Below are 104,737 nucleotides of genomic sequence, written 5' to 3' on the forward strand. Positions count from 1 at the left end.
GCGCCACCACCCGGCCGGGTGGGCCGTCACGTTGAGATGTCCCTCAGTTGATACCCGCGGGCTTCCCCGTGGTGGCCGCGGTGGGGCGGTCGGCTGCCGGGCCGCAGAACTCGGCCTCCATGGCCTCGCCCATGCCCGCGGAGCTCCAGTCCCCGTTGAGGTTGAAGGCGAACGAGTGACTGCCGTCCTCGGTCGTCATCGCATAGGAGAGCGAGCCGATCCACCCTCCGCCATGACCCCAGACCCTGGTGCCGCAACTCGCGGTCAGCCGCTCGATGCCAAGGCCGTAGTCAGAGTTGGGAGGCGTGGTCTTCATGGCCTTGAGTTGGGTCGCCGACAGGAGCTTTCCGCGCATCAGAGCGCCGAAGAAGCGGTTGAGATCACCCGCGCTGGAGATCATGTCCCCCTCGGCCCAGGTCTGGGAGGCGTTCTGGAGGGTGACATCGTAGATCCGCGTGGCGGCGGGATCACGGGTCACCTTGGAGTACGCCCTGCTGCTCGGCTTCGGCATGAGTGAGCTGTTGCCGGGCATGACCGTGGCCCGCAGTTTGAGGGGCTTGATGATGCGTTCACGGACCTCGTGCTCATAGGTGCTCCCGGTGGCCTCCTCCATGATCAGCGCGGCCAGGACGTAGTTGGTGTTGGAGTACGCGTACTCCGTCCCGGGCGCCGACGTCGGGGGATTGGCCATGGCGGCGGCGACCGCCACCTGCGGTGTCCTGGTGTCGAAACGGTGCTTGAGGAAGCCGGGTTCAAGGTACTTGCGCCCGTAGGCCGGGTCGTTGATGAAGTCGAAGACCCCACTGGTGTGGTTGAGCAACTGCCGTACGGTGATCTTCCGGCCGTCATGACCATGGCCCCGCACCACTCCGGGGAGCCATTTCTCCACCCTGTCATCGAGATCAAGCCGTCCCTCGGACTCCAGTTGGAGCATGACGGTCGCCACGAAGGTCTTGGTGATGCTGGCGATGCGGAAGCGGTCCTCGGCTCCGCGGGGTGCGCCGGTCTTGAGATTGCCCACCCCCGCCGTTCCCTTCCAGACCCCGTCCCTGGTCACTGCCTGACCGGTGACGCCGGGTATGCCACCGCGCACGATGGCCTCCAGCGCCTGCTGGGTCGCGGTGTGTCCCGAAGGCGCCGGGGCGTCGCCGGTTCCACCGGAAGACGCCTGCGCCGGCGCGGTGAACGCGGTCGCGGCCAGTGCCACCGACGCGAGCCCCACCACACCCGTATATGCCCTGCCTCGTCGTGCTCCCATGTGCGGCTCCCTGCCGTTCCCTGCGCCGCGGGCCGTCCGGACCACGCGGTCGCAGTGCGCGGGCGGTCCTGCGTATGCGAACCGCCTTCACGACAGATGACCTCATAGCGGGAGGAAAGGTTGATTTCCCAATGCGGAGTGGCCGAAAGCCGATTGCCTGGGCCGGGAGAGGGGCAAGAGGGCCCGATCAGGGGCAGGACGCCGTACCGGGCATGGGGGTTGCCACCCCGGCCCCGTCGCCATGGGCCAGGTGCCCGGCCCTGGGTGGGCGAGGCGGCGGGCGACGGTGGGGCAGCCGCCGCCCATCGCGACCTCGGACGGGATGGACCTACGCGCCGAGCTCCGCGCCCTTCAACTCCCAGGCGACGAGCGAGGACCGGAACCAGGCCCAACCCCGTCGGTCCCAGGCCGTGGAGTGTGGCGCGAGGCGATCCGCGTAGTCGTCCCAGCTGGTGGCGCCGATGGCCGCCCACGCCTTCTCACCGACACCGGCGAGGCGGGGCAGCAGCAGAAACTCCAGATCGTCCCGGCCGCTCACGGTCTCGCACCACACCGCGGCCTCGACGCCCGCGAGTTGTGCGTCGCTGTCGACCATGGGGGTCTCATCGAGCGGGTCCCACTCCACGAACTCCCGCAGGGTCGCCGCCGGATAGACCTGGAGCCCGATCCGGGCACGCGACTCGTCCTGCTCGATGTCCGTGGACGACTCGGCGTGGGGGCGGTCGAGGTAGAGCCGGGTGGTGGGAGAGACCAGGATCGTGGCGCCCTTGGCCAGGGCGGTCGGGATGTCGTCGATGGACTTGCCCAGTGCCTCGGCGAGAAGGGGCAGCATCTCAGGCGGCACCATCGACGCCAGGACGTCGGAGTCGACCATCGAGCCGAGGGAACCCGCGTCCAGGGTGGACTGGATGGAGGTGGGCTCCATCCAGTACTGGACCAGATCGCCGGGGCCCACTCCCGCACGGGCGATCTCCTGCCACCCGACGACTCGCCGGCCATGCCGCTTGACGGTGTCCATCGCCCGGTCCACGAACCGGGCGTGCGCCTCATCCGGCATACCGAACGCCTCATCGCCGCCGATGTGGACATACGCACTCGTGGTGAACTGCGCCGCGACCGCCCCGACGACATCATCGACGAAGCGCAGCGTGGTGGCGTCGTCGGGGTTGAGATTGCCGACCGTGCCGGCACTGCCCTCAGCGGTAGCGGGAGCCAGTCGCGGGTACGAGCGGAACACCGCCGAGGTGTGTCCGGGCATATCGACCTCGGGTACGAGGGTCACAAAGCGCTCACTGGCGTACCGAACCAGCGACACCACATCCGCCGTGCTGTAGAAGCCGCCGGGCCGGTCACCGATTGCCCCGGCGGCGCCGACCTCGGTGAGGAGCGGCCAGTCGGGGATCTCGACTCGCCAGCCCTGGTCATCGGTGAGGTGGAGATGCAGCACGTTCAGCTTGTAGAGGGAGAGCATGTCGATGACACGGCGGACCGTCTCCACATCGTGGAAGGTGCGGGCGACATCGAGGGAGAGTCCGCGCCAGGAGAAGCGCGGTGCGTCGAGGATGCGCAGCTGGTCCAGTACGGCAGCACCATCGACCGCCCGTTCCGTGATCAGCTGTCGCAGGGTGGTCAGCCCTCGGTGCACGGCCTCGGGGGTGGGTCCCCATACCCGGATGCCGTCCGAGGTGATCTCGATGCCATGGCGCTCATCGACCTCGACGCCATCGGCGCGCACACCGGAGGCAGGAGGAAGCTCGGCCAGTTGCCCATCGCTGAGGTCAAGGGTGATCGAGGCATCGGCGGGTTGGTCGGTCACACCGGCGAGGGTGACACCGGCATCAAGCGCGATATCGACGGAGAAACGTTTCGCCAGATCGGCTAGCTCGGGCGCGAGAACGACCACCGCGGTGGTGGCGTCGACGGTCCGGGTAGCGCCGTGGGTGACTGCGCGATGGACGGCGGGAACGACGGGGATCGTCATGGCGGGGCTCCTTATCGAACGGACTTGATGGGAACGATGGCGAGGGCGCCGATCAGGGCGAAGACAAGGCCGACGGGGAAGAGCGCGGAGTATCCGAACCCGACGACGATGGCACCGCCGAGGAACGGGCCGATGGTCTGCGGGAGGGTGGCCGCGATGTTCAGTACGCCGAGGTCCTTGGCGAAGGTGTCGGCGGAGGGCAGCACCTCGGACATCAGGGCCGAGTCGACGGCCTGGTAGACACCGAAACCAAGACCGCAGACCACGGTGAAGATGATCATTCCCGTGAGGGTGGGCATGAGGAGCGGCGCCAGCATCGCCACCCCCATCACCGCGGCGGCGGCGATGACGAAGACCTTGCGGCGACCGAGACGGTCCGACAGCGGGCCCGAGACACTCGTCGAGACGATGATGGCGGCCAGGCTGATGCCACCGAGCAACGCGACCTTGCCCACGGCGTCGTCGCCGAGGCCTATGTGGTCCTGAAGGATGTAGAGCTGATAGCCGGTGATCAGGAAGTAGCCGGTGAAGAGGGTGAGACGGCTGAGGAAGCCCCAGAAGAAGTCGGGGTGCTGGCGCGGGCTCACCCAGAAGGTCTTGAGGAAGAGCGTCAGGGAGAAGGGGTCGTTCCGCTGGTCGCGGGAGCTGGGGTCGGGGCAGAACACCAGGAAGAGCGCGATCGCCACCAGCATGCCGCCGGGCAGCAGCAGATATCCCAGGCGGATGTTGTCGGCGAAGGTGGCTCCGAGAACCTGGCCGCCGAGTGCGCCGAACATCAGGCCGATGCCGGAGAGCGTGGCGAAGGATCCCCGTACCGCGGGCGGCACACGGTCCGGCAGCAGAGCGGTCAGGGGGCTGATGACCAGGTTGAGTGCGATCTGCACGATGGTCCAGGCCACCACGAGTTGGGCCACGCCATGGGCGAACCCCATTCCGATGAGGGAGAGGCCGGTGGCGAGTGTGCCACCGAGCAGCCAGGGCGCCCGGCGACCGAATCGGCTTCGGGTGCGGTCCGAGAGGAGCCCGGCGACCGGGCTCGCGATCATCGCCGCGACCGCGCCGACACCCGCGATGATCGCCAGATTCGATGCCTTGTTGGACTCGTCGATCCCCTGGACCTGAAGCGGGAGAAGCACACCGGGCACGGCGCCCACGACCAGATAGATCGAGAAGTTGACGGGTGCGATGAAGCCGAAGACACGTCTCACCTGGGGTGAGAGCCGCTGGCGCGGCGTCGCCGGGCCGGACTCGGGTGCCGCCGTATCGGCGGCAGGCTGGATAGCCATAAAGGCCTCGCTTATCTAACAGCCGTAAGATAAGCGAGGACGGTACAGGTACGGTTACGTCCGGGCAATCCCCTACGTCGAAGGAGGAAGCGAGCATGGTGGCCAGGCGGATGACACCGGAAGCACGCCGTGCGGAGATCCTCGGCATCGCGCAGGCAGTCATCGCCGAGGAGGGCTATCGCGGGCTCACCCTGCGGGAACTCGCCCGCCGCTGCGGAATGTCCGCCCCCGGCCTGATGCACTACTTCCCCGATATGCCGACCCTGCTGACCGCGGTCCTCGCACGCCGCGACGAGACCGATATGGCGGAGTTCTGGGCGCGTGGTCAGACCTACGAGAACGTGCTGGAAGTCATCGACGCCATGATCGTGTACTACGCGGAACGACCCGCGGAGCTCTCCAACTTCATCCGGCTGGAGGCCGAGGCGCTCGATCCCCGCCACCCAGCCCATGACTACTTCCTCAGCCGCAACAACCAGTCCTTCGACGAGCTACGGCCCTATGTGGAAAGGGACTACGACGATCCCGATGCCGTGCTCGTCGTTCTGCGGCTGATTGTCGACGGTCTTCGCATGCGGCTGCTTCGCGACCCGGACCGGGTCGATCTGGGGGCGGACTGGCGTGCCGTACGCGACACACTGCCCGTCTTCCTCGCGCGCCAGCCACCGGCGGCGGACCGTGTCACGAGCGAAGGGCGGCCGTAGGACAGGGTGATCCACCGCCGTGCCGAGCCGGTCGCGACGGTGGGAGGGCCACGGGATGCGCGCGTAGGACAAGCGGCGGCGGGAAGCGGTCCCGTCAGTCGGCCACGGCCACGATGAGGGAGAACGGTGCGGCATCCTTGAGCGGGGTGACCGATGTGAGGGACAGCCCCGCACGGTGGCACACATCCTCGAAGTCCTTGCGGGTGCGCTCTCTACCCCCCACGTTCACCAGCATATTGAGGTCGCTCAGATAGGTGATGACAGCCTCGGTGACACCGGCATCGGTGTCGACCACCTCTGGGAGCACGGGCTCCACGATCAGGACCGAGCCACCCGGCGGCAGCACCTCGCGGCAGTGGCTCAGAATCGTGACCACCTGGTCATCCGCCCAGTCGTGCAGAATGCTCTTCATCAGATAGAGGTCCGAGCCCTTGGGGACCGATCGGAAGAAGTCCCCGACGCTCAGCGCACAACGCTCCTCCAGCCCGTGCCGCTCCAGTGTCTTCTGTGCCTCGGCCAGACCCTCCGCGGTGTCGAAGACCACACCGGTGAGGCCCGGATACGCGTTGAGCACACCGGCGAGCAGGGTTCCGTTGCCTCCGCCGACATCCGTGACCGAGGTGAACCGGTCGAAGTCGAAGGCGCCCGGCAGCGCGGCGGCACTCTCCCTGACGGCCTGGCTCATCGCCGCGTTGAATTCCACCGACAGTTGCGGGTGTTGGGCGACATGGCTGAAGAAGTCGGTACCGAAAACGGTGTCAAACGCGACCTCGCCGGTGCGCACACTGCCGTCCAGATGTTCCCAGGCACGTGTCATCACCGGCTCGGTGAACATTCGCGCAAACGATGTGAGGGAGTTGGGATGGCCGGGGTGGAGGAGTGCGCCCGCGGGGGTGACCGAGAAGGAGTCGGGGGCGTGTTCCGTCAGTAGCCCCAGGCCGGTCAGGGCGCGCAGCAGCCGGGTCATGGGCTGGGGCCCGGCTCCGGCTTCGGCCGCCACTTCGGTGGCCGCGCGTCGGGTGTCCCCGATCAGCTCCACCACCCTCAACCGAACGGCCGCGCGCAGGGTTTGCGCGGCCATGCTCCCGAACGCCAGCCGGACGATCAGATCTCCGTCGGCCGGGTCTGCTGCTCGGACACCGGTGTCTGCCACAGGTGCGTTCCTTCCTCTGCGGGGTGGTTGGGTGCCTCAACTGGTCCGGGCACACATGCGGGTGGTCGATGTGGATGGCCGGTCTCCTGCGGGCGGTCGCACCAGGTGGTCGTTCGCTGGGGGGCGGGCGTGGTCAACCCGCGGACGTATCCCTGCCGGCCAGGACACCCGGTGTGCACCCGGCGAAGGCCAGTACATCGCGATGGAGATGGGGTTGGTCGACGTATCCGCAGGTCAGGGCGGTCTCGGCGGCGTTCACGCCCGCGTGGAGCGCCTGGGCGGCACGGTCGAAACGGACCAGCATGGCCGCGCGTTTGGGGGTGAGCCCGATCTGGGCGGTGAACCTGGACCACAGCTTCTTGCGGCTCCATCCGCAGGACGCGGCGAGCTCACCCACCCGTATCCGGCCTCGACGGGCCACGATGGTGTTCCAAGCGCCGTCGACCTCAGGTGCCATCGACGGTGCTCGGGTAGCCCGCCCGGCGAGGAACCCTTCCGTCAGTGTGAGCCGTTCCTGCCATGTCGCCGCATCGGCCAACCGCTCGGGGAGGATGCGCCCGTGCCGCCCCCACAGGTCCTCAAGCCCGACGACGGACCCGTCCAGTTCACGCGGGGAGATGCCCAGCACGGCGTGGGCGGCCCGGGGTGGCAGGCGCACCTCGATGCACTCGACACGCTCGCCCCGGACACGGACCGGCCCGGGAGACAACGCGGCAACGAGGCTCCGCATGGGCCGGCGCCCAGTGGCGCTCTCCACCGTGACCGGGTCGTCTCCCAGCCCGATGACAACGATCACAGCGGGTTGAGGGAGTACCTGCATGTCCAGCCCGGAAGCGGTACGGTCGCGGAATCCGGCAATCCGGACGCCGTCGAGGAAGGTGCCGTCGAGAGACGTGCCGCCGAGGGGGCGGACGACCTCCCAGCCGTTCCCGGCATCGCGGTCCATGGGGGCGGACCCCGTTTCGTGGCTGCGCATGGCACTACCGTGGCCGACTTCGTCGCCCCTGTCTTGGACGAATGTTCCGTGGCCTGTCCAGCGGATCAGGCCCGCTCGGTGGGGCGGCGCCTTCCGGTGTGTCCGCGTACGTACCGCACACCGCACACCGCACACCGCACACCGGCATGATCCGCGGCGCTCCGCTGCGTACCGGCGCCGCGAGCGCGGGCATGATCCGTCGGGGATGACCTGAGGCCCTCTCGTCATCCCTGACGGGTGCGCGATGTCAGATCGCGGGGAGGGACCTCAGCCGAGGATGTCGTAGATGCCGCACTGCGCGGACGCCGAGTCCACCACAGAACCGGGGCTGCATCCCACCACGATCCGAGGGTCCGCTTCCGTGGTGATGATGATGTCGCCGAAGTCATGGGCGGCGGCGGTCGAGGCGCCGGCGATCCCCGCAGCGGTCAGAGCGAGGGCGGCCAGAAGGGTGCGAATGCGCATGGATCGGTCCCTTGATCGTGGATGGGCCATCGAGTGTGGACTTCGACCGGACCCTATCGACGGCCAGGCCGTGCGCGGCTCACGCTGCGCCGGGACGGCACCCGAACGGACCATCACGGCTCCATCCCCGCTGGGACCAGCTGCCGTCACCCGACCCGACGGCGGACAGCGGTATCCATCGCCGGTACGTCATGGAGGTGGGTCACGGCGGTCTGTCGGGTGTCGTCGTGTTGGACCTGTGGCCCGTCACCGACCGCGTTCACCGCATGTTGTTGGTTCTGCCGCTCGGGCAGGACGACCCAGCGCGACCGACGGAACCCCAGCCCGATCCCAGCGGGCCACGCGCCCTTGAGCCCCCGCCGGACGCATCCGCGCGCATGATCGCTCATCGGACGCCCGGCGATACCGGCCCGGCGCGGTCACCCTTCCAGCACAGGCGGGAGAACGGCACGCAGATGCGCTCGGAGTGTGGCGCGTAGGCGGTCGACCCCGAGTGAACCGTGCGGAGTGACGGTGTCGATGGTCAATCCGCCGATGAGCGCGGTGAGGCGGTCGGCCTCACCATGGACATCGGCGACTCCCAAGGCGTCGAGCGCGTCGGCGACCAACTGGTGCAGGTCCGCCGCCATCTGCTCGGTCACCGGCCGAAACACCGGCTTGGTGCGGGCGGCGACCATGAACTCCAGCAGCACGGTTGTCTCGGCGCATCGTGCGTCGTCAACCGGGAGCACCTCCTCCACCAGAGCCTGCAGGGCGTCGACGGCCGCCTCGCCCTGGAGTCCCACCAGCGTCTCGGGAGTGTGTCTGGCCAGACGACGTCCCATGCGGTCGCCGGTCTCCCGGACGGCGGCGGCGACGAGATCGTGGTGGTCGTCGAAGTAGTGCCGCACCGAACCGATGTTCAGCCCCGCCTCGGCGGCGACCTTGCGCAGGGACATCCCTTCGAGCCCCTGGGCGACGACGAGTCGGAAAGCCGCCTCCACCACATGCTGTCGCCGCTGCTGCGCATCGATACGAGCAGGCACGATCCCTACCTCCGCTCCCGGCTGACCCGGCTCTCGTCCCACACCGGGGCCGCGGACTCATACACACCAGCGTCCGACCCGAAGACCAGGAAACGGCCGAAGTCACGAGCGAACCACCGATCGTGGGTCACCGCGATGACAGTACCTTCGAATCCCTCCAGTGCGTGTTGCAGTGCCTCGGCGGAGACCAGGTCAAGGTTGTCGGTGGGCTCGTCGAGCAGGAGCAGGGTGGCGCCGCTCAGTTCGAGCAGCAGGATCAGGAAACGAGCCTGCTGCCCACCGGAGAGCGAATCGAAGACCTGCTCGGCGGCTGATGCCAGCTCGTAGCGGGCCAGAGCACGGGAAGCGTCCTCACGGGCCATCCCCGCGCGTCCCTCCTCACCGCGGTGCAGGATCGACAGCAGGGTCCGGTGGGCCAGGTCGGGACGACCGTGTGTCTGCGCGAACCATCCGGGACGCACCCGTGCCCCCAACCGCGCCCGGCCCGTGTGCGCCACGGTCTCGATGACCAGGTCGCCCACCGGGGCCTGTGCTGGTTCCGGGTCGGTGCCGCCCGCGGCGAGCAGGCGCAGGAAGTGGGACTTGCCCGAGCCGTTGGAGCCCAGCACCGCCACTCGGTCGCCGTACCAGACCTCAAGATCAAAGGGTCTCATCAGCCCGGTCAGCCCGACCTCCTCGCACATCACCGCCTGCTTACCGGTACGTCCTCCACGGAGCCGCATGCCCAACTGCTGCTCGCGCGGCTGTGCCTGCGGCGGTCCGGCCTGCTCGAACCGGGCGAGCCGGGACTGGGCCGCCCGATAGCGCGAGGTCATATCGGAGTTGTAGGCGGCCTTCTGCTGGTACATCTGGACCAGGGCCTTGAGTTTGCCGCGCTCTTCGTCCCACCGTCTGCGCAGCTCATCGAGCCGCTCGAACCGGGCGGCGCGCGCGTCCTGGTAGGTGGCGAAGCCCTCGGGATGGACCCAGGCGGTGTTGCCGGCCGCGCCGAGCTCAACGGTCACGATGCTCTGTGCGGTACGCGCCAGCAGCTCCCGATCATGGCTGACGTACAGCACGCTCTTGTCGGTCTCCCGCAGGCGCTCCTCCAGCCAGCGTTTGCCCGGGACATCCAGGAAGTTGTCCGGCTCGTCCAGCAGCAGCACCTCGTCGGGGCCGCGCAGTAGCGCTTCCAGTACGAGGCGTTTCTGCTCGCCTCCGGACAGGGTGGCGATCTCCCGTGCTCGGCACCGGTCGAACGGCACCCCCAACGCGGCGGTGGTGCAGACGTCCCACAGCACTTCGGCCTCGTATCCACCAGCGTCACCCCACTCGGCCAGTGTCGAGGCATAGGCCATCTGCGCGGCGGGAGTGCCGCGTTCGGACATCGTCGTCTCGGCGTCCGCCACCCGTGCGGCCGCCCGTCTCAGGCGCTCCGGCGCCACGGACAGCAACACCGAACCCACGGTGCCTCCGCCGATGAACTGGGGCATGACGCCGAGGCTTCCGCTCCGGCTGACCGTTCCGCTGTCCGGAGTCAGCGCTCCGGTGATGACCCGCAACAGGGTGCTCTTGCCCGACCCGTTGGCACCGACCATCGCCACCCTCTCGCCGGCCCCCACCCGAAACGAGATGTCGTCGAGCAAGGGGCGGCCGTCGGGCAGTGTGCACGAGACTCCACTTACCTCGGTATGACCCATGGACCATATTTATCACACCCGTGATAAACATGGCTCGCCCCGGCCCACCGGCACCGGCCGCACAACGGCGTGGACGTCCCGGGCGGCGGAGCGGGCGCCGTCGAACTGTGTACAACGCTCGGTGGGTCGTGGGTCGGTCGGCCCATCGACCACATGGCTCGTTCCCATCGTGTGGCGGTTCGAGTTGCCGGTTCCCGCGCGGGGCACCGGTTCCGACTTGCGGTTTCCGCCGCGTCAACTCCTACGGTTGTCCAGGTGGCCGGAGAGACCGGCCGGCGATGGGAGGGCCCGGCGATGGCTTGGTCGATCGCGGATGTGGCCCGGATGTCCGGGGTGACGTCCCGGACGCTGCGGCACTACGACGAGATCGGTCTGCTGCCGCCCGCGTGGATCGGAGGCAATGGGCACCGCTACTACGAGGAGGCGGATCTGCTGCGGTTGCAGCAGATCCTGCTGATGCGGGAGCTGGACCTCGGGCTGCGCGAGATCCAGGCGGTGCTGGACAGCCAGGTCGACCGCGTGACCGTGCTCCGCGAGCACCAGCGGCGGTTGCTGAGGGAGCGGGATCGACTGGAGACACTGTCCCGCACGGTCGGGCGGACCATCGCCGAACTGGAGGAAGGCAAGGACTACGACATGGCACAGATCAACAGGCCGGAGAACCTGTTCGAAGGCTTCGAGCCCGCCGCGGCCGACGCGGAGGTGCGCGAGCGATGGCCGCAGGCGTGGGAGCAGTCCCGGCAGGCCATCGCGACGATGACCGCCGAGGACCAGGAGGAGTGGCAGCGAGAGGTAACGGCACAGATGATCCGTATCGCGGAGTTCATGGTGGCCGGCACACCGGTGGCCGATCCCGCGGTGCAGGCCGAGATGGACACCCACTACCAGGGTGTCTGCCGGTTCTGGACCCCCGACGCGGCGGGGTACCAGGGGCTGGGCCAGACCTATGTCGACGACCCGCAGTTCCGTGCCAACTACGACAAGATCGCCACTGGTCTGGCCGTCTACCAGCGCGACGCGATGGCCGTCTACGCCCGATCTCGGCTGAGCTGACCGACGGGATGCCCTGCCGGGGAGCCGGGGGACCTCCGGCAGGGGCCCGCTCGATCCAGCCCAGGTCCTTCACTTCACCGGTGGGGCCCTCAGGGAGTCCCCCTGGCAGCCGCGCACCCAGTCGATGAGCTCCCCCGTCCCCCATCGACAGAGCCGCCCGCACGGCGGGTGGCCACCGTGAACGGCCGGACCAAGGGTCGTGACCAAGCATCAGCGGATCACTCTCGGTGAGCCCTCTCCCCTTGTGACCGTGGGTCGCTGACCCGTAGGTTCGTATCCACGCCATGGATCGATCCAACGTTCACACCAGGCAAGGGTGCCCCTATGAACGGTCCTGACACCGGCTTCCACGACTCCCCCGCAGCGGGCCCGGAGCGGGTGCCAGGCGGACTGATCATCTTCCTGAACGGCACTTCGAGCTCCGGCAAGTCCAGCATCGCCAGGGAGCTCGCCGTCCTTCTCGATGAGCCGTGCTTCCATCTGCCGGTGGATACGTTCCATGCCATGCGATCAAGCCCTGAGCTCTCCGCCGAGCAGTTCCCGCTCATGCTGAAACGCACCTGGATGGGGTTCCATCGCGCGGTCGCGGGGATGGCCGCGGCACACAACACCGTCATCGTCGATCACGTTCTGAGTGAGCCATGGCGCTTGCGGGACTGTCTGTCGCTGTTTCCCCCGCAGGACGTGGTCCTGGTCGGGGTGCGCTGTTCGTTGCCGGAGCTTGAGCGCCGGGAGCAGGCCCGCGGTGACCGCCTCTCAGGGCTGGCCGCCCGCCAGTTCCCTCATGTCCATGCCCATGGCGTCTATGACCTGGAGGTCCACACCGACAGTGCGCGTCCAGGGGAGTGTGCTCAACAGATCAAGGACTTCCTGGCCCGCCGACCGGCGCCCACCGCCTTCGAACGGTTGCAGCCCCCGCTCGGCGCACCTGTCGTGCCACCGGCGCTCGGGTGACCGCACACCTGCCCCGAGCCAGTCGGCACACCGCGCGGTAGCGCGGTGTGCCGGCGTCTAATCGATCACCTCACCAACGGGGTCGGGGCCGCGGCGGCGGACCAGCGGCCCAAGGGCCTGGGGACTTCGTCCTGCGGGCGCCGACTACTCGACCGCGATACCGCGGGCGGCCAGAACGCTGAGCTTGTCCGGGACCGCGAGGAGGCCTTCCTCAGCGCCCACCACGCGTTTGAGGTTGGGCAGAAGCCCGAGGTCGTCGAGCGAGCGCACATCGAACAGATCGTCTTCGCCGTCCCACACCGGAGCGCATTCGTGGTAGATGTCGTTCCCGCCGTCCACCATCAACTCATCGACGGTGGCGAGCAGTTCCTCACTGATCTCCAGTGCCTCGAAGTAGGTACGGGCTTCGTCGAGCACGGTGTACTCCAGGTTGCGCTCCACGGCGTAGCCGAACAGATCGCCGACGCCCAGGCGCTCCGCGAGGTCGAACCGCGGGGTCAGCGTCTTGTCCGAGTACATCAGCTTGTCGATGACGAGCAGTTTGAAGTTGAAGTCGGTGAACTGAGCCATGCGGTCAACCTAGAGCACGCCAGTGACATCCGGCCATGTCCCCTTTCACGCGAGGACACCCCGTCCGGGCAGACGGCCCGCTCCCCTACCCGGGGAGCCCGAAGAGCCCGAAGAGCCCGAAGAGCACCGGCCATGCCCCTACCGAAACGCCGGGAACGCGAAACGCATCCCCACGGCCAGCCCCTGAGCATGTGCGTCGGTCCCGGTCACCGAGTACACGACGGTACGGGAGAGATCGCGGGTGGCGACGACTGCCGTGTTGTAACCGGGGCGGGCACCGGTCTTGCCCCAGGCTTCGGTGCCGTGGATCTCAAACCGATCAAGCCCGGCGCTCTTGGAGGCGCCCGCGATGCCCTTGGGCACGGTGAACATCTCCTTGAGCTGCGGCTGCGGCACGATTCTGCCGCGGAACAGCGAGGTCAGCAGCCGCTCCAGATCGTCCAGGGTCGAGATCATGTCCCCGGCCGCCAGGCGGTCCGACACACTCCAGTCGGTGACATCCACCCGCTCTCCGTCCACCAGTTGGTAGCCCCGGTTGTGCGGCCCGCGGATATAGGGGTCGGTACCGGGAAACGAGGTGTTCCGCATGCCCGCCGGTCGCAGAACATAACGCGCGGCGCCCTCCGCGTAGGACCGTCCGGTCACCTTCTCCACCAGCATGGCGAGAATGGTGTAGTTGATGTTCAGATAGTGCTGCTGTGTACCGGGAGCGAACTCCGGCCCCCTGGCTATCCCCGCGGCGACCACCGCCTTGGGGTCGATCGTGTCGAACCGTTGCGCGTACCGCTCCGCCCAGGGAATCTCGGCGCCCACCGCGGGCTGGATACCGCTGGTGTGATTGAGCAGTTGGCGTACGGTGATCGGCTTGAACTCCGACGTCAACAGCCCTGGTAGATAGCGTTGTATCGGCCGGTCGAGGTCCACCTTGCGGTCGGCGGCGAGCCGTAGCACCAGTGCGGCGGTCACCACCTTGGTCACCGATCCGGCCCGGAACCGGCCCTGGGTGAGGGCCGGGCCGCTGCGGCCCACTTCCCGTACCCCCGCGCTGCCGGCCCACTGCCCGTCCCGCCCACCGGCGCGTACCACCGCGCTGGTCGCCTCCCCGTCCGGCAGTCCCAGCAGTGCCGCTTGCAGGGCCTGTGCCTGCGGGTGTTCGGCGGCGCGCGTTGCCGAACTGATGGGTAAGTGGGGCTCGGCTGGACCGGCGAGGGCAGGACCGGTGGTCACCCCCAGCGCGACAAAGGCCGAGACGGCGGCCAGCAGGACACGGCGTTTCCTTGGACTGACAGTCACAGAGGGCTCTCCATCGGCTGGGAGGCGGGCTTGAACGGCTCTCATCCTGGCAACCGCTTCGGGACATCCGAATCCTCATCACGGACGACCCCGCCCCCTCAGTACCGTCCGGGTCAACCCCCAGGCTTCCGCGCCAAACGAGCCCCGGTTCCCAGGGGTTGGCCCGGCTGGAACGCCGCTGGACCACCCGCTCGGCGGTGCTTCGACCCCTCCCGATCCCAGCCATCGAACGCCGGTTGGGTATCACTGGGACACCCCACGAACGGGCGGTGTCGGCCCGGCCCCCCTGGGCAGGAAGCCCTCATGGAAACCGCACTGCCGGACGGCCGTCCCATCCCACCTCCAGGAGCCGATGAGCGCGACATGCTGGAGGCCTGGTTGGCGTTCCATCGCGCCACCCTCGCCCTGAAATGCGCCGGCCTCGATGACCACCAGGTCCGCACCCCTTCGGTCAAACCCTCGGGGATGACCTTGCTCGGCCTGGTTCAGCACATGGCGGAGGTCGAACGCAACTGGCTCCAACGAGTGCTACCCGGCAGCGATATCCCACCGGTGTACGGGACATGGGAAGGCGATGGATTCACCCTGGTCCCGGAGCGGGGCATGGAGCAGGTCCTCGCCGACTGGCGGGCCGAGATCGCCCGCGGGCAGGAAGCGATCAAGGGCGTCTCCCTTGACACCTGTGCCCGGACCGCGGGCCAGGAGTTCTCGTTGCGCTGGATTCTCATCCATCTCATCGAGGAGTACGCACGCCACAACGGCCACGCCGATCTCCTGCGGGAGTGCATCGACGGCACCACCGGCGCATAAGCAACCGCACCAACTGTCCGGTTGAGGAGGTTCCACCACACTCCCCCCAACTGTTCCCCTACCCTCCCCCAGGGGAGGGAGCCGGGACATGGGACGTCGAGAGAAACCGTTGGAGCCGGACGCCGGGCCGGTGCAGCGTTTCGCCGCTGACCTGCGGGAGTTACGCCGGGCCGCTGGCGGTCCGACCTACCGGGCGATGGCCCGCGACTGCGCCTACTCCGCGCCCACCCTCTCCATCGCGGCAGCCGGCGACCGGCTGCCCTCGCTCCCCGTGGCCCTCGCCTATGTCGCCGCCTGCGGCGGGGACGCGGAGGTGTGGGAGAAGCGTTGGCACGCGGCGGCGGCCGATGAACCCGTCATCGCACACGACGACGGCACCCAGGCCCCGTACCCGGGTCTCGCCCGCTACGGCACCGAGGACAGTGATCACTTCTTCGGCCGGGACCAACTCATCGCCGACCTGCTGGACATCATGCGCCGACGGCCGGTCACGGCACTGGTCGGGGCATCGGGCAGCGGAAAGTCCTCTCTGCTGCGGGCCGGGCTGGTCCCGGCCGTCCGAGCGCAGGACGATGCCCCCACAGTGATCCGGATCATCACACCCTGCCCGGCGCGCATCCGGCCCGAACTGCTCACCGAAGGCGCGCTGGTGCTGGTCGACCAGTTCGAGGAGCTCTTCACCGTCTGCCGCGACCGGGCCCAGCGTGATGCCTACATCGGTGCGCTGCTGAACTCCCCCGCCCGGATCGTGATCGCCATCAGGGCCGACTTCTACGGCCGTTGCGCCGAGAACCCCGCCCTCGCAGCCGCGCTGACGGACTCCGTCCTGCTGGTCGGTCCCATGACCTCGGAGCAGTTGCGGGAGGCGGTCACCGGACCCGCCACCGCGGAGCGGCTCCAGGTGGAACGCGCGCTGACCACCCGGATCGTCGCTGATGTCGGAGCTGAGCCCGGCGGGCTGCCGTTGATGTCCCACGCCCTGCTGGAAACCTGGCGGCGCCGTCGCGGCCGGGTCCTCACCACGGCGGCGTACGAGTCGATCGGCGGTATCCAGGGAGCCATCGCGCACACGGCGGAAGGGCTCTTCAGCACATTCACCAAGGCCGAGGCAGGGGCCGCTCGGGCGCTGCTGCTACGGCTGATATCACCGGGTGAAGCCACCGAGGACACCCGCCGCCCCGCCGAACGGCTGGAGTTGCTGCGGTTCCCCGAGTCCGCCGAGGTCCTGGAGCGACTGGTGCACGCACGGTTGCTCACCGTCGACGACAACGCGGTGAATCTCGCCCATGAGGCCCTCATCACCGGCTGGCCCCGGTTGCGCGGCTGGGTCGAGACCGACCGTGAGGTGTTGCGACTGCACCAGCGGCTGACCGCGTCGGCCCGGGTCTGGGAGGAGTTGCACCGCGATCAGGGCGCGCTCTACCGGGGCGCTCAACTGGAGGCGGCGAGGGAGGCGTTCCCCGTCCTGGACGTGCTCACCGCACAGGAGCGGACCTTCCTTCTGGCTTCCCTGCGCGCTCATGACGACGCCCTGCGCGCAGCGGCCCGCACCACCCGCCGGCTGCGCTTCTCCACCGTCTGCCTCTCGATCCTGCTCTGTCTCGCCGCCCTGGCGGGGGCGTTCGCCTGGGGGGAGAGCGAAGAGAGCGATCGTCGGGCCATCGAGGCGGAGGCACGACGGGTGGCCCAGATCGCGGACACCATGCGCGTCACCGATCCCACCACCGCACTTCAGTTGAGTCTCGCGGCCTGGCGGTTGGCGGATCTCCCGGAGACCAGGGAGGCGCTCTTCGCTGCCGGGGCACAGCCCGAAGTGGCCGCCTTCACTCCCCCACCGGACTTCTCACCGGGCCATGGCCGAGGGTGGCGCGCCTTGAGCGCGGACGGTCGAACGGTGATCAGTCTCGGCCAGGACCGCACCGAGAGCTGGGATGTGGCGGGCGAGCACCGGCTGCCCGAACTGAAGGGCCTGGATCAGCACAGATCGCTGGGCCTCGCTCCGGATCTGCGCAGGGCGGCCGTGGTGAGCGGCGAACGCATTCGGCTCTGGGACCTGGCGGCGGGACGGTTGGTGGGACCCGCGTTGGGGACGGCCAACAATGGAAGGCCAGCAGGATGGTTCAGCCCAGGTGGAGATCTGTTAGCCAGCTGGGCTTGGCTCCGAGGGGTCGAGTTGCGGGATATCCGTACCGGTCGCCTTCTGCTGCACATCGACCACCAGAGGGACTTCGTTCTCACGCTCAAGATCTCTTCGGACAACCGGCTCATGGCGTACTGCACCATGAGGGGCACGCCTCAGGTGTGGGACATCCGACAGCGCCGCAAGCTGCCGACCCCCTGGCTGAATTCGATCGATGCCTGCCGAGACGACGCCTTTCACTTCACCCCCGACGGGCAGGCCATCGCGGTCAGCACTGCCAGAGGCGTCTCCACCTGGGAAGTACGTTCGGGCAAGCAACGTCCCAGAATCGAACTGTCGGGGCGGTCCCATCATCTGGCGTTCAGCGCGGACGGGGCCCATCTCGCCATGGTCGCGGACAACGAGATCCTGCTGTGGCGGACCGCTCATCCCTCGTTTCCCGTACTGCGGCTTCCGGTCCAGGGCGCGAGTCTCTTCGCCCTGCGACTGGACATGGCGCGGGGAGTCATCCGCTATGCGGCGGGTGCGGCGGGCGAGGAGCACGCCTTCACCGTGCGGACCATCCACTTCGGAGCCACCAAGCCCGATGACTGGGAGCGGGCCCCACTCATGAGCGCCGCGTACAGCCCGGACGGTGCGAGCCTCGGCACCGTACGCGCGGGAAGTTTTGAGCTCAGGGGCAGTGACGGGGCCTTGCGGGGCCGCGCGCTCGGGGCGGTCCCCCCCTGCGTTTCCTGTCGCCGGTGGATGGCGTTCGACCGGCACAGTGAGAAGTTCGCGTTTCTGGATGCCTCGGGCCGGGTGAAGGTGCGCGACCTCAGCAGCGGTACGACCGAGGCCACGCCGCCCGCACCGCCCGGCGTCACCGGGCTCACCCTCACCGACTCAGGGGGAAAGGTCGTCATCTCCCATGGTGAGCCCGCAGACCAGCAGATCGACGCACTCACCGCGCCCCCCGGCGAGAAGGGTGCGCAGTGGGCCATGCTGCGCGAGGGAAACGTGGGTGCCGTGCTCACCACCGGAACGTCTGACTCCCTCATCACCACCGATCGCCAGCGCATCACTCAGGACATCGCCGGGGAGGACCAGTTCATCGCCCAGGGAGAGGGCCAGATCCTTTCGATAGCGGTCAGCGATGACCGTCGTCTGACGGCGATGAGCGATGGCAACGGCCGGACCACCCTCTGGGAGTCCGAGGGCCTGCGCCGCATCGCGGTACTCAGCCCCGGGGAGCCGCCCGACGACCCCGGCCCTGGAAGCATCACACATGCGCTCGCCTTCTCCCGTGATGGCGGCAAGCTCGCGGCGGGCGACGCCAGCGGGGCGATACGGGTGTGGGACACCTCGGCACCTCGTTCCAAGGGAGTGGCGCTACCGCCCGCCCATGGACCGGTGCTGGCGCTGGCCTTCACCTCGGATGCTCGCGGGCTGCGGGTGACCACCCCGCACACCGCCTCCCGGCTCTACTCCCTGCGCGCCGCTGAAATGGCCGACACGGTGTGCAAGCGGTCAGAGCTGACCTTCCCGGCCCATGAATGGGCGGTCTACCTCCCGAGCGTTCCCCACCGCGATATCTGTCCCTGACGAGCGGGCGGGCGGCCCTGGGGACCAGGCAGCGGCCACCACGGCTACGGGTACCCGATCCGGGTGTGACCTGAAGGGGCTTCCCTCGTTCAATAAATCATGATCGAAAAGACTGCGCGGCCGATCGGCGACGACTTACCCACCGCCGTCGCCGATTCGCGGCCCATCAGCCCGGGTTGCCGGGGGGCGACATCCGCCCCAGGTGCCGGGGGCGCCTTCGCCCTCCTGCGCACTTCCGCCGTCGCCGACCTCCTGGGCTGACCGGTTCGCCATGCCGTCCTTCTTATGCGTCAGCGCCGTGCCGTCCCTTGCGCACACCCTCAACCGCGGACCGGGCCCGATGCGCGGCGGTGGGGCGGCTGCGGGCGTGCCGGGGATGGGTGAGGGTGACCTGGCGGATGAACTGATGGAAGCAGGCCAGTGCCGCGACCGGCGGAATAGCCGCCACCGCGACGCCGGGCACGGTCTTCGCCGCGTGCGCGATGCAGAGAATCATGGCAACGCCGGTGAACGACACCACGATCAACCAGGCGTGCAGGGCCTGCCGGCGATGCATCGCCGCACGGATGATGGAGAGACAGGCCGCCAACCACGGCCCGAAGACCAGGAACGGCCAACCGCGGGCCAGCCCGTCCGGCACCCCGACCAGCGCGAGATAGCGCAGGGGATCATAGGAGACCAGGGCGCTCAGCATGCCGACCGCGGTCATCAGAAAAGCGGTCATCATCGCGAGGACGGCGCTCAGCAGCCTGGTCCCACTCGGCCAGACGATCGGCTTACGGGTCTTACGGACTCTGCGCCGGCTGTGCGAGCGCGGACGGGGAAAGGGATGGGCGGCCGAGGACTGCGCCGCCGGAGTGGTGCGAAGGAGCTCACTCAGCTCCTCGTCCCAATCCATCGACGGCTGGCCGAGGTCATGGTCCAGCGAGTGCGGCTGATAGATCTCCTGGGTCTGTGTCAGTTCGTCCTCGATCGGTCGCGAATTCTCCCGGTACCAGTCGTCGGGCCCTACGTAGGGGTAGTGATCGCCGTCAAAGGTCTCCGGTGGGTCATACATGCCGCACCGATTCCCGTTTGCCTTCTTCATCGACGGAACGACATACAGGGCGGGGCCCTTGCGGGCATCCGTCCAAGCGGGCTCGGAAGTCTTCCTTGATGTGCTCCAGCCGCATCAGGAACTCATCCAGAATGTCCGCGCTAACAGCGGGAGCCTGGGGTCTCACAACCCTGCGGTCATGGGCGCCCTGGGGCGGGTGCCTCCGTACTGGTGCTGTTGAGCCCGCGGGCTGAGCGAAAATCGAGAGATCGACTACGGCTGGAACGTCGTATTTCAATGGGGTCACCCCCGGCAAACGATCCCGATGTCCGCGCCGAAATGGGTCGATTGGGTGACCCGAGCATGAAATGGGGATGATCTCTTCACCACTTGCTTGACCTGTATCTCTACATACAGCCGTTTATTCTTCTCCGTTCTCGGTGGCGATATAGGACGACAAGAAGGCCGATCTGACAGGGTCTTCACTCGGTCGCTCGGCGCGTCCCACACACCGGATTCGCCGGCATTCCGCTACGGAGTGGCCCAACGGCCCGATTCCGCGTCGGCGAAGACAGCGTCGACCACCACCGCACGCCCCGAACCATCGCTCAGAGCGGTACGGATGTTCGATGTCGCCGAGGGGCACCGGAGAGTGCCTGGTGCTCCCGCGGGAATCGGCCGTGCCCCGCTGGAGCGTCCCGGTTCAACCAGGCCTCCGATCCAACGGGTGACAGGGCTCTGTACGTACCCGGAGTGCGAAGAGCCGTCGGACTCCTCGCACCCGCGGTGGAACGCGGCGGGTAGGGCCCTCGAACCGCGGCCTGAACCAACGCCGGTACATCGCCGTGGGGCGCCGACGCCGGGTTCTCCCACGCGTTGCGCGCAGGCTGGATCAACGGCCCTGACCTGCTGGTGAGTGTCGGTCAGCTGTCGCCGACCGGAGGCCTCGGCGACAGTTGGACACCCGAGTTCGGCGATGCCGACCCCTTTACCGACCCGTCCTTACCGGACCCGCTGTTCAACGGAGCGGACGGTGCCAGGGCCGCGGTCCGGCGCATGGTGCGCGCAGGGGCCGACTGGATCAAGATCGGCGCCAACAGCCCGCTGCGGTCGATGCGCATGGGGCGGGACATCACCCCGACCGACGACGAGATGCGCGCGCTGGTCGACGAGGCGCGCCGCTGCGGTCGCGATGTGTTCGCCCATGCGCACACGGCCGACTCGGCGTCCGCGGCGGCCCAGGCCGGCGTCCGCAGCATCGAACACGGTGTCTTCCTGGACGAGTACGCCCTCGACGTGATGCGGCAGCACCGCTGCTGGTACGTGCCCACGCTCGCCGGGATACGCGGCGAGGGTGACGACACCTATGACGCGGCGCACCTGCGCTCCGTGGAGCTGGCGCTCGCGGCGCGCGTACCCATAGCGGCCGGTTCGGATATGGCGACTCGTCCGCACGTCGATCTGCTGACCGAACTGCGGCTGCTGTCCGAAGCCGGCCTCGGCGACACCGGAGCTCTGCGGGCGGCCACCAGCGAGGCCGCCCGACTGCTCCGGCTCGACCACGACCGGGGACGCGTGGCCCAGGGGCTGCGCGCTGACTTGGTCCTACTCGACGGACCCGAAGTCGGCCTGGAAGACCTGCCTCAGCGGATCCGGGCGGTTTGGCGCAACGGCCGCCTGGTATCGCCGCCTGATGGCGATGCGCTGGCCAACGCATAGGTCAGGGACGGGATAGGCGGGCCGAGGACTTCCCCGCCCTCATCGGTCCAGCGGTATGCGGCAACTCCGCGACGGTCCGCACTGGATGCACCGGATGCACCGGATGCACCGGACAGTGCCTGTCAGCCCGAGCCATCCGCAACAGCGACCTGGCGGCCTGGCCACCAGGGCAGCACAGCGCCGCCAGAAGCCGCCCATCGGCGGTCAGGATCTGCGGAGTCCGCGGTCGAACCGTCCGGCCCAAGGGCGGACGATCCACCAAGGGCCTGGTGGGTGTCGAGATCACAGGACGTTCGCCGCATTCGCCGGAACGACCTTTCGCGCCACCGTGACGTGCTCTCGCCACCAGGTGAGAGCGAATATCACCAGTCCGGCAACACCGAGGATGACCAGCAGTACCGCCGCACTGCCCGTCGCGAGGAACAGAGCGCTCACCGCGCTCGCCACGGTGAAGCCGACCGCTCCGAAGGAGTAGAGCAACGAGAATCCGACCGACCAGGCATGGGCGGGGAGTACGTCGGTGACTGTCAGGCTCCGTGCCGTGCTCGCGGCGGCCTGAAAGAAGCCGCACGCGGCGACGAGCACCACGGTCATGACCGGAGACCGGACCACTCCCACCGCGGCGACCATCAGGGCGAAAACGCCGGCCAGGAGCAGGGTGTGCGTATGGGGTCGACCGAACCAACGTCGAAGACCGTAGAGAAAACTACCGACGATGCTGGTGACGGCCAGTCCTGACAGCGCGATCCCGGCCCACGCGGGCGGCCCGTGGCGTTCGCCCAGAACACTCGGGAGAGATACCTCCAGCACCGCTTGGAGCATCAGCACCACCGTGGAGACCACGAGAGACGGCCAGATCGCCCGGATGACGGTCAGCGTCGAGTCGGGCCGCGCGGCCGACCGGGCATCGTGCTCCGTCTTCGCCACGCCAGTGATGGATGGCGGGAGCTTGACCGAGACAGCCGCGGCGACAAGCAGGCCACCGCTGACGATCAGCAGGGGCACATCGGAGTTCCAAGCCACCGCGGCCGAGGCCGCCAGCGCGGGACCGGCGACCTGGCAGACCTGGTTCACCATCACATCCAGTGCCAGAGCGTTCTCCCGTGACTCGGGAGCCAGGTTGACCACCAGCGTGCGCAGCCCGCCGAACGTCCCGCTGGCAGCGCCACCGCCCACCGCCGCGAGGACGGCGGCGGCAAGGGGGACACCGAACGACAAGGAGACGACGACTCCGATCAAGGCGATCGCCTCGATGACTGAGACGCAGGCGAGTTCCCTTCTGAGCGGACGGCTCTGGAACCTTGCGCCCATTTTCGGGGCGGCGATGGCCTCACCCCCGGCATAGGCCCCGGCGATGACCGCGCCCCAGGCATAGGAACCGGTGTCGGACTTGGCGGCTAGGACGACGCCGAGCGGAATCGTGCACACCGCGAGCCGTGTACCGACTGTCGCGACCAGCCACCACCACACGTGGTGATTCTTCAGCAATGATTGATAGGCAACCAATAGCGCCTCCGTACAAGTGTCCCGCCGTCAGGCCCATATCTTTCACCAGCACCGCGAAACCCGGCGCTCTAGTGCTTGCCGATACTGCCTCCCGGTAGGGTTCGAACCGGGCCGGGGAACTCAGTGACGCGCTGCGGAGTGAGCGGTTAAGAACGATCTTCTGGTGGCCGAACAGGCCGGACCTTGTCTTAATCCGATCGATCCGCAATCCGAAGTGAAGACAATGCATTTATCTGTGATCCCGCTACCAGGCAAGACCGTCCCAGGGCACCGAGACCGGCTGGGGCACCAGGCTTTCGGCCCTGTGCGGGTGCTCAGCCCACACCCGCACCGAAGGTCTCCACCGACGCGATGACGGTGCCGGTCGATGGCGCCGAAGGGGACCAACCCGATACGCCTGGGGCCCCTGCGAACTGCTGGGCGCGGGGGCGGGTCCACCGGGGCGAATGCGGGCGCTCCCTCCGTCTGACTCCAGGTAGGAGAGCTCTCCCTCGGGCGCGATCCGGATCGACGGCGCTGAAGCGCCGGGGCGGTTCGAGAAAGGGGTCGCCCCGGCGCGTTCGGCGACTCAGTTCCGCTGCTGCACGGCGCAGACCGTGTCCCCGCCGTTGAAGACCGGCCAGGAGAACGTCCGCCGGTCGCTTCGCTGGGGGCAGTTGCCGCTGTCCAGCACCGCCGTGATCACCATGATCGCGTTCTGCCCGCTCGGTACCTGCGTTCGGTCACAGCCCCAGACGCTGAACAGCCGCCCCTCACTGCGGAAGGACCCGTCGGCCTGTCTGGTCAGTGTCGCGGGGAAGCACTGCCCCACGGCGAACACCCGGTCCAGGCAGAGCGCGATGGTGGACCCATCGGCGTTGACATGGCCCCAGCCCCGCTGTCCCGCGCCCTGGGGGCAGTTCGAGGCGACCGTCGTCACCATGGAGACCTTCGAGTAGGCGTAGTTCGCACCGCAGTCGACCGGGAGCGGTCGGTGGTGGCTGAGCTTGCCCCAGCCGTCGTCATACACATTGAGGCAGGTACCGAGGACCGCGGAGGCGAACGCCCCATCGATCGCGTTCGGCGGGCTGGGAGTCGGCGAGGCGCTGGTGGGGGTGGGTTCCGGCGCCGGCGGCTGGGTGTCCTCCTCGCTGGGGGTCGGTGGCTCCGGGTACGGCACGGGCTTCGTCGGAGTCCCACCGGGGGCATCCGAACCGATCGCGGCGCCCACGCGGTCGCGTTCACCGCCCGCCGCGGCCTCCTCCTGCCAGGGCTGCCACATGCCGAGCAGGATCACCAGGCCGACGAGGGCGACGAGAGCCGCGGACGAGGCGCTGACGAAGTAGCTGGTGTTCATGTCACGGCCGGCCACCCTGATGCGGGAATGACCGTCACCTCGTACATGGATTCGGGTTCCGCTGGTGAGGTCGTCGCCGTCATCGTCGGAATCGCCCGAAGCCCCTGGGTAGAAGCTCAAGCGATCACCCCTTGGTGATGTTGATGTCCCGCCCGGACATGGTGACGCGGGAGTTTCCCGACGCGTTCGCGGTCAGTGTGACGCTGGGTGCGCGGGACCCGAACTCGGCTGCTGGGGGCCGCAACTCATCGACCAACCGCTGGATTTCGGGCACCATCTCCGGATGGGCGACCAGCAGCCGACGCAACCGCGCCTGCCATTCGCCGACGAGTTGCTGTTCGGCGGTTTCCGCCGCTTCGCCGCCGTGTTCCCGGGCCGCGAGCACCTCGGCGCGTGCCTCGCCCAACTCGGCCACCACCGTGTCCGCCCGCTCGGGGTGCACCCTGCGCCAGAGCTCGCCCATCGCCCGCTGCACCGACTCCCACCCGGCCGTCGCCATTCCGCCGACCACCGTCGACGCGGCCACACCAGCCAGGGCCGCCAGTTCTAATTCCATTGCCGTACCCCTGCATTCCTCGGGTTCCTGGGTCAATGTGTATATCCCCCGAAGAGGCATGGCGTCCCACGTTTTGAGGAGTATCAGAGCAAGAAGAGAGCGCGGCGCTGATCCCGGGACCCACCGGAACTGACCCATGGGTGAGAAGGACGAGCGGCGTTCGCCCTGTCCACACAAAGGGTGTGTGTACGATGTCAACGGGTCGTGACTATTACCCGTGCGCATTCACGTTATACGCTGGCCCCATGGCAGACACAGACGCGGCATCCTCGGGACCGCTGGTCTCCGGAGCTGAGATCGCGCGCCTCACCGGCGTCACGCGCGCGGCCGTCTCCAATTGGCGGCGGCGGTACGAGGACTTTCCGCAGCCGCAGGGTGGCGGGGCTGGAAGTCCGCTGTTCGCGCTGGCCGAGGTGCAGGCCTGGCTGGAGAGACAGCACAAGGGGCAGGAGATCTCCAGCGAGGTCAAGCTCTGGCAGGCGTTGCGAGCGGCGTACGGCGAGGAGATGGTCGGGGCGCTGACCGATGTGGCCCGGCAGTTGGCCGGATCGGAGCCGACCCCCACGTTCCCCGCGGACGCCCGCCGGCTGGTCGATGAGTTGACCGCGGTCGACTCCCCAGCCGTGGTGATCACCAGTCTGGTGCAGCGGCTCGCCGATTCCGCTCGTCGATCGGGCTCGGACCAGCTCACCTCAGAACGCATTGTGCAGGCCGTGCGGCACTTCGCGGGAACGGTCCCGGCGGATGCCACGGTCTTCGACCCGGCCTGCGGCATCGGCTCGCTACTGCTCGGCGTCGGTCCCGTGGACGGCCCCCACCGGATCGGGCAGGACCTCGACCCCCGCAGTGCCTCCCTGGCGCAGCTCCGCGCCGAGTTGACCGACCGCACCGACGTCTCCGCGGTCCCCGGGGACTCCCTGCTCGCCGATCGCTGGCCGGGGCTCCAGGCCGAGGTCGTGGTCTGCGATCCGCCGGTGGGGGTGACCGAGTGGGGTCGGGACTCGACTCTGCTGGACTCCCGCTGGGAGCTGGGTACACCGCCCCGGGCCGAAGGTGAGTTGGCCTGGCTGCAACACGCCTACGCGCACACCGCTCCCGGTGGTCAGGTGCTGATGGTGATGCCGGCGTCGGTGGCCTACCGCAAGGGCGGTCGCCGTATCCGCGCCGAGTTGGTGCGACGCGGACTGCTGGTCCAACTGGTCGCGCTGCCCGCCGGTGTCGCCTCGTCGCACGCCCTGCCGGTCCACCTCTGGCAGCTGCGCCGACCGCTCACCCCTCAGGACGCCGTTTCCACCGTGCGACTGGTCGATCTCTCCGCGAACGCCCCCGATGGGCCGCTGGACCCCGCTCCCGGGCAGGTAGCCGAGGTGCCGCTGATCGATCTGCTCGATGACACGGTCGATCTCACCCCCGGACGCCACACACCGGCCCTCTACCGCGACTACTCCACCGAGTACGCCGTACTGCGGGAGCGGTTGGAGGAGCAGCTCGGCCAGCTCTCCGCGCTCCTGCCCGAGCTTCCGGCCGGGCCCGGAACGGGTTCCCTGGAGGGACCGACGGTGAGTGTCGCCGAGTTGGCCAGGGCGGGTCTGGTGGAGTACGGCGAGTCGGAGCCGGTGTCGGTGAGCGATCAGCTCGACACCGACTATCTGCGGGGCTTTCTGCGCAGTACGGCGAACACCCGGCGCTCCACCAGCGCCAGTGGGACCTATCGCGCCGATGGGCGGGGAGCCAGGATTCCGCAGCTGGACATCGAGGAGCAGCGCCGGTACGGGCAGGCTTTCCGGGCGTTGCAGGAGTTCGACGAGCGGGTGACCGCGGTGGTGCGGTTGAGTCGGGAGGCGGCGGAGTTGGCCCGCGACGGCCTGGGGAACGGCGCCCTCTCACCGCGTACTCCCCCGCCGAACACCGCCCAGCCGCCGTGTACTCCCCCGTCGTCCTGAGTGTTCGCCCTCGCCGGCCGCGTGGTGTCGGCGAGGGCGGTGCGGAAGCCGGGAGCCGTTAGTGGTGGGCGGGCTCGGGGACGAAGGTGCTGGGTCGGCCGCTCCAGGAGACCTGGAGGACTTCCCGGGCCCGGGTGCAGGCGACGAACAGCAGGCAGCGTTCCCGTAGCAGGTCGGAGTCGTGCTGGAGGGTGTCGACTTCCCGTGGGGTGACCTCGCGGGCGAAGGGCAGCGCGCTGAGCGTCACCCCGATGACGGCGACGCAGCGGAACTCCAGGCCCTTCATCGCGTGCATGGTCGCAAGGCGCACCCCGTCCACCTCGGGCCCCGGGTTGTCCCGGACGCGGACCACCGGGATACCGGCCGCCGAGAGCTTCTCGTACGCCTTGTCGAGGAGGATGTTGAACCGGGTGCAGATCCCGATCTCGGATGGCCGCACCCCCTGAGCGATCCACTCCTGTACGCGTTCGACCAGGGCGGATACCTCGACCTGCTCACTGCCGTGCCCCTGGACACCGGGCCTGCGGCCACGGAGCAGGGAGCGGTAGCCGGCCAGGCTGTCGGTGCCCTCACCGCCGAGGTCGGTGATCGACACGGGCGCGAGGATGCCGGTCGACCAGGTCAGGATCTCCTCGGTGCTGCGGTAGTTGATGCGCAGCCGGTTGGTGCGACCGGCCACCGAGATGCCCAGCGAGCCAAGCGAGACCCTGGAGTCATAGATCCGCTGATGGGGATCGCCGGTGATGAAGAGGTCGTCCCCGCCGGAGGGGACCGCTCCGCGCAGTACGCGCCACTGGGCGGGGTGGAGGTCCTGTGCTTCGTCGACGATGAGGTGGTCATAGCCGGGTCCGACCGCCGCCAGCAGTCTGGCCGCTCGGGCACAGGCCCGTAGATGGGTGGAGATGGAACGGGTGCGCAGGCTGGTTTCGAATTGCTCCACGGCGGGCCAGAGAAGTTCGCGTTGGGCCGCGGAGAGAGCGGTGCCCCTGCCCCGGCGGGAGGCGGCGCGATAGGCGTCGAGGGTGCGGATGTCCTGGGCGAGGACGACGTGTCGATATTCCTGGGCCAGGAACTGCTCGGTCCAGCGCAGACCGAGTTTCCTACCGATCTGCTGCCAGAGCCGTAGCTCTTCCCGGTCGCCGATGAGGGTGGGGGCGGCTCCGCCGTGTTCGGTGATGATCCGGTGGGCGTAGGCGTTGACCGTGGTCACATCGACGCGGGAGAGCAGGGACTCATCACCGTCGAGGAGGAGGGAGAGGCTCTCCCTCAGGGTGGCGGCCAGGGCGTTGGTGTAGGTGGTGAGCAGGATCCTGGTGTCGGGCGCGCGGGAGAGCAGGTGTTTGACCCGGTGCAGCGCCACCACCGTCTTACCGGTGCCGGGGCCGCCGGTGACCTGTACGGGACCGTTGTACGAGGTGCGGTAGGCGATGCGGCGCTGGGAGGGGTGGAGGAAGACCCGCCAGGCCGCGAACGGCTTCTCCAGGATGTCGGTGAGCTCTTCGGGTCCGGTGACCAGGGTGATCCGGCTGGTGGTGTTGGCGATGACCGCGGCGAGGGTCTCGTCCGGGTCGGGGCTCGCGTCGGTGGGTCGGCGTACGGCGACCACATCCCGGTAGACCTCGTCCGGGGTGAATCCCTCGGCGAGGTATTGCAACGCCTCGAACTGGTCCTCGGGCAGCAGGGTGCCAAAGGCCTCCAGTTGGGGTTTGTCGACGATGGTGCGTACGGCCCGCAGGACCTGCTGGTCAATGCCCAGATCGCGGAGCACGGTGTCCGAGTACTGCGTGAACAGCAGGGACTGGGCCTGGGACGCGGCCTTCTCCAGGACCGGGGTGAGCTGCTCGATCGCGACGACGTTACGCACTTCCAGCCCGCGGGTCGCCGAGTTGGTGGTGTAGAGCCGCTTGGCCGCCCAGGTGTAGGCGTCATCGTGGGGGACCACATTGACCAGCAGGAACACGTCGCTGCCGTCATCGGGCGCGAGGACCACTCCGCGCCAGAAGTCATTGATCCGGATGGTTCGCATCCGGGGGTCCCTGGCCTGCTGGACGGATTCCAGATGGAGTCCCTTGTCCGCGTGCAACTCCGGCACGGTCAGTTGCTGGAACTTGGCCATGGCCTTGCGCACACCCGCTCTCACGGGTTTCTCCAGGGCCTCATAGCTTTCCCAGAAACTGTTGGCGAACGCTAGTTGCGGCACGATGTGAACTCCCCACCCTGGACGTACACTCCGCAATCGATCATAGGCGCAGGTGGGCGCACATCTGCCGGGATACGGCCCCGATGTCGGCCAGCAGCCCGGCGGGCTGCTGGTCCAGGTCGAGGGCGTGCTGGTGGATGACGATCCCGGCGTGCCGCACCCGGTGGGTGGCGTGCGGGGAAGCGCCCTTGGCATAGATGAGATGGCCATCGGGGAGGCCGAGGGCGGTGCAGTAGGCGAGCATCTGGTAGAGGTCCGCGTCCGGATACCCGGCGTGCTTCTCCGCCTTGTACTTGGCGTCGGCCACGGCGACGGGGATGCCTTCGGGGCCGTAGAGGACGAAGTCGGGTCGCATCCGGATCGCCGCCCCCTCATCGAGGTGGTGGGGGTCCTGGAGCCGTCCGGTGAGGCCGCTGGTGCGGAGCGCCTCCCGCAGGGCGACGGTGACGAAGTCCTCGAAAAGCCGGTTCATATCGAAGAGGAAGCCATCGATGTGCAGAGCTCCGGCGGTGTGTTCCGCCGATGAGCCGTCGAGAACGACCTTGGCGAGATGGAGAGCCTGGTGGTAGCGGGCGTTGAGTCGGGTGGGGTGCCAGGCCGGGAGCAGTTGGCCGCGTATGAGTGGGGTGATGTCGGCGAGCCGCGCACGCTGATGCCGTAGTCGTCGGCGCACGGCCCCCGGTACTTCGGGGAGTCGAAGGAGCCGGTCCACGGCGGCCCGGAGGATGCGGTTCTCGGCGATGTCGGTGGTGAATTCGTCGTACGCGACTTCCACCGGGATGGCGGCCCCGAAACGTCGCCGGATCTGCTCGGCCTCGCGGATACGTCCTCGGACGACGAGCGCGCTCTCCTCGGTGGCGCGGTATCCCTGGAGCAGTCCTTGGCGTAGCGCGCGGTCTATCTGGCGTTCCACGGCATGGGCGAGGGCTGGCAGGAGATCGCGGTGTTCGGCGACCTCCACCGGGTCGTCACGCCAGGCCTTCTGGGGTTGGAGGCTGTGGCCGAGGAGGAAGAACAGCCGGGCGATGGGCACCTTGGGGGTGATCCGCACGGTGATCCGCTCCCCGATCCCCGGTATCTCCACGGCGACGGCGCCCACCTTGCTGGTCGCCCGCAGCAGCCAACGCCCTGGGGTGTAGGGGTCAGGGGCCGCGTCGACGATCCCGGATGCGGCGAGCGCCCGCCCCACGGCGTCGGGCAGCACATGCCCGGTGGCCTGGGCGTGTTCCACCAGCTCCACGGCCGGGATCACTCGGGCGGCTCCGGCGCCGAGTGCGCGAGGGAGGCCCGGAGTGCGGCCAGCCCATAGCGCTTCTCGATCTCGACTCCCTCGCCGTAGTGGTGCTCCTCAAGCAACGGAAGGATCTTGGTCCGCCAGGTGCGCTCCAGGCCGCCTTCGCGGTAGACGCCCTTCTTCATCAGATAGGAGGGGCCGATGCGGAAGTCGGGCTCATCGATGCGGGAGTTCAGGGCGTCCAGCAGATCGGCGGGCTCGGAGTCCTTGCCCTGGGTTGCGAGCCAGCGCCGCAGAAGCCCACGGGTGGGTTCGGTCCGTGGTGAGAGTTCGACAAAGGCGAACCGGCGCCGCATGGCCGCATCGACCAGGGCGATGGATCGATCGGCGGTGTTCATGGTGCCAACGACAAACAGGTTGGGCGGGAGGGCGAAATCGTCGCCGGAGTAGGTCAGCCGTACGGACTTGTTCCGGTACTCCAGGAGGAAGTACAGCTCACCGAAGACCTTCGCCAGATTGGCCCGGTTGATCTCATCGATGATCAGGAAGTGCGGGATATGGCGGTTGCCTTCGCGCGACGCCAGATCGGCCAGCTCCCGCAGCGGCCCTGCGGTCAGCCGAAACGCCACCTCACGGGTCTCGGGGTGCTCCTGGGGCCTGAACCCCTCGAAGAAGTCCTCATAGGCGTAGGAGGGATGGAACTGGACCAACTTGACCTGCTCGGGGCCGCCGCCGAGGAACTCGGCCAGCTGGAGGGCGAGATAGGTCTTTCCGGTGCCGGGCGGCCCGTAGAGCACCAGCTGCCGTTCGTCCCAGAGCAGATCGCGGACTTCCCGCAGCCACTCCACGTCATGCACCAGGAGCTCATCGGCGAGCGCCTGCTCCGGCACGGGCAACTCCAGCTCCCGCCGTGCGGTGATCGCGGGGATCTCCGCACTGGGGTCCCGCTCTGTCGCCTCGGCTTCTTCGGCTAGCTCTTCGTCGGTGAGCCCCAGGCCGTCGATGACGGCCTGGACGGAGGTGAGATCGACGATGTCCTGCTGGATCGAGAGCCGCTGCTGAAGCTCCTCGGGCAGTTCCTCATAGGGATGGGCCATGTCCTGCCAGGTCACCGGGCGCCGGAAGTTGGAGCGCCGGTCCTCGGACTCCAGCTGCTCCACCTCGCCGGTGATCTCCCCGACATACAACCTCCCCTGGGAGAGGGTGCACACGGTGTCCCCCGGCTTCATCCGGGAGAGAAAGAAGTGCAGCTCCTCCACCAGTTGCAGCTTCTGGTTGTAGGTGGCGGAGGATTCATAGTCCGCTTCTACGAGGGTCCGCAGCTCCTCCTTACTGGCGCCCTGTCCCGCTCCTTGGCGCAGGCGGGAGGCGGCGAAGGTGACACGGCCTTCGGGGAGCCAGAGGCGTTGTACGAGGTCGAGCCCGGCGACATTGGAGCCACGGACGAGCCAGGGGCGGTTGGGGCCCGGCCAGACGCCCTGCATATAGTCCGCCAGGGCGCGGCCGTCCTCGGTCTTCCAGTCGGTCCAGCCGTTGGAGCTACGGCCCTTCAGGACAGCGGCGGCCTCGGACGAGGAGTTGAAGACGATCTCGCCGGTGGTCTCCAGCCACCCGGGCCATCTCGCCGAGGAACGAATGCGCCCCTCGCTCAGCAGCTTCTCTCGAACCCGCTGAGCGGAGGGAACCCGGAGAGCGAAGGACGGCACCACATCAGGACGCACCGGCTGACCCAGACCGACGATGAACCTGAGGCTGCCGTTCGTCCCGTGCTCACCGGTCTGTCGGCCCCGGACAACCGGACCGCCGTTGGGCAGGCGCAGATAGAAGTCCGGGTAGTCGTCGGCCATGGGTCTCCTTGCACAGCTCCGGTACACAACGCTCCACAGCACATTACTGGGGCCCGCTGACACCCGACCCAGCGGTGATCAGAAGCGGTCGGAATCGATCTCCGCCCATACGGTCTTCCCACTCGGCGGATACGGTTCGCTCCCCCATCGATCCGCCAGGGCCCCGACCAACAGCAGCCCCCGACCCGATTCACTGTCCGCCGAGGCCGTACCCGGGGGTACGAGGGCCCGATCGCCTCGGGCATCGGTGAGTTCCAGCCGCAGTGTGCCGGTCGTTGTATCCAGTCGGAGCCCCAGCCGAAAGCCGCGCCCCCTGACGAGGGCGTGAACGGCCGCGTTGGCGGCCAGCTCGGCGACGATGTGCTCCGCACGGTCGGTGACGCTGGACGAGACATCCCATCCGCGCAGGGTGGTGACCGTGAGCTGTCGGGCGTCATGTGCGCCCCGCCGGGTGGCGGACAGCCGCCTAGTGAACATACGTACGGTCACCGGAAGTTGGGGTGTGGAGAAGTGCATGAATGCCACGATGGAGCCGGTTCGGGGGCGCTCACCAGCGGCGCACCCCGTACGCAGAGTCCGCGTACGGACACTTTCGGTAGACGGTACGCAGATCTTCCCGTCACGCTGGGTGAGTTGAGCGCGGGGGCGCGCCATGTTCACACCCGGAGGTTGCGGCTATGACCAACGACGATGTCGAGACGACGACAGGCGACTGGGAACGGGAACCTGACCCGTCCGACAGTCTGCGGACCTTCGGGGCCGTCGTCCAGGCTTTACGTGAACACGCGGGCCTCAGCCGGGCTGATTTCGGCCTCCGGGTCAGGTTCTCCAAACACACCGTGGAGTCGGTGGAACTGGGCCGCCGGATGCCGGACGAGTCCTTTGTGGAGCTCGCGGAGGAGGCGCTGGGGAACACGGGGGCGCTACGGAAGGCGGCGCAGTATCTGACCCGCGGGGAGCCTGGGTTGGCCGCATGGTTTCGGCGGTGGGCTCGGCTGGAGCGGATCGCGGTGAGCCTGTGTACGTACGAGTGCAGGCTGGTGCCGGGGTTGTTGCAGTCGGAGGGGTACGTCCGGGCCCTGTGCGACAACGACATCCCACCGCTGACAGACGATGAGCTTGAAGCCACGGTCCAAGCGCGCAAAGAACGACAGAAGTTGCTACGGGAGAGGCCGAACAGCACCTTCGACTTCATTATTGAAGAGGCAGTCTTCATGCGCCGCCTCGGTGGCGACGCTGTGACGCGGGAACAACTGGATCACGTTCTCGATCTCAGCGCCTTCCGCAACACCACCCTTCAAATCATGCCAGCGGCTAGTCAGCACCACGCCTGTCTTGCCGGTCCCGTGAGGCTGGTGGAGACTTCGGATGGACGCAGGCTCGCGTACTCGGAAGGCCAGGAGAACGGCCGCCTGATCGCTGACTTGAAAGAGGTCAGCAGGATTCAGATGCGCTATGCAAGACTGCGCTCGCAGGCCCTTTCCCCTAAGGAATCGGCAGAACTGCTGGAGCGGATGCGAGGAGCGCTATGAGTGAGTCTGAACCCTGCTGGTTTAAGTCCAGCTACAGCAGCGCCCAAGGGGACGACTGCGTGGAGGTCGCTGTCATGGAACGAGTCGTGCGGGTACGCGACTCCAAGGACGTGACCTGCCCACATATTGCGGTGGATCACAAAGGATGGGCGCAGTTTATCGAGTACGCCGCACGCAGCTGAGCCCGCAGGTGGACTCAGTCGCGTGACGCTGCGTGGTCAGCACAACTCGGGCCTGACGAACCGTTCGGGCTCGAGGTTCCGGCAGCGAGGGAGTGCTATGAGCAACCTGGCCAGCCTCAACTGGCAGAAGTCCAGCTACAGCGGGACCGCTGGTGACAACTGCATCGAAGTCGCCTTCACTGAGCGAACCATTCAGGTCCGGGATTCGAAAGACATGTCCCGTCCAAACTTCACCGTCAGCAGGAGCGGCTGGGCTGTGTTCGTGCAGCACGCCGCACGTATCTGAGCCGCCCAGAAGGTCCGATATGTAGCCTCGCGATGTAGGCCGTCTTGGCCCCGAGCACGGGACGGCCATCAGCAAGGAGGGCCATGAGCGGCACGACTGACCTCGGCTGGTTCAAGTCCAGCTACAGCGGCAGCCAGGGCGACGACTGCATCGAGGTCACCCTGATCGAAGATGCCGTGTGTGAGGGACTCCAAGCATGCGGATGGCCCACGCTTCGCCGTGGGCCACGAGGGATGGGCGCAGTTCATCAGGCACACCGCACAAGGCTGAGCCCAGGGTGTGAGCCCAGCCGTACAACTGCCTGCCAGTCGCCCTCGGGCCGGGCCGGGCCGCATGGCGCGGGCCCTCGCCCGGGGGCGGTGTGAGAGTGGACGTGTAGTTCTCGCCGTCCACCAGCGGAGTCTCCAGGCTGACACCGCCCGCAAAACGCCAACTACGACACCGAGCGGCAGAACGCGGTCGGGTCGCACCGGCAGCCCGGGGCAGGCAAGCTCTCGCCCAGCACGACAGTTCAGGCTGGCCGACTTCACACTCTTGATCCTGCACTGCGTCGAGATAGACCGCCAAGCGATCTACCCACGCCGATTTGTGGCTACTGCGGCAACCACTCTCACTTCTCGGGGTTTCCGGCTCCGATGGCTCCCATCACCCGGACCCGGCCCCCGATCAGCCGTTCGCTCACTGCCGCTCCCTGCTTCCGCACGTCTTGTGTGGGTCCGCCCAGGCCCGACGGGCCCACCCCAAGCGGTAACACCCACCTCACCCATGGGTGGCAGAGCGTGCCCTCGCTAGGGACAGCCCGGCGCCGCTACGGCAGCCAGTGTACACAGAGAGCCAATCCACCGAACGTGAGAGTATGTTGACAATGTCAACGCACTTCTTTAGCGTTTAGCCATGCGCTGGGGGTTCCGCTCCGGGGAGCCGGGCGCGGGTCGGGTGGACGATGGGGCGGATCGTGCGACACGGGGGTGGGGGTCATGACTGAGGCCACAGCTGAAGGGCGGGGCGCTCCGGAACTCCGGAAGGCGCTGGGCGAGCTCTACGCGCAACTGGTGCGCGAGGCGGTGGAGGGCGTGGTCCCCGAAGACACCTTCACCACCGCGACCGAGGCCATCGGACTGGGGAAGGCCGAACAGATCCGGCTGCGGGCCGAACTGGCGCGGATGGGACTGACGGTCCGACAGATCGGGGCGCATACCCAAGGGGACACGCAACCATCACGAATGGTTGTACAAGACGAGGGATCGGAACGGATCGCCGCGGCCCGTGCGCTGCTCGGACGATATGTCGACGAACAGGGCCGCGTCAGCGTGCGGACGATCGAAGGGGTGGCACGGCTGGCGGGGCTGGACAGTCGGGAGTTTCGGCTGCTCCAGGAATCCACGAAGACGGATCTTCCTGACGCAGGGGACCTGGGCGCGGTGGAGGAGGGCGGAGCGGGGGCGGATGAGAGCACCGCTGCGGGTACGGGGTCGGGCCAAGGTACGGCCCCTGGGCAGGGCTCCGAAGCTCACTCGGACGCCGACACGGGCACTGGCTTTCCTTCCGGCTTTGATCCTGCCTCTGGCTCTGCTTCCGAGTCTGCTTCCGGGTCTGCTTCCAGCGCTGATTCTGACGCTGTGTCCGGCGCTGTGTCCGGCGCTGTGTCCGGCGCTGTGTCCGGCGCTGATTCTGACGCTGATTCTGACGCTGCCGGGAAGGCAGGGAAGGCAGGGCAGGCCAGTGACCTGGGCCGAGCGGTTGCCGCCGCACTCGCCGTCATGGAGAGGGACCGCTTCACCACCCGGCCGGGCAAGCGCCTACTGACCGCACTGGAAGAGGTCGGGCTTGCGGTGCTGATACGCGGTGGCGAGGCGGCGGTCTCCAGCCAGCCCACCGAGAGCGAAATCGCCGCCCTTCCCCCCACGGACATCCGGCTCGCCGCCCGTAACTGTCTGGTGGTTCACAACACCGGTCTGGTGCACAAGATCGCTTCTCGCCAACTGGAACAGGGCCTCGAATTCGATGACCTGGCCCAGCACGGGATGTTCGGCCTGATACGGGCGGCGGTCAAGTTCAATCCCACCATGGGCTACAAGTTCTCCACCTATGCGACCTGGTGGGTCCGGCAGTCCATCAACCGGGCCATCGCGGACGAGGGAACCGTCATCCGGATCCCGGTCCACCTCCATGAGGTCATGCGCAGGGTGGCGGTGGCGGAGCGGGATCTCTACTCGCAGGGCCGTTCCGCGAGCGCCGCCGCGGTGGCGGTGGCCTGTGATCTGACCGTACCCAAGGTGGAGGAGATACGACGGCTCAGCCAGCGTACGGACTCGCTGGACCGAGTGATCGGCGACGGTACGCATCTGGGCGAGCTGGTGGCCCTGGCCCGTCCGCTGCCCTCGGTGGAGTCGCTGGTCATCCAGGACACGCAACACGAGTTCCTCCAGACCGTGCTGAGGTCCCTCGGGCATCGAGCCGAGCGCATCCTGGTGCGCCGCACCGGGTTCGACGGCGATGACAAGGCCACGCTGGAGGAGTTGGGCCAGGAGTTCGGTGTCACCAGGGAGCGCATCCGACAGTTGGAGAGAAAGGCCGTCGACCTACTGCGTGAGCTGCTGCCCCCCATGGGGATCGGACCAGGACATCACGAGCCTCCCGAGCCGCGGAGACGCCCATGGCGCCCGCGTACCCAGGCCCGCCACCCCTCGGTGCTGCGCCGACCGGTTACCCGGCCGCCGGTACCCCGCGGCCCCGTCGAAGACCTCGTCGTACCCCCAGAGCAAGCCACGGACCAGGCCACGGACCAGGTCCTGACCCACGGCACGGCCCATGTCCCGGCCGGGGACTTCGTCGGCGCCGGCTCCCCCGTCGAGGTTCCCCCGGCGCCGGAGTACGCGCACACGGCTGCCGTGGCCACGTCGCCGGAGCCCGCGCCCCTCGCGGTGGTGGGGACTCCCCCACCCACCGGCGAGAACCACGCTCGCCCCGCACCGGCCGAGGGCGCCGTCGACGACTCCGTACCGGACGGGGCTGCGCCGGGTGACGCTGCGGCCGTCGCGGATACGCCGGACGGAACCGTGCGGGAGACGCAGGGTGCCGTACAGGATGGTGCGGTGCCAGTCGCGGTGCCGGTGCCGAACAGGAGTACCGCCGTGCCGGACAGGAGCAGCGCCATGCCGGACAGCGATGACCATGACGACCGTGGTGCTCGTGACGAGCGTGTTGATGGCGATGACCGTCCTGGTCACGATGGCCGTGTTGACTCAGCGCCGGAGCCGGTTGACGCCGGGCCGGCCGAACGGGAGGGAGTGCTCCGAGTGGAAGGGGAGGCAGGCAAGGACGTGCCCCAGTACACCGCGAACTGGGAGCAGGCCATTCGACTGGAGGCCCGGTCCAACAACGGGGTGGTCTGGCTCGCCAAGTACTCCTTGTTGGCCCTCGGTCATCTCCAGCTGGCCGTCGTCCTCGGTCAGCAGGCCTCGGACGATGTCGTCGCAGCCGTCTGGGGTGGGCGGTTGGCGGATCGTCCGGTGATCGCGGCACTCGAAGTGTTGCGCAGGGTCCTGGACACCCTCAAGGACGCCGGGCTCCGCCCCGAAGAGTTCTTCGAACGCCCCAGCCAGGTGCTGAACGGGGCCACCCCTCGGCAGTACCTCGCCGAGCGTCCGCTGATCGCAGGAGAGTCCCGCATCGCGGTGCGAGACGCACTGCGCGAGTTCTCCGCCACACTGGTCCCGGGTTACGACGAGCCGGAGACCGGGGCCGGTTCGGCGACCGGTCTGAGGGCCGGAAATGGCTCGGCGACCGGTTCCACGGCCACCGGTTCGGCAGCGGGCGCGGACACCCACCCGGAGACGAGTACGGAGAGCGGCTTGGAAACAGGCCCGGAGCCGGGCCCGCTGGCCGTGCCCGCGCCGCCCCGGCTCGAAGAACCGGCACAAGCCACACTCCGGGCCACCCCTGCGGCAGCCGAACCACCCCCCGTACACCCCGTACCCCACGCCCACCCCGTACAGCCCGCGCCAGCGCAGACGCCAGCGGTGCGGGGAAACAGCGAGATGGTGGACGAACCCGTGGACGAAGCCGGGACCGAGGCCGCTGGGGAGGAAACGGCGGTGGACGCGGGGGCGGGGCCCGAGCTGGAGCAGTTGGCCGAGGGGCAGCGAGCGACTTCGCCCGCGCCGAGGGCCGGGGTCGATGCGCGGAGCCCGGAGCAAGGAGCTCCGCGGGAATCGGAGACCGCTGCGCAGGGCTTGGGGGCCCTTCCGCGGGAATCGGAGACCGCTGGGCACGGCATAGGGTCGACACCGCGGGCCACCCCGCCGCCGTCGCTCACGGTCGCGGAGCACGAGCGGGAGTTGGCAGCCCAGCGCGAGCGGGACCGCGCGGAGTACGAGCGGCGTCTCGATCAGCTGCGCCGTGCGCACGAGGCGAGCGAGCGCAGGCTCCGGGCGGACCACACGCGTGACCTCGAAGCCGAGCGCCGCAACGCCCGACTCCCGTCGGGTGTCGCACAGCAGGGCGTGGAGAGCCGACTCGACGAGCTGGAGTCCGTACTCCTGAAGCGGGTGGACCTGGCACTGCGCCGCCAGGAGAGGTCACTGCGCCACCGCGCCGAGGAACAGTTGAGCCAGCTGCACGACCAGTACCAGCAGCAGTTGCAGACGGCCCATCGCTCGGACGACTGGGCGGCCGAAGCCGAGCTCAGCCTGGCGGACGCCCAGCGGCGGGCCGAAGAGGTGACCGACGAGCTCATCCAGTCCCAGGCGGAGTCGGCGGCTCGGATCAGCGCACTCGAAGACCAACTCCGCAAGGCGGAGGCCGACCTCGCCGCCCGGCACGACCAGCGGCCGTCCCAGACCGCTCAGCAGGCGGAGTTGCATGTGCAGGCGGTCAGGCGTTGGGCTCTCCAGCAGATCGCCAAGGCCGAGCGGCAGGCGGCTGATCGCATCGCCCAGATCGAGTTCGACTCGGGTGTGCGCATCACCGAACTCCAGACCCAGCTGGAGGCACTCCACCACGGTCCCGGGCCGGTGCGGCGGGCCGATCAACCCGATCCCGGGCAGTTGGACGATCCCTGGCGCCGCAACTAGCCGTCCAGCCTGCCCCGGCGCCGCCTTCCGTATCTGCGAGGAACCCGATGGACCCCAGGCAAGAACTCGTCGACTATCTCCGCCGCCGACTGGTGGGACCCGCTCACGCCGAGGACGAGATCCTCGATGTGCCGCCCGACCGGGAGTATCTGCTGGGCACCCTGTACGCCCAGGACGCCGACCTCCAGAAGCAGTTGGCGTTCGCCGCCGAGGAGCCGGACGGGCCGGGCACGGAGGGGCCGGCTGTCGACACCCGGCCCGTGAACGACCCCGTACCGGAGTCCAACGCGTGGCTTCCCTCATCGCTCGGTTTCAGCTTCTACACGGACGCCGACCTCATCGAGGTCAGCTGCGGCGGTGCCCACTACCGCACACTGCCGACCGAAGGGACCCAGCGGCGGCGCTGGCAGCGTGTTCCGCTGCACACGGAGACCCTGCGGATCGGCCCGGACGACGAGCTGGTTCCGGTTCTCGACGGCCGGGCGGAGATCAGACTGCGGCGCCGGCCGCTGGGCTCGGGCCAGTTGGTGACCGTCGCGCTGGTGAACTCCGCCCGGACCGAAGCGGCGCTCGGCAGGTCCGCCCAGTGGGACCGGATGCTGTTCCAGGTGGCGCTGAGCGCCCGGCCGCTCGATGGCGGCCGGGTGTTGCAGTACCCCAGCGTTCGGCTGGCCAGCCGCGATCTGGAGGAGCAGGAACTACGCCTCCAGTACCGCCATGTGCGCACCCACGCCGTCGGGCACGGCTGCGCGGTGGAGGAGGAGTACGACAACGGACCCGGGGTCAGCGGGTTGCGCGCCGCCGTCATGCCGGAAGCCGAGGTGCCGGCCACCCGCGCGGCCGGGTTCACCGGTGCCTCCGTGCTCAAGGTGCTCCATCTGGCGGACGCGACCCTGCCGGTGGGGCAGCTGCGGCGGGAGCTGCTGGCGTTCACGGCCGACTACCGCACCTGGTACGAGGCACAGTGCCGCATCGAGGTGCCGCAGTGGGGGCGGCAGGCCGCCGATCGCGTTCTCGGCCGGGTCAGCGCGGCCCTGGCACGTATCGAAGCCGGGGTGGAGACGCTCTGCGACCCCGCCCGCCCGGAACTCCTGGCGGCGTTCCGCACCGCCAATCTCGCCATGGCCCTGCAGATGCGGCACTCCGCGGCCGACCAGGCAGGTGAGCGACGACCCCGGCGGGAGGCGATGCTCATCAAGCCCGCGCCGGACCCTCAGGCCGCTTGGCGCCCGTTCCAGCTGGCCTTCTTCCTCCTCGCGTTGGACGGAGTGGCCGACCCGCACCACCCGGATCGGGCCATGACCGATCTGATCTGGTTCCCCACCGGTGGCGGTAAGACGGAGGCCTATCTGCTGCTCGCCGCGTTTGTGATGCTGCTGCGTCGGGAGCGGCCCGATGGCGGTGGCACAGCGGTGCTCAGCCGCTACACGCTGAGCCTGCTGACCACCCAGCAGTTCCAACGGGCCGCGACCACCGTGTGCGCCCTGGAGACCCTGCGTCGCGCCGATCCCGGCCGGTACGGCGAAGAGCCGTTCTCGATCGGGCTGTGGGTGGGTGAGGCGACCTCGCCCAACTCCTATGAGGGTGCGGTCACCGCGTTCGACGAGGTGCGGGCCGCGGTCCACCCGGACGATGTGTTCATTCTGGACCGCTGCCCGTGGTGCGGCACCCGGGTGCTCCCCGCCCGGCACTCCGCCGACATCGCCGACTACGGCATCCGTGCCACCGCCGACTCCTTCGGGTTCTTCTGCCCCCGCGAGAGCTGCGCCTTCCACGACGAGTTGCCCGTCGCCGTCGTCGACCAGCAGCTCTACGATCGGCCGCCGACCTTTGTGCTGGGTACCGTCGACAAGTTCGCCCGGCTGGCCTGGGAGCCCCGTGCGGGGCGGCTGTTCGGGGTCGGCACTGGCACCGAACCGCCCACACTGGTCATCCAGGACGAGCTGCATCTGCTCACCGGACCGCTCGGGACCACCGTGGGGCTGTATGAGTCGGCGATCCTGAGCCTGTGTGAGCGGGGCGACGGGGTCGGCCCCAAGGTGGTGGCCTCCACGGCGACGATCCGCAGATCCGGGGAGCAGGTGCGGGCCCTCTACGGCACCGAGGTGCAGCTCTTCCCACCGGCGGGGCTCGACGCACGGCACTCCTACTTCGCCGAGCCGGACACCTCGCGCCCAGGTCGCCGCTACCTCGGTGTGATGGCCCAGGGGCACACCGCGGGACGTGCGGCGGTCTCCACCGCGGCCGCCATGCTCCAGGGTGCGTGGGAACTACCCGAGGAGCACCGGGACGCCTACTGGACTCTGGTGGCCTACCACCACAGCCTTCGTGAGCTGGGCCGTACCGTCACCGCGGCGGCCGATGACATCCCGGCCCAGCTGCTGGGTCTTGACCGCGGTCTCGGCAGCCGGGAGTTGATCGATGACCAGGTGCAGGAGCTGACCAGCAATCTGGCCCGCGCCGAGCAGCCCGTCCTTCTCGACCGGTTGGAGAAGCCGTGGACGGACCCCGCTTCGGTGTCCTTCCTGCCCTGCACCAACATGCTGTCGGTCGGGGTGGACGTCAAACGGCTCGCCCTGATGCTGATGCAGGGGCAGCCCAAGACGACCGCCGAGTACATCCAGGCGACCAGCCGGGTGGGCCGACACCGCGTCCCCGGTCTCGTGGTGGCCTTCTTCAACGCGACGCGTCCCCGGGACCGCTCCCACTACGAGACCTTCGGCGACTACCACCAGGCCCTGTACCGGCATGTCGAGCCCACCAGCGTCACCCCCTGGTCGGTTCCCTCGCGCCGCCGCGCTCTCCATGCGGCGCTGGTGATCCTCGTACGCCACCGGCTCGGTCTCGCGGCCGAGAACCGGGCGGGGGATCTGGTCGATCTGATGCCCGAGGCACAGAAGCTGAGCGAGCTGCTGGTTCGTAGGGCGGCGGCCGGCGACCCGCGCGCCATGGACGACGTCAGGGCCGAGGTGGCCGAACTGCTGGACTCCTGGCAACAGGCGGCGCACCAGGCCCGCAGCGAGGGCAAGGAGCTGCACTACCGAAGCCAGGGCAAGGGCCAACACCATCTACTCAAGAACTTCGAACAGCACGGCGGCCTCTGGGAGACACCGCACTCGATGCGCAGTGTCGACCGTGAGTGCCAGGTGACGGTGAAGGGAGCCGACCTGTGAAGCGCACACTGCGAGTCCGTCAGGCGCAGACGGTGCTGCCGTTCGGCGTCGGGGCGGTCTTCGACATCCAGGGTGAGTCGTTCGTCGCCACGGGCATCGGTGACTGGCCCAGGTCGCGCCAGCCCGTGGACTCGGCACGGCTGGCCGCCCGGCTCGGGGTGAGCGGGTTCTACTCGGCGCCCGCCACCCTCAATGACCGCTATGACCGGCCGGACGCTCCCGGCGCGCCCTACATCCGCTTCCCCGCCTGGCTGTTCTGCGGCTCCTGTCGGCGCATGATCCGCTGGCGGATCGGCGATGAGAAGCCCGGTATGCCGCCGCGCTGCTCCAACTGCTCCCCGGTGCGCCGACTGGCCCCCATGCGATTCGTACAGATCTGCGCCGGTGGGCACCTCGGCGACGTGGACTGGTGGTTCTGGGCCCACGCCCGGCATGACGCGGCCGCGCGGCAGAGCTGCGGCTCACGGGAGAAGCTGCGTTTCCGGGTCTCCGAACGATCGGCCGGACTGGAGGCCCTCTCCGTCACCTGCACGGCCCCGGGCTGCGGCGCCACCCGCGATCTGCTGGACGTCCTGGGGACGCATGGCGTGCGGTGCGCGGGACGCAACCCGTGGCAGCGGGTGGGCGAGGCAGTGGACTGCACCAAGCCCGTGCAGGTGGTGCAGCGGACCGCGGGCAATCTGTACTACCCGTTGGTGCACTCCGCCCTGTCCATTCCGGAGGCCGACGTGCCGGCGTTGACCGATGACGCGGTGGCCGAACGGGTACGCGCCAGCGACTACTGGATTCCGCTGGTCAGGGTCGCCGGCACACCCCGTGCCGAGATCTTCCGGCAGATGATCAAAGAGGACACCCAGGCGGATGACGCCCTGCTCGACGCGTTGCTGACCGAGGAGACCGGTGTGTCCGAGCCGTCGGGCACGGAAGGCAACACCGCCGCGCTGCCCGCCCGTCCGGACCTCAGCCGGGAGGAGTGGGCGGCCTTCATCGCCCCGGTGCCACCCCTGAACCGTGACTTCAGCCTGCGCGAATCCAGCCTTGGCCTTGCCACCGAGACCGCCGAACCCTGGGCAGGGCTGCACCGGCTCACCGACCGGGTGGTCCTCGCCGATCGGCTGCGCGAGGTGCGTGCGCTGTCGGGCTTCAGCCGGGTCTCTCCGGACGCCGCGGTCGTCCCCGCCGACACCTCCGGAAGGCTGCGCTGGCTGCCGGCGGTCGAAGTGTTCGGCGAGGGACTCTTCCTCACCCTGGACCACGAGGCGCTGACCGGGTGGGAGCAGCAGGCACTGGTACGCGCACGAGTGAACGGCATCGCCGCCGACCTGGGCCGCTCCTTCCAGCAGGACCGGTTGCAGGCACACACCGGGGTGGAGCTCTCACCTCGCTTCGTCCTCCTGCACACCCTGGCCCATCTCCTCATCCGCCAACTCTCCTTCGAGTCCGGCTACACCACGGCGAGCCTGCGCGAACGCGTCTACGCCAGGCCGGAGCACGACCAGTACGGCATCCTGGTGTACACGGCCGCCGGTGATGCCGAAGGCACCCTGGGCGGCCTGGTCCAGCAGGGCGAACCACCGCGACTGGCCGAGACACTGCTGAGGATGGCCGAGACCGCCGCCTGGTGTTCGGCGGACCCGCTCTGCACGGAACACGCCGGCCAGGGCTTCGGCAATCTCAATCGGGCCGCCTGCCACGCCTGCGCACTGCTACCGGAGACAAGCTGCGAAACGGGCAACACCCTCCTCGACCGGGCCCTGGTGGTCGGAGGCGCGGGCGTTCCCGGCTACTTCGAGCCGCTGGTCGCCGCCGCGCGAGCGGCAGCGGCCCTGGAGGGGAACGCGCCATGACACTGAACTATCTCGACCTCACCCCGGCACAACGGCGGTTGCTCCTCGCCCTCCCCTTCGCCGGGAACCATCTGGTGGACGGGCCGCCCGGCAGTGGCAAGAGCCTGCTGGCGGCACAACGGGCCCTGATGCTGGCCCTCACCGGCACCCCGGTCGTCCTGCTCACCCGATCCAATCTGCTGCGGCAGTCGCTGACACCGGTGGTAACCGTTCTCGGCCTTCCCACACCGGGGGTGAAGGTGGCCACAGCCCATTCCTGGCTGGCCGCCTGGTACGGGCCGAACGCCCCACGCTCCGAGGACGGCTGGTACGACTGGCCGGCCTTCTACGAGCGCGCGGCCCTCACCGACCTCCCGGACGAGCTCAGCCTCGTCGTCGACGAGGGCCAGGACCTACCGCCCGCGTTCTACCGGCTCTGCCGGCTCCTCCAAGTGCCCACCACCGTGTTCGCGGACGAATGCCAACGGCTGACCGACACCCAGTCAACGCTGGCGGAGATCGAACGCGGCCTCGGCGGCTGCGAACACCACAGCGTGGACGGCAACCACCGCAACACCCAGCAGATCGCCGAGCTCGCCGCCCATTTCCACACCGGAGTCGTACCCCCCGCGCTGCCCACGCGGGACGGGCCACCTCCGCGCCTGCACCGCCTTCCGAACATATCGGCGGTGACCGATCTACTGATCTCCCTCGCCCAGAAGAGCCCACGGCAGAGCATCGGTGTGATCGTGAACTCCACCCACACCCAGTTCGAACTCCTGAGCCGAGTGGCACGCCGGGCACCCCACATCAAGCCGCAGATGTACACGGCCCAAGCCACCGGAGGCCGATACCGTTCCCTCGACCTCACCCGCCCCGGCCTCGTCATCGTCCACCGCGCCAGCGCCAAGGGCCTGGGCTTCGACACCGTCATCGTCCCCGACACCGAAACCGACTCGGCCACAGACCCCGCCTCGGCGGCGCTCCGCATGACGTACTACGTCCTGGCGACCCGTGCCCGTCACGCCCTTCACCTGGGGTACGCGGGCGAGCGCGAGCCCAGCCTGCTGGCGGGCATCGACCGGCAGACGCTGATGCGCGGGTGACGCGGGCGGGGGCACTCTGGCGGTGAGCGGTGGGCGGGTCGGAGCGTTTTGCTGCACGGGGCAGGGGTGGGCCTCCCCACGTCCTAGGGGTTGTGCCCGAGTACCCGGACACCAAGGGCACCCAGTCCGTCGAGGACGAGGTCGATGCTGACGGCTGCGAGCAGGAGCCCCAGAAGCCGGCTGAGCAGTTCGACGGTGGCGTGATGGGTGGCGCGAAGTACCCGCTCCAAGAAGAGGATGCAGACCAGGTCCAACGCGATCACGACGATGTAGGCGCCGGCCACGGTCGAGCGCCAGGCCCAGGTGGAACGCGCCGTCGCCTCGATGAGCAGGGCTGTCATCGCCAGGGGACTGACGACGAAGGGCACCAGGAGTTCGCGCATGGCGCTGGTGACATCGGAACCGTGCTCATGCGCTGTCTCCGATCCGATGTGAATCCCCAGAACCAGACCGATGGCGTACAAGAAGAAGATGATGCCGCCCGCGAGCAGGAGAGCGGGGGCGCTGATGTGGAACAGGTCCAGAAGCCAGGGCGCTGTGAAGCTGGTCGCCAGACCGATGAGGATCGCGGTGCCGCACGAGAGGAAGGCGATGCTGCGGAGTTGGGGGGTGGGGTGCACGTGTGCGAGATGGGCGAAGGAGAGCAGGACCTTCGGAGGCCCGACGACGGACACGAAGGTGATCAGGGCAGCGGAGAAGCTGAGCGCGTTCACCCTCGGGAATCTAGGCCGAGGACACTGGCACGGCCCGGTACGGCACGAGGTGGTGGAGTGCCACGGAGGATTCATCCCGGCCCGGCGGTCCCATCGCTGGAGAGCGACGGCGCCACGACGCCTAACCTTGGGCACACCCCATCGCGCCGAACCTTCAGGAAGGCACCACCCGTGACCAGAACAACACAACTCCGTACTTACACCGTTCGTGAAGGCATGCTGGATGAGTGGGTGGAGAGGTGGCAAGCGGAGATCGTGCCGCTCCGGTTGGAGTTGGGGTTCACCATCGGTGGGGCATGGATCGATCGTGAGCGCAGCCAGTTTGTGTGGCTCATCTCCTACGAAGGGCCCGAAACCTTCGCGGAGCGCAACGCCATGTACTGGGCTTCGCCGGCCCGTACCGCGATGGGCCTCGATCCCGACGACTACCTGGTGACCACCGACGACCGCACGGTCGAGGAACGGTACTGACTATGTCGTGGCGAGCGGCAGCATGTGTTGGCGCCGCTCATCCTCGCTGAGTGTCCGAAAGACCCGCTCTCGGGCATGTGCTTCAAGCCGATCGAAGTCAGTGGTCACCGACCAAATGCGCACTGTTCCATCGACGGAGGAGCTGAGCAGCCGGGCGCTGTCACTAGACCAGGCGATTGATGTCACTTTGTCTTGGTGAACGCCGACTACAGCGATCTCCTCGAAGGTGCTGGTGGACCAGATGCGTACGGTTCGATCTTCGGAACCAGTGGCGAGAAACAATCCATCGGGAGACCAGGCAACCGCACGAACACGTCCTTCATGCCCCTTCAGCACATCAACGCGTCGCCCTGTGGCCACCTCCCAGACCGCGGTCGTCCAGTCTCCCGAGGCCGTGGCGACCCGCAGTTCGTCGGGAGACCAAGCGACATCGTCGACGTAGTTCTCGTGTCCGCGGAGCACACTGGACTGGCGGCTCTCCGAGACGTCCCAGAGCCGACAGGTCCGGTCGTCGGAGGAACTGGCGAGCATCCGCCCACTCGGTGACCACGCGATACGACCGACCCAATCCTGATGCCCGGTCAGCGCGATGAGTTCTACGCCGGCCGCCGCTGCCCAGACACGTACCGCGCCATCGTGCCCGCCGGTGGCGATCCGCCGACCGTCCGGTGACCACGCGCACGCCTCGATGACCTCGCCTCGGTGCTCAAACACGGTCCGGCCTGCATCATCGACCACACGGAATGCGCCATCGTTGGTGCTAAGCGCCAACTGGTCGCTCTCCGGGGACCAAGCCACACTCCACACCCGATCGCCGAGATGCAGGGCTTGCCCGGTCTCAGCGCCGGTCGTCGACTCCCAAAAGCGTACGGTTCCGTCGTCGGAGGCCGTTGCGATACGGCTCTCGTCCGCGGACCAGCACCCCTGGTTCACGGGTCCGGTATGACCGTCGGCCTGCACCAGCTCGGCTCCTCGGGGCCGCAGGTCCCACACCAGCGCGGTGCCATCGGTCGAGCTGGTGGCGAGTTGTTTGCCGTGGGGCGACCAGGTCACACCCCACACGGTGTCGGTGTGCCCACGGAGTACGGCGGCGACTTTTGCGTCCTCGGTACTCACGATGCGAACGGTTCGGTCCGACGAGGCTGAGGCCAGCATCCGACCGTCCGGAGACCACGCCACGTTCCAAACGTAGTCTGTGTGGCCGCGAAGGAGCAGTCGCAGAGCACCGGTATGGGCGTTCCAGATACGGGCCGTGTGGTCACCGGACCCGGTGGCGATGGAGTGTCCATCCGGGGACCAGGCAATGCCCTCAACAAAATCCGAATGACCGGTCAGAGTCACAGCGGGTGCGGCAGTCGACAAGTCCCACACGATCACGCTCTGGTCATGGGACGCCGTTGCCAGCCGACTGCTCTCCGGTGACCAGGAGACGCCCCAGACATCATCACCGTGTCCGCGAAGTTCCTGCGTGAGAGTACCTGTTACGGCGTCCCAGACACGTACGACACAGTCCTTTGAGGTTGCCGCGATATGGCTGCCGTCGGGCGACCAGGCGACCTGCCGCCCCACGTCGGTGGCTCCGGTCAGCAGCCGTACCATCTCACCGGATGAGGTGCTCCAGATGCGTACCACGCAGTCTCGGCCGACCGTTGCGAGGAACGAACCATCGGGAGACCAGGCCACCGACTCGACCATGACACCGTCACAGGGAAGGACGGCGACCGGCCGTCCGGAGTGAGCATCGAAGATACGCGCGGTGGAGTCCCGAGAGGCAGTGGCGAGTAGCCGACCATCTGAGGACCAGGCAATATGACGGACCGTGTCCGTATGGCCATCCAACCGAGTACGCAGATGACTCGCCGTGAGCGCCGTCATCAGACCGCGGCGCGCCAAGGGCGTGGCTGTGCATTCGCCGAGTGCCGCCAAAGCGAGGAGGATTGCCCGCTCCGACTGATTCTCGGCGCTGCCAAGCACGTATTGGCCGATGCTCTCGGAGATACGACGCAGATAGGCGAGATCCCGTCGCTGTGAGTACTGAACCAGCGAGCGTGCCGGTTCCGATGCCTGACCGGCACCCTCCAGTGCGGTGAGCCAGCGCTGGGCGAGGGAAAGCCGCTCTCCCGTGAGCAGATAGTCATCGATGCGGCCGGAGTGCTCCCAGTCCTCAGCCCAGCGCTCCAACTCGGCGCGCTCACGCAGCTGCTCAATGCGCGCCTCAACCTCCTGCCGCAGTGGAGCCCACTGCCGAAACAGCGCCTCGTGAGTCACCTGGGCATAGGGAGCATGCCCTGACAGAGTGTCGACGCGCGCACTAGAGGTCAGTAGCCTTGCCTCCACGAAAGCATCCACAACCTGTCGCTCCGGCTCGCTGAGTTCGAGCAGGGGAACTCGTCTGCGGCTTACCTCCTGGCCTTGAACGGTGACAAAGCGCAGCAGTACCCGAAGGACCGAGTCGATGCCGACGCCCGATCCGAGTTCAGCGACGGTGTGGTCGGCCTGCCGCGCGAGTGCGCCAGCTACGCCGCCGAGCCGTTGGTACAGCTCCTGGGTGACTGTCCCGCCAGGACCCGAGGCGAAGTAGAGCTCCTGCAAAAGATAGGCAAGCAAGGGCAAGGCATCATCCGCGCCGGTCTCATCGACGATCGCTTCGACGACCGCGGGCGCGAAGGAGAGATCCACCAGGGCGCCCGGGCGTTCCACCACCTGAGCCAGCTGGCTTCTGCCGATCGCACCGATCGCGACCGGATGCTGCACCAACTCGGCGTGGTCGGTGGTGAGCAGCTGCCCCAGGAAGTCGACCCGGAGGGTCGCCACCATCCGCACGCCCATATCCTGCTCCACACCGGAGAGGAGCGCTTGGAGGAATTCGGCGCGTTCGCGCTCACCGGCGAGGGTCACGATCTCTTCCAACTGGTCAATGACCAGCAGTACGCGCCGGAAACGGCCACCGCGCAACCTCAACAGTTCCGTCTTCAACGCACCCGGGTCCTGTCTCAGCCGTCGCAGGATGGCGTTCACCGGGTCCTGACCTCCACCGGCGGCGGAGAGCATAGAGGCCAATGCCCCAAGCGGGTTGGGGCCAGGAGTGAAAGCGGGCAGGACCGTCCAGCGACGTTCCCGTAACCGTGGCATCACACCAGCGCGGACCAGTGAGGACTTACCGCTCCCTGATGCACCGACCAGTACCAGGAACCGATCGGCTTGCCGCTCAGCGGGCGCGTGCAGTCGCCGCGTCAGTTCATGAGCCTGTGCCTGTCGACCGAAGAAGACCGCGGCATCGCCCTCGGTGAAGGCGTCCAGACCAGGATAGGGAACCCGGTCACGCGGCCAATCCAGCGGTGGCGGCGCGGGGTTCTCCAGCCGGTAGACGACGACCTGGCCCACCACCATGGCAACGATGAGCAGCCCGATGGCGGGTACGGACGCCTGTTGAATGACCCGCAACAGCCAGGGCGCGTCGTCGACATTGGTGGCGTAGTTGGTGACGATACCTAGCAGGCTCGCCACGAGCACCAACGCGATTTGTAGGGCAAGTTGGATGCGCCCCCTCATAAGGCAACCACGGTTGCCCTGTCCCGCCCCTGCTGCATGAATGCCCCCTCAACTACGCCACGGCAAGGGAACATCATCGAACGCGGCCGTGTCGATCTCAACAGCGCCCACTCGAACAAGCCGGCGCCCCGACCCGCGTCCAGGAGCGAGCGCGTCCAGGACGCGTCTGCGCTACCTGGGCAGCTCATCTGACCCGGCTATCGCCGTAGCGTGCCCGACGCGAATTGGCCACAGCTGCGTGTCCTGTCCGTGGCCGAGCTACCTCAAGATCGCCGGGGAACGCAGGATGGAGGACGTAGACCGAAGCGAGGTCGAGCAGGTCATCGCATGGCCAGAGTCGCCGTCGAGCTGGCAGTCATCGCGGTGGGCCCACGGTAGTTCCGGGTCGCCTATGACAGGACTGAGGGCATGGCGGTCCAGAACGCGCAGTTCGGCCTCGACCTCGCGCAGAGCTCGGGCCGGGTCGTGCAGGGCCCCATGCAGCGCGATCGCGGGGTGGAACGCTGAGAGCTCGGTCTGACAGAAGTCAACGGTGTGTCCCTGGGGGAACCACACCCCGCCTTCCTCGCCACCACAACGCCGGGCCGCATCGGCGTCCTCGTCCAACCGGGCCTTGAGGAACCCCACCAGATCTCCGGTCCCGGGTGCGTCCTCGATGATGCGCCAGGGGCCGTCGCCTGGTTTTCGGGACACTGTGCCTGGTCTCCTGGTCGAGAGGTCATCTCCCGGAGGCTTCAGCCGGGATCGGCCCAACAGCACGTCTGCCCTGGGTGAATGGCCGACTGGGAACCGCTTGAGGAGTTGGCACACCACCCCTGGACGGTCACCAGGACGCCACGGCGCGGATCCCCGGGAGTACGACCGGATCATCGCCATGGTCAGCAGCCCCGAATCGAGCAGGTCCGGTGGATCGGGGGATGGCCATCGTCGAGCGCGTGGGACCAGCGGTCCGTCCCGGGCCGGATCGTCGTCGGCGGGTGACACCGGAGCAACCGCAAGCCCTCCTGAATCGGGGGACCCAGCACAACGCCCGCGTGCTCAAGCGCGTCCGCCGAGCCGGGACGGGCGGGGGCGGAAACGGGAGCCGCCCGGCCCGGAGAAGTACCCGGGACGGGCGGTGTCGAGCGGGTGGCGGATCAGCGCAGGGTGAAGGTCACATACGCGTTGTTACCGCCGCCCCCGGTGGTGCTGCAGCGGAATCCGCTGGGGGCCGAGCAGGAGTACTTGTTGCTGCCCGCGTACGGGTTGTTCCAGGTGATGTGGACCGAGCCGACCTCAGGGAGCACATAGGTCGCGCCGCCCTCGGTCCCGGTCATGAATCCCTCGGACTCGGACTGCCAGGAGGTCGAGGTGCCCGGAGTGATGGACTGCACCGGGTACATGTTGGTGGTCCAGACGCCCCAGGACAGCCAGGCGTTGGTGCGAATCATCGGCTTCGCCGTGTGGTTGTTGAAGGTGACATGGGTGCTGCGGGCCGCCTGAGCGGCCTGGGTGGACGGAGCACCGGCCGCGGCGGACCGTGCGCTGCTGGCAGCCCAGTTGCGGGTGAGGGTCATGGTCACGACCGCGTTGTTGCCCCCGCCGCCGCTCACCTGGCAGCGGTAGCCCGCGGGGGCCGAACAGTCATAGCTGTTCCTGCCCGCGTACGGGTTGTTCCAGTAGAAGTTGACCTCGCCGCCGGAGAGGGAGTATTTGGCCGTGCCCTCGGTCCCGGTCATAAACCCGCATGACTCGCTCTGCCATGAGATCGTCCGGTCGTCGGAGATGTTGTCCGGCGGCAGGGCCCCGTTGGTCCAGCAGCCGTGCGCCAGATCGGTCCAGGACCGCTGGAGATTGGTGCCGGTCTTGTTCACCACCACGACCTTGGTGCTGCGGGCGGCTTGGACGCCGACCGGCGACTTCGCGGTGGCCACGGAGTTCGGCTTCTCCGCGGCTGCGGCGTTCGGCGCGAGCACCGACATGCCGGCCATGGCGATCGCCGCCGAGACCAGGACACTTGCCGCGCGGCGGGCGAAGCCCAGACGGACGGGGCGCGGAGCGGTTGTGATCGATTGCACGATGGTGACCTCTCGAAACAACACGGCGGGACCGCCGTGGGCGACGGGTTTCCTCTTGTCCGGTGCCGGTGCTGGGGCCGCTACCAGTACCAGACCTGGTAGCGGACGTAGTTGACCCCGGGGAGCCAGACCTGTTCGACCAGGTAGTGCCTGCCGAGGTCCAGGAGGACGTACATGGCTCCCACCGCGGTGGCCTCGGCGTTGGTGATGTACATACCGCCGTCCCGCATCTGCTGGATGCCCGGCGCGCTTCTCTGCTGCGACTCCTGGACGCTGACCGCGGCGGCGGGCGCCGGTGCCGCGTGCGCCGTCGTGGAGATGGCCCCGATGGCCGTCACAAGAAGAACGGAGACTGCGGCAACCCTGAGTCTGTTCATCCTTCGGCTTCCTCCCTCGTCATGCCGGAACGGCTGTCGCCCGGCAGTGTTGATGGGATGAAGCCTCGCGTCCGGCACGGCCCTCGCGGCATCGTGGCCGCCCACGAGATCAGAACCACCGATTCGGCGAACGCCCGCCACGTCGTCTGCGAGAACCCCGTCGCCGAAGACCGACCGCCCACCGCCGCCCCCACCCGGCCGGTGCACCACCGGGTCAGGCCCCAGCCATCGGCCGCGCCGGGGCAGCGCACCCGGATGCCACCGGCCCGCCGGGGTTCCGCCCACTCCCCCTGCTGGTCAGGCCGCCCCCGGGCCCCCCGAAGGCGCTCGCACTGATAAGCGAATCGGCCAATCGCCCCAGGTCCGACCGCTCCACGCCATCGCCGGTGTTCCAGCCACCGCGCACGCGGGCACCGGCCCGCAACGGGCACCGGGGTTGGACCGCTGCGCCCCCCGCGGGCGGCTGCCGTACTCGGTGCGACGTGGACCGCGGGAGCTACGAAGCCTCGTGGTCGGCCACGAGACCAGCCCCGCACCACCTCGTGGAACCGCGCAGAACGAGCCAGTTTCCCCGTACGGCCACCTGGACGCTGTTCCGCGGTCGCACCCGTCCGGCCATAGTTCCCGACGGAAGATCAACGGCGGGGTGAGGAGACCATGGCACAGGGGAACAACGACACGGCGAAGCGGGACGCGGCGCAGGAAGGAGCCACCGGGAGCGCGCGGAGCAACGGACTGCGGGAACGCACGGAACACCTGGCCCGGATGGAGTCCCTCGCCCGCCGGACGGCAGCCGGCACCGGCGGCGTCGCGGTGATTCGCGGAGCGACCGGCACCGGCCGTACCGCCCTGCTCCAGGCCCTCGCCGCCGCACCCTCCGTACCGGGCAAAACCGTACTGGTCTCCCGCTGCTGCGCCGCGGAGTCCGGCGCGGCCTTCGCCGCCGTGCTCCAGCTCTTCGAGGGACCGCTCCATGACCGCGGGGAGCGCCTTCCCGTGGTCCGCGGGGACTCCTGGGACGGCTCACTCCACGGTGACGATCTGCCGTCATTGCTCTGGCGGCTGCTGCGCTCCCTGGCGCTGGAGCACCCCGTACTGCTCGCCGTCGATGACGTCCATCTCGCCGACCCCGCCTCCCTGCGCTGGCTCACCCAGGTCGCCCGCCGGCTCGACCGGCTGCCCGTGCTGCTTGCCGTGACCGAGCGGTGGAGCCATGACCTCGTCCCGCCGCCCGCCCCGTTCGCCGGGGCGACCGGGCAGCCGTCCGTCGAGTTGTGCACGCTCAAGCCGCTGGGCGCCGCGGCGGTCGCGGCCCTGGTCCGGGACGCCTTCGGCGCGGAGGCAGCGGACAGCACGGTCGAGGAGTGCCATCGCGCCACCGCCGGCAACCCCCTGCTGCTGAGCGCGCTCCTCGCCGATCTGCGGGAGTTGGGTGCCGACGGAGACCGGGCGGCCCGCCTCCCGGGGAAGTGCGAGGAACTCCACCCCGGCATATTCGCCGGGGCGGTACGGCGGTGGCTGGAGGCCTGCGGTCCGCTGACGGCGACGGCCGCGCAGGCCGTCGCAGAACTCCGCGGGGAGGACGATGTCCTCGCCCTCCTGCCCCGGATGACCGGCTGCGACCCGGCACGGGTGGCGGGCTGGGCCTCCGGCCTGCGCCATACGGGCCTGCTGAGCACCGCTCCGGCCACCGGCGCCCCGGTCTTCGCCCACCCGTTGCTGCAGAACGCGGTGGCCTCAGCCGGCCCCGTCCACCCGCGCGCCGATCTGCACCGGCGCGCCGCGGAGGCGCTGCACCACCGTGGGGACCCCGAGGAGGCGGTCGCCCGCCGGCTGCTGGAGGCGCCCGTCGTCGGCGCCCCCTGGGCCGCGGACGCCCTGATCGCCGTGGCAGCCAGGGCCGTTGCGGGCGGACGGCCGGCGGACGCGGTGGCCGGACTGCGGCGGGCACTCATCGAGCCGCTGCCGCCCCGAAGACGCGCGGAAGTGCTGACCGAACTCGGCTCCCTGGAGGTCCGGGCCAACCGTACGACCGGGGTGCGCTACCTCTCCGAGGCGCTGGGGTTCGGTCAGTGCAACACCGTGCGGGTGCGCGCCGCGACCGCGCTGGGCGCGGCGCTCGCCGCCGATGACGCGATCCACTCCGCCCTGGACGTACTGGGGGAGCTCTCCGCCGCCGTCTCCGATACTCCGGACCTGGCACATGCGGCGCAGGCCGCCGCCGCCCTGATCTCCTCCCACGACGGCGAGAGTTGGCTGGCCGCCGTAGCCCGGCTCAAGGACACCGGGGAACGCACCGGCGGCGGTCTGGCGCTGACCGCGATGGCCCTGCTCACCGAGCACGAGGCGACCGCGGGCCTGATCTCGGCCCGTGAGGTCATGGCCCGGATCAGTCCTCTGACCAGCGTCCGGCTCGATCCCCTGCTGGCCCCCTATCTGCTGTCGTCGGCTGCCACCCTGGCCCAGTGGGCGGATGAACTCGACGAGGCCGACGCGCTCACCGCCCGCGGACTCGCCGCCCATCGCGCCCCGCTGCTCCACCCCGCTCAGCAGTCCCTGCTCAGCGTCAGGGCGGAGAGCACGGTGATGCGCGGACAGTATGAGGCCCTGCTCCGCGACCAGTCGCTCTGGCGGCGGCTCCAGCCGGGTGAGCTGGCCGTCCATCCCCCCGGCAGCGTCCATCTGGGCTCCCAGGCCGTGATCGCGCTGACCGGGATGGGGCGGGCGGCCGAGGCCGAACGGCTCGCCGCCGCGATCGGCGCCGACGGACCACAGGGGTCCTGGGAATGGAGCGAGTTGCTGTACGCGCGCGGTCTGCTGCGCCGTGAGAGGGGCGATCTCCGCGGCGCGCTGGCGGATCTACTGGAGTGCGGCCGTCGGCAGTCGGCCCGGGAGACCTGGAGCCCCGTCGTGACGCCCTGGCGTTCGGCTGCTGCCGACTGCCATGTGGCGCTGGGCTCCGCGGGAAGTGCCGTACCGCTCGCGGAGGAGGAGCTTCGGTTCGCCCGGATCTGGGGCACACCGCGGGCGGTGGGCCGTGCTCTGCACGCGCTGGCCCGCTCCGTCGGCGGCAGACATGGACTGGAGCTGGCGGAGGAAGCCGTCGATACGCTCAGGGGCGCGGCACAACCCCTGCCCGAGCTCATCCCCGCGCTGGTCGACTGGGGCCGGGCCCTGCACAGCGCGGGCCGGGGGCTGCGCGCCCGGGAAGTGCTGCGCGAGGCGGCGGAGGAAGCGGAGCGACTGGGCGCGCCCAGCGCCCGGCACGCCGCCGCCGAGGCGCTCCGCAACTGCGGCGCCCGCTCCGCACGGGCGCCCCGCACCGGCACCGATGCCCTGACCTCCAGCGAGCGCCGGATCGCACAGTTGGCCGCGGCCGGTTACAGCAACAAGGAGACCGCCGAGCTGCTTCATCTCGCCGTGCGGACCGTGGAGACCCATCTCACCCACTGCTACCGCAAACTGGGTGTCGGGGGTCGTTCCGGTCTTGCCGCCGCGCTGGGGTCCGATGTTCCGCCCGCTTCGCGTCCTGAGTAAGCACACCGACCGGACGGCACGACGCGGCCGGGGGCGGGGGCGGGGGCGGGCTGAGCTGGGACGATCCCGCGAAGGTCATGATCGAGCCGGGCACCTTCTCCCTTGTCTCGTACAAGGTCGACACGACCAACGGCGGCTGCGACACCTTCACCGGCTTCCTCACCCCCGAGTTCCCTTCGGAACAGCGGGCCACCGGGGCGGGTGACGGGGCTGAGGTCGACCCCTATGACCGCGGTACCTCGTTGACCGAGCGCATGCGGAAAGGCTCGGACGAAGGGTGTGGAACCGCAACGCGGTCATGAGCGGCGCGGTGGGTGGCTGCCCGGTCAGCCGAGCGCGTGGTCGATCACATTGCCGTTGCCGCAGTTGTTGGTGTGATCGGATACGTAGTCACCGAGTACGGGCACGACCGCGACCTCCTGGAGGCAGACCGCGGCCGCGGTGAAGTTCCAGTTGTTGGCCGCGTTGACCCCGCCACCGAAGTTGCTGTCGTTGTCAGCGTGGGCAGGAGTGGTGGCGGAGAGACCCGCGAGTGCGACAACCGCCAGAGTGATGATCTTCTTCATAGTCGGTGAACGAGCGGGGAACCAAGGCGTCACGCCCGGCGGGGGCGGGGGCCTCGCACCGGTGGGCCGCCGATGGGATGCGGGGTTGGCCGTTGGTCGCCAAGGGGCCCCTTGTCTTGACGTAGCACGGTGCGGGCGGTAATCAAGGCGAGCGACTTTGGTATAGACCAAATCTCGGGACCCTATCTCTGCCCCTGTCGCTGTAGTGGCCTGTACGGCTCGCGCTCGTTCCCCACCGGGAGGCAGCAATGCGAAGACCACTGGCGTCGTTGGTCGCCACCGTCCTCGGAGTCCTCACTCTCTTACTCGCCCCACCAGCCACCGCGAACACCTCAGCCGCTCCAACCGCCTTTTTGACGGCGGACTTCAGCAGGACGTCCACCTGGGAAGGCGGCTACCAAGGCAGATTCACCATCAGGAACTCCGGCAGCGCACCGATCAGCGGTTGGACCGTTGGTTTCGATCTACCGGCGAACACCAGCGTCTCCACCCACTGGGACTCGCTGCTGACCCGCAACGGCACCTGGTACGAGTTCCGCAACGCCGGCTACAACGGCACACTGGCCCCCGGGGCCTCCACCTCCTTCGGCTGGGTGAGCCGTGGTACCGGGCTCCCCGCGTACTGCACCGTCAATCGAGCCCCCTGCGGATCGGAGGACTTCGACACCAGGCCTCCGACGGTTCCCACCGGAATCAACTTCACCTCGGTCGAGGAGACCTCCCTCACCGTCAACTGGGCGCCCTCCACCGACAACCGGAGTACGTTCCTGACCTACGAGGTCTCCATCGACGGAGCCGCGCCAAGCACCGTCCCCGGCGCCACCTCCTACCGGGTCAGCGGTCTCCGACCCGCGAGTGGATATCTCTTCCGCATCCGGGCCACGGACCTGGCGGGCAACACCTCCGAGTACAGCCCCGCGGTCCTGGGCAGGACCAGTGATGTCCGTCCGCCGCCCCGGACGATGCCCACCGCGCCCTATGTCGATATGGGGCGCCTGGCCCACCGCCAGTCTGAGCACCCTGGCATCGGACAGTGGGCTGAAGAACTTCAGCCTGGGCGCCATCACCTCACCGACCTGCAAGGCGATGTGGTTCAACTCCTACGATCCCCGAGCCGGATGGGCCGGGGAGAACATCAACGCCCTACGGGCCGCCGGTGGAGACGTCAAGGTGACCTTCGGCGGCGCGGGCGGTAGGGAGCTCGCCCAGAACTGCGACTCGGTGGACGCCCTGTTCACCGAGTACAACGCGGTGGTCACCCAGTACGACCTCAAGTATGTCGACTTTGACATCGAAGGCCCGGCCGTCACCGATCCGGTCTCCATCGCCCGTCGCTCAGCGGCACTGGCCAGACTCCAGCAGGCCCACCCCGACCTGCGGATCTCCCTCACACTCCCGGTGACACCCCAGGGGCTGACGGCTACCGGACTCTCGGTGGTGACCTCCGCCCGTGACGCGGGCGTCACCCTGGACGTGGTCAATGTGATGACCATGGACTACTTCCTGGTCATCGACTACGGCGATGCCGCCCTCCGGGCGGCCGAGGCCACCTTCACCCAGCTCAAGTCGCTCTACCCCGACAGAAGCGACAGCCGACTCTGGGGCACGATCGGTGTGACACCCATGATCGGTGAGAACGACGACCACCAGATCTACGACCAGGCGGACGCCCGCCAGTTGGTCGCCTTCGCACAGAGCAGGAAGCTCGGAATGCTCTCCTTCTGGGACGTCACCCGCGATCGCAACGCCTGCACCGGGAATCTCTCCCTGTGCACCAACATCCCCCAGACGCCCTACGAGTTCTCCCGAATCGTCGGCGCCTACACCGGCTGACCTGGTCCTCACCCGCGCCGACCGACCCAGCCGGGAGCGGGTGAGGCTCCTCGTCGCACCCGGATGGATCAGTCGATCCGGCCCGGTGGCACAGCTGCCCGCTCCGTGGAGCGCTGCTCACCGCTGGTCGGTCTCGCCCGCACATGAACCCGCTCCCCCTGGCGGCCGAAGAGGCTCAACACCTCCACCGGATGCTCGCCGGTACTGCCGAACCAGTGCGGAAGTCGGGTGTCGAACTCAGCGGCCTCCCCCGCGCCCAACACCAGATCGTGGTCGGCCAGAACCAACCGCAACTGCCCGGAGAGGACGTACAGCCACTCATAGCCCTCATGCGTCTGCGGCTCCGGTGTGCTGCGGGAGACCGGGATGACCATCTTGAAGGCCTGGAGCGGGCCGGGATGGCGGGTCAGCGGAAGGACGATCGTGTCGCGGACCCGCTGGGGGGTGAGCCGGACCCGAGGATCACCCACCTCCGGTGCGCCGACCAGTTCGTCGAGCGGCACCTGATGAGCCTGGGCGATGGGCAGCAGAAGCTCCAGACTGGGGCGCCGCTGGCCGGACTCCAGTCGGGACAGGGTGCTCTTGGAGATGCCGGTGGCCTCCGAGAGCGCGGCCAGAGTGACGCTGCGCTCGGTGCGCAGCCGTTTGAGCCGGGGACCGACCTCGGACAGCGCCTGGGCGATGGGGGTTGAATGCTCCACCCGGCCATTGCACACCCTCGTCCCGGAATCAGCAACAAATGTTGTCACTGGGGCACCCTCCACCGCAGCCTGACGACGGAGGTGATCGCCATGAGCGACAGGGAGAACCCGATGGCGCATGACTCGGTGTACGACGTGGTGGTGGTCGGTGCGGGTGCGGCCGGGCTGAGTGCGGCCCTGGTGCTGGGGCGGGCCCGGCGCAGGGTGGCCGTGGTGGACGCGGGAGAGCCGCGCAATGCGCCGGCCGCCCATATGCAGGGCTTTCTCTCCCGGGACGGGATGTCCCCGGCGGCCCTGCTGGAGGTGGGGCGCGCCGAGGTGGCCGGCTACGGCGTGGATCTGATCGACGCCCGGGTGGACCAGATCGACCATGGCTTCTTCGTACGGCTGGCGGGTGGCGCCGTGCTGAGGGCGCGCCGGGTCCTGATGGCGACCGGTCTGCGTGATGGGTTGCCCGAGATCCCCGGGGTCGGGGACCGGTGGGGCAGGGATGTACTGCACTGCCCGTACTGCCATGGCTATGAGGTGCGCGATCGGCCGTTCGGGGTGGTGGCGACCGGACCGGGGGCGGTCCATCAGGCGCTGCTGCTGCCCCAGTGGTCACGGGATGTCGTGCTCTTTCCGCAGGCGCTTGAGCTGAGCGGTGGTGATCGTGAGCGGCTGACCGCGCGCGGGGTGAAGATCATCGAAGGCTCGGTCAAGCGGCTCGTGGTGCGGGACGACGAGTTGCGGGGGGTGGAGCTCTCCGGGGGCCGGGTGGTGCCCCGCGACGCCGTGTTCGTACAGCCGAAGATGGTCCCGCGGGACGCACTGCTCACGGCTCTGGAGTGCGAGCGGGATGACAGCGGTTGGGTGGTCACCGACGGTACGGGGCGGACCAGTGTCCACGGCGTCTGGGCGGTGGGGAATGTCGCGGACCAGAGGGCTCAGGTGGTGACGGCCGCCGGGATGGGATCGGTGGCCGCGATCGCCGTCAACCACGATCTGGTGGAGGAGGACATCGAGCGGGCGATCGAGTCAGCGCGCGCCCAGGCGCCCATGACAGCTCCGTGCGTTCCGGCTGGCTCCTAGGGTCTTGGCCCCCGATAGGCGAGCCGTGGCGCCCGGGGACAGGGCTGCCCACCTCGGCCCGGTGCGATCTGCCGGCTGTCTCCAGCCCGGCCCCTCGTACCGTCGGGTGAGTCGGGAGAGGGAAGGGGTTTCCCCGGTCGGATGGCGACCGGGGAGTCCCTCCAGGGGTTCACCGGGTGTAGACATCCCGGTCTCGGGCGGGCAGGGCGGCCAGCACCGCGGGTTCCAGCCAGGACAGCACCCTGGTCAGTACCCGCATGGCGGTGGCGAGGTCCTCCCCGCCGGCGATCTCCTCTATCTCCCGCTGAAGCCCCGAGATGACCGCGAAGACACTGGCTTCGAGCTCCCGGCCCAGTGGCGTCAGGGTGATCACCTGACGGCGACCATCGGTGGGATCCGGTGAGCGGACCACCAGACCCGCGCGCTCCAGATCGGTGAGGAGCAAGGTCCCCGATGGTCTGGCGAGTGCGAGAGAGGTGACGAAGTCGTTCTGGAGCATGCGCCCGTCGGGCGCGCGCCACAGTCGGACGAGCGCTGCGGCCTGGGCGTAGGTGACGCCCAGGGGCCGCAGCGCGGCAGATAGACGGTCCTGTATCAGTCGTGAGGTCAGCGTCAGCAGACCGCTGAGGTGGTTCTCCGACCCGAGGAACGCGCCCTCACCGATGTCCGCCACCTAACCGAGGTTACCCTTGCGGGCGCGCCAACTCGCCGACTGGCTGTGGCGTTCCACCATGACGATCTCCTCACAGCCCAACTCGGCGAGCAGTGCGGGGTGATCGGCCCGGGAGTAGTCGAGCATGAAGGGCTCGACATTGTTGCGGACCATGCCCTCGCGCTGTCGCCAGTCCCGGTCGTTCTCGGGGATGGCCCAGTCGAAGAAGCCCAGGAAACCACCGGGCTTGCAGACCCGGACCATCTCCCGGACCGTTCGGTCGATCTGGTACGAGGGCATCTCATGCAGCAGATGCGACTCATGGACGATGTCGAAGCTGCCGTCGTCGTAGTGCGAGAGATCGCCGGAGTCCATGTGGTAGAAGCTGACGTTGTCGATGCCCAGCTCCTTGGCCCGCTTGCGCGCCCAGCGCAGTACGGACGGGGAGAGGTCGATCCCGACCACTTCGGCGTCGGGGAAGACCTGGGCGTAGACGAACGCGGTCGCTCCGGTGCCGGCGCCGACCTCCAGGATGCGCCGGGGGCGCACCCCGCGGTCGAGTACCTGGCTCTCCACCCACCACTGGATCTGCTCGCGCTTGCCGAGGGGGAAGTCCTCGGCCATGCGCTCCAGCCGGTAGCCCATGGACGGGTGCATCCAGTGCAGTCCGTTCATATGGTGCACGGGGTTGGAGATGTAGTACGAGGGGAAGTCGGCGGGCCGTGACTGCCCCGGGGCCAGCAGATCGGACAGGTCGCCGGGTCCGGTGGCCTTGGGCGCCCGCTGCATCTCCCACTTGATGATGGCGCGGGAGATCTTGGGGTGCTTGCGGGCCAGCCGCAGGGACAGCAGCGTCGGCTTCCAGCCTTCGGGCAGTGGGGGACGCGGACGGGTCGTCGTCGCTTCAGCCATCGCTCACCTCTGGGTCTGCTACGTATTTGGGCTCGTCCAGATACCGTGGGGTGTTGGGGTCTTCGAGGTTCTGCTCCTTGACACAACGGCCGTTGGGGGCCTGGATCTTGATGATGTTGTTGTCGGGGTCGAGGATCGTCAGGAGCATTCCGTACTGCCCCTTGAACTCGGGCGTGAAGTACGGGACGCCCATCGCCTCCAGATGGGCCCTGGTCGCGGCCAGGTCCTCCACCTGATAGGTGACCGATACGGGGGTGTCCCACACATCGACGGGTTCCTTGCTCGGCACCCCCCGACCGGTGATCTCGACGCGGCGGTTGTCCGGACCCACCAGGACGGCCATCCGGAACGGCCGGTTGGGCACCCGGATGGGGATGTCGAACTCCAACTTGAAGCCGAGGACGTTGCGGTACCAGCGCACCGCCCTGGGCTGGTCGGTGGAGCGAATGGTGATCATGCTGGTGCGCCAGAGGATCGATTCGTCGGTCTGCGACGGTTCGCGCTCCAGCCAAGCGGGTGTGGTCACGAGGCGGCCGCCTTGCTGGCCGCGGTCGCCTTGACGACTGCGTCGGCCTTGAGAGTGGCTTCGGGGCCCATCAGGTCGGCGGCCAGCGGACCGAGGAGACGGTCGAAGAAGGCGTCCCGATCGGTACGCCAGTCCGGCTCTGCTTCGGTGGGGATCACATAGCCGTCCACCGCGCCCGCGGGCAGGTTGCCGCCGTCGGTGAGCAGCTGCTCCAGTACGCGGACCCGGTCGCGCAGTACATAGGTCTCGCCCGCGAGGGCCAGGACCATGCCGAGGAGCTTGTCGATGGCGGGGTCCTCGAAGAAGACCATCTGCCCATCGATGATCTTGGGTGCCTGCTTCATTCCGGCTTCCTTCCCGTGACCAGACGCCAGCCACCGGCCCGGGCCCGACGCGGGTCGGGGGGAGCGGCGGAGCCGTACGCCTTCTTGTCGCCGTGCTTGAACGCGTCCACGACGGTCGTGGTGACCTCCGTGTAGCCCGCGTCGATGAGGGGCTTCTCCAGATCCGCCCTGAAGAAGTCGGACATAAATGGCTCATTGTTGATATGAGCGTGCCAGTCCATCATGAACAGGCCGTAGGTGGTGGGCAGTTCACCGGCGGTGTAGATGGCGAACTGTCCGCCGGGGGCCAGCAGTCTGAAGCTCTCCCTGATGATCGCGGCGACATTCTCCGCGGGCATCTCGTGGAAGATCATGGTCGAGGTGACGAGCTGGAACGAGCCCGACTCGTAGCCGGTGTCCGCCGCGTCCTTCTGGACGAAGGTGATGGGCAGGTTTCGGTCGGCGGCCTTGAGGTGGGCCCACTTCAGGAAGGGTGCCGCCAGGTCCACACCGATGACCTCGGCGTCGGGGAAGGTCGCGGCCAGTCCGAAGGTCCCGTCGCCGGTGCCGCAGCCCAGGTCGATGATGCGACGGTAGGGGCCCTTGGGGAGGGCTTCCGTCTTCGCCCGGTGGATCGAGCCGACGTTCTCCAGGCCGGCGAAGTGGATACGGGTGCCGAAGTCGTAGACCGGACCGTCCAGATCGTCCTGCCAGTAGCCGCCCTTCTCCAGGTGGTAGTCGGTGTCGGCGTAGTAGGCGGGCATCTCCAGCTCGGGGTCGAGTTGCAGTCCCTCGATGCCGGCGATCCGCTCCTCCAGTTCGGCCCGGTTCCCCTCGATGTAGGCGTGGGTGCCGTGCGGGCCGTACTTCATCAGCAGCTGGGTGTGCCGCTGGAGGTACATGAAGTACCGGAAGAGGGCGGAGTCCTCGATGACCTCCCCTATCTCGGTGGTCTCCTCGGGGGCGTGGCCGTGCTCCGCCTCCCACTCCTTCGCGCGCTCATCGAACGCGTCGAGCAGGGGGTGGTGGAGCTTGGCCCACCCGATGCGCAGTCCGAGATAGAAGTCGAGATAGGCGCGGTCCGTGCCCGTTACGGGCTGATCGTTGAGTCCCAGCATGATCGATTCTCCTGTTCTCCTTAACGGCTTGAGATGCTGACGCCCCGCAGGTTCAACCGGCCGAGCAGCAGGGCCTTCTCATCGAGGCCACTGACCTCCGCGCGCTGCGCGACGAGGAGCTTGGGGTAGACGGGCGGCAGTTCGATGGCCTCCTCGGCGAGGATCTTGTTGAGCTTGCCCGCCAACTGGGCCCGCTCCGCCTCGTCGGCGGTGGCGAAGAGACGGCCGAAGTCGCGGTCGAAGCCGCCGTTGCGGTAGCCGGGGTTCTGGCGCGATGACGCCCGGTAGACGGTGAACTGGGAGAGCGGCATGGAGCCGCCGACCAGTCCGTACTCCTGGACGGTGAGGGACATGTCGTAGTCCCGGATCAGCCAGCGCCGGTTCCAGTTGGCCGGGTCGGCCACGTCCAGGGTCACCTTGATGCCGAGCCGGCCCCAGTTCTCGGCGAAGACCTGGGCGATGTCCCGGGCCGCACCGCTGGTGGACACCATGATCTTGAAGGTGGTGCTCTTGGAGACCCCCGACTTCTCCAGCAGTTCCTTGGCCCGGGTCAGATCGGCCTTGGCCGGGTAGGGCCGGTAGGCGGCGTCGTAGCCGACGACATTGGGTCCCAGCGGCCCCTGGGCGATCTCCGCCTCACCGTGGAAGACGGCCTCGCGCACTCCCTCCCGGTCCATGGCGAAGGCCAGCGCCCGGCGGAAGTCGGGGTTGTTGAACGGCTTGCGGGTCATGTTGAGCATGGCCCGGATGCCACCGGTGCCCTGGATCTCATGGAGCTTCAGGGACTCGTCGCGCTTGATGCCCGCGATGTCGACGGGCTGTACTCCGGTGGCGATATGGATCTTGCCCTCGCGGAGGTTGACCAGCCGGGTGGACGGGTCGGGCACCGAGGTCATCACGATCGACGACAGCTTGGGCTTGGGGCCCCAGTAGCCGTCGAACCGGGTGAGCTGCATGGACTGGCCGGTGACGACCTTGCCCACCTGGAAGGGACCGGTCGCCACCAGCTTGGCCTTCTCGGCGATGAAGTCCTTGTGGCTGATGGGGATGCGGGCCAACTGGTCCGGCAGGATGCCGTAGGGCATCCGCAGTTCCAGGCGTACGGTCAGCGGGTCGACCGCCACCGCCTTGTTGAACCAGGGGGCGAGCAGCGACAGGAACTGGCTCTTGCCCCGGCTGCCGGGGATGAAGTTGAAGCTCGCCGCGACATGCTCGGCGGTCAGGTCGTCACCGTTGTGGAACCGTACGCCCTTGCGCAGCCGGATGGTGTACGAGACCCCTCCGGGGCCCGCCACCGGCAGGGCGGCGGCCAGGTGCGGAACGAGCTTTCCGGACGCGTCGTGGGTGAGCAGGGTGTCGGTGGCGGGCTCGGTCACCCAGCGGACGTTCTGGGAGTTGGAGTAGAGCGGGGCGAACCCCACCGGGACCTCGAAGAGACCCACGGAGAGCGTGCCGGACGAGCCGGACGACGAGGAACCGCCGGTGTCGTCGGCGCCTGCGCATCCGGCGAGTGCCGCCGTGGCGATGGCGGCGGAGGAGATGCGGAGAACATCGCGTCTTGAGTGGCCTGGCAGAGCGGTCATGACGGGCTCCATGCTGTGAGATGGCAGGCGGTGAGATGGCCTTCGCCGGATTCCCGTGCAGTGGGGCGGGTCTCCGCGCACTTGGGCAGGACGTGCGGACAGCGGGTGCGAAATCGGCAACCACTCGGTGGGTCCACCGCGGAGGGAACCTCTCCGGCGAGCGGGAGGAGTTCCTTGCGGCGGCGGGGGTCGGGGACCGGTACCGAGTCGAGGAGCGAACGGGTGTAGGGGTGGACGGGGTTGTCGAAGACCTGATCGGCGTCGCCGGACTCCACGACATGGCCCAGGTACATGACCAGCACCTGGTCGGCGAGGAGCCGTGCGACATCGATCTCATGGGTGATCAGGAGGTAGGTCAGGCCCAGGTCGTCGCGGAGGTCGCACAGGAGATTGACCAGGCTGGCCTTGACGCTGACATCGAGGCTCGCCGTCGGCTCGTCCAGGACGAGCACCCGGGGTTGGGCGGCGAGCGCACGGGCGATGGTGACGCGCTGGAGTTCGCCGCCGCTGACATCGGCCGGATAGCGCAGCAGGAAGTCGGACGGCAGTCCGGTGAGGTCCAGCAGTTCCTGGACCCGGGCCTCGCGTCCGTCCTTGTCCAGGTCCGGCCGGTGGATCAGCAGCGGCTGGTTGAGCGCGTGCCCGATGGTCTTGCGGCGGTTCAGTGCCGACCAGGGGTTCTGCGCCACCAGCTGGACCCGCCGCTCGCCCGAGATGGTGATCGAGCCCGCGGTGGGTTCGGTCAGTCCGAGCAGCAGTCTGGCCACGGTTGACTTGCCGCAGCCGGACTCGCCGATGATGGCGAGGGTCTCCCCCGACGCGACCTTGAAGCCGACGTCGTCGACGGCGTGCACCGTGCGCATTCCACGGGCCCGGAACCAGGGTCCTGAGCCCTTTCCCTGCTTCAGCGAGAAGTGTTTGGTCAGGCCCTCGGCCTCGATGGCGATCGTCATGCCGCCGCCTCCTTGGGCTTGTTGGCGCCGGCCGCGTCCTCCGGGAAGTGGCAGCGCACCAGCGCACCACCGACACTGCGGGTCTCGGGCTCCTGCTCCCGGCACATCGCCTCGGCCCGCGGGCAGCGCGGGGCGAAAGCACATCCGGGAAGACGGTTGGCGCCGGCCGCGGTGCCCTCGATCACCTTGATCCGCTCACCGCGCTTGTAGCGGCTGGGCAGTGCTCGTAGCAGGGCCTGGGTGTAGGGGTGGCGGGGGTTGTCGAAGAGCTCCCCGATGGGGGCGGCTTCGACCAGGCGTCCCGCGTACATCACCCCCACCCGGTCGCAGACCTGGGCGATCACACCGAGGTCATGGCTGACGAACACCACACCGAGCCCGAGGCGGTCACGTAGATCCAGGATCAAACGCAGCACCTGGGCCTGGACGGTGGCGTCCAGCGTGGTGGTGGGTTCGTCGGCGAGCAGCAGCGATGGCCGTCTGGCCAGCGCGGCCAGCATGATCAGCAGACGTTGGAGCTGCCCGCCGGAGAACTCGAACGGATAACCGTCGAGTCGTTCGGCGACCGCACGCAGCCCCACCTGGTCGAGGAGGTCGACGATCTCGGACTGCGGCATGTCCCCGAGGAACCAGCGCAGTTGTTTGCGTAGTGGGGTGACCGGGCTGAGGGAGGTCATGGGACGTTGGGGGATGAGTCCGATGCCGGTGCCCCGGATGCCGCGCAGTTGGCCGGCGCTCATGGACATCAGGTCGGAGCCCTGGAAGTTCATCTGCGAGGCATTGGCCACGGCGACGCCGGGCAGCAGCCGCATGATCGCCGAGAGTACGGTGCTCTTGCCGCTGCCCGACTCTCCGACCAGGCCGAAGACCTCACCGGCCGCCAGCTCGAACGACACTCCCCGTACGGCCGGGACCCGGCCCCGGGCGGTGTCGAAGAGTACGTCCAGATCACGGACGGAGAGCAGGGGTTCGGTGGTCATCGAAGCTCCGAAGGCGCGTTGGCGACGCTCGGCGTTACGGTCCTCATCAGCGCTCTCCTCGGTCCAGCAGGTCGTTGGCGCCATCGCCGAGCAGGCCGAAGCCGACCGTGGCGACGAGCAGGACAAGACCGGGCATGACGCAGTACCACCAGGCGCCGGCCATCATGTAGCGGGTGGCATCGGCGATGACTCCGCCGAGGGTCGGGGTGGGTGGCTGCACTCCGACCCCGAGGAAGCCGAGCGCTCCTTCGGCGAACACCGCGACCGCCATCCACAGGCAGCTCTGCACGATGACCGGTGGGAGTACGTTGACCATCAACTCGTCCATGATCACCCGGCGTCGGGAGACCCCGAGGAGCCGCAGCGCCGAGATGTAGTCCTCCTGGATCTCCGCCAGGGTGGCCGCGCGGGCGACCCTGGCGAAGTAGGGGGTGGCGGCGATCGCGATCAGCAGGATGATCTTTCCGGCCGCGCTGACCTCGATGGGCCCCAGGTGGAAGGAGCTGACTCCGGTGATGCCGAGGACGACCATGGCGAAGACGAACAGCGGCACGGTCTGGATGGCTTCGAAGACGCGCATGATCAGTTCGTCCGGCCAGCGTCCGGCGAAGTAGCCCGCGCAGACGCCCAGCGGAAGGGCGAAGACCAGTCCGATGCCGACGCTGATGACGGCGACCAGGACGGAGACCCGGGCCCCGGCCGCCACCCGGGAGAACAGATCGCGCCCGAGGTGGTCGGTGCCGAACCAGTGGGCGGCCGACGGGCCGGCCAGCGGATCGCCGGTGCGCTGGAGCGGATCGACGGTGAACATCGGGCCGAAGATCGCGAGGAGTAGATAGCAGGAGACGAGGGCGACTCCGATGACCGTCATCCCTTTGACATGGCGGCCTTTGACGACGAGTCGACGGCGGGGTCCGACTCGTACCCGGGTGGAAGTGATCGTGGTCATGGCTCAGGTACCTGCGAATTTCTGCCGGACGCGAGGGTTCAGGGCCGCGTAGAGGATGTCGACGATCAGATTCGCGAGCAGGAAGAAGACGGCGAGCGAGAGCGTCGCCCCGACGGCCAGCGGATAGTCCTGGCGGCGGATGCTGTCGACCAGGAGCCGACCCATGCCCGGCAGATTGAAGAGGTTCTCGATGAGAACCGATCCGCTGAGCATCACCCCGACCAGCTGGCCCACCACCGCGGTGGTGGGGAGCAGCGAGTTGCGGAAGGCCAGGGAGCGGTTGATGCGCCGCTCCGGTAGGCCCATGGCGTGACCGAACCGCACATAGTCGGTACGCACGGACTCGATCATCGAGACCCGCAGGGTGTTGGCCGTGACACCGAAGGTGCCGAGACCGAGGACGAAGGCGGGCAGGACCAGGGAGCGCAGATGACCCATGGGGTCCTCGGCGAGACCGACCCAGCCGCTGGATGGCAGTACCCCTGGCAGATAGAGCCCGAAGAGCAGGACGAGCAGGGCTCCGAGCCAGAAGCTGGGTACCGCGATGGAGAGATTGCCGATGATCCGGACGGTCGCGTCCAGCGGGGTGTCCCGGCGGGCGGCGGCCACCCGTCCCGCGATCAGGGCGAGCGGTATCCAGAACAGCAGGGACACCATGGTGAGTTCGAGCGTGATCGGGAGTCGGAGCATCAGCTCATGGGAGACGGTGTCTCCGGTGAAGATCGATTCGCCGAGATCGCCGGTGAGTATGCGGCCGAGTTCGGTCGCGTACTGCACCATCAGCGGTTTGTCGAGGCCGAGTTCGCGTTCCACACTGGCGATCTCGGCCGGGGAGGCGTCTGCGCCCACGATGAGATAGGCCGGACTCCCGGGGGCCATGCGCATCAGGAAGAAGACGAGAGTCAGCACGATGAGAAGGACCACCGCCATGGCGGCTGCCCGACGGAGCATGTGGGCTACCAACGGAACCTCACTTCCGTTAGGTTACCTAACTTATTGGGTGGGGCCGGGGCAGCCGAGGCCGCCCGGCCCCCGTAGTCGTTACGACTTGGGTGAGTAGTGCTCTCTGAACACGCGGAACGCGGCGATCAGTTCGGGGTCGTGCTCCTCGGAGCCCTCGGGCCGCAGCAGTCCGAAGCGGAAGACGCCCTCGCCGAGCTCGTTGTGGACCATGACCCAGTACTCGGTCTTGCCCGAGTGCCGGCCCGGGCCCTCGCCGAACTCCAGGCGCCAGCGGGTCTTGCGGGAGAAGTGGAGCTCGGGTCCTTCGAAGAAGTTGACGTAGTTCTCGGAGACCTGCCAGTTGGTGAAGTGCACCTTGGCCTCGGCCATGGCCTCACCGGTGGAGCCGCCGAAGACCGCCAGATGCACCCGGCCGAGCCGCTTGAGGTCAAAGAGGAAGTCGACGATGTTGACCTTGGGGGTCAGGGTGTCCAGTGCGTCGGACGGCGTGTGCTCCCCGCCGAGGACCTCGATCGCCTTGCCCGTCTGGTCATGCCGGCCCAGCAGTTCGGCGACGACGGCGGCGACATCGGCCCGGGTCACCTTGCCCCGGCCGAGTGCGGCGCCGAGCTCCACCTTGCCGGTCGGCTCGTCTTCGGTGAGCCCACCGGGGCGCAGCACCGTCCATTCCAGGCCGCTGCCGGCGAGATGGGCCTCGGCCTTCGCCTTGATCTCCAGATAGGGGCGGAGGAAGTCCGGGGAGCGCTCTGGGTTGCTGGTGCCCTTGGATGTGACCAGGACGAAGCGTTTCACTCCCTGGCGTACGCAGGCGTCCATCAGTGCGGTGGCCGCGGTGTTGTCGAGGGCTTCGGCCGACTCGACCGAGCCTCCCCCCGGGCCGGCCAGCCACACCACGGCGCCGGCGTCCGATACGGCCGCGTCCAGTTCCTCCGCGGAGGCGGCGACCAGATCGAGTTGGTAGGCCTCGGCGCCCGGTACCGGGTCGGCCGAGCGGGTCAGCGCCCTGGTGCCGTGTCCCGCGGCGGTCAACAGCGGAATGAGACGGCGGCCGGTACGGCCGGTCGCACCCGCGACGACGATCAGCATGGAGGGTCTCCTTAGAGAGGGATGGGAGTCGTCGGTGTCAGAAGTCATAGCCGGGTGGAATGCCCGGTTCGGTCGACGTCCAGACGCTCTTGGTCCAGGTGTAGAGGCGAACGGCTTCGGGGCCGCCCTCACGGCCGTACCCCGAGTGGTCAACGCCGCCGAAGGGGACGCTGTCGGAGAGCATCCGATAGGTGTTGAGCCAGATCGTGCCCGCCCGCAGTCGGCTCGCCATGCGGTGGGCGCGGCCCAGGTCCTTGGTCCAGACGCCCGCCGCCAGCCCGAAGTCGGTGGCATGGGCGAGTTCTATGGCCTCTTCCTCGGTGGCGAACGGCATCACCGCGAGAACCGGGCCGAAGATCTCCTCCCGCATGATGCGCATCTCGGGGTTGACCTCGGTGAACAGGGTCGGCGGCACATAGAAGCCCCCGGATTGCGCACCCGGGTAGGGGGCGTCGGCAGCGAGGGTGGCGCCTTCGTCCTGGCCGAGCCGGATCATGTCCAGCGTCTTGTCCCGCTGGCCCGGGGTGACCTGCGGGCCGACCTGGGTCCGCTGCTCGCGCGGGTCACCCACCCGCAGTCCGGCCACGGCCTCGCTCAGCCTCGCCACAAAGGTGTCGTACACCTCGCGCTGCACCAGCAGCCGGGACCCGGCGATGCACATCTGACCGGTGGCGCTGAAGGCACCGAGCAGTACGGAGGCGAGTGCCGCGTCGAGATCGGCGTCGGCGAAGACGATCTGCGGTGACTTGCCGCCGAGTTCCATGGCGATGGGCGTCAGATTCTCCGCCGCCGCCTTGGCGATCACCCGGCCGGTGGAGTCGGCGCCGGTGAAGACGATCAGATCGGCGCGCGGGTCGGACACCAGGGCCTTGCCGGTCTCCGCTCCACCGGTGAGGACCTGGGCCATCCCCTCGGGCAGTCCGGCTTCGGCCAGCACCTCGGCCAGCATCAGCGCGGTCAGCGGTGTCTCCTCGGCCGGCTTCAGCAGACTCACATTGCCGAACGCCAACGCCGGGGCGATCTTCTTGGCGGCGAAGACATAGGGCACGTTCCATGGAATGACACCGACGGCCACACCGTAGGGCTCGCGCTTGGTGTAGGTGTGAAACGGCCCGGCCACATCGAGGGTGTCCCCGGTGACCTTGTCCGCCAGTCCGCCGTAGTAGGCGAAGCAAGCGGCGGCGCGACCGGCCTCGCGGCGGGTGTCCTTCAGCAGCTTTCCGGTGTTGAGGGTCTCCGTCTGGGCGAAGTCCTCGGCACGGGTCTCCAGCAGGTCGGCGGCGCGCAGCAGGATTCTCCCGCGACGCTCGGACGGCACCTTGCGCCACTCCTCCAAGGCCTTACGCGCCGTGTTGTAGGCGAGATCGACGGCGGCGGCGTCCATCTGCTCGACCTGTCCGAGCGTCTCTCCATCGATCGGGCTCACTACGTTGGTGGGCATGCGGGGCGTTCCCTTCAGTGTTCCGCCAGCAGACGGCCGGCGCCCTCGACTCGATCGGTGATCCCGGTGGCCCGTAGGCCCGCCCAGAGGGTGGCGGTGTTGATCGCCACGACCGGGATGTCCAGCCGTCGCTCCAACTCCACCGCCAGCGCGGCGAACCAGAGATTGGTGCCGACCTGCACAATGGCGTCCGGCTTGGCCTGGGCCAGTCGGGCCACCGCGGGCACGATGGCCTCCTCACCGACCTCGGCGATCTGGTTCGCCGAGGTGCAGAGCAGGGTGTGGTATCCGGCGATCTCGAACCCCGCGTCGGTGAAGTAGGCGCGGACCTCGCGGTCGTTGATGGGCCGGTAGGGACTCAGTACGCAGATCCGGCGGGCGCCCAGGGCTCGCAGCGCCAGGGTGCAGGCCGTGGAGCCGGCGATGGCGGGGACACCGGCCTGTGCGGCGATGTCCGCCTCATAGGCCTCGGCGCCCGCGACGCCACCGTAGAACGTCGGTGCGGACATCCCCAACAGCACCTGGTCGGGCTGGCAGGTCATGACCGAACGCAGCGCGGCGGGGACCCCTTCGCGGACGTCACCCAGCAGGCGGGTGGTGTCATCGTCGCTGGCCACCGAGGGGGCCGGGACCAGCATCCGACCGGAGTGGAGGGTGACACCCCGGGGGGCCATCGCCATGTACTCCGCCTCCACGACCGTATTGGTCGAGGGGATGAGCACCGCGAGCCGGGAGCGCTGCTCATCGATGCGCAACGGGAGGACGCCGGAGCGCGGACCCGTCAGCGCATCGGCGGGCGGGAGCTGCTCGCCGGTGCTCAGCACGGCAGCAGCCCCTGTTTGCGGACCGCGTTCAGCATGGAGGAGTCGAGCAGCCACGCACGGGCACGGGCCGGATCGGCCGCCGTGGCCGCCATCTCCCGCTGTGCCGCGAGGCGCTGCGCCGGGTCCTTCTCGCCGAGTGCCCGGGCATTGCGATCGGTGATGATCTTGACGTAGTCAAGGGCGATCCGCCGGCGCTGCTCCGCCCAGGCGTCCAGGCCATGGGGCAACGCCTCGACCAGGGAGAACGCGTCGTGGATGCCGTTGTTCATCCCCATGCCCCCGATGGGGCTGTTCACATGGGCCGCGTCTCCGATCAACAGAACTCGACCCTCCTTGAACCGTTCGGCGACGCGCTGGTGGATGAAGTAGAGCTGGTGGTGCACGACCTCGTACGGGACGGGGCTCGGGACGACGCCCTGGAGCATCTGCTCCCAGACCTCGGGATCGCGGATCTCCTCCTTGACGGGGAAGAGGACCCGCCAGGCATCAGGCGCGCGCAGCAACACCACGTACTGATCGGGGTCGGAGATGTAGTTGACCTTCTCCAGACCCTCCAGGTGGTCTTCGAAGGGGAAGGGCGTCAGAAGAACCAGATAGCGGTCCTCGTAGGTGAATCCCTCGAAGGCGATGTCCAGCGCCTGGCGGACGACTCCAGAGGCTCCACTTCCGTCGATCAGATAGTCGCCCTGGGCGACCAGCGGCCCGTCCGGGCCTTCGACGTTGACGACGACTCGGTGCTCGTCCTGGGAGACCCCGACCACCTGGTGCCGGAAGCGGACCCTCTCCCCCAGTCGCTCAAGGAGCAGCTCGCACAGCTTGTGCTGCTCGGCCTGGAGCCGGAAGGGGAAGCCGGTGTCTTCGGCGAGGTGCTTGTGGTCGAAGTTGGCCACCAGGCCGCGTTCACGGTCCCGGTGCTGGTAGACGGGGGCCTTGAGGCCCTGTTCGATGAGTGGTTTGGCGATGCCTATGCGGTCGAGTAGGTCGAGGGTGGGTGGGTGGAAGGTCGAGGCACGGGGTTGGGTGCTGACCTCTTCTCCGGCTTCGAACACCTCCACGGTGTGACCTGCTTCGGTGAGCAGGACGGCGGTGGTCAGGCCTACGGGGCCCGCCCCGGCAACAAGGACATGTGGCACGACTGCCTCCCGGTTGTTAGGGGATAAAACAACTTTGCCGACAAGGCGTCAATACCTTTGGGGCAGTTGATTGGCTAGGAAAACTCATGGCACGGGCGTTTCAGCGCCCGAAGACCGCTTTGACCTGCGCTACGACCCATGAGGGAGCAAGGACCGTCGGTCTTTCGCCGTGATCGACAGGCTCGGTGGCCGGATCCGATCACACTGAACGAAGGGGATCACCACGGCAACACCCCGGGGTGGACGGGTCGCCTTGAGCTCGCCGTGTCGGGACGCCCCGGTGCTCGGGGAACGGCAGGGGTGATCCATGGAGGATCCCAGCCGTCATCGTCCCGGGGGGAGTTCGGCCCCTGCGGACGCGTCTCGGTGAACCGCCCGGGGCATGGGTCGGCGCCAGGTGGGTGAAGGGGCGGCCGGGCCACTCCCCTAAGCCGTTACCGCAGCTCAGGACCATCGCGGTACCGCTTGACCGGCGACCGGGCGGCCGTCCCGCAACAGGCCCTGGTGGGCCTTACGGGTACGGAGACAGCCAGGCCCCAACGGGGACTAGCCCTGGACAGTGTTAGGAGGCATCGGCCGGTACGGGCACCCCCAGCCGGCCCAGGACGCGTTGGGCCGAGCGTACGACGGCCGCGTCGACCAGCCGTCCCCGAGCGTCCAGACAGACCCCCGCACCCGTCGCCCTGGCCTCCTCGTACCGGTCGATGAGATCGCGCGCCCATGCCAACTCCTCGCTGGACGGGGTGAAGACCTCATGGACCACACCGAGCTGAGCGGGATGGATACAGGCCCGCCCCCGAAAGCCCAGTCGCCGTAGCGCCAGTGTGGACTCCCTGAGTCGATCGAGATCGCGGAAGTCGGTACTGACCGGGCCCATCGGCGGCCCGATCCCGGCCGCGGCCGAGGCCATGACGACCTGGGAGCGCGCGTACTGCAGTTCACGCTCATCAGGACCCGGTTCGATCCCCGTATCGGCCCGGAGATCGGCCTCGCCGAGTTGCAGACGCACAACGCGTGGTCCGCGTGCCAGCAGCGGTGCGGCGAGCACCGCCGCGGCTGACTCCAGCAGCGGTACGAGCCCGAAGGAGCCGGGTGCCAGGCCGAGTTCCTTCTCGGGGATCCGCAGGGCGCCGTCGAGCTGGACCAGCCGGCCCACGCTCTCCGTCTTGGCGGCGCAGAATCCCGCGACCGCGCCGGATGCCACCGCCGCGATATCGGCGAGACCCGTCTCACCGGGGTTGATACGGACCCAGACGCGAGGCGACGCACGTGCTCGCACTGAGCACAACCACTCGGCGACGGTTCGCCTGGCGGCGTCCTTTCCGTCCGGTGGTACCGCGTCTTCCAGATCGACGATGAGTTCATCAGCGCCCAGGTCGAGCGCCTTGGCGAGCTTGTCCGGGGCATTGCCCGGGACATAGAGGGCTGACCTCATGGGACTCCCTTCGCAGGCTGCCGAGGTCGTGGGGTGCAGCCGGTGGCGGCCGGATCGCGCGCGGCCGCCACCGGCGCGTTCTAGTCGCGGCGCAGATAGGCCCCCGAGGGCTCACCGATGACCTCGGGGCCGTCCTTGCCGAGCCGGTAGGCGACCCGGCCACCGACGACGGTGGCCACCGGCCAGCCACGGACACTGACCCCGTCAAAGGGGCAGTGGTCCTGGCCGGAGAGCAGGAGATCGGTGCTGACCTCCCGCTCCAGGTCCAGGTCGACCACGGTGAAGTCGGCGTCGAAACCCACTCCGAGGCTGCCCTTGCGGCCCCAGAGGTTGTAGGCCTTGGCCGGGTTGGCGGAAGCCAGCTCGGCGATCCGGGTCAGCGGGATACCGCGGCGGTGGTGGCCCTCGCTGATCAGTACGGGATAGAGGAGGGCGGTGCCGCCGAAGCCGGGGCGCGCCGGCCACAACTCATCGCCCTTGTGCTCCTCCATACAGCAGGCGTGGTCGGATGCCACCCAGCTGACCTGGCCGTCCTTGATGCCCTGCCACAGGAACTCGCTGTCCTGCGGCGTACGGATCGGCGGATTGACCTTGCCACCGAGCCCACCACGGGCGTCCAGGGTCTCGTGGTCGAGGCAGAGGTGGTGCAGGGTCACCTCGAACCGGGCGTCATTGCCGTGCAGTTGGCGGCCGGTGATCGCCGAGCGGAGTGCGTCGGCGCTGGAGAGATGGAGCAGATTGACATTGGTGCCGGTGTGTCCGGCGAGGGTGGTGGCCTCGGAGATGGCCACCTGCTCGGTGATGGTGGGGCGTCCGTCGGAGTACGCCTTGAGGTTCTGCGGCTGACCGCTGTTTTGGGTGCGCTCGATGAAGACCCGCATCAACTCCGCCTGCTCGCAGTGGAGGGAGAGGGAGAGTCGCAGGTCAGGATGGTCCTGCTGGGTCTTGGCCAGCTGCTCCAGGATCAGGTAGAGATGCCCGAGGTCATACTCGTCGCCCATGGTGAAGGCCCTGGCGTCCCTGCTGTTCGCAGCGAGGTCGAAGCCCTTGTAGAACATGTAGTACTTGAACGATGTGATGCCGTGGTCGGCGACGAGGGAGGGTATCTCCCCGATCTGGTCCACGGTCATGGGCGCGAGATGGAAGCCGTAGTCGGTGAACGACTGTCCGGCCACCGCGTTCAGCACCTCGGGGAAGATCTCTTTGTAGGTGCCGGTGCGGTCGAGGTAGTGCTGTCCGGTACGGAAGTAGGACAGTACCGAGGTCACCCCGCCGACCAGTGAGGACCGGGTCTCCTCGTAGGCGTCGAGCGCCAGGTCCCGGTAGATGCCGATGTGGAAGTGGGCGTCCACCGCTCCGGGGAGCACCGCCTTGCCCGCCGCGTCCAACACCTCGGCGGCTTCGGCGGTGGGCAGGTCGTCGCCGATCGCGACGATGCGCCCCTCGGAGACGGCGAGGTCCGCGCGGACCTCGCCGTGGTACGGGAGCACGAGGACTCCACCTTTGACAAGCAGGTCGTATCGAGTCATACGGGCCGGGTCGGTCATGAGTTCTGACCGACCGTCACCTCCTTCGCGGTGTCAGAGTCGCCCGGGCTGTTCCAAAAATCGTAACGCCGTTCTACATTCAGGGCTAGAGTCTGCAGGCAGATTCGTAACAGCATTCCGATAAGTGGAACAGGTGGGGAGGACAGATGTCTGAGCCGGGACCACTGGACGGGATCGTCGTACTCGATCTCGCCACCCTCTTTGCCGGGCCGCTCGCGGCGACGATCCTGGGCGACTACGGCGCCGAGGTCATCAAGGTCGAGCATCCGGTGAAGGGGGACCCCTCGCGCACCCATGGCCCCGCCAAGGACGGCCATGGGCTGTGGTGGAAGATGCTCGGCCGCAACAAGAAGGCCATCACCTGCGATCTCGGCTCCGCCGAAGGCGCCGAACTGGTGCGGGCACTGGTCACAACGGCCGATGTCCTCATCGAGAACTTCCGGCCCGGAACCCTGGAGCGCTGGGGCCTGGCCCCCGATGTACTGCGGGAGATCAACCCCCGGCTGGTGATCGCCCGGGTCACCGGCTTCGGCCAGTTCGGGCCGTACTCGGGGCGACCGGGCTTTGGCACGCTGGCGGAGTCCATGAGCGGGTTCGCCGCCGCCACCGGTGAACCGGATGGCCCACCGACCCTGCCGCCCTTCGGTCTCGCCGATGGCATAGCGGCCCTGACCTGTGTGAACGCCATCATGATGGCCTTGCATCACCGGGAGCGGAGCGGTGGGTCAGGACAGGTCATCGACCTCGCCATCATCGAGCCCCTGGTCACCCTGCTCGGCCCCCAACCCATGATCTGGGACCAACTCGGCATCGTGCAGGAACGCACCGGCAACCGCTCGGTCAACAACGCCCCACGCAACACCTACCGCACCAAGGACGGCCGCTGGGTGGCCGTCTCCACCAGCTCACAGAACATCGCCGAACGGGTCCTCACCCTGGTGGGACACCCCGAGGTCATCGACGAGCCATGGTTCGCCGGTGGTTCGGGCCGGGCCAAGCACGCCGATCTCCTCGATGGATATGTCGGCGGCTGGATCGCGGAACGCAACGCCGACGACGTGATCAGCGCCTTTGAGAAGGCCCAGGCCGCCATCGCGCTCGTCTACGACATCCGCGATGTGTTCGCCGACCCGCAGTACCAGGCCCTCGACACCATCACCACCGTCGAAGACCCCGACCTCGGGCCGCTCAGGATGCAGAACGTGCTGTTCCGGCTCGACCGGACGCCCGGCTCCATCCGCTCGACGGGTGCCGCCAAGGGCGCACACAACCAGGAGGTCTACGGCAGCCGGCTCGGTCTGGCGGCCGAAGAGATCGACCGACTCCACGCGAAGGGTGTCATCTGACGATGAGGCTGATAGACCTCGCCCAGCCCCTGCGACGGGGCATGCCCCAGTCGCCCAACCACCCCCCGTTCCGCATGATCCTGGAACGCCGGCACGGTGACATGGTCCGCTCCGACGGCGGCTCGGCCGCCAACGAGATCATCATCACCGGCGGCCATGTGGGCACCCATGTGGATGCCATCGCCCATGTCTCCCAGGACGGACTGGTGTACGGCGGACTGCGCCCGGACGGCATCACCAGTCACAACGGCTTCAGTGAACTGGGCATCGACGCCTTCGAACCCTATGTCGGGCGTTGTGTACTGCTCGATGTGGCCGCGGTCCACGGCGTACCCACCCTGCCGGCCGGCTATGAGATCACCCCGGACGACCTCGACAAGGCGGCCGCCGGCCTTGACCCGCGACCCGGCGACGCCCTTCTGATCGGTACCGGCTGGTCCAGGCTCTGGGACGACGGACCGGCGTTCACCGGTCACTCGGGCGGGGTGCCGGGCCCCGGTGAGGCGGCCGGGCACTGGCTGGCACAGCGGGCGCCCCGCGCGGTCGGCGGCGAAACCATCGCCTTCGAGCACCTGGCGCCAGGCAAGGGCCATGCCACCCTGCCCGTACACCGGGTACTGCTGGTCGAATCCGGGATCAACATCGTGGAGACCATGAAGCTCGATGAGTTGCTGGACAGCGGGGTACGCGACTTCACCCTGGTCCTCAACCCGCTGAATGTCGTCGGCGCGACCGGTGCGCCCGTACGCCCGCTGGCGGTGATCGACGGTGAGTGAACCCCAGGCGAACAGCCGGACCTCGGCGACGGCGGTCCAGCAGCTGGCCCGCTTCGCCGCCGCGTGCCGGGACAAGGGACTGCCCGAACCGGTCGCCGACGATGTCACCGGCCGAGTGCTCGATGTGGTCGGCAACTGCCTGGCCGGACGAGCCGAGGGCGGGCCCGCCGAAGCGGTCCTGGCGACCGTACGCGCCTGGGGAGGCCATCCGCAGTCCAGCCTCTTCGGGGAGGCGGACCGACTGCCCGCCCCCCAGGCCGCACTGGTCAACGGCACCCTCGCCCACACCCTGGACTTCGACGACACCCATCTGCCATCCGTCCTCCACCCCAGTGCCTCCGTGGTGCCGGCCGCCCTCGCGGTCGCCGAGGAGACCGGGGCGAGCGGCGAGCAGCTGGCGGCGGCGGTGGCAGCGGGCATCGAGATATGCAACCGCCTGGGCATGGCCTCCTATCTGCCCGACATCCGCAACTCCGTCTTCTTCGAGAAGGGCCAGCACGCCACCTCGATCTGCGGCACCTTGGGCGCCGCCGCGGCAGCCGCCCTGCTGTACGGGCTCGATGAGGGCCAGATCGCCGACGCCATGGGCGTGGCAGCCAGCATGGGATCGGGTCTGCTGGAGGCCAATCGCACCGGCGGCACGGTCAAACGCGTCCACTGCGGCTGGGCCGCCCATGCCGGAGTCGCGGCGGCGGCACTGGCGCGCGCCGGAATCACCGGACCGCCGACCGTGCTCGAAGGCCGGTTCGGTTTCTTCCAGGCCTGGCTGGACGGAACCTGCGATACGGAGGCCATGCTGGGCGGGCTCGGTGAGCGATGGGAGACCCTGCGGACGGTGTACAAACCGTATCCGTCCAACCACTTCACCCACCCGGCGATCGACTGCGCGCTGGCGCTCCGTGCGGACGGGCTCGATCCCGCCGATGTGGTGTCGATCGAGTTGGGAATGCCGGCGCCGACCCTGCGCACCGTCGCCGAGCCTCGGGAACAGAAGATCCGGCCCCAGACCGCCTACCACGCCAAGTTCTCCGGGCCCTTCACGGTGGCGACCGCGCTGCTCGGCGGCGGGGGCCTCGGGGTCTATCTCGATGACTTCACCGAGGAGACACTGACCGACGAGCGACGGTTGAAGCTCGCGGCGAAGGTCGAATGCACGGCGGACGAGCGCGCCAGCGATATCTTCCCCCATGCCTTCGCCGCGGTGGTGCGGGTCCGCACCAAGGGCGGATCGACCCTGGAGAAACGAGTGGACTCCTCGCTCGGTGGGCCAGGGCATCCCTTGAGCCGGGAGGACCTGCTGACCAAGTTCCGGCTGAACGCCGCCCGAAGCCTGCCGGAATCAGCCGTAACGCGCCTGGCGGACGCGACGGCGCGGCTGGCCCAGGCACCGGATGTGCGCGCACTGTTCCTATGATCGGGATGATGTCGCCGACCAGAGGGCACCCGCGAACGGTGAGACCGGCGCGGGAACCATGAAGTCGGCGGCACTCCCCCCGCCGTACATGGTGGGATCACTCCCACACCACGATCCCCATGGGTAAGGAAGCCGATGCCGATTGACGCCCCCGGACCGTCAAGGGTCCGGAAGACGGAATCCGGAAGCCAGACAGCCGCCACGGTCGAACGATCCGCGGATGTGCTGCTGCTCTTCGCGGAACCCGGGTCAGTCACCCTCGGTGTCACGGAGATCGCCGACCGGTTGGGACTGTCGAAGCCGACCGTGCACCGCATTCTCGCCGCGCTGCGGGTGCGGGGACTGGTCGAGGTGGACGAGGAGACCCGCCGCTACTCGCTGGGGTTGAGCACCATGCGGCTCGGCCTGGCCTATCTGGACCGGATCGATGTCCGCACCCTGGCGGCGCCGGAGCTGGTACGGCTGTCCCGGGTGACGGACGAGACGGCGACGCTGTCGATCCTCACCTCGGGCAGCCGGGTCTACGTCGACCAGGTGACACCCAACCGCGAGGTCATCATGTCCGTACGGCTGGGCCTTCCCTATCCGCTGCACGCGGGGGCCTCGTCCAAGGCGTTCCTGGCGTTCCTCTCGGACGGCGAGATCGATGACTATCTGGGCGAGGAACTGGCGAGCCTCACCGAATCGACCGTCACCGATGAGGCCGCGCTGCGCAAGGACATCGCGATGATCCGCCGACGGGGCTATGCGCAGTCCATCGCGGAACGGCAGTCGGGATCGGCGTCCGTGGCGGCGCCCGTCTTCGACCACCATGGCAGCCCGGTCGGTGTGATCAGCATCTGCGGCCCCCGGGAGCGGTTCCGCAGCGCGGCCAAGCGCTGTGCGGAAGTGCTGGTGGAGGCGACGGGCCGGCTCTCGGCGCAGATGGGGGCGGCTCCCGGCAGAGATCGCTGACGACCGCGGTACGGGAGGCGGACTGGCCGCTGGATGGTCGCCCAGCGGCCAGGGCGGGACCGGGAGCGGTAGGCGCGCGGCCGGTGTCGAACCCGTCGTAGCGGTTGAAGCCTGGGGGAGCCTTTCCCCGGGCAAGTACGTCAGCTCTGCTCTACGGCCGGCGCGGCTTCGGCCAGTGCCTCGGCCCGGTCGGCGAGGTCATCGGTGGTGAGCGCGTCGTCCTGGGTGAGCTTGAGCCGCCAGTAGCCGGTGAAGGCCACGGCCCGCTTGTCGATGCCCCGGTCGTTCACCAGATGCCGCCTGAGCGCACGGACCGCCGACGACTCCCCCGCCACCCAGGCGAACACCTCGCCATCCGGGAATCCGGCCGCCCGCACCGCGTCGACGAGGACCGGCGAATGACCGGCGGGTGTGCCCTCGCGATGCAACCAGTGGAGGGTGACATCGCCAGCGGTGGTGAACTCCTGCTCCTCGGCGGCCCCGTCAACCTCGACGAAGGCAATCGCGCGCTCCCCGGGTGCCAGCGCTTCGAGCAGTGCGCCGATCGCGGGCAGTGCGGTCTCATCACCGGCGAGCAGGGTCCAGTCCCGCGGCCCGGGGGTGCGGTAGTGGCTGATCTGCGGGCCGTACATACCGACGACATCGCCGGGTTCGGCATGGGCCGCCCACTGGGCGGCCGGCCCGCTGTGGTCGCCCTCGCCATGGAGGACGAAGTCGATGTCGATCTCCTGACGCACCGGGTCATGGCTACGGATGGTGTAGCTGCGCATCCACGGCCGCTCCAGCTCAGGCATGGCCAAGTAGTCAAGGTACCAACGGCCCACATCGCCATCCGCGGGCATCGGCGGTACCACCGGAGCCCGGCCGGGCAACCGGGAGAAGAACAGCTTGGAGTGCTGGTCCGGACTGACGTGCTGGAAGTCGGCCAGGTCCTCGCCGCCAAAGGTCACTCGCTGCATCAGCGGGGTGATGCGTTCGGTACGGCTGACATGCAGCGCGGCGTAGCGAAGTGTTTCGGCCATGAGTCGACCCCCAAGAGCTCAGTAAACAATAAGGATAGGCTAACCTAATACATCAATCGAGGGCCGTTCAGGGGCGCTGGTGAGGTCACCGTCCGCCCCTGCGGTGGCGGGCTGAGCACCGCGAGGGACCGCCGGCCTCCGGGTGCCGACCCGCGGTGGTGTGACGTCGTGCGGGGCGGGCCGGAGCACACAACGTCGAACTGACCTCCGCGTTGGAGGCGGCCCGATCCGGTCTCGGTACCGCCAGGAAGGCCAACCGGAGCTGACCGGAGCCCCACGATCCCCTACCGTCCCTTCGACAGCGGGGCCGACGGCTCGATGGTCGGCACGGCCCGCGATCTCAACCGCTTCTTCGCCGCACTGGCAAGTGGACGGCTGCTGAAGCCCGCCGAACTCGCTGCCATGCGGACCACGGTCCCGGTGCCGCAGGACAGCGGTCACCCCCAACGCACACGGGCCGGCCTGGGCCTGTTCTTCACCCCCCTGTCCTGCGGGGGCGGTTACCTCGGGCATGGCGGAAGCGGCTTCGGATACGCCATCCGGGCAGCGGCAACCGCGGACGGTCGACGCACCATCACCGTCTCCGCACAGCCGCTCCGCGGACCCGGGGACCGCGGCCCGTCAGGAGGACGCACTGCGCGACCTGATCGACCACGCCCTGTGCCGCACCAACTGAACACACACTCGGCACCGCGGTGAGGCTCGGACCGTTCGTGCCGGGCCGGATGACCACCGCCGACGGCCCGCCCGTCCAGGTGCGGTCACTCGCGGTACACGCTTTCCCAACGCGCCTGACGTCCCAACGCCGGCAGCCAGCTTGACGCTTGTCTATCACCAGGTGATCCCGCAGGCTCGATTCAGCCAACGTCGATGGTCATGCCCATCGACCTCGCGTCTATCGGCACCGGGGCAGAGATCGCATCGACGGCCCCGGGTGATGGGGCACTCCCGATTCCTCCGAGGTCATCCATGGTGAGCACCATGGCTCCGTCCCCGCCATGGGCACTCCCCGACAGGGCATCCTGACGGACCTTGGTCACCTCTGATCAGTAGGGTGCAGAGGATGACAGTCGCGCGGATGAACCCAGGCACCCCGGACCATCGCAGTGCCGGGCGGTATCTCTGGTGGCTGATCGTCAGTCAGCGTCGACGAGTCGCCGTCGGCGCACTGCTGGGCAGCGCCTGGATGATCGGTCTGGCCCTGCCGCCGTACCTACTGTCCCGCGCCATCGACGATGGGCTGGCGCCCGGCCGATGGTCGGCGCTGGTCGGGTGGGCCATGACGTTGCTGGGCGTTGGGCTGGTGAACGCCTGGCTGGCCATCATGCGGCACCGCACCATGACTCGGGTGCGACTGGACGCGGCCTTCCGTTCGGTTCAGGTCATCGTCATCCAGGCGACCAGACTGGGCGGGGCGCTGCCACGTCAGGCCACGGCCGGGGAAATGGTCACCATCGGGTTCGGCGATGCCGCCATGATCGCCAATACGCTCACGATCACCGGTCCCGGTGTCGGCGCGGTCCTCGCCTACCTCATGGTCGCCGTGTTGCTGCTGACCGTCTCACCGCTGCTCGCGCTGGTGGTACTGCTCGGGGTGCCGCTCCTGATGGTGTCGGTCGGCCCGCTGCTGGGCCGGCTCCAGGGCTTCGAGGCCGACTACCGGGAGCAACAGGGCGCACTCGCGGCCCGTTTCGGCGATATCGTCGGCGGTCTACGTGTCCTCAACGGCATCGGTGGCAAGGCGGTGTTCGCCGAACGCTATCGACGCCGCTCCCGGCAACTCCAACAGGAGGGGTACCGGGTAGGCGCGGTCACCAGCTGGGTCCAGGCCCTGGGGGTCGGGCTTCCCACCCTGTTCCTGGGCGCGGTCACCTGGCTCGCGGCCCGGATGGCGGTGGAAGGGACCATCACCATCGGCGAGTTGGTCGCCGTGTACGGATACACGGCGGTACTCGCCGTGCCGGTCGCGTTCTTCATCCAAGGCGGCTATGACCTCAGCCGAGGACTGGTCGCCGCCCGCCGTGTCATACGCTTCCTCGCCCTGGAACCCGATTCCACCAGCCTGGAAGCGCCCTGTGACGCACCCGATGCGCCATCCCCACTCCACGATCCCGCCTCCGGTGTCGAGGTGGCGCCCGGGAAGCTGACCGTACTGGTCAGCGCCCGTCCGGCGGAGTCCGCCGCCGTGGTCGACCGGCTGGGCCGGTTCGCCCAGTCAGCGGCGACCTGGGGGGCGATCCGTCTCGACGAGATCGATCTGGCACAGGTCCGTGATCGCGTTCTGGTCGCGGAGAACGAGGCCGACCTCTTCGCCGGCACACTACGGGATCTTGTCTCGGGCCGGCTGGAGCGGGCTGAGGAAGCCATCGAACGCGCCGTTCACACGGCCATGGCGCAGGACATCGTCCGCGCTCTGCCCGACGGCCTCGACTCGGCGGTCGACGCCCAGGGCCGCAACCTCTCCGGTGGCCAGCGGCAGCGCATCCGCCTGGTCCGGGCGCTGCTGGCCGATCCCGAGATCCTGCTGGCCATCGAACCCACCTCGGCGGTCGACACCCATACCGAGGCGGCCATCGCGACGCGGCTGCACACTGCACGCTCCGGGCGCACCACCGTCATCACCAGTACCTCACCCCTGCTGCTGGATCTGGCGGACACCGTCTACTACCTGGTCGACGGGTCCACCGCGGCCGTCGGCAGCCATCGTGAGCTCCTCCAGGACCAGGAGGGCTACCGCCTCCTGGTCTCACGCGGCCTGGCCAACGGCGACGAGGCCGAACCGGTGGGCGCGGTTGAACCGATGAGCGGTGCCGAACCGGTGGGCGCGGCCGATGAGCACAACGGCAATGCCGAGGAGGCCGTTCGATGACCACCGGTACCCCACCCGCGGCCGGGAGCGAACCGACAGGGAGAGCCCTCCCCATCGCCGATCCGGTTCGGGTCCGCCGAGCGGCACTCCGGCTGATCCGCCTCGATGGCCGTGCCTTCACCGCGGTGATCGCCCTCAACGCGCTGGCCGCGGGCGCCGGTCTCGTCGGCCCGTGGCTGCTCGGGCGCATCATCGACGAGGTCAGGTCCGGTGGCGAAGTGGCCACCGTGGACCGCCTCGCCCTCACCATCCTGGTCTTCGCACTGGCCCAACTCCTCCTGGCTCGCTACGCGGGCCGGTTGGGCCATCGCTTCGGTGAGCGGACACTGGCACGGGTGCGCGAGCAGTTCGCCGACCGGGCCCTCACACTGCCGTCCTCGGTCGTCGAGCGGGCCGGCACCGGTGACCTCACAGCGCGCGGCACCACCGATGTCGCGGCGGTCGGGACCACCCTTCGGGACGCCGGCCCAGAAGTCCTCATCGCCACGGTGCAGGCCCTGTTCATCCTCGGCGCGGTCTTTGTGCTCGACCCGCTGCTCGGCGCCTGCGGGGTGTTCGGCCTGCTCGGTATCTGGTTCGCCGTCCGCTGGTACCTGCGCCGGGCGCTGCCCGCCTATCTCGCCGAGGGGACAGCCAACTCGGCTCTCGCGGAACAGCTCGCGGCCACCGCCGCGGGCGCCCGTACGGTCGAGGCCCTCGGTCTGCAGGAGCGCCGCGTCGCGGCGTGTCAGCGCGCGATCGAGGAGTGCCGGCGTACCCGAACCCGCACCCTGTTCCTGCGGAGCGTGCTCTTCCCTGCCGTGGACGTCTCGTATGTCATTCCCGTGGTCGGTGTTCTGCTGGTCGGCGGGGTACTACACGATCACAACGCGATCAGCCTCGGCACGGTGGTCACCGCCGCGCTGTATCTACGGCAGCTCTCCCAACCGCTGGACACCATCCTGCAGCAGGTCGAGAAGCTCCAGAGCAGCAGCGCCTCCTTCGCACGGGTGGAGGGCCTTGGACTGCTGTCACCGATGCCGCCGGATGCCTCCCCGACACCGGCCGACGACCGGATCGAGGTGACCGGTGTCCGCTATGCCTACGACGGCGGGGAGGATGTGCTGCACGGCGTCGACCTGGCGGTCAGACCCGGTGAACAGTTGGCGATCGTGGGACCTTCGGGCGCCGGTAAGACCACCCTGGGCAGACTGCTGGCGGGCATGGACGCACCGCGTACGGGGTCGGTGACGGTGGGACGGGTGCCGATCGCCGGTCTCGACCCCGACCAACTGCGTCGACAGGTCGTCCTGGTCACTCAGGAGCACCATGTGTTCCTGGGGACGCTCCGGGACAATCTCCAGATCGCGTCGGCCACCGCAAGCGATGTCGAGATGCGCGCGGCCCTCATCGCCGTCGGCGCCGAGTGGGCGGATGAGCTACCGCACGGCCTGGACACCGAACTGGGCCACCAGGGGCACCGGCCCGATGGCGCCCAGGCTCAGCAACTGGCCCTGGCGCGGGTGGTGTTGGCCAATCCCCACACACTGATACTCGACGAGGCGACAGCCCTGCTGGACCCGAGGACCGCACGTCACACCGAGCGGGCGCTGGCCGCGGTACTCGACGGCCGCACCGTCATCGCCATCGCCCACCGCCTCCAGACCGCCCATGACGCGGACCGGGTAGCGGTGATGGAAGACGGCCGGCTCACCGAACTCGGCACCCACAACGATCTCGTGGCGGCCGACGGCGCCTATGCCGCGCTCTGGCGCTCCTGGCACGGCGACCGACCGCCTTCCACCTGAGCGATATCCCACTCCCCCACCGCACTCGGGGACTCTCGATGGTTCCTACCGAGTGGGACTGACAGCGGCGCGCCGACCGCCGAGGGCCGCTGTCACGGGACGCGCCGGGCCGAGAACCGCTACGTCCGCGACCCGGCCGGCTCCCGACCCGCCTGCTACGGGGCCAACTTGGCCACCGTCGGTTCTATCACGCCCAGCAGATAGGCGGTGTTGGCCGGGTTCGTCTCATGCAGTGCGTAGGCGGCACCGACGTCGACCCCGGTAAGCCGTCCGGTCCTGGTGAGCTCAAGCCGCTTCACCAGGGCGTGCTCCTTCACTTTGGGGTCCACGAAGAGGAGGAAGGCGATATCGGCCGCGTCCAGCCGATCGAGTTCTTCCAGACTGAGAGAGGCACCACCGGTCGGCCCCGATCTCTTCAGGGTCGTGAACTCGGAGGGAAGGGAGAGGCCCAGCTTGCCGAAGAAGTGGTTCACATTGGCGTCGGGGGCGACGATGATGTGGGCTCCGTCCCCGAGCCCCTGTCCGAAGAGCGCCTTCTTCCCCTTGAGGTAGGGGTGCTTCACCGCGAAGTCGGCGATCGCCTTCTCAGAAGCGGCGATCAACGCCTCCGCCTCGGTCGACTTGCCGAGTGCCGAGCCGATGAGCCGGGTGAGCTCGACGGGATCGTCCTGAAGGAGCTTGGTGCGATATCCCACGGTGGGGGCGATCGCGCTCAACTTGTCATAGGCGTCCTGGTAGGGGAGCTGAGCCGAGGTCATCAGGATGAGATCGGGCCGTAGGGCGGCGATCTTCTCCAGGTTGAGGGTGACCGCTTCGAAGACAGCGGTTTCCTTGTCGAGAGGTGGGGTGACACCGGGGAAGTTCCACGTGTTCTCGCCCCCCGCGAACTTCAACGCGCCGACGATCGGAGCGTCCAGCGCCCGCGCCACGGAGACATCGGCGTAACCAAGGGCCACGACCCTCTTGGGCTTGGTCTTGACGACGGTCTTGCCCTTGGCGTGAACCACGGACACCGGGAAGGCCCCGGTGCCGGTGGAGCCCTCGGAGTCGGAAGCCTCGGAGGGATCGCCGCCGCACGCGGTGAGGGCGAGGGTGAGCGCGAGGGCCGTTGCCATGAGACCCGGGACGCGGGTACGGCGTCCGCGCCGAAGGCCTCTGGCCAGGGTGTGACGGGGCAGGGAGGGTGGTTGCACGTGGTTCGTTCCTCTCGGTGTCCAACCCACGGAAATCCTGGTTAACATTTAGGCAAGGCTAACCTAAGCGTTGACTTCCGTGGCCGAAACGACCCAATCACTGATGAATCATCAACTTCCTTAGCCCGTACCGGAGATGACCCCAGGACGCGGACGCTCCTTCGGGTCCCACCGACCCCTCGGCGCTGATGCCGAGGTCCTGGCCGCGCCCGGTCGCGGCGCGTCAACGGCAGGCTCCGACAGCCGAGTGCTTCACGCGCCTTCCCCGTCTCACCGATCCGCTGACGCCCGCCCACTGGCGACCTCCGTACATCACGATCCATGGATGGCCGATATCAGCCCATGGGAGGCAACGGCGTTCCGGCGCGTGGGTCACCCACCGCACCCGGCTTCCCGCTCGGGCCAGCGCGGCGCCCACCCAGGAGCCGCCCACCCACCGTCCGCGATGACGACGGCGAGTCCTCGCCGGCCTGTTCCGTCGGCGGGGATCAGCGGCACCCGGATCGGCTCGTGTCGTACGCGTACGGGGGCGTCGTCCGGGGGCGACCGCCGAGTACCGCGTATCGGTGCTGTGCTGTGCTGTGCTGTGCTGTGCGCGCAGGATGGCGACTCGTGCTGGTGCCGCACTGTGCTTCCCGGCGACCCGGCGGCCCGGCGACCGCTCTCCCGGGGGTGCCTCTGACGACGGGCCGCAACCCAACGCTCCCCGGCATGGCGAGCCATCCCGGGGAGCGAAAAGGATCGAAGACGCGGCGGACCGGGCGGAATCAGGGTCCGGCGCGGGGGCGAACCGCCGGTCGTAGCTCAGCTCTGGTGCGGCAGGGTGATCGCGTAGGCCTTGCGGAGCGTTTCGTGGATGGTCCATGTCGTACGGTCACCGCGGCGCAGTACGCCCAGGTCGCCCGGTCCGACATCGAGGGTCGGTCCGCCGTCGATGTCGATGGTGGCGCGACCACTCACGACGACGAAGAGTTCGTCCTCCTCGGTGTCCGTCACCACGCCCGGAGTGATCTGCCAGATGCCGCGCAGCTGCCTACCGTCCGCCGACTCCCACAGCAGCTTGCCGGAGACCACGGGGGTACCGGAGACGATCTGCCCGGGATCAAGCGGGTCGGGTTCCAGCGAAGCGTCGGGGATGTGCACGGAGAAGCTCTGGTCCATGGCCGGGGCGGTGCCTTTCCTTGCGTACGGTTGCGTCGGGTTTCGGCGCTCTCGGGGTGTTGCCGCACTACTGGGCTGACCATCTCATAACCATGCGATAGGTCCGGGATGCACCCCTGTGCCATCCCCCGCGGCCAGGACGGGAGCCGACCGCCCAGGCGCCCACCGGCCTCAGCCGCGCTCTGGTCCGATGGCCACCGGCCGGGAGGGGTCCTGGGTCCACTCCGACCAGGACCCGGCGTACAGAGCCGGTGTGAAACCGGCGAGTTCCAGGGCGATGGCCTGGTGAGCGCCCGAGACTCCGGAGCCGCAGTAGACACCGATCTCACCGCCGGCCTCCTCGGCACCCAGCGACTGGAAGCGGGAGGCGAGCTGCTCGGGCGGCAGGAAGTACCCCTGGTCGTCCACGTTCTGGGTGGTGGGAGCGGACCTCGCGCCCGGAATATGCCCCGCCACCGGGTCGATGGGTTCCGCTTCGCCTCGGTAGCGCTCCGCCGCCCGGGCGTCCAGCAGCACTCCCGAACGGGCCAGCCGGGCCGCGGTGTCCGCCGTCAGCAGCGGAAGGGCTCCGGGTACGGGAGTGAAGTCACCCTCGGCCGGGGCGGGAGCCCTGGTCTCCAAGGGGCCGTTCCAGGCCGCGAGACCTCCGTCCAGAACCCGCACCTGCCGGTGACCGGTCCACCGCAGCAGCCACCAGACCCGGGCCGCGCCCCAGCCCTGGGCCGCGTCATAGGCGACCACGGGCGTATCGGCTGAGACCCCGGCCCGGCGCATCACGGCACCGAATGCCTCGGCGTCCGGTAGCGGATGACGACCGTGGACACCGGGCGGGGAGGCTAGTTCGGCGTCCAGGTCGACGAAGACGGCACCGGGAAGATGCCCGGCGTCGTAGTCGGGGCGGCCGTGCGGGCCGCCGAGCTGGTAGCGGACGTCGAGAAGGACGGGTGGACGCGCCCCGCGCAGCTCGGCGGCGAGTTCGGCGGCGGAGATGATGGGCTTCATGGCGGCCATCCTCGCTCACGGCCGGCGACACAGAGTGCCGCCGAAACAGATCCGCAACGACAAATCCGGCATGCTGGGCCGGTAACCCGCCAAAAGCGGCGCGGGCGGGGCGCACTGAACGCCGGGGGATGGAACCATTCGCACGGGGCGCACGCCCTTTGCGCACAACGGCGTGCACCCCGTCCCCCCGTACGGCCACCACGATGGTCCGAGGAGAGAGTGACGATGACCGAGGCGACTCGGCACACGCCTGGCACACCCTGCTGGGTGAGCTTGATGGTGCACGGCCTTGACGCGACCCAGACGTTCTACGGCGAGCTTTTCGGATGGGAGTTCTCCCCGGGGCCGAATCAACTGGGCCCCTATGTGCGTGGACTTCTCGACGGCAGGGAGGTCGCGGGCATCGGACGGCTGCCCGCCGACCGCCGGCTACCGATCGCCTGGACGCCCTATCTACGGACCGATGACGCGGATGCCACCGCGGAGTTGGTCAGAAGCAGTGGCGGCACCGTAGGTGTCGGCCCCTTGGACGCCGCCGATGCCGGACGGATGGCGATCGCGACCGACCCGGCAGGCGCGGTGTTCGGCCTCTGGCAGCCGGCCGCCCACCACGGCACCTCCATCCACGGTGCACCCGGCACACCGGTCTGGCATGAGTTGCTGACGTTCGAGACCTCGTCGGTCGGCAAGTTCTACCAGACGGTCTTTGGTTACGAGGTCGAGACGGAGGAGTACGCCACCGATGGACCGGAGGCGAGGAGTTCATCGGACCAGGAGGAACCCGACCTGGTGACACTGCGCCTGGACGGCCGGCCGGTGGCGGCGCTGCACGGCGTGGGCCGCACCCTGCCACGCGACCGCGGCACCTACTGGATGACCTACTTCGCGGTCGAGGACCCCGATCGCAGCGCCTCCCAAGTGGTCGAACTGGGCGGGCATGTCATCAGACCGCCGCAAGAAGGACCGCACGGTAGGGCGGCGACCGTGTCCGACCCCGAAGGCGCGGTCTTCACACTCGTACGACCGCGGCCTTGATGCTTCCCCTTCGGGACGCTCTGGCCACTCGGGACACCGGCTCCGCCATCGTCCGCCGTGGGCGCCCGTACCCCCGCTCCCGTATCGCGGTCGGCGGGGCCCGGGAGGTAGGTCTCACCGACGGTCAATCCCAGCGGTGAACGGACCGCCTCGCCGACTCCGGCGTGGTGGGCAGCGGTCCCGGGGCGGTCGCCAGCGGCCTCGGGACCGGTGTCACCCGTGCGATGGGGCACCGCACGGACCTTGGCCGCAGCGGTGGGCGATCTCCGTGGCGGCAGGGGCCAGATCGACCGGCCCCTGGGCGCTGCCGGTGTCCCAGGGGGCGTTCCACAACCGTTTACGCGGGCTATCGCCGCTGGTTGTCCAGCCCTTGCCGGCTGGCAGCGGCCGGCTCCTGGCCGGTGTCCACGGGCAGCACATCCGGGGAGAGTGTCACCGCCCGGGCGCTCGCGGCCGTCATCCGGCGTCGATGGTGGCGACGGCACAGCACCTCGTAGCCGATCTCCCCGGCCGATCCCTCGGCATTGACATCGCCGACCACGACCTGTGCTCCCTCGACGACCATCGACCCACCGACCGTACGGGCGTTGTGCGTCGCGCGTGACCCGCACCAGCACAGCGCCTCGACCTGGAGCACCTCTATGCGGTCGGCGAGTTCGACCAGTCGCTGCGAACCGGGAAAGAGCTTGGAGCGGAAGTCGGTGGTGATGCCAAAGGCGAAGACGTCGAGCTCCAGGTCGTCGACGATCCGAGCGAGCTGGTCGATCTGTTCGGGGGCGAAGAACTGGGTCTCATCGGCGATGACGTAGTCGCAGCGACCGCCCTGGGAGAGCCAGTCCACCAGATGGGCGTAGAGATCAAAGCCCTCGGTGGCCTCGACCGCGTCCGTGACCAGGCCCAACCGGGAGGAGAGCTTGCCCTCTCCGGCCCGGTCGTCACGGGTGAAGATGACACCCTGAAGGCCCCGCGCGGACCGATTGTGCTCGATCTGGAGAGCCAGGGTCGACTTCCCGCAGTCCATCGTTCCGCAGAAGAAAGCTAGCTCGGACATGAGGGCTTGAGGGGCCTTTCGGATCTGCTGCGTCGAGGGCGCGGCGGCAGCACGGAGCGGGGGACAGGGACGGGGAGGACGACGGGTCGTCAGGGGCTCTGCATCAGGTGCGGACTTCAAGAAGCGGGACGAGCTGCTCGGCGGGGGTCATCGAGCCGTGCATCCCCACCATCGCCGACTCGTGCGGCTCGTTGACGGATGCGGTGATCGCCACATCGTCACAGGCGGCGGCGACGACATCGCCGATCCGACCCTCCACGCGCTCATCGACCGACGGCCCGAACCAGCCCGCGGCAATCGCCTCGGCGCGGCTCGCGACCCAGAAGCGCTCACCGAGCACCTCGCGCCAGACGGCGAGCACATCGGCCTCGGCGCCCTGAACGGCGTACACATGACGGGCCCGACCCTCGCCGCCGAGGAGGGCGACGCCGGCGCGCAGCTCCCAGTCCTCGTCGAAGTCGATGCGGGACTCTTCGTCGAACGGGATGTCGATCATGCCGTGGTCGGCCGTGACATAGAGAGCCGAGCGAGGCGGCAACTGCTCCGCGAGGCGCTGCACCAACCGGTCGACGTACATCAGTTGGCCCCGCCAGGCATCGGAGTCCATACCGAAGCGGTGCCCCTTGCCGTCCACCTCGCTGTAGTACGTGTAGATGAGCGAGCGATCCGCGGCGCCCAACTGCTCCGCCGCGAGGTCCATCCGTTCTTCGGCACTCAGCCGGCCGTGGAAGGTGCCACCGCTGAGGGCGATCTCCGTGAGCGGGGTGTGCTCGAATATGGGAGACGAGACTTGGGCGGTGTGGATGCCGGCCTCATGGGCGCGCTGGAAGACCGTGGGGTACGGCTGCCAGGCGCTCGGGTCGGTGTACGGCTTCCAGCGGAGCTGGTTCATCAGCCGCCCGGTCGCGGGGTCCCGGACCATATAGCCCGGTAGGCCGTGGCGGCCAGGAGGAAGGCCGGTGCCCACGGAGGCGAGCGATGTCGCGGTGGTGGCGGGGAAACCCACGGTGACGGGGCGACCCGTACCACCGCGCGAGCTGGCGAGCAGCGAGGTGAGGTAGGGGGCCTCGTCGGGATGGTCCTTGATCTGCTGCCAGCCGAGCCCGTCGATCAGGAAGACGCAGTTGCGGTCGGCGGGGGCGAGCTCCCCGATGAGTCGGGTGAGGCCGGGGACGCCCTGGCCGGCGGCGAGGGTGGGCAGCAGATCGGCGACCGATCCCGAGCCGTACTCGGGAACGGGCGCACTGCCCGGATCGAGCGGTGTGGGGTCATCCGGCCAGAGCGACGGGGGCGTGGGCTGGACCATCAGCGGGTTGCGGCCGGACCGGAAGGGGACACGGTGGCGGCGGTCGCCATGGACAGGGCCTGGGCGAAGATCAGGGTCTGTCGGACGGTGTCGGGGCCGTCACCGGCCTCACTGACGCGCAGGCTCAGATCGTCGGCGGTGGAGTTGCCGGTGTAGCCGTGATCGGCCTCGCAGTTGGGGTCGCCGCAGGCGGCGGGCTCCAGATCCAGCCGGGCGACCGCACCCCAGCCGATGGTGAGCACGACCTCGCGGGGCAGGGTGCCGGGTGTGTACGACTCGGGGTTGGCCACCACTCGGCTGACCACGACCGAGGAGATCCGGTCGAGCTTGACCGACTCGGTGGAGGTGGTCGCATAGGGCGTCGGGGAGCTGGAGTCGGCGGTCTGCTCATCGGTGTGGCTGACGATGAAGCGATGGCTCGTGAGCACGAGGACGGTGACGTGGCGACGCACTTCGTTGGCGTCGAACGTGGTCTCCTGGTGCACCAGGTACGAACCGATCTGCTCGCCGCCGACGGCGGCCTCCACCGCCTCGGCCACGAGAGCCGGGTAGTAGCCGCTGCGCTCGATCGCCGCGCGCAGCCCCTGGGTCGTCGTACCGGTCTTCGCCATGTGGTCCATCCTACGGGGCCGGTGGGGGGTCAAGCGTTCAGTCCGCTCAGTAGCTCGGGAGTCGACGTGGGCCCAGGTCAGTGAAGGCGGCGGGTGGCGCAAGTCGTACGGTGGCGCCCAGTACGGAGAGTCCATGCTGAGCCACAACGACGGGTTCAAGACTGATTCCGACTACTTCTGGGTGGTCGTCGACCAAACGTGATACGCGCAACAGCAACTGTTCCAAAGCCGGGGTGTCCACCGGCGCGGAACCGCGCCAGCCAAAGAGGAGGGGAGCAGTCCGAATGTCCCTGATCAGCTCGGCGGCATCCCGATCCGTCACCGGGACCAGGCGGTGCGAGGTGTCGCCGAGGAGCTCGGATGCCGCACCCGCGAGCCCAAAGGAGAGGACGGCACCCACGGCAGGATCGATGACCGCCCGTACGACCGTGTCCACACCGCGGGGTGCCATCGCCTGGACGACCGGCTGAAGCTCGACCGGTTCACCCAAGAGCGCGGTCAGCTCCCCGTACGCCTGCCGCAACTGCGCCTCGTCCGCGAGATCCAGACGTACCCCACCGAGGTCGGGGCGGTGGCGCAGATGGGGAGCGGTGGTCTTGAGCGCCACCGGATATCCGAGCCGGGAAGCGGCGGCGACCGCCTCATCGGGACCGGGCGCGGGGAGGGCCGCTCGCACCTCGATGCCGTAGCGGGCGAGCAGCCGATGCCCCTCATCGGTCGGCAGGGTGCTCGCCCTGGCGTCCTCGGCACCGAGCAGCCGCTGGATCTGCGCGGCGGCCCCGCCCTCGTCGATGTCGTCGTAGGCCGGGACCTTGCCGGGCTCGGCGGACTGTCGACGCCACTGGGCGTAGGAGACGGCCTGGGAGAGCGCCCGAACGGCCCGCTCCGCCGCTGGATAGACGGGGATGCGCCGGCCGGGCGGGGTCGCGTCGGGAGGGCGGGTTCCCGGGGCGGGCGCCGCTTCGGTGGCCGGGTCTCGGTCAGCTCCGGCCACCGACCGGGGAGCCGCCGCCTCAGCGGCCGGTACATGGCGCTCGGAATCAGTCACCGCCGGGGTCGCTCCGGTACCCGCGGCGCTCCCCCCTTCGGGGTGGCCCTCCGCTGCGGCTGCGGTGCGTCGGGCCAGGGAGGCGGGGCGGGCCGCCGCCAGGGCCGCCGACAGACCGCCGAGCTCCACATGGACCACGGCGACGGGTTTCGCCGGGGCGGATTCCGCTGCCTCGCGCAGGGCCGCGGCCAGCACCTCGCTGTCACCGGGCTGGAGGTGGCCGCTGTCCCCCACCCAGGGAATCGCGTTCACCACCACGGCGTCGCAGCCCTCGTCCGACAGCGCCCTGGCGAGGGCCGCCCGGAAGTCGGCGGGGGTGGCCTCGGTGGTCAGATCGAGCGGCGGTAGCGGGCGCAGCCCCTCGGCCAGACAGGCGTCGTAGGTCAGCAGACCCAGGGACTCGGAGTTGCCGAGGATCGCTGTGCGCGGGCCGGTGGGCAGCGGCTGGCCGGCGAGGAGCAGCCCGGCGTCAATGAGTTCGGTGACCGTGTCGACGCGGATCACCCCCGCCTGTTGCAGAAGCGCGCCGACGGCGGCATCGGGGATATGGGTGACCGGGACGGCATGTCCCGGCGGCTCGCTACCGCTGTGGCGCGCGCCCTTGACGACGACGACCGGCTTCACCGCGGCCGTGCGCCGGGCGAGCCTGGTGAACTTCCGGGGGTTGCCGATCGATTCGAGGTACAGCAGGACCACATCGGTCTCGGGGTCCTCGTACCAGTACTGCAGGAAGTCGTTGCCGGACACATCGGCGCGGTTGCCGGAGGAGATGAAGGTGGAGAGGCCGGCGCCGCGGCGGTGCAGTCCCGACAGCAGGGCGATCCCGATGGCACCGGACTGGGTGAAGAGGCCGATGCGGCCGGGGACCGGGGAGTGCGGGGCGAGCGAGGCGTTGAGGCGTACGCCATCGGCGGTGCTGATGATTCCGAAGGAGTTGGGGCCGATGATCCGCATTCCGTGGGAGCGTGCCTGCCGCACCAGTTCCCGCTGGCGCTCCCGGCCCTCGGGACCGCTCTCCGCGTACCCCGCGGACAGCACGACCAGCCCGCGAACCCCGCTCTCGCCGCAGTCGGCCACCACTTCCGGCACCCGCTCGGCGGGCACCGCGATGACCGCGAGGTCGACCGCCTCCCCCGTCTCGGCGGTGATCTCGCTGACGGAGCGGAACGCGGGCACCCCGTCGAGTTCACGCTGCCGCGGGGGGAACGAACTGTTCACCGCATAGGCGCGGCCGGTGTATCCGGAGCCGAGGACATTGCGCAGTACGGCCCGGCCAACGCCGCCGACCGCCCGTCCGGTGCCGATCACCACGACCGATTCGGGCGCGAGCAGCCGCTGTACGGAGCGGGCCTCCGCTCGGTGCTCACGTGCGCGCTGCACGGCCAGGGACTCAGCGGTCGGTTCCAGGTCGAGGGTCAGATGGACGGACCCTTCCTCAAAGCTGCGCTTCTGGGTGTAGCCGGCGTCCCGGAACACTTTGATCATCTTGTTGTTGGCCGGGAGCACCTCGGCCGCGAACCGACGGACACCGCGCTCCCGGGCCACCGCCGCGATGTGTTCGAGCAGGGCGGAGGCGACGCCGCGGCCCTGGTGGGCGTCCTGGACGAGGAAGGCGACTTCGGCCTCGTCGGCGGGGGCACTGGCGGGGCGTCCCGTCGCGTCGATGCGGTCATAGCGGACGGTGGCGATGAACTCACCGCCGACCGTGACGGCGAGCCCCACCCGGTCCACGTAGTCGTGGTGGGTGAACCGGTGCACGTCCTTGGCCGACAGCCGGGGATAGGGGGCGAAGAAGCGGTAGTACTTCGACTCGTCCGAGACCTGCTCGTAGAAGCTGACGAGACGGTCGGCATCCTCGGTGGTGATGGGTCTGATCCGCGCGGTGGCTCCATCGCGCAGCACCACATCCGCTTCCCAGTGATCGGGGTACGCGTGCTCCGGCCGGGTCTGCATAACGAAAGCCTAAAGCGCTGAGACGGATTGCGAGGGCTACCCGACGGGAGTGATGTGCCCCAGGGGAAAACAGTCGACACAAGGGGGGTCAATCGCCCCTTGGAAGGGGGCACGCCACGCCACGGTCTGACGGCCTTGGCGGGGGGCATCATGAGAGACTGGTCTAGACAACCGTTGAACCTGAAGGGCAACACCATGGCTGAGCGCCGCGTCAACGTCGGCTGGGCCGAGGGCCTTCACGCCCGCCCCGCCTCCATCTTCGTCCGCGCCGCCACGGCCTCCGGCGTCCCGGTGACGATTGCCAAGGCAGACGGCACTCCGGTCAATGCCGCCTCCATGCTCGCCGTCCTCGGTCTGGGCGCGCAGGGCGGCGAGGAGATCGTGCTCGCCTCCGACGCGCCGGGCGCGGAGGAGGCCCTCGACCGGCTGGGCAAGCTGGTGGCCGAGGGCCTGGACGAGCTCCCCGAGACGGTCTGACCCCTTCAGGGCTCCAGCGCAGAAGGCCGCGGTATCCCGGTTCCGGGATACCGCGGCCTTCTGTCACTTCCGCTGTGCGCACCGGCCCGACAGGGCCCTTCCGGCGACTCCGGTGGGGCACCGCATTGGAGGGCCCACACCGGCCGTGCCCGCATCGGATTCCCGACCGGGAGCGCTCAGACCTTCACGCCGTGGGCACGCAGATAGGCGAGCGGGTTGACGTCCGACCCGTAGTCGGCACCCGTACGGGCCTCGAAGTGCAGATGCGCCCCCGACGAGTTCCCCGTCGATCCCGCGCGACCCAGCTGGTCCCCCGGCATCATGCGCTGCCCGACGGAGACGCTGAGGGACGACAGGTGCCCGTACTGGGTGTACGAACCGTCATTCATCTTCAGGACGACGTTGTAGCCGTACGCCCCGCCCCAGCCCGCTTCGACGACCGTGCCCGCGCCCACGGCCACCACCGGGGTGCCGGTGGAGGCGCGGAAGTCAATGCCGGTGTGGCTGCCGGAGGACCACTGCCCGCCACCCGCCCGGTAGTCCGTGGTGACATGGGTTCCGACGACGGGAAGCCGGTAGGCGTTCAGACGCTGACGCTCGGCCTCGCGGTCGGCGCGCTCCTTGGCCTCGCGGATCTCCTGGGCGCGGGCCTCGGCCTTGCGCCTGGCCTCCGCGGCCGCTTCCATCCGGGCGAGCGCTTCGCGCTTTTGGATGACGGCCTGATCGGCGACCTCGTCGGAGAGCGAGTGGGCGGCGAGCATCTGCGTCGTCCCGGTGTGCTGCATCCTCATCTCCTGGACCGCGGAGCTGGCCGTCGCGGAGTCCAGCGCTACGGGGATGGCACCCATGGGGACGGTGTCGGGGGTCTCAATGGCCGAGTCGGCCTCAGTGGCGGGGGTTCCACCGCCGGCGGCGAAGGCGGGACCGGCGAGGGTGCCGACGACTCCGCTGGTGGCCAGGGCCGCGGCGGAGGCTATACCCGCACTCGTACGCGTCTTACGGCCCGGAGCACGGTGTCTGCCGGTAGGACGAGCAAGCGCCATGGAGAGGCTGGTCCTTTCCTTCCTTCTCGCCTACCGGGTTAGCTGACGGGTTCGGAGCAGGAAGGTCTCCTACGAATCCCTCCGCGCATGGCGGCGAAGGCACCCGATTCACCCCAAGGGACCTGGGTCCCCGGCTCCCCAGGCTCGCACCTGACTGGGACTCGGCGATGACTGTCCGTGCCGCGGATGCGGCGTACTGCCCGCGAACAGCCGGACTGACGCTAAGCGGCCGGGCCGCCGCTCGCCAAACAGACCGGCATTTTTGTTGCCCACGCCACAGGCGAGATAGGCAACTTCCCCCCAAAGCGGACATTTTGCGGAGGGGTTGGAGGTTGCCGAGCACCCTCGCTGCCAACACGACAGGGCCCCGACAGCACTTGCCCGCCGAGGCCCTGCTGAGCTTGCGCCGCTATCCGGTCACGGAGCGTCAATCAGCCCGAGACAACCGTCACTTCCCCGATGCCCAGAGCCCTCACCGGCTCCTCGATCTGGGCGGCGTCACCGACGAGCACCGTGACCAGCCGGCCCTCCGGGAAGGCGTTGACCACCGCGGCCGTCGCCTCCACCGTGCCGGTCTCGGCGAGCCGTACGTACAACTGGGCCTGGTAGTCGTCGGGGAGATGCTGCTCGACCTGATCGGCCAGGGTGCCCGCCACCGACGCCGCCGTCTCGTACTTCAGCGGCGCGACACCGACCAGGTTCTGTACGGCGACATCGCGCTCGGCGTCGGTCAGCCCGTCGGCCGCAAGGGTGCGCAGCACCTTCCAGAGGTCATCGAGCGCGGGCCCGGTGTTCGGCGTGTCCACCGATCCGCTGATGCCCAGCAGGGAAGCGCCCGCGCCGTCGGCGGCCGACCGCAGGACCTGCCCGAACGCCCGCACCCCGTAGGTGTAGCCCTTCTCCTCGCGCAGCACCCGGTCCAGGCGGGAGGTGAGGGTGCCGCCGAGGCAGTACGTCCCGAGCACCTGCGCCGGCCAGACGCGGTCGTGTCGGTCCGCGCCGACCCGACCGATCAGCAACTGGGTCTGCACCGCGCCGGGGCGGTCCACGATGACGACACGGCCGCTGTCATCACCGCTGATGGCGGGCACGGGACGGGGTGCGCCGCTGTCGCCCGACCAGTCGCCGAGGGTCTCGGCGAGCACCGCGTCGACATCGACGCCGGCGAGGTCGCCGACGACCACCGCGGTGGCGGTGGCGGGCCGGACATGGGCCTCGAAGAAGGCCCGTACGGCGGCGGAGTCGATCCGCGAGACCGTCTCCTCGGTGCCGAGGCGGGGGCGGGAGATGCGCAGCTCGGCCGGGAAGAGCTGCTTGTAGAGCTCCTTGGCGGCGCGGCGGCCGGGATTGGCCATCTCATGCGGGATCTCGTCGAGCCGGTTGCGCACCAGCCGCTCGATCTCGCTGTCCGCGAAGGCCGGGGCGCGCAGGGCCTCGGCGAGCAGCCCCAGGGCCTTCAGCAGCCGCGAGACGGGCACTTCCAGGGAGACCCGGACGCCGGCGTGGTCGGCGTGGGCGTCCAGGGTGGCACCGCAGCGCTCCAACTCGGCCGCGAACTCCTCGGCCGAACGCTTGTCGGTGCCCTCGGAGAGGGCGCGCGCCATGATCGTGGCGACACCGTCCAACCCCTCGGGCTCGGTGTCCAGGGGAGCGTCGAGGGAGACCTCGACCGCCACCACCTGCTGGCCTGGACGGTGACAGCGCAGCACGGTCAGGCCGTTGGGCAGGGTGCCGCGGTCGGGGGCGGGGAAGGCCCAGGGCTGGGCCTCGCCGGGCTGGGGCTGCGGGTGGAACTCCATGGTGGTCAGCGGCTCCGCTGCGTCGGTCACTGGTCAGCCCCGTCTTCTGCGTCGGTCTGGTCGTCCTGCGCGGACTCGGCCTGGGGGTCGGCGGACACCGGCTCGTACACCAGCACCGCCCGGTTGTCGGGGCGCAGTCGGGCCTTGGCGATCGCCCGCACCTCATCGGCGGTGACGCCCAGGACCCGGTCCACGGCGGTCAGCGCCAGCTGAGGGTCGCCGAAGAGGACCGCGTACCTGCACAGTTCGTCGGCGCGACCGGCGACGGTGGAGAGCCGGTCCAGCCATTCGCGCTCCAGTTGGGCCTGGGCGCGCTCCATCTCCTCGGGCGTGGGGCCCTCCTCGGCGAACCGGGCCAGCTCCTCGTCCACGGCGGACTCGATCTGCGGGACCTCGACCCCGCCGGAGGTCTTGACGTCCAGCCAGCCGAGCGAGGGCGCCCCGGCCAGCCGGAGCAGCCCGAATCCGGCGGCCACCGCCGTCTGGTCACGGCGCACCAGGCGGTTGTGGAGCCGGGAGGACTCACCGCCGCCGAGGATGGTGAGCGCGATGTCCACGGCATCGCACTCGCGGGTGCCGTCGTGCGGCAGGCGGTAGGCCGCCATCAGCGCACGGGCCGGCACCTCCTCCTCGATGACCTCGCGCAGCTCGCGCCCGATGTTCTCCGGGAGGGAGCCGTCGCGCGGGGGCTGCTTGCCGTCGTGGGAGGAGATCGAACCGAAGTACTTCTCGATCCAGGCGAGGGTCCGCGCCGAGTCGATGTCTCCGACGACCGACAGGACCGCGTTGTTCGGCGCGTAGTAGGTGCGGAAGAAGGCACGGGCGTCATCGAGGGTCGCCGCGTCCAGATCGGCCATGGAGCCGATCGGGGTGTGGTGGTACGGATGGCCCTCCGGGTAGGAGAGCGCGGTCAGCCGCTCGAAAGCGGTGCCGTACGGGACGTTGTCGTAGCGCTGGCGGCGTTCGTTCTTCACCACGTCCCGCTGGTTTTCCATCGACTCCTCGTCGAGCGCGGCGAGGAGCGAGCCCATGCGGTCGGCCTCCAGCCAGAGCGCCAGCTCCAGCTGGTGGGTGGGCATGGTCTCGAAATAATTGGTGCGCTCAAAGCTGGTGGTGCCGTTGAGCGAACCGCCGGCGCCCTGCACCAGCTCGAAGTGACCATTGCCGCTGACCTGCTTCGAGCCCTGGAACATCAGGTGCTCGAAGAGGTGTGCCAGGCCCGTACGGCCCTTGACCTCGTGGCGCGAGCCGACGTCGTACCAGAGGCAGACCGCGGCGACCGGGGTCAGATGGTCCTCGGAGAGCACCACCCGCAGGCCATTGGCCAATCGGTGCTCCGTCGCTGTCAGGCCGCCCGATCCGGCCTGCGCTGTGGCCGTGTGACCCATGGGCATGTACGTCCCTTCGATCGCGATGCTGTTGCTTGTCTTTGCAGCACTGCCACTGTATGCAAGCGGGCTGACACCTGGCGAAGTTCCCGGGTCGCGGTCTGCGTTGTCAGTGGGACGGTCCACAATGGTCGGCATCAGTTCCCGATCCGGTACGTGAAGGAGCAGCAGCCGCGATGGCCCGCCGCAGCACGAAAACCCCGCCGCCCGACGATTTCGAGGAGAAGATCCTCGACATCGACGTCGTCGACGAGATGCAGGGCTCCTTCCTTGAGTACGCCTATTCGGTGATCTACTCGCGGGCCCTGCCCGACGCACGTGACGGCATGAAGCCCGTCCAGCGTCGCATCGTCTACCAGATGAACGAGATGGGGCTGCGCCCTGAGCGCGGCTATGTGAAGTGCGCCCGGGTCGTCGGCGAGGTGATGGGTAAGCTGCATCCGCACGGCGACGCGTCGATCTATGACGCGCTGGTGCGGATGGCCCAGCCGTTCTCGATGCGGGTGCTGTTGGTCGACGGCCATGGGAACTTCGGTTCGCTGGGTAACGACGACCCGCCCGCAGCCATGCGCTACACCGAGTGCAAGATGGCGGACGCCACCTCGCTGATGACCGAGTCGATCGACGAGGACACGGTCGACTTCTCCCCGAACTACGACGGGCAGGAGCGCGAGCCCGTCGCCCTTCCCGCCGCGTATCCCAACCTTCTGGTCAATGGCGCATCCGGGATCGCGGTCGGCATGGCCACCAACATGCCACCGCACAATCTGGGTGAGGTGATCGCCGCCGCCCGCCATCTGATCCGGTATCCGGGTGCGGATCTGGCGACGCTCATGCGCTTTGTCCCGGGCCCGGATCTGCCCACCGGTGGCCGGGTCGTGGGATTGGCCGGCATCAAGGACGCCTACGCGAACGGCCGGGGCACCTTCAAGATCCGTGCCACCGCCACCGTCGAGGACGTCACCCCTCGCCGTAAGGGCCTGGTCATCACCGAGCTGCCGTTCACGGTCGGCCCCGAGAAGGTGATCGCCAAGATCAAGGACCTGGTCGGGGCGAAGAAGCTCCAGGGCATCGCGGACGTCAAGGACCTCACCGACCGCTCCCACGGGCTGCGTCTGGTCATCGAGATCAAGAACGGCTTCATCCCGGAGGCCGTTCTGGAGCAGCTCTACAAGCTGACGCCGATGGAGGAGTCCTTCGGCATCAACAATGTGGCGCTGGTGGACGGCCAGCCGTTGACGCTGGGGCTGAAGGAGCTGCTGGAGGTCTATCTCGACCACCGGTTCACCGTGGTCCGGCGGCGCAGCGAGTTCCGGCGCACCAAGCGCCGCGACCGACTGCACCTGGTCGAGGGCCTGCTGGTCGCGCTGATCGACATCGATGAGGTCATCCGGCTGATTCGGTCCAGCGACAATTCGGCGCAGGCCAAGCAGCGGTTGATCGAGCACTTCTCGCTGAGCGAGATCCAGACGCAGTACATCCTGGACACCCCGCTGCGAAGGCTGACCAGGTTCGACCGGATCGAGCTGGAGAGCGAGCGGGACAGGCTCGTCGGCGAGATCGAGGCGCTGACCCAGATCCTGGAGTCGGACGCCGAGCTGCGCAAGCTGGTCTCGGCCGAACTGGCCGCGGTGGCGAAGAAGTTCGGCACCGAGCGTCGGACCGTACTGCTGGAGTCGGCGTCCACCCCGCTGGCCGCGGTGTCGCTGGAGGTCGCGGACGACCCCTGCCGGGTGCTGCTCTCCTCCACGGGACTGCTCGCGCGGACGGCGACGGGTGAGCCGCTGCCGGACACCGGTGGTCGACGCGCCAAGCACGATGTGATCGTCTCGGCGGTGCTCTCCACCGCGCGGAGCGATGTGGGAGCGGTGACCTCCACCGGACGGCTGCTGCGGCTGTCGGTGATCGATCTGCCCCAGCTACCGCAGACCGCGAGCGCGCCCAATCTGTCCGGCGGAGCTCCGCTGGCGGAGTTCCTGTCGCTGGAAGCGGACGAGACCGTGATCTGTCTGACCACCTTGGAGGAGACCTCGCCCGGCCTTGCGCTCGGCACCCTCCAGGGAGTCGTCAAGCGGGTCGTCCCGGACTATCCGGCCAACAAGGAGGAGCTGGAGGTCATCACGCTCCGGGCCGGTGACCGGATCGTCGGCGGCGTCGAGCTGCGTACGGGCGAGGAGGATCTGGTCTTCATCAGCTCCGACGCCCAGTTGCTGCGTTTCCCCGCGGCGCAGGTGCGTCCGCAGGGTCGAGCGGCCGGCGGCATGGCCGGCATCAAGCTCACCCCGGATGCTCAGGTGATCTCCTTCACCGCGGTCGATCCGGCGGTAGACGCCGTGGTCTTCACCGCGGCGGGCTCGACCGGTGCGCTCGATGACTCCTTCACCTCGGTCAAACTGACCCCGTTCGACCAGTACCCGCGCAAGGGCAGGGCCACGGGTGGTGTGCGATGTCAGCGCTTCCTCAAGGGCGAGGACATGCTGCTGCTGGCCTGGGCGGGTGCGACTCCGGTGCGCGCGGCGCTCAAGACCGGCACCCCGACCGATCTCCCCGAACCGGACCCGCGCCGTGATGGCTCGGGCACCCCGCTGGATGTGGCGGTGGCGGTCCTCGCGGGCCCGGTGAGCTGATGTCGACGGCATAAGGGCTGGGCGGTCGCCCGGTCCGAGCCAGTCGCCGACGGGGGCGGGTGGGGCGCGGAACCTCGCGCCCCA

82 protein-coding genes, 2 pseudogenes and 1 riboswitch are annotated in these 104,737 nt (G+C 68.8%); of the genes and pseudogenes, 32 read left to right on the forward strand and 52 right to left on the reverse strand.

What is annotated here, in order from left to right:
* Positions 1–43: 43 nt before the first annotated feature.
* The 3 genes from NBG84_RS02965 to NBG84_RS02975 form a co-directional block, all read right to left on the reverse strand.
* Positions 44–1,258 carry a serine hydrolase domain-containing protein gene (locus tag NBG84_RS02965; protein WP_250917631.1) on the reverse strand — a complete coding sequence of 405 codons (1,215 nt, stop codon included), beginning with the start codon at positions 1,256–1,258 and terminating at the stop codon, positions 44–46.
* Positions 1,259–1,586: 328 nt separating this feature from the next.
* Entirely contained in the window at positions 1,587–3,239 is a 1,653-nt protein-coding gene (locus tag NBG84_RS02970; RefSeq protein WP_250917632.1) for a beta-N-acetylhexosaminidase, read from the reverse strand.
* An 11-nt stretch (positions 3,240–3,250) separates the two neighbouring features.
* Positions 3,251–4,525 carry an MFS transporter gene (locus NBG84_RS02975; RefSeq protein ID WP_250917633.1) on the reverse strand — a complete coding sequence of 425 codons (1,275 nt, stop codon included), beginning with the start codon at positions 4,523–4,525 and terminating at the stop codon, positions 3,251–3,253.
* A gap of 95 nt (positions 4,526–4,620) precedes the next feature.
* On the opposite strand from NBG84_RS02975, the gene NBG84_RS02980 reads away from it, so the two are divergent.
* A complete protein-coding gene (locus tag NBG84_RS02980; RefSeq protein ID WP_250917634.1) occupies positions 4,621–5,229 on the forward strand; it encodes a TetR/AcrR family transcriptional regulator in 609 nt (202 codons plus the stop codon).
* A 94-nt stretch (positions 5,230–5,323) separates the two neighbouring features.
* Here the strand turns inward: NBG84_RS02980 and NBG84_RS02985 are convergent, their stop codons facing one another.
* On the reverse strand, positions 5,324–6,382 hold the full coding sequence (locus tag NBG84_RS02985; RefSeq protein WP_250917635.1) for a methyltransferase: 1,059 nt from the start codon (positions 6,380–6,382) through the stop codon (positions 5,324–5,326).
* A 133-nt stretch (positions 6,383–6,515) separates the two neighbouring features.
* Positions 6,516–7,358 (reverse strand): helix-turn-helix domain-containing protein, encoded by an 843-nt coding sequence (locus NBG84_RS02990; RefSeq protein WP_250917636.1) that lies wholly within the window; start codon positions 7,356–7,358, stop codon positions 6,516–6,518.
* A gap of 41 nt (positions 7,359–7,399) precedes the next feature.
* Between NBG84_RS02990 and NBG84_RS02995 the strand changes: the two genes are divergently transcribed.
* Entirely contained in the window at positions 7,400–7,567 is a 168-nt protein-coding gene (locus NBG84_RS02995; protein WP_250917637.1) for a hypothetical protein, read from the forward strand.
* A 58-nt stretch (positions 7,568–7,625) separates the two neighbouring features.
* On the opposite strand, the gene NBG84_RS03000 is transcribed toward NBG84_RS02995, so the two are convergent.
* From NBG84_RS03000 to NBG84_RS03010, 3 genes are all read right to left on the reverse strand, one after another.
* On the reverse strand, positions 7,626–7,823 hold the full coding sequence (locus NBG84_RS03000; RefSeq protein ID WP_250917638.1) for a hypothetical protein: 198 nt from the start codon (positions 7,821–7,823) through the stop codon (positions 7,626–7,628).
* A gap of 419 nt (positions 7,824–8,242) precedes the next feature.
* A complete protein-coding gene (locus tag NBG84_RS03005) occupies positions 8,243–8,848 on the reverse strand; it encodes a TetR/AcrR family transcriptional regulator (protein ID WP_250917639.1) in 606 nt (201 codons plus the stop codon).
* Between the two features lie 5 nt (positions 8,849–8,853).
* A complete protein-coding gene (locus tag NBG84_RS03010; RefSeq protein ID WP_250917640.1) occupies positions 8,854–10,527 on the reverse strand; it encodes an ABC-F family ATP-binding cassette domain-containing protein in 1,674 nt (557 codons plus the stop codon).
* Positions 10,528–10,821: 294 nt separating this feature from the next.
* On the opposite strand from NBG84_RS03010, the gene NBG84_RS03015 reads away from it, so the two are divergent.
* Positions 10,822–11,580, forward strand: a complete 759-nt coding sequence (locus tag NBG84_RS03015) for a MerR family transcriptional regulator (RefSeq protein ID WP_250917729.1) — start codon at positions 10,822–10,824, stop codon at positions 11,578–11,580.
* A gap of 324 nt (positions 11,581–11,904) precedes the next feature.
* Complete coding sequence (locus tag NBG84_RS03020) at positions 11,905–12,534, forward strand: chloramphenicol phosphotransferase CPT family protein (protein WP_250917641.1); 630 nt, start codon at positions 11,905–11,907, stop codon at positions 12,532–12,534.
* Between the two features lie 144 nt (positions 12,535–12,678).
* Here the strand turns inward: NBG84_RS03020 and NBG84_RS03025 are convergent, their stop codons facing one another.
* Positions 12,679–13,104, reverse strand: a complete 426-nt coding sequence (locus NBG84_RS03025; RefSeq protein WP_250917642.1) for a DUF6892 domain-containing protein — start codon at positions 13,102–13,104, stop codon at positions 12,679–12,681.
* A gap of 138 nt (positions 13,105–13,242) precedes the next feature.
* On the reverse strand, positions 13,243–14,442 hold the full coding sequence (locus NBG84_RS03030) for a serine hydrolase domain-containing protein (protein ID WP_425608559.1): 1,200 nt from the start codon (positions 14,440–14,442) through the stop codon (positions 13,243–13,245).
* 258 nt (positions 14,443–14,700) lie between these two features.
* Here NBG84_RS03030 and NBG84_RS03035 point away from each other — a divergent pair, with 258 nt between their 5' ends.
* Together NBG84_RS03035 and NBG84_RS03040 are read left to right on the forward strand one after the other, a co-directional pair.
* Positions 14,701–15,207 (forward strand): DinB family protein, encoded by a 507-nt coding sequence (locus NBG84_RS03035; RefSeq protein ID WP_250917644.1) that lies wholly within the window; start codon positions 14,701–14,703, stop codon positions 15,205–15,207.
* A gap of 88 nt (positions 15,208–15,295) precedes the next feature.
* Entirely contained in the window at positions 15,296–18,931 is a 3,636-nt protein-coding gene (locus tag NBG84_RS03040; protein WP_250917645.1) for an nSTAND1 domain-containing NTPase, read from the forward strand.
* Between the two features lie 283 nt (positions 18,932–19,214).
* On the opposite strand, the gene NBG84_RS03045 is transcribed toward NBG84_RS03040, so the two are convergent.
* Positions 19,215–20,018, reverse strand: a complete 804-nt coding sequence (locus NBG84_RS03045) for a hypothetical protein (RefSeq protein WP_250917646.1) — start codon at positions 20,016–20,018, stop codon at positions 19,215–19,217.
* Between the two features lie 825 nt (positions 20,019–20,843).
* On the opposite strand from NBG84_RS03045, the gene NBG84_RS03050 reads away from it, so the two are divergent.
* Positions 20,844–21,686, forward strand: a complete 843-nt coding sequence (locus NBG84_RS03050) for an amidohydrolase family protein (protein ID WP_250917647.1) — start codon at positions 20,844–20,846, stop codon at positions 21,684–21,686.
* 282 nt (positions 21,687–21,968) lie between these two features.
* Here the strand turns inward: NBG84_RS03050 and NBG84_RS03055 are convergent, their stop codons facing one another.
* The 3 genes from NBG84_RS03055 to NBG84_RS03065 all read right to left on the reverse strand — a co-directional run bounded on the left by NBG84_RS03055 (position 21,969) and on the right by NBG84_RS03065 (position 25,084).
* Complete coding sequence (locus tag NBG84_RS03055; RefSeq protein ID WP_250917648.1) at positions 21,969–23,114, reverse strand: MFS transporter; 1,146 nt, start codon at positions 23,112–23,114, stop codon at positions 21,969–21,971.
* Positions 23,115–23,760: 646 nt separating this feature from the next.
* Complete coding sequence (locus NBG84_RS03060; protein ID WP_250917649.1) at positions 23,761–24,648, reverse strand: hypothetical protein; 888 nt, start codon at positions 24,646–24,648, stop codon at positions 23,761–23,763.
* Positions 24,649–24,652: 4 nt separating this feature from the next.
* Entirely contained in the window at positions 24,653–25,084 is a 432-nt protein-coding gene (locus NBG84_RS03065; RefSeq protein ID WP_250917650.1) for a hypothetical protein, read from the reverse strand.
* A 245-nt stretch (positions 25,085–25,329) separates the two neighbouring features.
* On the opposite strand from NBG84_RS03065, the gene NBG84_RS03070 reads away from it, so the two are divergent.
* A complete protein-coding gene (locus tag NBG84_RS03070) occupies positions 25,330–27,027 on the forward strand; it encodes an N-6 DNA methylase (protein ID WP_250917651.1) in 1,698 nt (565 codons plus the stop codon).
* A gap of 58 nt (positions 27,028–27,085) precedes the next feature.
* Here NBG84_RS03070 and NBG84_RS03075 read toward each other — a convergent pair whose 3' ends face one another.
* From NBG84_RS03075 to NBG84_RS03090, 4 genes are all read right to left on the reverse strand, one after another.
* On the reverse strand, positions 27,086–29,227 hold the full coding sequence (locus tag NBG84_RS03075; RefSeq protein WP_250917652.1) for a UvrD-helicase domain-containing protein: 2,142 nt from the start codon (positions 29,225–29,227) through the stop codon (positions 27,086–27,088).
* Between the two features lie 40 nt (positions 29,228–29,267).
* On the reverse strand, positions 29,268–30,479 hold the full coding sequence (locus tag NBG84_RS03080) for an McrC family protein (protein ID WP_250917653.1): 1,212 nt from the start codon (positions 30,477–30,479) through the stop codon (positions 29,268–29,270).
* Entirely contained in the window at positions 30,476–32,308 is a 1,833-nt protein-coding gene (locus tag NBG84_RS03085; RefSeq protein ID WP_250917654.1) for a DUF4357 domain-containing protein, read from the reverse strand. The genes NBG84_RS03080 and NBG84_RS03085 overlap by 4 nt, the downstream gene beginning before the upstream one ends.
* Positions 32,309–32,386: 78 nt before the next feature.
* Positions 32,387–32,824 carry an ATP-binding protein gene (locus NBG84_RS03090; protein WP_250917655.1) on the reverse strand — a complete coding sequence of 146 codons (438 nt, stop codon included), beginning with the start codon at positions 32,822–32,824 and terminating at the stop codon, positions 32,387–32,389.
* Between the two features lie 161 nt (positions 32,825–32,985).
* Here NBG84_RS03090 and NBG84_RS03095 point away from each other — a divergent pair, with 161 nt between their 5' ends.
* The 8 genes and pseudogenes from NBG84_RS03095 (at position 32,986) to NBG84_RS03130 (ending at position 45,488) form a co-directional block, all read left to right on the forward strand.
* Entirely contained in the window at positions 32,986–33,840 is an 855-nt protein-coding gene (locus NBG84_RS03095; protein WP_250917656.1) for a helix-turn-helix domain-containing protein, read from the forward strand.
* Positions 33,837–34,022, forward strand: coding sequence for a DUF397 domain-containing protein (locus NBG84_RS03100; protein WP_250917657.1), 186 nt, complete (start codon positions 33,837–33,839; stop codon positions 34,020–34,022). The genes NBG84_RS03095 and NBG84_RS03100 overlap by 4 nt, the downstream gene beginning before the upstream one ends.
* Positions 34,023–34,119: 97 nt before the next feature.
* Positions 34,120–34,308, forward strand: coding sequence for a DUF397 domain-containing protein (locus NBG84_RS03105; protein WP_250917658.1), 189 nt, complete (start codon positions 34,120–34,122; stop codon positions 34,306–34,308).
* Between the two features lie 83 nt (positions 34,309–34,391).
* Positions 34,392–34,578, forward strand: a pseudogene (locus NBG84_RS03110) (DUF397 domain-containing protein).
* A gap of 707 nt (positions 34,579–35,285) precedes the next feature.
* Positions 35,286–39,383: a sigma-70 family RNA polymerase sigma factor gene (locus NBG84_RS03115; protein WP_250917659.1), complete on the forward strand. Its 4,098-nt coding sequence runs from the start codon at positions 35,286–35,288 to the stop codon at positions 39,381–39,383.
* Between the two features lie 47 nt (positions 39,384–39,430).
* The gene (locus NBG84_RS03120; protein ID WP_250917660.1) at positions 39,431–42,556 is read left to right on the forward strand and encodes a helicase-related protein; all 3,126 of its coding nucleotides are present in this window, start codon (positions 39,431–39,433) and stop codon (positions 42,554–42,556) included.
* On the forward strand, positions 42,553–44,403 hold the full coding sequence (gene drmB / locus NBG84_RS03125; RefSeq protein ID WP_250917661.1) for a DrmB family protein: 1,851 nt from the start codon (positions 42,553–42,555) through the stop codon (positions 44,401–44,403). Before NBG84_RS03120 ends, drmB begins: the two co-directional genes overlap by 4 nt.
* A complete protein-coding gene (locus tag NBG84_RS03130) occupies positions 44,400–45,488 on the forward strand; it encodes a DEAD/DEAH box helicase (RefSeq protein WP_250917662.1) in 1,089 nt (362 codons plus the stop codon). The genes drmB and NBG84_RS03130 overlap by 4 nt, the downstream gene beginning before the upstream one ends.
* 83 nt (positions 45,489–45,571) lie before the next feature.
* On the opposite strand, the gene NBG84_RS03135 is transcribed toward NBG84_RS03130, so the two are convergent.
* On the reverse strand, positions 45,572–46,201 hold the full coding sequence (locus NBG84_RS03135; protein WP_250917663.1) for a MarC family protein: 630 nt from the start codon (positions 46,199–46,201) through the stop codon (positions 45,572–45,574).
* 171 nt (positions 46,202–46,372) lie between these two features.
* Between NBG84_RS03135 and NBG84_RS40990 the strand changes: the two genes are divergently transcribed.
* Positions 46,373–46,672, forward strand: a complete 300-nt coding sequence (locus NBG84_RS40990) for an NIPSNAP family protein (protein WP_250917664.1) — start codon at positions 46,373–46,375, stop codon at positions 46,670–46,672.
* Here the strand turns inward: NBG84_RS40990 and NBG84_RS03145 are convergent, their stop codons facing one another.
* From NBG84_RS03145 to NBG84_RS03160, 4 genes are all read right to left on the reverse strand, one after another.
* Positions 46,673–50,224: a WD40 repeat domain-containing protein gene (locus tag NBG84_RS03145; protein ID WP_250917665.1), complete on the reverse strand. Its 3,552-nt coding sequence runs from the start codon at positions 50,222–50,224 to the stop codon at positions 46,673–46,675.
* Between the two features lie 258 nt (positions 50,225–50,482).
* The gene (locus tag NBG84_RS03150; RefSeq protein WP_250917666.1) at positions 50,483–50,917 is read right to left on the reverse strand and encodes a DUF6221 family protein; all 435 of its coding nucleotides are present in this window, start codon (positions 50,915–50,917) and stop codon (positions 50,483–50,485) included.
* A 443-nt stretch (positions 50,918–51,360) separates the two neighbouring features.
* Positions 51,361–52,281 carry an aegerolysin family protein gene (locus NBG84_RS03155; RefSeq protein WP_250917667.1) on the reverse strand — a complete coding sequence of 307 codons (921 nt, stop codon included), beginning with the start codon at positions 52,279–52,281 and terminating at the stop codon, positions 51,361–51,363.
* Positions 52,282–52,361: 80 nt separating this feature from the next.
* Positions 52,362–52,658 carry a hypothetical protein gene (locus tag NBG84_RS03160; RefSeq protein ID WP_250917668.1) on the reverse strand — a complete coding sequence of 99 codons (297 nt, stop codon included), beginning with the start codon at positions 52,656–52,658 and terminating at the stop codon, positions 52,362–52,364.
* A gap of 657 nt (positions 52,659–53,315) precedes the next feature.
* Between NBG84_RS03160 and NBG84_RS03165 the strand changes: the two genes are divergently transcribed.
* Positions 53,316–56,195 carry a helix-turn-helix transcriptional regulator gene (locus NBG84_RS03165; RefSeq protein ID WP_250917669.1) on the forward strand — a complete coding sequence of 960 codons (2,880 nt, stop codon included), beginning with the start codon at positions 53,316–53,318 and terminating at the stop codon, positions 56,193–56,195.
* 50 nt (positions 56,196–56,245) lie between these two features.
* Positions 56,246–56,497, forward strand: a pseudogene (locus NBG84_RS03170) (hypothetical protein); the annotation flags it as partial.
* A gap of 24 nt (positions 56,498–56,521) precedes the next feature.
* On the opposite strand, the gene NBG84_RS03175 reads toward NBG84_RS03170, so the two are convergent.
* Positions 56,522–56,761 carry a hypothetical protein gene (locus NBG84_RS03175; protein WP_250917670.1) on the reverse strand — a complete coding sequence of 80 codons (240 nt, stop codon included), beginning with the start codon at positions 56,759–56,761 and terminating at the stop codon, positions 56,522–56,524.
* A gap of 248 nt (positions 56,762–57,009) precedes the next feature.
* Between NBG84_RS03175 and NBG84_RS03180 the strand changes: the two genes are divergently transcribed.
* Both NBG84_RS03180 and NBG84_RS03185 read left to right on the forward strand, forming a co-directional pair.
* Positions 57,010–57,957, forward strand: coding sequence for a cellulose binding domain-containing protein (locus tag NBG84_RS03180; RefSeq protein ID WP_250917671.1), 948 nt, complete (start codon positions 57,010–57,012; stop codon positions 57,955–57,957).
* On the forward strand, positions 57,932–58,594 hold the full coding sequence (locus tag NBG84_RS03185) for a chitinase (RefSeq protein WP_250917672.1): 663 nt from the start codon (positions 57,932–57,934) through the stop codon (positions 58,592–58,594). Before NBG84_RS03180 ends, NBG84_RS03185 begins: the two co-directional genes overlap by 26 nt.
* Before the next feature lie 68 nt (positions 58,595–58,662).
* Here the strand turns inward: NBG84_RS03185 and NBG84_RS03190 are convergent, their stop codons facing one another.
* Positions 58,663–59,295, reverse strand: coding sequence for a helix-turn-helix domain-containing protein (locus tag NBG84_RS03190; protein WP_250917673.1), 633 nt, complete (start codon positions 59,293–59,295; stop codon positions 58,663–58,665).
* Between the two features lie 90 nt (positions 59,296–59,385).
* On the opposite strand from NBG84_RS03190, the gene NBG84_RS03195 reads away from it, so the two are divergent.
* The gene (locus NBG84_RS03195; RefSeq protein ID WP_250917674.1) at positions 59,386–60,366 is read left to right on the forward strand and encodes an NAD(P)/FAD-dependent oxidoreductase; all 981 of its coding nucleotides are present in this window, start codon (positions 59,386–59,388) and stop codon (positions 60,364–60,366) included.
* Between the two features lie 169 nt (positions 60,367–60,535).
* On the opposite strand, the gene NBG84_RS03200 is transcribed toward NBG84_RS03195, so the two are convergent.
* From NBG84_RS03200 to NBG84_RS03275, 16 genes are all read right to left on the reverse strand, one after another.
* Positions 60,536–61,039 carry a MarR family winged helix-turn-helix transcriptional regulator gene (locus NBG84_RS03200; RefSeq protein WP_250917675.1) on the reverse strand — a complete coding sequence of 168 codons (504 nt, stop codon included), beginning with the start codon at positions 61,037–61,039 and terminating at the stop codon, positions 60,536–60,538.
* Positions 61,040–61,930 (reverse strand): class I SAM-dependent methyltransferase, encoded by an 891-nt coding sequence (locus NBG84_RS03205; RefSeq protein ID WP_250917676.1) that lies wholly within the window; start codon positions 61,928–61,930, stop codon positions 61,040–61,042. It lies immediately after the preceding gene.
* Positions 61,923–62,456, reverse strand: a complete 534-nt coding sequence (locus NBG84_RS03210; RefSeq protein ID WP_250917677.1) for a VOC family protein — start codon at positions 62,454–62,456, stop codon at positions 61,923–61,925. The genes NBG84_RS03205 and NBG84_RS03210 overlap by 8 nt, the downstream gene beginning before the upstream one ends.
* Positions 62,453–62,800, reverse strand: a complete 348-nt coding sequence (locus tag NBG84_RS03215; RefSeq protein ID WP_250917678.1) for a hypothetical protein — start codon at positions 62,798–62,800, stop codon at positions 62,453–62,455. The genes NBG84_RS03210 and NBG84_RS03215 overlap by 4 nt, the downstream gene beginning before the upstream one ends.
* On the reverse strand, positions 62,797–63,897 hold the full coding sequence (locus NBG84_RS03220) for a class I SAM-dependent methyltransferase (protein WP_250917679.1): 1,101 nt from the start codon (positions 63,895–63,897) through the stop codon (positions 62,797–62,799). The genes NBG84_RS03215 and NBG84_RS03220 overlap by 4 nt, the downstream gene beginning before the upstream one ends.
* Before the next feature lie 20 nt (positions 63,898–63,917).
* Positions 63,918–65,480, reverse strand: coding sequence for an ABC transporter substrate-binding protein (locus tag NBG84_RS03225; protein ID WP_250917680.1), 1,563 nt, complete (start codon positions 65,478–65,480; stop codon positions 63,918–63,920).
* Positions 65,477–66,433, reverse strand: coding sequence for an ABC transporter ATP-binding protein (locus NBG84_RS03230; protein ID WP_250917681.1), 957 nt, complete (start codon positions 66,431–66,433; stop codon positions 65,477–65,479). The genes NBG84_RS03225 and NBG84_RS03230 overlap by 4 nt, the downstream gene beginning before the upstream one ends.
* Positions 66,430–67,413 carry an ABC transporter ATP-binding protein gene (locus tag NBG84_RS03235; protein ID WP_250917682.1) on the reverse strand — a complete coding sequence of 328 codons (984 nt, stop codon included), beginning with the start codon at positions 67,411–67,413 and terminating at the stop codon, positions 66,430–66,432. The genes NBG84_RS03230 and NBG84_RS03235 overlap by 4 nt, the downstream gene beginning before the upstream one ends.
* Positions 67,414–67,459: 46 nt before the next feature.
* Complete coding sequence (locus NBG84_RS03240) at positions 67,460–68,362, reverse strand: ABC transporter permease (protein WP_250917683.1); 903 nt, start codon at positions 68,360–68,362, stop codon at positions 67,460–67,462.
* 3 nt (positions 68,363–68,365) lie between these two features.
* A complete protein-coding gene (locus NBG84_RS03245; protein ID WP_250917684.1) occupies positions 68,366–69,313 on the reverse strand; it encodes an ABC transporter permease in 948 nt (315 codons plus the stop codon).
* Positions 69,314–69,403: 90 nt separating this feature from the next.
* Entirely contained in the window at positions 69,404–70,411 is a 1,008-nt protein-coding gene (locus NBG84_RS03250; RefSeq protein ID WP_250917685.1) for an SDR family oxidoreductase, read from the reverse strand.
* Positions 70,412–70,448: 37 nt separating this feature from the next.
* Entirely contained in the window at positions 70,449–71,852 is a 1,404-nt protein-coding gene (locus tag NBG84_RS03255; RefSeq protein WP_250917686.1) for an aldehyde dehydrogenase family protein, read from the reverse strand.
* Positions 71,853–71,866: 14 nt separating this feature from the next.
* The gene (locus NBG84_RS03260; RefSeq protein WP_250917687.1) at positions 71,867–72,676 is read right to left on the reverse strand and encodes a maleate cis-trans isomerase family protein; all 810 of its coding nucleotides are present in this window, start codon (positions 72,674–72,676) and stop codon (positions 71,867–71,869) included.
* Entirely contained in the window at positions 72,670–73,809 is a 1,140-nt protein-coding gene (locus tag NBG84_RS03265) for an FAD-dependent oxidoreductase (RefSeq protein ID WP_250917688.1), read from the reverse strand. The genes NBG84_RS03260 and NBG84_RS03265 overlap by 7 nt, the downstream gene beginning before the upstream one ends.
* 562 nt (positions 73,810–74,371) lie before the next feature.
* The gene (locus tag NBG84_RS03270; protein ID WP_250917689.1) at positions 74,372–75,244 is read right to left on the reverse strand and encodes an HpcH/HpaI aldolase/citrate lyase family protein; all 873 of its coding nucleotides are present in this window, start codon (positions 75,242–75,244) and stop codon (positions 74,372–74,374) included.
* 80 nt (positions 75,245–75,324) lie between these two features.
* Positions 75,325–76,734, reverse strand: a complete 1,410-nt coding sequence (locus NBG84_RS03275) for a dihydroorotase (protein WP_250917690.1) — start codon at positions 76,732–76,734, stop codon at positions 75,325–75,327.
* A 203-nt stretch (positions 76,735–76,937) separates the two neighbouring features.
* Here NBG84_RS03275 and NBG84_RS03280 point away from each other — a divergent pair, with 203 nt between their 5' ends.
* The 4 genes from NBG84_RS03280 to NBG84_RS03295 all read left to right on the forward strand — a co-directional run bounded on the left by NBG84_RS03280 (position 76,938) and on the right by NBG84_RS03295 (position 81,281).
* Positions 76,938–78,137 (forward strand): CaiB/BaiF CoA transferase family protein, encoded by a 1,200-nt coding sequence (locus NBG84_RS03280; protein WP_250917691.1) that lies wholly within the window; start codon positions 76,938–76,940, stop codon positions 78,135–78,137.
* 2 nt (positions 78,138–78,139) lie between these two features.
* Positions 78,140–78,913, forward strand: coding sequence for a cyclase family protein (locus NBG84_RS03285; RefSeq protein ID WP_250917692.1), 774 nt, complete (start codon positions 78,140–78,142; stop codon positions 78,911–78,913).
* Positions 78,906–80,327, forward strand: coding sequence for an MmgE/PrpD family protein (locus tag NBG84_RS03290; protein ID WP_250917693.1), 1,422 nt, complete (start codon positions 78,906–78,908; stop codon positions 80,325–80,327). The genes NBG84_RS03285 and NBG84_RS03290 overlap by 8 nt, the downstream gene beginning before the upstream one ends.
* Positions 80,328–80,462: 135 nt before the next feature.
* Entirely contained in the window at positions 80,463–81,281 is an 819-nt protein-coding gene (locus NBG84_RS03295; RefSeq protein ID WP_250917694.1) for an IclR family transcriptional regulator, read from the forward strand.
* A 140-nt stretch (positions 81,282–81,421) separates the two neighbouring features.
* On the opposite strand, the gene NBG84_RS03300 is transcribed toward NBG84_RS03295, so the two are convergent.
* Entirely contained in the window at positions 81,422–82,303 is an 882-nt protein-coding gene (locus NBG84_RS03300; RefSeq protein ID WP_250917695.1) for a siderophore-interacting protein, read from the reverse strand.
* Between the two features lie 279 nt (positions 82,304–82,582).
* Between NBG84_RS03300 and NBG84_RS03305 the strand changes: the two genes are divergently transcribed.
* The 3 genes from NBG84_RS03305 to NBG84_RS03315 all read left to right on the forward strand — a co-directional run bounded on the left by NBG84_RS03305 (position 82,583) and on the right by NBG84_RS03315 (position 86,959).
* The gene (locus NBG84_RS03305; RefSeq protein WP_345780610.1) at positions 82,583–83,002 is read left to right on the forward strand and encodes a serine hydrolase; all 420 of its coding nucleotides are present in this window, start codon (positions 82,583–82,585) and stop codon (positions 83,000–83,002) included.
* A gap of 364 nt (positions 83,003–83,366) precedes the next feature.
* Positions 83,367–85,172 carry an ABC transporter transmembrane domain-containing protein gene (locus tag NBG84_RS03310; RefSeq protein ID WP_250917697.1) on the forward strand — a complete coding sequence of 602 codons (1,806 nt, stop codon included), beginning with the start codon at positions 83,367–83,369 and terminating at the stop codon, positions 85,170–85,172.
* Complete coding sequence (locus NBG84_RS03315; RefSeq protein WP_250917698.1) at positions 85,169–86,959, forward strand: ABC transporter ATP-binding protein; 1,791 nt, start codon at positions 85,169–85,171, stop codon at positions 86,957–86,959. The genes NBG84_RS03310 and NBG84_RS03315 overlap by 4 nt, the downstream gene beginning before the upstream one ends.
* Before the next feature lie 155 nt (positions 86,960–87,114).
* Here NBG84_RS03315 and NBG84_RS03320 read toward each other — a convergent pair whose 3' ends face one another.
* From NBG84_RS03320 to NBG84_RS03330, 3 genes are all read right to left on the reverse strand, one after another.
* Positions 87,115–88,152: an ABC transporter substrate-binding protein gene (locus tag NBG84_RS03320; RefSeq protein WP_250917699.1), complete on the reverse strand. Its 1,038-nt coding sequence runs from the start codon at positions 88,150–88,152 to the stop codon at positions 87,115–87,117.
* An 804-nt stretch (positions 88,153–88,956) separates the two neighbouring features.
* Complete coding sequence (locus NBG84_RS03325; protein ID WP_250917700.1) at positions 88,957–89,313, reverse strand: cupin domain-containing protein; 357 nt, start codon at positions 89,311–89,313, stop codon at positions 88,957–88,959.
* Positions 89,314–89,484: 171 nt separating this feature from the next.
* A complete protein-coding gene (locus tag NBG84_RS03330) occupies positions 89,485–90,315 on the reverse strand; it encodes a sulfurtransferase (RefSeq protein WP_250917701.1) in 831 nt (276 codons plus the stop codon).
* Between the two features lie 225 nt (positions 90,316–90,540).
* On the opposite strand from NBG84_RS03330, the gene NBG84_RS03335 reads away from it, so the two are divergent.
* A complete protein-coding gene (locus NBG84_RS03335; protein WP_250917702.1) occupies positions 90,541–91,350 on the forward strand; it encodes a VOC family protein in 810 nt (269 codons plus the stop codon).
* Positions 91,351–91,696: 346 nt separating this feature from the next.
* Here the strand turns inward: NBG84_RS03335 and NBG84_RS03340 are convergent, their stop codons facing one another.
* The 4 genes from NBG84_RS03340 to NBG84_RS03355 all read right to left on the reverse strand — a co-directional run bounded on the left by NBG84_RS03340 (position 91,697) and on the right by NBG84_RS03355 (position 97,319).
* Entirely contained in the window at positions 91,697–92,401 is a 705-nt protein-coding gene (locus tag NBG84_RS03340) for a thymidine kinase (RefSeq protein WP_250917703.1), read from the reverse strand.
* A 103-nt stretch (positions 92,402–92,504) separates the two neighbouring features.
* A complete protein-coding gene (locus NBG84_RS03345) occupies positions 92,505–93,707 on the reverse strand; it encodes an alkaline phosphatase family protein (RefSeq protein WP_250917704.1) in 1,203 nt (400 codons plus the stop codon).
* Positions 93,707–94,318 carry a DUF5998 family protein gene (locus NBG84_RS03350; RefSeq protein WP_250917705.1) on the reverse strand — a complete coding sequence of 204 codons (612 nt, stop codon included), beginning with the start codon at positions 94,316–94,318 and terminating at the stop codon, positions 93,707–93,709. The genes NBG84_RS03345 and NBG84_RS03350 overlap by 1 nt, the downstream gene beginning before the upstream one ends.
* Positions 94,319–94,364: 46 nt before the next feature.
* Positions 94,365–97,319: a bifunctional acetate--CoA ligase family protein/GNAT family N-acetyltransferase gene (locus NBG84_RS03355; protein WP_250917706.1), complete on the reverse strand. Its 2,955-nt coding sequence runs from the start codon at positions 97,317–97,319 to the stop codon at positions 94,365–94,367.
* A 195-nt stretch (positions 97,320–97,514) separates the two neighbouring features.
* On the opposite strand from NBG84_RS03355, the gene NBG84_RS03360 reads away from it, so the two are divergent.
* Positions 97,515–97,796, forward strand: coding sequence for an HPr family phosphocarrier protein (locus NBG84_RS03360; RefSeq protein WP_250917707.1), 282 nt, complete (start codon positions 97,515–97,517; stop codon positions 97,794–97,796).
* A 176-nt stretch (positions 97,797–97,972) separates the two neighbouring features.
* Here the strand turns inward: NBG84_RS03360 and NBG84_RS03365 are convergent, their stop codons facing one another.
* The 3 genes from NBG84_RS03365 to NBG84_RS03375 form a co-directional block, all read right to left on the reverse strand.
* A complete protein-coding gene (locus NBG84_RS03365; protein ID WP_250917708.1) occupies positions 97,973–98,839 on the reverse strand; it encodes a M23 family metallopeptidase in 867 nt (288 codons plus the stop codon).
* A 12-nt stretch (positions 98,840–98,851) separates the two neighbouring features.
* A riboswitch (cyclic di-AMP (ydaO/yuaA leader) is annotated at positions 98,852–99,016 on the reverse strand.
* 254 nt (positions 99,017–99,270) lie between these two features.
* A complete protein-coding gene (locus tag NBG84_RS03370) occupies positions 99,271–100,638 on the reverse strand; it encodes a M16 family metallopeptidase (protein ID WP_250917730.1) in 1,368 nt (455 codons plus the stop codon).
* A 26-nt stretch (positions 100,639–100,664) separates the two neighbouring features.
* On the reverse strand, positions 100,665–102,026 hold the full coding sequence (locus tag NBG84_RS03375; RefSeq protein ID WP_250917709.1) for a M16 family metallopeptidase: 1,362 nt from the start codon (positions 102,024–102,026) through the stop codon (positions 100,665–100,667).
* Between the two features lie 176 nt (positions 102,027–102,202).
* Here NBG84_RS03375 and NBG84_RS03380 point away from each other — a divergent pair, with 176 nt between their 5' ends.
* Complete coding sequence (locus tag NBG84_RS03380) at positions 102,203–104,653, forward strand: DNA gyrase/topoisomerase IV subunit A (protein ID WP_250917710.1); 2,451 nt, start codon at positions 102,203–102,205, stop codon at positions 104,651–104,653.
* Positions 104,654–104,737: the final 84 nt, after the last annotated feature.

This window comes from Streptomyces albipurpureus, from assembly GCF_023701525.1.
GTDB classification, from domain to species: Bacteria; Actinomycetota; Actinomycetes; order Streptomycetales; family Streptomycetaceae; genus Streptomyces; species Streptomyces albipurpureus.

Bases quoted from the DNA above. Each gene is read 5' to 3' on its own strand.
- NBG84_RS03220 (WP_250917679.1), bottom strand. From the start codon at position 63,897: ATGCTGGGACTCAACGATCAGCCCGTAACGGGCACGGACCGCGCCTAT.
- NBG84_RS03355 (WP_250917706.1), bottom strand. From the start codon at position 97,319: ATGCAGACCCGGCCGGAGCACGCGTACCCCGATCACTGGGAAGCGGAT.
- NBG84_RS03270 (WP_250917689.1), bottom strand. From the start codon at position 75,244: ATGAGGTCAGCCCTCTATGTCCCGGGCAATGCCCCGGACAAGCTCGCC.
- NBG84_RS03225 (WP_250917680.1), bottom strand. From the start codon at position 65,480: ATGACCGCTCTGCCAGGCCACTCAAGACGCGATGTTCTCCGCATCTCC.
- NBG84_RS03100 (WP_250917657.1), top strand. From the start codon at position 33,837: ATGAGTGAGTCTGAACCCTGCTGGTTTAAGTCCAGCTACAGCAGCGCC.
- NBG84_RS03085 (WP_250917654.1), bottom strand. From the start codon at position 32,308: ATGGCCGACGACTACCCGGACTTCTATCTGCGCCTGCCCAACGGCGGT.
- NBG84_RS03340 (WP_250917703.1), bottom strand. From the start codon at position 92,401: ATGTCCGAGCTAGCTTTCTTCTGCGGAACGATGGACTGCGGGAAGTCG.
- NBG84_RS03300 (WP_250917695.1), bottom strand. From the start codon at position 82,303: ATGGCCGAAACACTTCGCTACGCCGCGCTGCATGTCAGCCGTACCGAA.
- NBG84_RS03370 (WP_250917730.1), bottom strand. From the start codon at position 100,638: ATGGAGTTCCACCCGCAGCCCCAGCCCGGCGAGGCCCAGCCCTGGGCC.
- NBG84_RS03030 (WP_425608559.1), bottom strand. From the start codon at position 14,442: ATGAGAGCCGTTCAAGCCCGCCTCCCAGCCGATGGAGAGCCCTCTGTG.
- NBG84_RS02980 (WP_250917634.1), top strand. From the start codon at position 4,621: ATGGTGGCCAGGCGGATGACACCGGAAGCACGCCGTGCGGAGATCCTC.
- NBG84_RS03010 (WP_250917640.1), bottom strand. From the start codon at position 10,527: ATGGGTCATACCGAGGTAAGTGGAGTCTCGTGCACACTGCCCGACGGC.
- NBG84_RS03380 (WP_250917710.1), top strand. From the start codon at position 102,203: ATGGCCCGCCGCAGCACGAAAACCCCGCCGCCCGACGATTTCGAGGAG.
- NBG84_RS03195 (WP_250917674.1), top strand. From the start codon at position 59,386: ATGAGCGACAGGGAGAACCCGATGGCGCATGACTCGGTGTACGACGTG.
- NBG84_RS03040 (WP_250917645.1), top strand. From the start codon at position 15,296: ATGGGACGTCGAGAGAAACCGTTGGAGCCGGACGCCGGGCCGGTGCAG.
- NBG84_RS03045 (WP_250917646.1), bottom strand. From the start codon at position 20,018: ATGAAGAAGGCAAACGGGAATCGGTGCGGCATGTATGACCCACCGGAG.
- NBG84_RS02975 (WP_250917633.1), bottom strand. From the start codon at position 4,525: ATGGCTATCCAGCCTGCCGCCGATACGGCGGCACCCGAGTCCGGCCCG.
- NBG84_RS03180 (WP_250917671.1), top strand. From the start codon at position 57,010: ATGCGAAGACCACTGGCGTCGTTGGTCGCCACCGTCCTCGGAGTCCTC.
- NBG84_RS02970 (WP_250917632.1), bottom strand. From the start codon at position 3,239: ATGACGATCCCCGTCGTTCCCGCCGTCCATCGCGCAGTCACCCACGGC.
- NBG84_RS03345 (WP_250917704.1), bottom strand. From the start codon at position 93,707: ATGGTCCAGCCCACGCCCCCGTCGCTCTGGCCGGATGACCCCACACCG.
- NBG84_RS03165 (WP_250917669.1), top strand. From the start codon at position 53,316: ATGGCACAGGGGAACAACGACACGGCGAAGCGGGACGCGGCGCAGGAA.
- NBG84_RS03105 (WP_250917658.1), top strand. From the start codon at position 34,120: ATGAGCAACCTGGCCAGCCTCAACTGGCAGAAGTCCAGCTACAGCGGG.
- NBG84_RS03335 (WP_250917702.1), top strand. From the start codon at position 90,541: ATGACCGAGGCGACTCGGCACACGCCTGGCACACCCTGCTGGGTGAGC.
- NBG84_RS03090 (WP_250917655.1), bottom strand. From the start codon at position 32,824: ATGCACTTCTCCACACCCCAACTTCCGGTGACCGTACGTATGTTCACT.
- NBG84_RS03245 (WP_250917684.1), bottom strand. From the start codon at position 69,313: ATGCTCCGTCGGGCAGCCGCCATGGCGGTGGTCCTTCTCATCGTGCTG.
- NBG84_RS03175 (WP_250917670.1), bottom strand. From the start codon at position 56,761: ATGAAGAAGATCATCACTCTGGCGGTTGTCGCACTCGCGGGTCTCTCC.
- NBG84_RS03205 (WP_250917676.1), bottom strand. From the start codon at position 61,930: ATGGCTGAAGCGACGACGACCCGTCCGCGTCCCCCACTGCCCGAAGGC.
- NBG84_RS03325 (WP_250917700.1), bottom strand. From the start codon at position 89,313: ATGGACCAGAGCTTCTCCGTGCACATCCCCGACGCTTCGCTGGAACCC.
- NBG84_RS02965 (WP_250917631.1), bottom strand. From the start codon at position 1,258: ATGGGAGCACGACGAGGCAGGGCATATACGGGTGTGGTGGGGCTCGCG.
- NBG84_RS03250 (WP_250917685.1), bottom strand. From the start codon at position 70,411: ATGCTGATCGTCGTCGCGGGTGCGACCGGCCGTACCGGCCGCCGTCTC.
- NBG84_RS03215 (WP_250917678.1), bottom strand. From the start codon at position 62,800: ATGAAGCAGGCACCCAAGATCATCGATGGGCAGATGGTCTTCTTCGAG.
- NBG84_RS03115 (WP_250917659.1), top strand. From the start codon at position 35,286: ATGACTGAGGCCACAGCTGAAGGGCGGGGCGCTCCGGAACTCCGGAAG.
- NBG84_RS02990 (WP_250917636.1), bottom strand. From the start codon at position 7,358: ATGCGCAGCCACGAAACGGGGTCCGCCCCCATGGACCGCGATGCCGGG.
- NBG84_RS03070 (WP_250917651.1), top strand. From the start codon at position 25,330: ATGGCAGACACAGACGCGGCATCCTCGGGACCGCTGGTCTCCGGAGCT.
- NBG84_RS03065 (WP_250917650.1), bottom strand. From the start codon at position 25,084: ATGGAATTAGAACTGGCGGCCCTGGCTGGTGTGGCCGCGTCGACGGTG.
- NBG84_RS03330 (WP_250917701.1), bottom strand. From the start codon at position 90,315: ATGAAGCCCATCATCTCCGCCGCCGAACTCGCCGCCGAGCTGCGCGGG.
- NBG84_RS03295 (WP_250917694.1), top strand. From the start codon at position 80,463: ATGCCGATTGACGCCCCCGGACCGTCAAGGGTCCGGAAGACGGAATCC.
- NBG84_RS03130 (WP_250917662.1), top strand. From the start codon at position 44,400: ATGACACTGAACTATCTCGACCTCACCCCGGCACAACGGCGGTTGCTC.
- NBG84_RS03015 (WP_250917729.1), top strand. From the start codon at position 10,822: ATGGCTTGGTCGATCGCGGATGTGGCCCGGATGTCCGGGGTGACGTCC.
- NBG84_RS03240 (WP_250917683.1), bottom strand. From the start codon at position 68,362: ATGACCACGATCACTTCCACCCGGGTACGAGTCGGACCCCGCCGTCGA.
- NBG84_RS03025 (WP_250917642.1), bottom strand. From the start codon at position 13,104: ATGGCTCAGTTCACCGACTTCAACTTCAAACTGCTCGTCATCGACAAG.
- NBG84_RS03255 (WP_250917686.1), bottom strand. From the start codon at position 71,852: ATGCCCACCAACGTAGTGAGCCCGATCGATGGAGAGACGCTCGGACAG.
- NBG84_RS03035 (WP_250917644.1), top strand. From the start codon at position 14,701: ATGGAAACCGCACTGCCGGACGGCCGTCCCATCCCACCTCCAGGAGCC.
- NBG84_RS03365 (WP_250917708.1), bottom strand. From the start codon at position 98,839: ATGGCGCTTGCTCGTCCTACCGGCAGACACCGTGCTCCGGGCCGTAAG.
- NBG84_RS03280 (WP_250917691.1), top strand. From the start codon at position 76,938: ATGTCTGAGCCGGGACCACTGGACGGGATCGTCGTACTCGATCTCGCC.
- NBG84_RS03120 (WP_250917660.1), top strand. From the start codon at position 39,431: ATGGACCCCAGGCAAGAACTCGTCGACTATCTCCGCCGCCGACTGGTG.
- NBG84_RS03000 (WP_250917638.1), bottom strand. From the start codon at position 7,823: ATGCGCATTCGCACCCTTCTGGCCGCCCTCGCTCTGACCGCTGCGGGG.
- NBG84_RS03350 (WP_250917705.1), bottom strand. From the start codon at position 94,318: ATGGCGAAGACCGGTACGACGACCCAGGGGCTGCGCGCGGCGATCGAG.
- NBG84_RS03360 (WP_250917707.1), top strand. From the start codon at position 97,515: ATGGCTGAGCGCCGCGTCAACGTCGGCTGGGCCGAGGGCCTTCACGCC.
- NBG84_RS03145 (WP_250917665.1), bottom strand. From the start codon at position 50,224: ATGAGGGGGCGCATCCAACTTGCCCTACAAATCGCGTTGGTGCTCGTG.
- NBG84_RS03375 (WP_250917709.1), bottom strand. From the start codon at position 102,026: ATGGGTCACACGGCCACAGCGCAGGCCGGATCGGGCGGCCTGACAGCG.
- NBG84_RS03020 (WP_250917641.1), top strand. From the start codon at position 11,905: ATGAACGGTCCTGACACCGGCTTCCACGACTCCCCCGCAGCGGGCCCG.
- NBG84_RS03230 (WP_250917681.1), bottom strand. From the start codon at position 66,433: ATGACGATCGCCATCGAGGCCGAGGGCCTGACCAAACACTTCTCGCTG.
- NBG84_RS03285 (WP_250917692.1), top strand. From the start codon at position 78,140: ATGAGGCTGATAGACCTCGCCCAGCCCCTGCGACGGGGCATGCCCCAG.
- NBG84_RS03315 (WP_250917698.1), top strand. From the start codon at position 85,169: ATGACCACCGGTACCCCACCCGCGGCCGGGAGCGAACCGACAGGGAGA.
- NBG84_RS03235 (WP_250917682.1), bottom strand. From the start codon at position 67,413: ATGACCACCGAACCCCTGCTCTCCGTCCGTGATCTGGACGTACTCTTC.
- NBG84_RS02995 (WP_250917637.1), top strand. From the start codon at position 7,400: ATGTTCCGTGGCCTGTCCAGCGGATCAGGCCCGCTCGGTGGGGCGGCG.
- NBG84_RS03095 (WP_250917656.1), top strand. From the start codon at position 32,986: ATGACCAACGACGATGTCGAGACGACGACAGGCGACTGGGAACGGGAA.
- NBG84_RS03160 (WP_250917668.1), bottom strand. From the start codon at position 52,658: ATGAACAGACTCAGGGTTGCCGCAGTCTCCGTTCTTCTTGTGACGGCC.
- NBG84_RS03310 (WP_250917697.1), top strand. From the start codon at position 83,367: ATGACAGTCGCGCGGATGAACCCAGGCACCCCGGACCATCGCAGTGCC.